This window comes from Mesorhizobium sp. WSM4816, assembly GCF_055811535.1.
In genome coordinates, this window is record NZ_JBVVQR010000023.1 from 1 (window position 1) to 99,315 (window position 99,315).

Consider the following 99,315-nt stretch of genomic DNA (forward strand, 5'->3'; position numbering starts at 1 on the left):
GGTCTCTTCTTTTTTTTTTTTTTTTTTTTGTTTTTTTTTTTTTTTTTTTTTTTTTTTTTTCCCCCCCCCCCCCCCCCCCCCCCCCCCCCCCCCCCCCCCCACCTCTCCCCCGATCGACGGGGGAGAGGAAAGCGCGCGAACTCCAGGCTCCCTTCCTCTCCCTCCGGAGGGGGGAGAGGTGGCGCTGCGAAGCAGCGACGGAGTGGGGGATGGCCTGGGAGAGCAACTGCCAATTGAAGCAAGAAACCTTCGACGCTTCCTAAGTAAAATGGCCGGCAGGCCAGAGGGGGGTGCCGCGTGATGCCCAAACGTTTCGCTGTCACCCAGATCTCCCGCCTCGCCCACCGCGCCGGCGGCAGTGCGGCCGCCAACCGGATGGTGCCGGAAGAGACGCCGGTGGCGTTCTCCTTCGCCGGCACCACCCACGCGGTGATGATGGCAAGTCCGGCCGATTTCGAGGATTTCGCGCTCGGCTTCTCGCTGACCGAAGGCATCATCGCAGACGGCCGGGAAATCGAGGCGATCGAAGTCGAGGATCACGGCGCCGGCATCGACATCCAGATCAGGCTGAAGGACCAGGCCAATACGCGCTTCGAGGCGCGGCGCCGACGGCTGGCCGGCCCGGTCGGCTGCGGGCTGTGCGGCATCGAGTCGATCGAGGAGGCGATGCGCTCGGTCGAGGCGGTCGGTTCGTCACGACTTACACTTGACAGCGACGACATCGTCCGTTCGGTCAGGCTTTTGTCGAAAGCGCAGCCGCTGCATGCCGAGACCGGTGCGGTCCATGCCGCCGGTTTTTATATCCCAGGCAAGGGCATCGTCATGGCGCGCGAGGATGTCGGCCGTCACAATGCGCTCGACAAGCTGGCCGGGGCGCTCGCCAAAGCCGGCATCGATGGCTCCTTGGGTGCCGTCGTGGTGACATCGCGCGTTTCGGTCGAGATGGTGCAGAAGACGGCGGCGATCGGCGCTGCGTTCATCATTGCCGTTTCGGCGCCGACGGCACTTGCCATCCGTACCGCCGAGGACGCCGGCATGACGCTGGTGGCTTTGGTGCGCGGCGATGATTTCGATATTTTCACCCACCCCGAGCGGGTGGCTTCCGGAGTTGCCAAGCATGTCGCATGACGAAGGCCACATCATGAGCACCAGCGAAAAGCTGGTCCGCATGGCCAACCAGATTGCCGCCTTTTTTCACTCCAAGCCGCGCGAGGAAGGCATTGCCGGCGTCGCCGAGCACATCAACAAGTTCTGGGAGCCGAGGATGCGGCGGCAATTGTTCGAAATGCTGGACAATGGTGGCGAAGGCTTCAACGAGCTCGTCGTGGCCGCCTCGGCAAGGATCAAGCGGCCGGCCGCACCTGAAGCAGCGGGCTTAGTTTGAGCGGAACATCCATCGCATCGTCGAGTAGTGGCAGGCGCTCAATCTTCCTTCTCCCCTTGTGGGAGAAGGTGGATCGGCGCGCAGCGGCGAGACGGATGAGGGGTGTTCCAGCTTGGCGCTTGCCTACCCCTCACCCGGATTGCCAACCGATTTGTGAACGACAAATCGGGGCAATCCGACCTCTCCCACAAGGGGAGAGGTTAGAAGCGCTACCCGTGCGCAATCATCACGTGGCGGACAGCGGTATAATCCTCCAGGGCATAGAGCGACATGTCCTTGCCGTATCCGGACTGCTTCAGCCCGCCATGCGGCATCTCGTTGGTCAGCATGAAGTGGGTGTTGATCCAGGTGCAGCCATATTGCAGCCGGGCGGCCGTCGCCATGGCGCGCGAGACATCCTTGGTCCACACCGAGGACGCAAGGCCATAGTCGCTGTCATTGGCCCAGCTCACCGCCTCGTCGACCTCGGCAAAGCGGGTGACGGAGACAACCGGCCCGAACACTTCGCGGCGCACGATCTCGTCCTCCTGCAGCGCGCCGGCGACGACGGTCGGCTGATAGAAGAAGCCGGTGCCCTCGCCCGGCTTGCCGCCGGTGGTGATCTCGATGTGCTTAAGCTCCGAGGCGCGCTCGACGAAGCTCGAGACGCGGTCGCGCTGGCGGCGTGAGATCAACGGCCCGATCTCGTTTTCGGTGTCGTCGGGGCGGTTGTATTTGATGGTCGAGACGGCGGAGGAAAGATCGGCGACGAGCTTGTCGTAGATCTTCTTGCCGGCATAGATGCGGCAGGCGGCGGTGCAGTCCTGGCCGGCATTGTAATAGCCGAAGGCGCGCAGGCCATTGACCACCGCGCCGAGATCGGCGTCGTCGAAGACGATGACCGGAGCCTTGCCGCCTAGTTCGAGATGCGTGCGCTTGACCGATTTGGCGGCGGCCTGCAGCACCTTCTTGCCGGTGGCGACATCGCCGGTGATCGAGATCATATTGATTTTCGGGTGGTTGATCAGCGTGTTGCCGACGCTGTCGCCTCTGCCGAGCACGACGTTGACGACGCCCTCGGGCAGTATCTCGGCAAGGATTTTTGCCAGCTTCAGCGCCGTCAGCGGCGTCTGCTCGGACGGCTTGAAGACGACCGTGTTGCCGCCGGCAATCGCCGGCGCCAGCTTCCAGGCCATCATCATCAGTGGGTAGTTCCACGGCGCGATCGAGGCGACGACGCCGATGGCGTCGCGGCGGACCATCGAAGTGTGGCCGGGAATGTATTCACCGGCGACCTGGCCGGGCATCGAGCGGACAGCGCCGGCAAAGAAACGGTAGCAGTCGACGATCGCCGGGATTTCGTCGTTGAGCACGGCATTGATCGGCTTGCCGCAATTGAGCGCCTCGAGGGCGGCGAAATCTTGTGCCGCGGCCTCGATGCGATCGGCGATCTTCAGGAGATAACCGGAGCGCTGCGCGGGCGTGGTGCGCGACCAGGTGACGAAGGCTTTTTCGGCCGCCAGCACCGCCGCCTCGATCTGCGCCTGGCTGGCTTCAGGCAGGTTGAGGATAGTCGCCCCGGTCTTCGGATTGAGGATCGGCTCCTCGGTCTCGGTGCCCTTCTCGAATTTCGAGCCGATCAGCATCTTTGTGTCCATGGCAGTCTCTCCCTTATGGATTCTTGACGTCATTTGCCCGAACCGGCGATCTGGTCGCCGTCGCGGGTCAGGTAATAGGCGACGAGGATGGGCAGCAGCGTCACCAGCACGACGACCATGGCCACGACATTGGTGACCGGGCGCTGGCGCGGACGGATCAATTCCTCCAGCATCCAGATCGGCAGCGTCTGCTGCTGGCCGGCGGTGAAGGTGGTGACGATGACCTCGTCAAACGACAGCGCAAAGGCAAGCATGCCGCCGGCCAGCAGCGCGGTGGCGATGTTGGGCAGCACGACATGCCGAAACGTCTGGAAGCCGTCGGCGCCGAGGTCCATCGACGCCTCGATGATCGAGCCGGAGGTGCGGCGAAAGCGGGCGACGGCGTTGTTGTAGACGACGACGACACAGAAGGTGGCGTGGCCGAGCACGATCGTCCAGAACGAGAACGGAACCTCGGCCAGCGAAAACGCCGAACGCAGCGCGATGCCGGTGATGATGCCGGGCAGCGCGATCGGCAGGATGACCAGCAGCGAGATGGTTTCGCGGCCAAAGAACCGTGTTCGCGAAACGGCGGCCGCGCAGAGCGTGCCGAGCACCAGGGCGAGGAGTGTCGAGATAGCGGCGACACGGACCGATAGCGACAGCGCTTCCCACACGTCCGGCCGGTTCCAGGTGACGGCGAACCATTGCATGGTCAGCCCCGGCGGCGGCCAGGCGAAGCTCTTTTCCTCGGTCGTGAAGGCATAGACGAAGATCAGGAAGATCGGCAGATGCAGGAACAGCAGGCCGCAGGCGGCGGCGACCTTCAGGCCGAGAGGGGCGGTTGGTGAGCCATCAGAGCGCATCGAAGGCCCCCATGCGCTTGGCGCCCCAGAGGTAGAAACCCATGATGACGATCGGTACCACGGTGAAGGCGGCTGCGAGCGGAATGTTGCCGGCGGTGCCCTGCTGTGAATAGACGGCCTGGCCGATGAACAGCCGCGAGGTGCCGATGATCTGCGGGATGATGTAGTCGCCGAGCGTCAGCGAGAAGGTGAAGATCGAGCCGGCGACGATGCCCGGCAGCGCCAGCGGGAACAGCACGTTGCGGAAGGTCTGGCCGGGCGAGGCGCCGAGATCGGACGAGGCTTCGACCAGATTGCCCGGCACGCGCTCGAGCGCCGCCTGCACCGGCAGGATCATGAACGGCAGCCAGACATAGACGAAGACGATGAAGGTGCCGGTGGACGACACCGACAGCGAGTTGCCACCGACGACCGGCAGCGACAGCCAGCCATCGAGCAGCCATAGCAGATGCAGCTTGGCGAGCAGCCAGGTGAGGATGCCTTCCTTGGCGAGAATGAGCTTCCAGGCGTAGATCTTGACCAGATAGCTCGACCACAGCGGCAGCATGATGCCGAGATAGAACAGCGCCTTCCAGCGGCCGCGCGCATAGCGCGCCGCGTAAAAGGCGATGGGAAAGGCGATGATCGCCGAGGCGAACGTGACCAGGGCCGCCATCGTCACCGTGCGCAGGATGATGTCGAGATTGGCGGCCTGCAACAGGTCGCCATAGGTCTTCAGCGTGAACTGCCGGTTGATGAGGCCGGAGAATTCGTCGATCGAGAAAAAACTCTGCAAGAGCAGCGCGAACAGCGAGCCGACATAGACGATGCCAAGCCACAGCACCGGCGGCAGCAGCATCAACAGCAGCAGCAGCTTCGGCTTGCGCCAGAACAGGTCGGACAGGGTGCCGCGCACGCCGCCGCTTCCCGGCAGGATGGCGGGAGCGGGTTTTGCGTGGGTCGCGGTCAGAGTCATGGTGTCTTCGACAGGCCGCGATCCTTCGCGCCCCCCTCTGTCCTGCCGTGAAGCGCCTTGCCGCGGCTATTAGCGACAGTTGCCGACAGCGCCATCATCCCGGCTCGTCCATCAGGTGCAAATGCTCGCGGTTGAAGGTGAGCACGACCGCCGCGCCTTCCCTGGGCAATTTCGCACCGGCCGGCACAATGGCATGCAATCTCAACCCGTCGGCGTCGAGCGCCAGTCTGGTCGTGGCGCCGAGATAATTGGTCGAGACGAGATGGGCGGCAACGCCGTCGCCCTTCGCCGCCCGGCCTATGCGAATGGATTCAGGGCGCAGGCTGCCCCAGCGATGCTGGCCGGAATAGCGCTGGACGAAATCCGGCGGCAGCACATTGGACGAGCCGACGAAATCGGCGACGAAGCGCGTCCTCGGCCGCTGGTAGATGTCCTCCGGCGTGCCGATCTGCATGATCTTGCCGTCGTTGAAGACGGCGACGCGGTCGGCCATCGATAGCGCCTCGCCCTGGTCGTGGGTGACGAAGATGAAGGTGATGCCGAGCGCCTTCTGCAGCGACTTCAGCTCCTCCTGCATGTTTTCGCGGAGCTTGAGGTCGAGCGCGCCAAGCGGCTCGTCGAGCAGAAGCACCTTCGGCTGGTTGACCAGCGCGCGGGCGAGCGCGACGCGCTGGCGCTGTCCGCCGGAAAGCTGGCTCGGGCGGCGGGCGGCGTAGCCGGGAAGCCGGACCAGCGACAATGCTTCCTCGGCCGCCTTCTGCCGTTCGGGCTTGCCGACACCCTTGACCATCAGCCCGTAGGCGACGTTTTCGAGCACGTTCAGATGCGGGAACAGCGCGTAGTCCTGAAACACGGTGTTGACGTTGCGGCGATAGGGCGGAACGCCTTCGGCGCGTTCGCCGAAGATGGAGATCGAGCCCGATGTCGGCTGCTCAAAGCCGGCGATCAAGCGCAGGCAGGTCGTCTTGCCGGAACCCGAAGGTCCAAGCATGGCGAAGAACTCGCCCGGCACGATGTCGAGATCGACCATGTCGACGGCGCGCACGCTGCCGAAATGGCGCGAGACTTTTTGGAAGGAAACGGCTGATGTCATGGAGCTGTCCTGATCTGCCAGGCTCGTCAATTCAGGCGACAGCGCTGCCCCTCATTCGCCTGCCGGCCTTCTCCCCGTATAGAGACGGGAGAAGGGGCTAGCCGCAACGCTCGCGATCCCCTCTTCCCGTTGTTCACGGGGAGAGGGTAAGGGGCAGCGCCAACTTGCGAGCAATGCGAAACGAACTCACCGTCCGCCGATGACGCCGATATAGTCCGACACCCAGCGATAGTAAGGCACGCACTGGTCCTGGGTGGCGCATTTCGACACCGGCGTCTTCCAGAACTTGATCTTTTCGAAATTGTCGTAGCCGTTGGTCTTGCAGCCTTCCTCGCCGAGCAATTCGTTGCCCTTGCAGGCAGCCGGCACCACCGGCAGCGAACCGAACCAGGCGGAGACATCGCCCTGCACTTTCGGCGACAGCGAGTGCTCCATCCACATATAAGCGCAGTTCGGGTGGGCTGCGTCGGTTGCCAGCATGGTCGTGTCGGCCCAGCCGGTGACGCCTTCCTGGGGGATGGTCGAAGCGACCGGCTTCTTGGCAGCAACCAGCGTGTTGACCTGATAAGGCCATGAACCGGAGGCAACGACGCCTTCGTTCTGGAAGTCGTCGACCTGGATGGCGGCGTCATGCCAGTAGCGTCCGACCAGCGTGCGCTGGACGCGCAGCAGATCGAGGGCGGCCTTGTACTGGTCCTCGGTCAGTTCGTAGGGATCCTTGATGCCGAGCTCCGGCTTGTGGGACATCAGATAGTTGGCGGCATCGGCGATGTGGATCGGCCCGTCATAGGCCTGGACGCGGCCCTTGTTCGGCTTGCCGTCGGGCAAGGTCATCTCCTCGAAGACAACGTTCCAGCTCTTCGGCGCTTCCTTGAACACCTCGGTGTTGTACATCAGCACGTTCGGCCCCCACTGGTAAGGGGCGCCGTAGTGGATGCCGTCGACCGTGAACCACGGCGCATCCTTCAGCCGGTCGTCGACCGTGCTCCAGCTCGGGATCAGATCGGTGTTGATCGGCTGGACCCGCTTGCCGGCGACAAGGCGCAGCGAAGCGTCGCCCGAGGCGGTAACGAGGTCAAAACCGCCCTCGTTCATCAGCGCGACCATCTCGTCGGAGGTGTTGGCGGTCTTGATGTTGACCTTGCAGCCTGTGTTCTTCTCGAAAGACGTGACCCAATCATAGTTCTTGTCGGTTTCGCCGCGTTCGATGTAGCCGGGCCAGGCAACAATGTTGACCTGGCCTTCGCCCTTGCCAAGTTCCTTAACCTGAGCGATCGCCTGGCCGGAGAAGGCCAGCGCGACCGTCAATGCAGTGCATGACTTCAGGAATGAATTCATCGTCGATCTCCCATTTGAGGGGCCGCACTCTCGCGGCGGCTTGGCCCCTGATTGGCAAAGTGCTGTGAAATTTCCGGTTTCGCAAATTCATTTGTCAGAAAGGCGATATCGGTTTTTCCGATAGATCAGCGGCCGTTCTTGTCCGGCCGCTGACGAACCATGCGCTGCGACTGGGCAAGCCCGATGAAGTCGCGCGCGGCCTGCGGCAGGCCGGAGCCGCGCCGCCAGACCGTGCCGACCTGGACAACCGGCAACGAGCCCGAAATATCGCGCGATTCGATGCGGTCGCCTTCAAGCGACCATGGCCGGTAGACGAGGTCGGGCAGCAGCGCCACGCCGGCGCCGGTGGCGACGAGGCTGCGCACCGCTTCGACCGAGCGGGTGCGGAAGGCGACATGCGGCTTGGCGGCGATCGCCGCCAGCAATTTTCCGGTATTCTCTTCGATCTCGTCGACGGTCAGCATGATCAGCGGCTCCGACGCGATATCGCTGATGCCGATGATGTCGGCGCTGGACAGCGGATGGCCAAGCGGCAGCCATAGCCGGTAGGGCGAGACTTCGAGAATTTCCGATTGCAGGGCGGTGCGGTCGCGCAGGTTCGAGGTGACCATGACGGCGATGTCGAGCTTGCCGCCGACCAGCAGATGTTCGAGGTAGTCGCCATTGTCCTCGATGGCCGAGATCTCGACGCCCGGATAGGCGCGGCGATAGCGGGCGAGAAGGTCGGACAGCACATAGCCGGCGACCAGCGAGGTGACGCCGAGTTGCAGCCGGCCGCCAGCCGCCGCTTGCTCGCCGGAGAAGGCGCGGCGCGCATCGGAAACATCGGCAAGGATCTTTGTCGCGTGGCGCAGGAACTGGTGGCCCTTGTGGGTGATGTTGAGGCCGCGCGGATGGCGCTCGAACAGTTCGACGCCGAGATCGCCTTCGAGCTCCTTGATCGCCTCGGTGACCGACGATTGCGAGATGGACAGGTTTTGGGCGGCGCCAGACACTGTGCCTTGCTCGGCGACGGCGATGAAGAACTGCAATTGGCGGATGGTGAAGGCCATGGCCGGACTAAACACCGGGACGGCAAGGAAGAAAAGCTGCCGATCCCAGGCTCACCGCATTACTGCTCTGGCCAGGTCAGATCCCGCTTTCGCTGCCGGCAATGCTGAGCCGTGCGCCAGCCTGGGCAAGCGCTGCGGCGATGGCGTGCGGCGGCGGCCGATCGGTGACGAGTTCGGAAAAACCGTCGAGGCCGCAGACCTGGACCAGACCCTGGCGGCCGAACTTGGTGTGGTCGGTGATGACGAGCGAGCGCTGGCCGCGCGACAGCACCATGCGGGCGAATTCCGCCTCATCCAGATCATAGTCCATCACGCCGGTGACGGCATCGACCGCGCCGGTGGAGATCACAGCGTGGCTGACGGAAAAGCGGCTGACGAATGCAATGGCCGAGACGCCGAAGGCAGCGCCCGAATCGCTACGCAGTTCGCCGCCGGCCATGTAGACCTTGTTGCCGTTGACCGTGGCCAGCGTGCGGGCGATGTCGGAGGAGTTGGTGACCACCGTCAACCGCCGGTGACCGAGCAGTTCGCGGGCCAGGAAAGAGGTCGTGGTGCCGGTGTCGAGCATGATCGCTTCGCCGTCGCGGATGGTGGCGGCAACCATGCGGGCGATGGCGCGCTTGGCATCGGCATTCTCGCGCATACGCCGCTCGAACGGCGCCTCGCCGGCCATCGACGGCAGGCCGACGGCGCCATGCATCTTCAGGATCGAACCGTCACTGGTCAGCGGCTTGACGTCGCGGCGCACGGTCTCCAGCGAGACGCCCAGCCGGTCGGCCAGGCTGGCGATGGTGACGGTGCCTTCCTCATGGAGGAGACGCAGGATCTCGCCATGCCGCTTCGAGGGCATCGGTCTCACCCAATCGATTTGTTGCGCTACTGACCGCTTCTAAGGCAAATCGGCCACAGTTTACAAGAAATCCTTGTGATTTCGGGCAAAAAGCCACAAGTTGTCGTTGACAAGCCGGATCACATGGCGCGACACTGGCTTGTGACAGGCTTCGGAACTGCCACGGGAGAACGATGGCAGAGCCGCACCAAAATTCGCCTGCCCGAACGTCCGGGAAATCGTCTGACGTAAGGGAAAAGGACTTTTTTGAATCCGCGGGGGCGGATGCCGGAGTCAAAGAACCCGGCACTGGGGCTCGTCGGTGCGGTGCGGGATACCGATCCCGGGATCCCGCACCGACGAGGACTTCGCATTGCTCCCTCCTGCCGGCCGCCATCTTTGCGTCGCCCGCGACGCCTTGAACCCCGCGCAACGAGGGATTCACCCGTGACCGCCGAGGACCGCATCCGCGCCCTGCCCTGCTGGACCGGCAGCATCGAGATCGCGCCGCTGCCAGGCGGCCTGAGCAACGCCAACTATCTGGTCAAGGACGCCGCCGGGCGGCATGTCGTGCGCTTTGGCCAGGACTTTCCATTCCATCATGTCTTTCGCGAGCGCGAGGTGATGACCGCGCGCGCGGCGCACGCCGCCGGCTTCGCGCCTGCGGTCCGCCATTCCGAGCCCGGCATCCTGGTAACGGAATTTCTCGGCGCCAAGACTTTTGTCGCCGAGGACGTCCGCGCCAATATCGACCGCGTCGCTGCCCTGATGCGCGGCTTCCATCGCGAGATGCCCAATCATGTCTCCGGCGCCGGCTTCATGTTCTGGGTATTCCATGTCATCCGCGACTATGCGCGCACGCTGGAGGAAGCCGACAGCCGCATGCGAAGCGAGTTGCCGCGGCTGCTGACGCTTGCAGACGAGCTCGAACGGGCGCAGAAATTGCTGCCGATCGTCTTCGGTCATAATGACCTTCTGCCGGCTAATATTCTCGATGACGGCCACAGGCTGTGGCTGATCGATTTCGAATATGCCGGCTTCAACACGGCGATGTTCGACCTCGCCGGCGTCGCCTCGAACGCCACCATGAACGACGAGGAGTCCTTCGCCTTCCTGACCGCCTATTTCATGAAGGAGCCGGACGAGGCGATCCGCCGCTCGCATGCGGCCATGCAATGCGCATCGCTGCTGCGCGAGGCGATGTGGAGCATGGTTTCCGAACTTTATCTCGACGCGCCCGGCATCGACTACGTTGCCTATACCGACGAAAACCTGACGCGGCTCGATGCCGCGCTGGAAAACTACAGAACAAAGTACGGACAGATATCATGACCTTGCCCGCCCACGCCGAGATCGTCGTCATCGGCGGCGGCATAATCGGCTGTTCGACGGCTTATCATCTGGCGCGTGACCACAAGGCCGATGTCGTGCTCCTGGAACAGGGCAAACTGACTTCGGGCTCGACATGGCACGCGGCGGGGCTGGTCGGTCAATTGCGGTCTTCGGCCTCGATCACCCGCGTGCTCAAATATTCGGTCGATCTCTACAAGGGACTGGAAGCCGAAACCGGGCTGGCCACCGGCTGGAAGATGACCGGATGCCTCAGGCTCGCCACCAATGCCGACCGCTGGATCGAGTACAAGAGGCTGGCGACGACGGCGAAGAGCTTCGGCATGGACATGCAGTTGCTGTCACCGGCCGAGGTCAAGGCGATGTGGCCGCTGCTGGCAACCGGCGATCTCGTCGGCGCCAGCTGGCTGCCGACCGACGGCCAGGCAAACCCTTCCGACATCACGCAGTCGCTGGCCAAAGGCGCGCGCATGCATGGCGCCAGGCTGTTCGAGGATGTCCGCGTCACCGGCTTCGACATGCAGGAGGGCCGCATCACAACGGTAAAGACCAACAGGGGCGATATCGCCTGCGACAAGGTGGTGAACTGTGCCGGGCAATGGGCGCGGCAGGTGGGGGCGCTAGCCGGCATCAACGTGCCGCTGCAGCCGGTCAAGCACCAGTACATCGTCACCGAAAGAATAGACGGGTTGGCGAGCGATGCGCCGACGATCCGCGACCCCGACCGCCGCATTTATTTCAAGGAGGAGGTCGGCGGGCTGGTGATGGGCGGCTATGAGCCGAACCCGCAAGCCTGGACGACCGATCTTCCCGGCGGCGATGTCCCTGACGACTGGCAGTTCCGGCTGTTCGACGACGATTACGATCATTTCGAGCAGCATATGAACCAGGCGATCACGCGGGTTCCGGCGCTCGAAAGCGTCGGCGTCAAGCAGATGATCAACGGGCCGGAGAGCTTCACGCCGGACGGCAATTTCATTCTCGGCGTGGCACCCGAATGCGCCAACATGTTCGTCGGCGCCGGCTTCAACGCCTTCGGCATCGCGGCAGGCGGCGGCGCCGGCTGGGTGCTGGCGCAGTGGGTCGTCGACGGCGAGGCGCCACTCGACCTGTGGGTGGTCGATATCAGGCGCTTTTCCGACCTGCACCGCGACCGGCAATGGGTCCGCGACCGCACGCTGGAAGCCTATGACAAGCACTATACGATCGGCTTCCCGTATGAAGAGTATGCCACGGGCCGGCCACGGATCGTGTCGCCACTCTATGAACGGCTGCAAAAGCACCGCGCCGTGTTCGGCTCCAAGCTCGGTTGGGAGCGGCCGAACTGGTTTGCGCCCGAAGGCGTCGAGCCGAAGGACATCTATTCGATGGGCCGGCAGAACTGGTTTTCGCCGGTCGGCGACGAGCACCGGCACGTGCGCGAGAACGTCGGCATCTTCGACCAGTCGTCCTTCGCCAAATACGAAATGACCGGTGCGGATGCGCTGAAGGCGCTCGACTGGATCTGCGCCAACGACGTCGCCAAGCCGGTCGGCCGGCTGACCTACACGCAGCTTCTCAACACGCGCGGCGGCATCGAGGCCGACCTGACCGTGGCGCGGCTCGGCGAAGACCGATTCTACGTCGTCACCGGCACCGGCTTTAGGACGCATGACTTCTCGTGGATCGGCGACCATGTCGGCAACGAGCTCGACGTGACGCTCACCGATGTCACCGAGGATTTCGGCACGCTGTCGCTGATGGGACCGCGGGCCCGCGACGTGCTGGCTGCGGTGACCGATGCGGACGTGTCGAACACCGCTTTCCCGTTCGGACACGTGCGGGAAATCTCCATCGCCGGCACCACTGTTAGGGCGCTGCGCGTCACCTATGTCGGCGAGCTCGGCTGGGAGCTGCATGTGCCGATCGCGGCGACGGGCGAAATCTTCGACGCTCTGATGGCGGCGGGCGACGAGCACAGCATCCGCCCGGTCGGCTACAGGGCGCTGGAATCGCTGCGGCTGGAAAAAGGCTACCGCGCCTGGGGCTCCGACATCACGCCCAACGACACGCCGCAGGAGGCCGGCCTTGGCTGGGCGGTGAAGCTTCGCAAGAACACAGATTTTCTCGGGCGGCGGGCGCTGGAAGAGATCGGCGGCGCGGTTCTGAAAAAACGCTTTGCCGGCTTCACCGTCGACGATTGCGAGATCGTGCTGCTCGGGCGCGAAACGATCCTGCGCAACAGCGAGCCGGTCGGCTACCTGACCAGCGGCGGCTATGGCTACACGGTCGGAAAGAACATCGGCTACGGCTATGTGCGCAACGCCGACGGCGTCAGCGACGATTTCCTCACCTGCGGCGACTACGAGCTGGTGGTGGCTATGGAGCGGACGCCGGCAAAAATCCATCTCGAGCCGCTTTACGACCCGGCCGGAGAAAGGATCAGAGCCTAAAGCGCGTCGCGTCTGAACGGATTCATGCGAGGCGCTTTAAGTTCTTGTTTCTATGCATGTCGTTATCGCAAAACCGCTGCGCACTTTTGCGCGACATGCATAAGAGCGGGGATGGTCAGTTCACGCGCAGAACGAGACCGCGGCTGGGCACGGTGTCGGCCTCGCCCGGCATGGAGACATAGGGCGATGTCTCCTCGGCGCGCATGACGACGCCCTTCGCCTCGAGGTCGGCTATCCCTGCGGAAAAACCGGCGTCCCACAGGGTGTTCTTGACCGTCAGCACGATTATCCCGCCCGGCCGGCAGATGCGGATCAGTTCGTCCAGCCCCTCAGCCCCGACATGGCCCGAGGTGAAGACGCCGGCCGATATGATGCCGGCATAGGCATCATCCGCGAAGGGCAGCGGGCCGCCGAGAGCCAGGCAGTGAAGCGCCGAATAGACGCCCTTGCGCGCTGCCTGGGCCAGCATGCCTTCGGAAATGTCGAGCGCCTCGACCTGCGGATAGCCCGTGATCTTCAGCCATTCGCCGATGAGCCCGGTGCCGGCACCGGCATCGAGGAGCGGTGCCGCGCCGCGCGGCAGCTGGCGGGCAAGCAGGGCAAGGCAGATGGTCGGATGGCGATAACCGGCCGCCGACATGTCGGCGTCGTAGGTGTCGGACCAGCGGTCGTAGAGCGCCGCCACCTCCTCTGGCCGCTTCGCTGCATAGGCCGCGGCGAGCGCGCCTTTGTTTTTCCTGTCCGCCATTACAGTCTCGTCCGCAAATCACAGCGCCGCAGCGTTCTTAGCGCGTCCTACGGGAACGCACGGCGCTGGAGTGAACCGCATGCAAGCGATGATAGCCAAACGGCGAAATTTGTGGAACCGTCGTCACCACAAACAGACGCGAAAAGAGGGCAGAAGCGATGGTGGACGAGGAAGCACGCGCGGCGCTTGCAGCCATTCCGGCGCTGGCCGGCTACGAGGGACCGCTGGAGCGGCTGGGTGGCCTCACCAACCTCGTCTTCAGGGCTGGAGATGCCTGCCTGCGGATTCCCGGCAAGGGCACGCAGGAGTATATCAACCGCGCCAACGAGGCGGTGGCGGCGCGGGAGGCAGCGATGGCCGGCGTCAGCCCCGAGCTGCTGCATGTCGACGGCGAGACAGGCGTGATGGTGACGCGCTTCATCGCGGGCGCCGAGACGATGTCGCCGGATAAATTCAAGACCCGGCCGGGCAGTCCGGCGCGTGCCGGCAAAGCCTTCCGCAGATTGCATACATCCGGCGCGGTGTTTCCCTTCCGCTTCGAGCTGTTTGCGATGATCGACGACTACCTGAAGGTGCTGTCGACCAAGGACGTCGCCCTGCCTGCCGGTTACCACGACGTCGTTTTCGAGGCGGAAACCGTGCGCTCGGCGCTTGCCGCGCATCCCCTGCCTCTCGTCGCCTGCCACTGCGATCCGCTGTGCGAAAATTTTCTCGATACGGGCGACAGGATGTGGATCGTCGACTGGGAATATTCCGGCATGAACGACCCGCTTTGGGATCTCGGCGACCTCAGCGTCGAAGGCCAGTTTGATACGGCGCAGGAGGACGAGATGATGGGCGCCTATTTCGGTGGCGAGCCGACGCCGGCGGAGCGCGGCCGCATCGTCATCTACAAGGCGATGTGCGATCTGTTGTGGACGCTGTGGGGACTGATCCAGCTTGCCAACAGCAATCCGGCCGACGATTTCCGCGCCTATGCCGACGGTCGCTTTTCACGCTGCAGGGCGCTGATGGAGACGGCCGACTTCTCAACGCATCTGGCGGCGGTGCGCGCCGGTTAAGTGCCAAAACTCTGAACCTTAAGGCACCAGAAATCTGGACCCTAGTTGACACCTTTCGGCACGTTTTCGGGCGGCACCGTGTCGACCACTTTCTGGCGATGGAAGATGAACAGGCCGGCCAGCACGATGATGCCCGAGCCGATCAGGATGCGCGGGCCGGGCATGTCGCCGAAGAAGGCCAGCCCGAAGATGACGGCCCACAGCAGCAGGCTGTAATGCAGCGGCGCCAGCGTCGACGCCGGCGCCAGCTTCAGCGCCCTGGTGATCATCAGATGCGCGCCGCAGGAGACGATGCCAAGAAGCAGCATGGCGCCGAAATCGAGCGAGGACGGCGTCTGCCAGTTGCCGATGGTGAGAAACCCGCCGACCAGCAGCGTGCCGATGGTTTGCCAGGTAACGAGCGAGGTGTCGCTGGTGCCACGCAACCGCCGGTTGAGAATGATCGCGAAGGCGAATGAAATGCTTCCGGCCAGCGCGAAGGTCGACGACAGCGAAAACGCGGCCGAGGACGGTTCGAGCATGATCAGCACACCGCAGAACCCGACCAGAATCGCCATCCAGCGGCGCCAGCCGACCTTTTCACCAAGCAACAGGTGGGACAGCGCCGCCACGTAGATCGGCCCTGCCATGTAGAAGCTCATGACGTCGGCGAGCGGCAGATAGACGACGGCGGCGTAGAACAGCGCCGTGTCAAGCGTCGTCATGACGACGCGCACGACCTGCAGTTCCAGGCGCTCCATGCGGAACAGCCTGGCCGCGCCTTGACGCGCGATCATCGGACCGAGCACGAAAAAGGCGCCGATGGAACGGATCAGCACGACCTGACCGACGGAAAAGCTGGCGACCAGCCATTTACCCATCGCATCATTCAACGCAAACAGGAAATCGCCGGCCAGCATCAGCAGAATGCCAGCCAAAAGCACGTTCCTGATCGTCGAATTCTGGGCTGTTGGCTCTGCCATGCCGATGTCGCTTCCTCCTGCATGAAAGCCCGGTGAGCAGCGTCGTAGACGCAAGCAGCCGCTTTGACGAGCGGAAATCGGGAAGCCGGCCAGACCAGGGACCGGAAAACGGCTGGGCCTGTACGGATGATCGCAACGGCCTACTTTGGCCGTGGCCGAATGATAACCGGACGATAGATCACCGGCCGATCCCAGGGATCGAAGACCGACGCACTTCTGAGTTCGGCGCGGCGCGCCAGATCGATGCGCTGCAGACATTCGGCGAAGGCATCATTCTTCCTGACGAAACCGTAGGAACGGCATTTCGCCTCGTCAGCGGCACGACGGTCTTCGGCCGTCATGCAGCCTGCACAGGTCGCCGCCAACACGACCACCATCGCCGCCTTGTGCCACATGACATCCTCCTCGGCATAAAACTGGAGGTTGATTGTAGACTTGCGGTCAGGACCTATCAATCTGATCGATGGAGTTTTGAGACCGGCGATGCCTGCGGTTCACTGTTGCCGGCCGTCCGGCGATCGAGAGCCGTGTTTCCTGCCTGGCCCGCTCGGCCACCACCTTGCCCCTGGCGATGACACAGAGTCGCTCGGGACGCAGGCGCAAGGCCTCGACCGGATCGCCGGCATCGAGGACGACGAGGCTGGCGCGCTTGCCGACCGACAGGCCGAAATGGTCGAGGCCCATGATGGCGGCGTTGACGTTGGTGACCATGTCGAAGCAGCGCGCCATGTCGGCCGGGCTCGACATCTGGGCGACGTGAAGGCCCATGAAGGCGACGTCGAGCATGTCGGCGGTGCCCAGCGAATACCAGGGGTCGAGCACGCAATCCTGACCCCAGCCGACGCGGATACCGTGGGCAAGCATTTCCTTGACCCGCGTCAGGCCGCGGCGTTTGGGGAATGTGTCGTGGCGGCCCTGCAGCATGATGTTGATCAGCGGATTGGGGATCGCCGAGACGCCTGCCTCTGATATCAGCGGCAACAGCTTCGAGACATAGTAATTGTCCATCGAGTGCATCGACGTAAGATGCGAGCCGGCGACCCTGCCCTGCAGGCCGAGGCGTTGCGTCTCATAGGCCAGTTGTTCGATATGGCGCGACAGCGGATCATCGGTCTCGTCGCAATGCAGGTCGACCATGAGGCCGCGTTCTGCCGCGATTTCGCACAGTTCCGTCACCGAACGCGTGCCGTCGGCCACGGTGCGCTCGAAATGCGGAATACCGCCGACGATGTCGACACCCATGTCGAGCGCGCGGATGGTGTTATCGCGCGCCGTCGGCGAGCGATAAAACCCATCCTGCGGGAAGGCGACCAGTTGCAGGTCGACATAGGGCGCGACGGTCTTCTTCACATCGAGCAGGGCTTCGACCGCCAGCAGCCTGGTATCGCAGACATCGACATGGCTGCGGATGGCGAGCAGGCCCATGGACACCGCCCAGTCGCAATAGGCGAGCGCGCGGTCGCGCACCGCTTCGTGCGTCAACAGCGGCTTCAGTTCGCCCCACAGCGAGATGCCTTCGAGCAGCGTGCCCGACACGTTGATGCGCGGGATGCCTAGCGAGAGCGTGGCGTCCATGTGAAAATGCGGATCGACGAAGGGCGGCGAGATCAGATTGCCATGGGCATCAATCGCCGTGCCCGCGCCAGCGTTCAGCTCCGGCTCGATGGCCGCGATCGTCTCGCCGATGATGCCGATATCGGCGATCCTGCCGTCGGGCAGCGTGCCGCCGCGGACGATAAGGTCGAAATCCATCTACCGTCATCCCTTTGAAGAAGCGAACCTATTCCGGCACATACCTTACCGCACCCTTTGCAGCACTGGTCGCCATCGAGGCGTAGGCGCGCAAGGCCATCGTCACCTTGCGCTTGCGCTTTTCCTCGGGCTTCCAGGCGGCGGCTCCCTTGGCCTCCATCGCGGCGCGGCGGGCGGCCAGTTCGGCATCGTCGACGGCAAGCCGGATGGTGCGGTTCGGGATATCGATCTCGATCGTATCGCCCTCATGCACCAGCCCGATCAGCCCGCCTTCCGCCGCCTCGGGAGAAGCATGGCCTATCGACAGGCCGGAGGTGCCGCCGGAGAAGCGGCCATCGGTGACCAGCGCGCAGGCCTTGCCGAGGCCCTTCGACTTCAAATAGCTGGTCGGATAGAGCATTTCCTGCATGCCGGGGCCGCCGCGCGGCCCTTCGTAGCGGATGACGACGACATCGCCGGCCTTGATCTCGTTGGACAGGATCGCCTTGACGCTGGCGTCCTGGCTTTCGAACACCCTGGCCGGGCCGGTGAATTTCAGGATCGATTCATCGACGCCTGCGGTCTTCACGATACAGCCGTCGAGCGCCAGGTTGCCTTTCAGCACGGCAAGGCCACCATCCTTGGAAAAAGGATATTGGGCTGAGCGGATGACACCCTTCTCCCGATCGAGATCGAGTTCGTCCCAGCGGCGATCCTGGCTGAAGGCGACCTGCGTCGGCACGCCGCCAGGGGCCGCCAGAAAGAAGTCGCGGACGTTTTGGCTTGACGTGCGCGAGATATCCCAATGGTCGAGCGCTTCGCCGAGGCTTGCGGTGTGCACGGTCGGCAGGTCGCGGTTGATCAGTCCGGCGCTATCGAGCTGGCCGAGGATCGCCATGATGCCGCCGGCGCGGTGGACGTCTTCCATGTGCACATCCGCCTTGGCGGGGGCAACCTTGCATAGCACCGGCACCTTGCGTGACAGCGCGTCAATGTCGTCCTGACCGAAATCGATCTCGCCCTCATGCGCGGCAGCCAGGATGTGCAGCACGGTGTTGGTCGAGCCGCCCATGGCGATGTCGAGCGTCATGGCGTTCTCGAAGGCACCCTTCGAAGCGATGCTGCGCGGCAGCGCGGTGTCGTCGTCCTGCTCGTAGTAGCGCTGGGCGAGATCGACGATCAGGTGGCCGGCCTCGACGAACAGCCGCCTGCGGTCGACGTGCGTCGCCAGCGTCGAACCGTTGCCGGGCAGCGAAAGGCCGAGCGCCTCGGTCAGGCAATTCATCGAATTGGCGGTGAACATGCCCGAGCAGGAGCCGCAGGTCGGGCAGGCAGAGCGCTCGATGGTCTTGACGTCCTCGTCGGAGATCTTGTCGTCGGCAGCCGCGACCATGGCGTCCACCAGATCGAGCGCCTGCGTCTTGCCGGCAAGCACCACCTTGCCGGCTTCCATCGGGCCGCCGGAGACGAAGACGGTCGGGATATTGAGACGCAGCGACGCCATCAGCATGCCCGGCGTGATCTTGTCGCAATTCGAGATGCAGACCATGGCGTCGGCGCAGTGGGCGTTGACCATGTATTCGACCGAGTCGGCGATCAGCTCGCGCGAAGGCAGCGAATAGAGCATGCCGTCATGACCCATGGCGATGCCGTCGTCGACAGCGATGGTGTTGAACTCTTTCGCAACGCCGCCGGCCTTCTCGATCTCGCGGGCGACCAGCTGGCCGAGATCCTTGAGATGGACGTGGCCCGGAACGAACTGGGTGAAGGAATTGACGACAGCGATGATGGGCTTGCCGAAATCGGAATCCTTCATGCCGGTGGCGCGCCACAGGCCGCGGGCGCCGGCCATGTTACGGCCATGGGTGGTGGTGCGGGAACGGTAGGCGGGCATTAAACTGTCCTTGCTGTCTGCGTGGCGTCCGAACAGGCGCGGAAAACCGGAATTGAGCGGCGTTATATACGCCACCGTCTGGTCTGGCCACGGTTTTGCGATGCGCCGGGATCTTGAGCCAAAGACGGCAAGCCGGTCCAGGCAGTAAAAAAGTCAGAGGTGCTGTCGGATCGTGTTTTGTTTGAGCGTCCTTGGGCAGACGGCGGCGACCGGCATCAATCGCCAGCCGGCCGTTGGACGCGTGAAAACAAGCCAAAACAGCCCGAGGAGCAAGAAAATGCAAAAGATCACCCCCTGCCTGTGGTTCGACGACCAGGCCGAGGAGGCCATGAACCATTACATCTCCATCTTCAAGAACTCGAAGGTGCTGAGTGTGATGCGCTGGCCCAAGGGCAGCGGCGATAATGAGGGCAAGGTGCTGGTGACCTATTTCGAGCTCGACGGCGTGCAGTTCCAGGCGCTCAACGGCGGGCCGCAATTCAAGTTCACCGAGGCAGTCTCGCTGTCCATCGACTGCAAGACGCAGGAGGAGGTCGACTATTTCTGGGACAGGCTCATCGAGGGCGGTGGCGAGCCCAGCCAGTGCAGCTGGCTGAAGGACAAATTCGGCGTCTCCTGGCAGGTCGTGCCGGAGCAATTGCCGAGGCTGCTGCAGGACCCCGACACCGAAAAGGCCGGCCGCGTCATGCAGGCGATGATGCAAATGACCAAGATCGACATCGCCAAGATCGAAGAGGCAGCCAGGGGGTGAGTGAGACGCTCCTGACGGGGATCTTTGCCCGATTTTGGGAATATCAACTGCCGAAGTCGGCGCCGCCCCTCACCTGCCTGCCGGCATCCTCTCCCCGTATAGTGACGGGGAGAGGGGCGCTCTCATACATGATTTCGCCAATTACCACGTTGCAGGAAGGGCGTTGGCGTTGCGGCCAGCCCCCCTTCTCCCCGTCACTATACGGGGAGAAGGTGCCGGCAGGCGGATGAGGGGCGGCGCGACGCGCGAGTGTTCTTGGCGGCCATACGGCAACGGTCAGGCCGCCTTGTCGCGGACCTGGTAATCCTTGACCGCGGCGAAACGGATCGCCTTCCAGCGCTCGGCCTCGTAGTTGAGCGAAAAGGCGTGCTGGGCAAGGAACACCGGATCGTGGTCGAGGTCGCGGGCAATGTCGCCGCGATGCGCCTCGATGAAGCGATGAACCTCGGCCTTGTCGTCGGCCGATATCCAGCGGCAGACGGAAAAGCGCGACATCTCGAAATCGACCGGCAGCGTGTATTCGATATTCAGCCGCTCCTTCAGCACGTCGAGCTGCAGCGCACCGACGACGCCGACGATTGCCGGCGAGCCGTCTTCTGGCGAGAACAGTTGCACGACGCCTTCCTCGGCCATCTGGTGCAGCGCCTCCTTCAGCTTCTTGGCCTTCATCGCGTCGCCGAGCCGGACGCGGCGCAGGATTTCCGGCGCGAAATTCGGCACGCCGCGGAACAGGATCTCCTCGCCCTCGGTCAGCGTATCGCCGATGCGCAGCGTGCCGTGGTTGGGGATGCCGACGACGTCGCCGGCAAAGGCCTCGTCGGCGGTGACGCGGGTGCGGGCGAAGAAAAATTGCGGCGCCGACAGGCTCATCGGTTTTCCCGTGCGCACCAGCTTGGCTTTCATGCCGCGCTCGAGCTTGCCCGAGCAGACGCGGACGAAGGCGATGCGGTCGCGGTGGTTGGGATCCATGTTGGCCTGGATCTTGAAGACGAAGGAGGTCATCCTATCCTCGGTCGCCTCGACTTTGCGGGTATCGGCTTCCTGCGCGCGTGGCGGCGGCCCGTAGGCACCAAGCGCCTCGATCAGGTCGCGGACGCCGTAATTGCGCAGCGCCGAACCGAAATAAACCGGCGTCAGATGGCCCTCGCGAAACGCACCGATGTCGAGCGGGCGGCAGGCTTCGCGCGCCAGCTCCAGCTCCTCGATGAAAGCCTCGCGCTCGTTCTCCGGCAACAGGCCGGCGACGCGGTTGGAGTCGGGACCATTGACCGGCGTGCGTTCTTTCTCGGCGTCGCCCTTGCGCACCGCGTTCAGCGCCAGATGATAGGTGCCGGAAAAGGTTTTGCCGCGGCCGATCGGCCAGGTGATCGGTGCGGTGTCCAGCGCCAGCTTCTGCTCGATCTCATCGAGTATCTCGAACGGGTCGCGGCTTTCGCGGTCCATCTTGTTGACGAAGGTGATGATCGGGATGTCGCGAAGCCGGCAGACCTCGAACAGTTTTAGCGTGCGCGGCTCGATACCCTTGGCGGCGTCGATGACCATGACCGCCGCATCGACCGCCGACAGCGTGCGATAGGTATCGTCGGCGAAATCCTCGTGACCGGGCGTATCGAGCAGGTTGAAGACATTGTCCTCATACTCGAAGGTCATCACCGAGGTGACGACCGAAATGCCGCGCTCGCGCTCGATCTTCATCCAGTCCGACCGGGTCTGGATGCGATCCTTCTTGGCCTTGACCTCGCCGGCAAGCTGGATGGCACCGCCGAACAAAAGCAGCTTTTCGGTCAGCGTCGTCTTGCCGGCGTCCGGATGCGCGATGATCGCGAAAGTGCGGCGGCGCGCCACCGCGTTCGTGATGTCTTCAGCCAATTTGTGGAATCCCATGTGGTGCGCGGGCTTCTAGCAGCGCTTTTGCAGCCTGTCGAACAATTTTGGGCGGTTGCCCGGCCTTGAGATAGGTCCGCCGCAATGGCATCAACAGAGGCGGTTCGATAAAGGTCCATCCATGAGCGCAGCCAAGCACGTCATTGTCGTCGGCGCCGGCATCATCGGTGCGTCCATCGCCTGGCATCTGGCGAAGGCTGGCGCGAACGTGACGATCGTTGCCGACAGCGGTGCGGGCGGCGTCGCCACGCCGAATTCCTTTGCCTGGATCAATGCCAGTTGGGGCAATCCAGAGCCGTATTTCCGGCTGCGTACCCGTTCGATGGCCGAATGGACGCGGCTTGCCCATGACGTGCCCGGCATTCCACTCGCCTGGTGCGGCGGCCTGTGCTGGGACCTGCCGCCGGCCGAGCTTGAGGCCTATGCCGCCGAGCATTCCGCCTGGGGCTACGGGATCGAGCGCGTCGACCGCGTGGGAGCCGCACGTATAGAGCCCAATTTGACCGAGCTTTCCGACTTCGCCCTTCACGTCGCTGAGGAGGGCGTGGCCGAACCGGTCGCGGCCACGCAGACGCTGCTGGCCGACGCCGAGCGACTTGGCGCGCGGGTGATTACCGGCACGACAGTCACCGCGCTGATACAGACCAAAGGCAGGATTAGCGGCGTCGATACGTCAGGCGGACGGATTGTCGCCGACGAGTTGGTGATCGCGGCCGGCGCCGGCTCTGCGGCAATTGCGGCAACGGCCGGGCTAAAACTGCCGATTGAGACGCCGCCCGGCCTGATCGTCCATTCACGCCCGTACGAAAAGCTGCTCAACGGCCTGGTGATCGGCGACCGGCTGCACATGCGCCAGACTGCCGAGGGCCGCATCATCGCCGGCTCGGATTTCGGCGGCGCCGATCCGGGCATGGATGCCGAAGCCACAGCCCGCGACCTGTTTGCGGCGATGAAGAGCATGCTGCGCGGCGCCGACCGGCTGGAACTGGATTTTCACACCGTCGGCTATCGGCCGACGCCGATCGACGGCTTTCCGATCATCGGACGGGCTCAAAGCGTGAGCAGCCTCTATGTCGCGGTCATGCATTCCGGCATCACGCTGGCGCCTGCCGTCGGCCTGTTCGCCGGCCGGGAAATACTGGACGACGCGCGCGATCCGCTACTTGAGCCCTATAGGCTAACGCGGTTTGCTCAATAGCCGGGCGGACGGCGAAAACCGCCGCTCAGCGGCGCTATTGCCCGGGCGATGCCAAGCAGCCGCGATTCTGACCAGCGACGGCCGACCAGCTGCAGGCCGATGGGCAGGCCGTCGCGGTCCTGCTCGCAGGGCATCGACAGTGCCGGGTGGCCGCTGTAGTTGAACACCGCGCCATAGGCTGGCAGCAGCCAGTAGCTCTGCTCCCTGTCATCGACCTTGATTGGTGTTCCCGGCTCGCAATGCGGAAAGGCCGTGGTCATGGCGACGGGACAAAGCAAGACATCGCAACCTTCGAAAAACCGGTCCCAGGCAAGGATTGACTGGTCGCGGTGGGCGAGCGCTTCGAACCAGCGCGAGACCGGTGTCGGTTCTTCTGGCGGCTTCGGCTGCGCAGCCTCCAGCATCATGCTGATCAGCGCGCCGCCTTGCGTCAGATCGTCATGCAGGCCGAGCGTCGGCAGTCTTGCTTCCTCGACGACTGCCCCCGCAGACTTGAGTTGCTCGGCCAGACTTTCGACCGCGGCCCTGATCTCGCCGGCTACCGGAAAACCCGGAAAGGCCGGCGCGAAAGCGATGCGCAGGGTCTTGAGATTGACCTCAGGCATGTCCTCGACCAGCACCGGGGCAAGGTCGGTGTCGCTGCCATCCGGTCCTGCAATGATCCTCAGGATCAGCGCCAGATCTTCGACGTTGCGGGCCAGCGGACCGATGCAGGACATCAGCCGTACGCCGCGCGGCACGCCACCGGGATCGGGAAAGGCGCCGGCCAAGGAGACGCGATGCTCGGTCGGCTTGAGGCCGTAGACGCCGCAGAAGGCTGCCGGCAGGCGGATCGAATCCTGCATGTCGGTGCCGAGTTCGAATGGCGTCATGCCCGCGCAAAGTGCTGCCGCCGCTCCCCCGCTGGAACCGCCGACGGTGCGCGATAGATCCCACGGATTACTGGTGCGGCCGAACAGCGGGTTGTTCGACTGCCAGTCGCCCAGCATCGTTGCGACATTTGTCTTGCCGACGAGCACGCCGCCGGCCGCCTTCAACCTGAGAACGACCGGGCTGTCTTTTCTCGCCACATAGTCGGCAAAAGGCGGGAAGCCGACCGTCGTCTTCATCCCCAGTGTTTCGTGAGTGTCCTTCAGCGTGAACGGCACGCCGTGCAGCGGCCCGAGAGCGTCGCCGCGCGCCTGCGCTTCGTCGGCCTTCTTCGCGCGAGCGCGAGCCCCTTCCCTGTCGAGCGTGACGACCGCGTTGACCGCCTCATTATGCCTGTCGATCTCAGCCAAATGCGCGTCCAGCGCTTCCACGGCGGAAATCCTGCGGTCGAGGATCCCGGCAGCCAAGTCTCTGGTGGAGGAAAAGACGAGGTCCATGACCAATGCTCCGGCTTGCTAGCGGCGCCAGCCTCACCAAATGGCGGACTACGGCGCGTCTTCAAGCCGAGTTCAGCATTCGAGGACAGGTGGTGCTTGATCGGAATTGCGCTGCGAGGGTCTGTTGAGGGGGCGCTGTCCCGCGATGTTGCCGCGATAGCGAGGGAGCTACACGGCCAGCGCCAGTCTTGCCGGTTCCGGCGCAAATGGACGAGTGGTCATGCCGTCTCTGGTAATGGTGACGAAGCTAGAGGGCGGGATCGGCTGCCAGTCGCCGCCATCACGGTCGAAAGGCTCCGACATCAGGCATCGCCCGCCGTTGCGGAAGACGGAGGTGTAGAGCGTCGGCGCGTGGGCATCGGTCGCATAGCGCACCGCATGGAGCGATTCGCCGTCCGACAAGGCGGCGGTAAGTCTCAGCGCCGGTTCGAAGCCGGCGCGGCGCGAGGCGTCGATCACCCGCGCCGTAGCGCGCGACACCGCGCCTTGCGGATCGCCCGCCAGACCCTCGTCGATCATCAGGAGAAAGAAAAGTTCGGAATCGGTGGTGCCCTCGCGGCGATCGAAGACATCGTTGGAGAGCGCGTTTTCCAGTGCGCGGCGGATTCTTTCGAAGCCGCCGATCTGGCCGTTGTGCATGAACGACCAGCGGCCGGCAGTGAAGGGATGACAGTTCATGCGGCTGGTGGCGCCGCCGGTCGAGGCGCGCACATGGGCCAGGAACAGGCTGGACCTGATCTGCCGGCACAGGCTCTTCAGATTGGGATCGGACCAGGCCGGCAGGATGTCGCGATACAGGCCCGGTTCGGGCCGGTCGCCGTACCAGGCGAGACCAAAGCCATCGCCATTGGTCGGCGACTTGGCTTCCTGGGCGCAATGACTCTGGGCGATCAGCGAATGGCAGGGCGCCGTGACGATGTCTTCCAGGAAAACCGCTTCGCCAAGGTAGGCCGCCCACCGGCACATCGCTCAATCTTCCCTCAGGCGCGATCCATGCGAGCCGCAGGCTCCTTGATCGCGTGTGTGCCTCTGTTGTGCGTGCGCTCATAGAGCTCGCGGACGATTCGGCTGGCCGTAGTCTCACACAGAAATGGCAAGAAAGCGTGAATGAGTGCGGCGAACGCTGCCATGAACAGACGCGAGCAGAACCACGCCGCGAAGGCCATATGGCTGAAATAGGTCTCGCCCACCTTGGCCGGGTGAGAGGTAAAGAGCCTTGCAAGCCGTGTCGTCATGGTGATCCCTCCTGGCTGGGTAAGCCCCCGATGCTGAGTATTCTGGCACGAGCTTCTGGTTCATCGGTCCCAAATCATCCTTGTGTTTGGCCAAATAATGGGACAAGCATCCCACATGGCTCTGGAAATCGATGAGATCGACCGAAGATTGCTGGCCGAACTGCAACGCGACGGCACGCTGTCGGTCGACCAATTGTCGCAAAGGGTGTCGCTGTCGCGCAACGCCTGCTGGCGCCGGGTCAAGCGGCTCGAGGAAGACGGCGTCATCACCGGCCGGGTGGCGCTGGTCGATGCCGACAAGCTTGGCCTTGGCCTTTCGGTGTTCATCCTGGTCCGGACCTCCAATCATGATCCCGACTGGCTGCAAAAATTTCGGGCGGCAGTGGGCGGCTTTCCCGAGATCACCGGCGTCTACCGCATGTCCGGCGACCTCGACTATGTCTTGCGCGCCCGCGTCGCCGACGTGAAGGCGTATGACCGGCTCTATCAGCGGCTTATCGCCAAGGTGGCGCTGTCGGATGTTTCGGCCTCCTTCGTCATGGAGGAGATCAAGGAGACGACCATCGTCCCCGTAGAACTGCGCTGAAACGGAACTGCGCTGAAAGAAAGCCGTTGATAGTCTGGCCGCCGAGTTGACTGAATCGGCGTTGATAGCGATAGGATCAGCCTCATGCGCGCAGCCCTCTACACTTCCTCCGTCATCGGTCCGGCCGTCGGCTTCATCAGGCTGCCGCACGGTGAAGGCCTGCCGCTTCCCGCCTATGAAAGCCCGGGCGCCGCCGGCATGGATCTGCGCGCCGCGGTGCCGGACGACCGGCCGCTGCTGATCCTGCCGGGAAAACGCGCGCTGGTGCCGACCGGACTGATCCTGGAGATCCCTGAGGGGGTGGAAGGCCAGGTCCGGCCACGCTCGGGCCTCGCCTTCAAGCACGGGCTTACCTGCCTCAACACGCCGGGCACCATCGACAGCGACTATCGCGGCGAGGTCAAGGTGCTGCTGATCAATCTTGGCGACGAGGATTTCGCGGTGACGCGCGGCATGCGGATCGCGCAGATCGTCTTCGCCCCGGTGACGCAGGCGATGGTCGATGAGCGCAGCTTGGCCGGCGGAACGACGCGCGGCTCCGGCGGCTTCGGATCGACCGGCACGGCCTGATGTTGCTACCCAAACTCGTCATCTTCGATTGCGACGGGGTTCTGGTCGACACCGAAAACCTAGCCAATCGGCGCCTTGCCGAATGGCTCAGCGCCGCCGGATACCCGGCAAGCTTCGAATATTGCCGCAAGAACTTCTCCGGTCGCGCCATGGTCTCGGTGCAGAAGGAAGTCGAGGCGACCGGCGCCAGCCTCGGCGCCGATTTCGTCGACCGTTGGAATGCCGGACTGCCGGACCTGTTCGCGCATGGCGTCGAAGCCGTCCCCTATGTCAGGCAGTTCATCGAAGCCGTGCACGCTGCCGGGATCGCAACTTGCGTCGCTTCGTCGGCGCGGGTGATTAAAATGCACATCACGCTCGGCCAGACCGGGCTGCTGCCGCTGTTCGAGCATGCACTGTTCAGCTCGACCATGGTTTCGCGCGGCAAGCCGTTTCCCGACCTGTTCCTGCATGCCGCAAGCACGATGGGCTTCGCGCCCGCCGACTGCATCGTCATCGAGGACAGCGTCGCCGGGACATTAGCCGGCATTGCCGCCGGCATGCGCGTATTTTCCTACTACGGCGACCCGCATTCCGACCGCGACGGCCTGACCGAGGCCGGCGGCATCCTGTTTGACGACATGCGCGAGCTGGCCGGGCTGGTGCCGATCCCCTGATCTGGTCTTCAGGTTTTTATCCGGCTGGACGCGCCAGGCGCCCATGCTAGCTTGCCAATGTTCGACAGTGGGAGGCGCCCAGCCTATGAACTCGATCCTGTTTCGCTTCACCCTCGCCTGCTTGCTGCTGCCGTGTCTGTGGGCCGCGGCCGGCGCGCAGGGCGTCAGCTTCCCGGACCTTGGCAGCGCCGTTCCCGGCCACGAGGACACGACCTATCTCGACCTCGCCAGGATGGTCATTCCCGATCTGGCGGCGGACAAGGACGGCTTCTACCGTGGTTCCATGCCGATCGAGATGCGCCATATCGAAGGTGGGGATAGCGGTGGCGTGCCACCCGAAACGTCGGGCTTTTCCGATGCTGGCGTGCTCCAGATCAGGGCCGGCGGCAAGGAGCGGCTGGCCATGCTGTTCGACCTCGGCAGTTCCTCCGACAGCGCTGAGGGCTTTGCGGTGCTGGCGCTTTACGATCTTGCCGGCAAGCCGAGACTGCTCGACGCTGTCAATGTCGCCGTCGACCGGAGCACCTATCTCCGCGATCCGGGCAAGCTGCCGATCGGGCCCGGCGATGACGCCATCATCACCCTGAGCACGCATTTCAATTCGAGCCAGGGCTATGTGAGCACGCCGCTGATCCTGGTCCGCGACGACAGGTTCGAGCTGATCGACATGATCTATACGTTCGACGAGTCCCTGTGTGCCTACAGGCGCACGCAGGAGTTGGGGTTTCAGACCGTTGCGGAAGGCCAGCCCTATGCGGCTATCAAGGCGACGGTGACCGATGCCACCGTGCCGAATGGCGAAAGTTGCGACGATCCGGCGCCCGAGGCTTCCTCGCGCGACATCTCCGTCACCTACCATTGGGACGGGACCGCATACGTCAAGGGGTCCGACGCACTGGACAAATTGGCAGGAGAGAACGCCAATCGCTTCTGACCCATTCGCATTCGTTTGCCCGGCGGGCAGTGGCGGGATAAAATGCGCTTCGCACTCTGGGGAGCATCCATGGACAAGGGCAAAATCTTTCGCGACCTGCACAGTTCGATCTTCGTCATGCCCAACCCCTGGGACGTCGGCACGACGAAACTGCTGGCCTCCTTCGGTTTCAAGGCGTTGGCGACGACCAGCGCCGGCTTTGCCTTTTCGCGCGGCCTGCCCGATGGCGCGGTGACCTTCGAGGCGATGATCCACCACTGCCGCGACGTGACCGCGGCGACCGGCCTGCCGGTCTCGGCCGACCTCGAGAAGGGCAAGGGCGACAGCGCGACAAGTGCCGCGGAAACTATCTTCGCAGCCGAAGCGGCAGGCCTCGCCGGCTGCTCGATCGAGGACCACACCGGCGAGCCCGACAAGCCGATTTATGAATTTTCGCATGCCGTCGAGCGCGTCGCCGCTGCAGCGGAGGCGGCACGGGCGCTGAAGCACGACTTCGTCTTCACCGCGCGGGCCGAGAATTTTCTGTGGGGCAGGCCAGACATCGACGACACGATCAAGCGGCTGCAGGCCTTCGAGAAGGCCGGCGCCGACGTGCTCTACGCGCCAGGCCTCGGCGATGTCGAGACGGTGCAAACCGTCTGCTCGGCGCTGACCAAGCCGGTCAACGTCATGGTGAGGCCCGGCTTCACCGTCGCCGATCTTGCCCTGGCAGGGGTCAAGCGCATTTCGCTCGGGCCCTGGCTGACCAATTACGCCTTCGGCATGCTGGAAACGGCGGCACGTGAGATCCAGCAGGACGGCACCTTCGGCTTCACCCGCACCGCCATGCCGTTCGGCAAGCTGCAGGCGTTGTTTGCCAAATCTTCAGCTTAGATTGGCCCAACGCATGAAGCTCAGCGTCGTCGACATGCACACCGGCGGCGAGCCGCTGCGGATCGTCACCGGTGGTTATCCCAGGATTCCTGCAGGCACGATCCTGGAAAAACGCGCCTATGTGCGCGATCACCTCGATCATCTCAGGAAGATCCTGATGTTCGAGCCGCGCGGCCATCACGACATGTATGGCGCGCTACTGGTGGAACCCGATCTGCCCGGCGCCGACCTGGCCGTGCTGTTTATGCACAATGAGGGCTATTCGACGATGTGCGGCCACGCCATCGTCGCGCTCGGCCGCTACGCCGTCGACGAGGGACTGGTGGCGCGGCAGGAGCCGCTGACGACAGTCAAAATCGAGGCGCCGTGCGGACTGGTCGTCGCCTCGGTCGAGGTGCAAGATGGCAAGGCCGGTGCTGTATCGTTCGAAAGCGTGCCGGCCTTTCTGTTCGCCCGCAACCAGCAGATCGAATTGCCGGGCTTCGGGGCAATCAGCTTCGACATCGCCTATGGCGGCGCCTTCTATGCGCTCGCCGATTGCCGCCAGTTCGGGCTGGAGTTCGGCAAGAACCGCGTGCGCGATTTCGTCGATGCGGCGACGGCGCTGACGGAGAGGCTGAAGAAAGTATTCCCGCTGTCGCATCCGGACCATGCCGACCTTGCCTTTCTCTACGGCACCATCCTGACCGACGGACAGGACGCATATGCCGATAGCCCGACCAAAAACATCTGCGTCTTCGCCGACGCCGAGGTCGACCGTTCGCCAACCGGATCGGGCGTCGCCGCGCGGCTGACGGCAATGCATGCCAAGGGCGAAATCGCCGGTCAGACGCGGCTGTTCGAGAGTGTTGCAGGCTCGCGCTTTTCCGGCAGCGTGGCGAGGACCGCGAAAGCCGGGCCGCATGACGCCATCATCGCCCGCGTCGGCGGCCGCGCCTTCTACTGCGGGCGGGCCGAATTCATCGTCGAACCCGAGGACGAGTTGGGACGTGGTTTTCTTTTACGTTAGCGCCGGCCCCGAGAAACGGAACCGAGCGTACCGTTGGGTACGCCCCGGAAGCGCAGGCCATCGGCATTCGCAGGCCGGCCTCACCTGAGCATCAGCACTCCTACGCTGCTTCCCGCGCCGAGATCGCCTTGTGCAGGTGCACCATCATGGCGGCGGCGAACAGCGGCGTCAAAAGGTTGAGCAGCGGCCGCGAGGAAGGCAGCGACCACCAGCCCGGCGAGAAACACCGTGACGGCATGTTTTTTGCGCAATGCCCGGGCCTCGGCCTCCGGGCGAAAGCGCATGGCGGCGAATTCGAAGAATTCGCGTCCCAGCAGATAGCCGTTGACGATGAAGAAGGCAGCGATGTTGATGCCCGGCACCAGCAGCAGCAGCAAGGCCACGATGTTGCCGAGGATGACGACGCCGAAGAATCTTATCGCCAGCACCAGCGAGGCAGCGCCGGCATGGCGCGGCCGGGCGGGTCATTGGGATAGTCGGTGCGCTCGACCAGTTCGGCGGCGTCGTCGAGGAACAGGCCGGCGATGATCGCCGTCACCGGCGCGATCAGCAGCGCCAGACCCAGCGCCAGACCGATCCCGGCGACGATGACGCCCAGCCATCCGGCCCAGGACGGCAGGGCGGGCAGCCATGCGTCGATCCATGGCCAGGCCAGCCATTCGAACAGGCCCTCGATGGCGAACCAAAGCGCGGCGAGCGCCAGCAAGGTCAGGCCCAGCGTTTTTACGAACACCGAGCGGAATTCGGGCGAGAACAGCTGGCTGGCGGCGGCGCGGGCGGCGCTGGAGATCACGGCGTTTCCAATTCCATGTTGAACATCTGCGAAATAAGCGGAGACACGAGAAGTCACAAGCGCAACCAAGGGCGCAACCACGTGCGGCGTCACGCCAATTAAAATCACGACCTAGGCAAAGCCGCATCAAATCGCTAGACCCGCCCGCGGCCGGCATGCCAGAAAGCCGGTGGTTTTTCGCGGAGACATGATTGATGCCGAACTATGACGTGCTTTGTATCGGTAATGCCATTGTCGACATCATCGCCCAGTGCGACGAGGCATTCCTTGAGACAAACGGCATCATCAAGGGCGCGATGAACCTGATCGACACGAGGCGCGCCGAGCTGCTCTACAGCCGCATGGGCCCGGCCATCGAAGCCTCCGGCGGCAGCGCCGGCAACACGGCGGCGGGCGTCGCCAGCTTCGGCGGTCGCGCCGCCTTCTTCGGCAAGGTCTCGAACGACACGCTCGGCGAAATCTACGCCCATGACATGCACGCCCAGGGCGTCGCCTTCGACACCAGGCCGCTCAAAGGCGAACCGCCAACGGCGCGCTCGATGATCTTCGTCACGCCGGACGGCGAGCGCTCGATGAACACCTATCTCGGCGCTTGCGTCGAGCTCGGTCCTGAGGATGTCGAAGCGGACAAGGCGTCTGGCGCCGCCGTCACCTATTTCGAGGGCTATCTGTGGGACCCGCCGCGCGCCAAGGAAGCGTTCCGGCAGACGGCGAAGCTCGCCCATGCAGCCGGGCGCGAAGTGTCGATGACATTGTCGGATTCGTTCTGCGTCGACCGCTACCGCGACGAGTTTCTGGAGCTGATGCGCTCGGGCACCGTCGACATCGTCTTTGCCAACAGCCACGAGATCAAGTCGCTCTACCAGACCGCCTCCTTCGACGAGGCGCTGGCCCAGATCCGCAAGGATTGCAAGATCGCCGCCGTCACCCGCTCCGAAAAGGGCTCGGTCATCGTGCGCGGCGACGAGACCGTCACCATCAATGCGACGGAAATCCGCGAGCTGGTCGACACCACCGGCGCCGGCGACCTCTATGCCGCCGGCTTCCTCTACGGCTACACGCAAGGCCGCAGCCTGAAGCATTGCGGCGATCTCGGCTCGCTGGCGGCCGGGCTGGTGATCCAGCAGATCGGGCCAAGGCCGCGGCAGAATTTACGCCACGAGGCTGAGCAGGCAGGCCTGATTTAGGAAGAGGCGCTCGCTCCTCAGGCCCCCGCCGTATATGCGGCAATCGCCGCCATGTTGACGATGTCGCTGTCCTTGGCGTTGAGCGAGACGATCTGAACCGGCTTGTCCAGGCCGACCAGCAGCGGGCCGATAACGGTCGAGCCGCCGAGCTCCTGCAGCATCTTGGTCGAGATCGAGGCCGAGTGAAAGGCCGGCATGATCAGCACATTGGCCGGGCCGGTCAGCCGGATGAACGGGTATTGCGCCATGGCGCGTGCGCTGAGCGCCACGTCGGCGGCCATCTCGCCGTCATATTCGAAATCGACGCGCCGCTTGTCGAGGATGCGCACCGCTTCCTGGATGCGTTCGGAGCGCTCGCCCTGCGGATGGCCGAAGGTGGAATAGGCAAGCATGGCCAGCCGCGGCTCATAACCCATGCGGCGGGCAAAGCCGGCGGCCTCCTCGGCGATGTCGGCGATCTGTTCGGCATTCGGCATATCGTGCACGGCGGTGTCGGCGACAATCACGGTTCGGCCCCGCGCCAGCACGATCGAGGCGCCGATGACACGGTGGCCGGGCTTGGCGTCGATGATGCGGCGGATGTCGTCGAGCGCCGTCGAGTAGTGCGGGTGACGCCCGTGACGATGCCATCGGCATCGCCCAGCGCCACCATGCAGGCGGCGAAATGGTTGCGGTCATTGTTGATCAGGCGCTGGCAGTCGCGAAACAGAAAACCCTTGCGCTGCATGCGCTCGTACAGATAGTCGGTGTAGACGCCGTTGCGGCGCGACAGCCTGGCATTGATGATCTCGATGCCTTGCTTGTTCAGTTCGATGCCGGCGTTCCTGGCGTTCTCCTTGATGATGTCGTCGCGGCCGAGCAGGATGGCGGTGCCGAGCCGCTGGTTCACATAGGAGACGGCGGCGCGCATCACCTGCTCCTCCTCGCCCTCGGCGAAAACGATGCGCTTGGGCTGGCGGCGCACGCGGTCGTAGATTCGCTGCAGCGTCGAGGCGATCGGATCGCGGCGGGCGGAAAGCTCCTGCGCGTAGCGGTCGAGGTCGAGGATCGGCTTGCGCGCGACGCCGGATTCCATTGCGGCCTTGGCAACCGCGATCGGAATGGCCGAGATCAGGCGCGGGTCGAACGGCACCGGGATGATGTAGTTGGGGCCGAATTTCGGCCGCATGCCCTGGTAGGCGGCGGCGACGTCGTCGGGCACATCCTGGCGCGCCAGTTCGGCGAGCGCACGCGCCGCGGCGATCTTCATGTCGTCATTGATGGTGGTCGCCCGCACGTCCAGCGCGCCGCGGAAGATGTAAGGGAAGCCGAGCACGTTGTTGACCTGGTTCGGATAGTCCGAACGGCCGGTGGCCATGATGGCATCGGCGCGGATTTCGGCGACTTCCTCCGGCGTGATCTCCGGATCGGGGTTGGCCATGGCGAAGATGATCGGCTTCTCGGCCATGGACTGCACCATCTTGGTGGTCAGCGCGCCCTTGGCTGAGAGGCCGAGGAACACGTCGGCACCGTCGAGCGCCTCGGCCAGCGAGCGCGCGTCGGTCTTGACGGCGTGCGCCGACTTCCACTGGTTCATGCCTTCGGTACGGCCCTGGAAGACGACGCCTTTGGTGTCGCACAGGATGATGTTTTCGGGCGCAAAGCCCATTGCCTTCATCAGTTCGATGCAGGCGATGCCGGCGGCACCGGCGCCGTTGCAGACCATTTTGGTGGTCTTCATGTCGCGGCCGGTGATTTCCAGCGCGTTGATCAGGCCGGCCGCCGAAATGATGGCGGTGCCGTGCTGGTCGTCATGAAAGACCGGTATGTCCATAAGTTCGCGCAGCCGCTGCTCGATGATGAAGCATTCCGGCGCCTTGATGTCTTCCAGATTGATACCGCCGAACGACGGGCCAAGGAAGCGCACGCAATTGATGAACTCTTCGGCATCCTCGGTGTCGACCTCGAGATCGATCGAATCGACATCGGCGAAGCGCTTGAACAGCACCGCCTTGCCTTCCATCACCGGCTTGGCGGCCAGCGCGCCGAGATTGCCGAGGCCGAGGATGGCGGTGCCGTTTGAGATGACGGCGACCATGTTGCCGCGCGCCGTGTAGTCGAAGGCGCGGCTGGGATCCTCGGCAATGGCAAGCACCGGAACCGCGACGCCCGGCGAATAGGCGAGGCTGAGGTCGCGCTGGGTGGCCATCGGCTTGGTGGCGACGATCTCCAGCTTGCCCGGGCGGCCCATGGCGTGGAATTCCAGCGCCTCCTGCGCGCTGACGGAGGGGCCGTTGCTTTCGGTTTTCTTGGCCATGATGCTTTCGATTTCCTCACCCGTGCAGCACCTCGTTGAGACGGGCGCGATGCTTTCTTTTGTGGAACGTTCGGGATTAAGGCTACACTTCGCCGCTGTAAACCGCCAAGCAGATGGCTTGGCAAATTTTGGAAGCAACTTCTTGAACGACGAAACGCCCATTCGCAGCGACAGCGCTACGCCGGCCTTTGCGCCAGCAACGCCGATGATGGAGCAGTATATCGAGATCAAGGCGGCGAACCCGGATTCGCTGCTGTTCTACCGCATGGGCGATTTCTACGAGCTGTTCTTCGACGACGCCGAGAAGGCGAGCCGGGCGCTCGGCATCGTCCTGACCAAGCGTGGCAAGCACCAGGGCCTCGACATCCCGATGTGCGGCGTGCCGGTGCATGCCGCCGACGATTATCTGCAGAAGCTGATTGGACAAGGGTTCCGCGTCGCCGTCTGCGAGCAGATCGAGGATCCGGCAGAGGCGAAGAAACGCGGCGGCAAATCGGTGGTGCGCCGCGACGTGGTGCGGCTGGTGACGCCCGGCACCATCACCGAGGAGAAATTGCTGGCGCCGTCGGAATCGAGTTTCTTGATGGCACTTGGCCGGGTCAAGGGCGGGGCCGATCCAATAGGCGGGGAGCGCGGCAGCGCGACACGGAACCAAGGACGTTTTGCGCTGGCTTGGATCGAGATCTCGACCGGCGCATTCCGCGTTGCCGAGACGACCGCCGACCGGCTGCTCGCCGATGTCTTTCGCGTCGACCCACGCGAGCTGATCGTCGCCGAGCCGGTGTTTTACGATCCGGAGCTGAAACCGGTGTTCGATGTGCTCGGCCGCGTCGCCAATCCGCAGCCGCCGAGCCTGTTCGATTCGGCGTCGGCCGCCGGGCGCATCGCCCGTTTCTTCGAGGTGGCGACGCCGGACAGTTTCGGCACGTTTTCCCGCGCCGAACTGTCGGCGATCTCGGGCGCCATCGCCTATGTCGAGAAGACGCAGAAGGCCGAGCGACCGCCGCTGTCGCGGCCCGAGCGCGAGGAGCAGGGTTCGACGCTGTTCATCGATCCGGCGACACGCGCCAATCTGGAACTGCTGCGCACGCTGTCCGGCAGCCGCGAGGGCTCGCTGTTCAAGGCGATCGACCGCACGGTGACCGGCGGCGGCGCGCGGCTGCTCGCCGACCGGCTGATGGCACCGCTGACCGATCCGGCGGCAATTGGCGCAAGGCTGGATTCGGTGTCGTTCTTCCGGTCCGAGACACGGCTGTGCCAAGCGGTGCGGGCGAGCCTGAAGAGCGTCGCCGACATGCCACGCGCGCTGTCGCGGCTGGCGCTCAACCGCGGTGGCCCGCGCGATCTCGGCGCGCTGCGTGCCGGGTTCGAGGCCGCCGGCGCTATTGCCGAACTGTTTGGGGCGACCGCCCTGTCGCCAGAATTGGCGGCGGCGCTGGCGGCGATCGAGGCGCTGCCGCGCCCGCTGGCCGAGCATCTGACACGGGCGCTCGCCGACGAGCTGCCGCTGCTCAAGCGCGACGGCGGCTTCGTCCGTTCCAGCTACAACGCCGAGCTCGACGAGATGCGGGCGCTGCGCGATGAATCGCGCAAGGTGATCGCCGGGCTGGAGCGCTCGCTGATCGACGAAACCGGCATCCGCTCGCTGAAAATCCGGCACAACAATGTGCTTGGCTACTACATCGAAGTCACCGCCAACAACCATGCGATCATGACGAGCAGCGACGGGGCGAAGGCGCGCTTCATCCATCGCCAGACCATGGCCAACGCGATGCGCTTCACCACGACCGAACTGGCCGAGCTGGAATCGAAGATCGCCAATGCCGCCGACCGGGCGCTGGCGATCGAGCTTGCCGCCTTCGACAGGCTGACGGCGGAAGCCGTTGGCGAGGCGGACACGATCCGCGCCGGCGCCGAAGCACTCGCCGTGCTCGACGTGTCGGCGGCACTGGCGCTGCTTTCCGAAGGCGAGGCATGGTGCCGACCCATCGTGGACGCGAGCCTCGCCTTCGCCATTTCGGGCGGACGGCATCCGGTGGTGGAACAGTCGCTGCGGCGTTCGGGCGAAGGACCGTTCGTCGCCAATGATTGCGATCTGTCGCCGGAAGGCAATGCCAGAAACGGCGCGATCTGGCTGCTGACCGGCCCGAATATGGGCGGCAAATCGACCTTCCTCAGGCAGAACGCGCTGATCGCCATCCTCGCCCAGACCGGCTCGTTCGTGCCGGCGGCATCAGCCCATATCGGCGTCGTCGACCGGCTGTTTTCACGTGTCGGCGCCTCCGACGACCTGGCGCGCGGCCGTTCGACCTTCATGGTCGAGATGGTCGAAACGGCGGCGATCCTCAACCAGGCCGGCGAACGCGCGCTGGTGATCCTCGACGAGATCGGCCGCGGCACCGCCACCTTCGACGGCCTGTCGATCGCCTGGGCGGCGGTCGAGTATCTGCACGAAAAAAACCGCTGCCGGGCGATTTTCGCCACCCATTTTCACGAAATGACTGCGCTGGCCAGCAAGCTCGCTCGACTGCACAATGTCACCATGCGGGTCAAGGAATGGGAAGGCGACGTGGTCTTCCTGCACGAGGTCGGCAAGGGTGCCGCCGACCGCTCCTACGGCGTGCAGGTGGCGCGTCTGGCCGGCTTGCCGGAGGCGGTGGTCGGGCGGGCCAGGGAAGTGCTGCACCAACTGGAAGCTGGCGAGGTTTCGGGCAAGGCCAACCGGCTGGTCGACGATCTGCCGCTGTTTTCGGTGGCGGTGAAACGGGAAGCGCCGAAGCCGGTGAAGGACGATGCACTGGGCGCCGCGCTCGGCGCGATCAACCCCGACGAGATGACGCCGCGGGAGGCGCTGGAGGCGCTGTATCGGCTGAAGGGGATGGCGGGGAAATAGCTGGGCCTCGTCCGCTCCCATCCCTCAAATCATCTGCAGGCCCTGCTTGCGCCGCGGCGGCGGGAAGGCGCGGTCGATTTCGGCGAAATCCTCACGCGTAAGCTCGATGTCGAGCGCCGCGACATTCTGGCGGATATGCTCCTGCTTGCTGGCCTTTGGAATGGCGATGACGCCGTCCTGTGCCATCACCCAGGCCAGCGCCAGCTGAGCCGGCGTCGCATCGTGGCGGGCAGCGATGGCTTCGAGGCTGGCGTTGCGCGCCAATACGCCCTGGTCGACCGGCGAATAGGCCATCAGCGGAATGCCACGCTGCCGGCTCCAGGGCGCAAGGTCGAATTCGGGGCCGCGCTGGGACAGATTGTAGAGGATCTGGTTGGTCTGGACGCCGTCGCCGGCCGGCAGGCTGACCAGTTCCTCCATCTCATGAGTGTCAAAATTGCTAACGCCCCAATGGCGGATCTTGCCGGCTTTTTTCAACGCTTCGAAGGCCTCGACCGTTTCCGCCAGCGGCACGCTGCCGGGCCAGTGCAGCAGATAGAGATCGATGCGGTCGGTGCGCAGATGCCTGAGGCTTGCCTCGCAGGCAGCCGGCACGCCGGTGCGCGAGGCGTTGGACGGCAGCACCTTGGAGACCAGGAACACCTCGTCGCGGCGCCCGGCAATAGCATCCGCCACCACTTCCTCGGCGCCGCCGCTGGCATACATTTCGGCGGTGTCGATCAGCGTCATGCCGAGATCCAGCCCAAGCTTCAGGGCATTGACCTCATCGGCATGGCGGCGGGCGTCCTCGCCCATTTTCCAGGTGCCTTGACCCAGCACGGGAACGGCTTCGCCCGAGGGCAATGTTGTGGTTCTTATCGTTGACGGCATGGCGTGCTCCAGTCGAGGCCCGATGGCTGATGCTACTTCACCGGATGGGCGGCCAGCCAATCCTGCATCCGCTTGATCTCGGCTTCCTGCGCCGCGATCACCGTTTCGGCCAGCTTGCGCATTTCCGGATCCTTGCCATTGGCAAGCTCGACCTTGGCCATGTCGATAGCCGCCTGGTGATGCGGGATCATCCCGCGGGCGAAATCGACATCGGCATTGCCGGAATATTCGATCGCCATCATCGCGCTGTGCATCTTGTCCATCGCCGCCTTGTAGCTATCGGTCGAGGCGCCCTGCGCGCCCATCGCTCCCATGTCGTGCGCCCCCATGTCGTGTTTCGTCTCCTGGGCTTGCGACGGAATGCTTTCCAGGAAAACGGCTAGCAGCATTCCGGCCGCCATCAGCAGCAGCACGATCTTCTTGGCCAACGTCATTCATGATCTCCTTTTTGAACGAGTTCCTATCTGGGGACCTGGCTCAGAGTTTCAACGTCCTGAGCCGCAACGCGTTGGTGATCACCGAAACCGAGGACAGGCTCATCGCCGCTGCCGCCAGCATCGGCGACAACAGTGTGCCGGTGAGCGGATAGAGCACGCCGGCGGCGACCGGCACGCCAAGCAAATTGTAGAGGAAGGCGAAGAACAGGTTCTGGCGGATGTTGCGGATCGTCGCCTGGGCGAGCGTGCGGGCCCGGACGATGCCGTTGAGATCCCCCTTGACCAGCGTGATCCCGGCGCTTTCGACCGCGACATCGGCGCCGGTGCCCATGGCGATGCCGACATCGGCGGCAGCCAGCGCCGGCGCGTCGTTGACGCCGTCGCCGGCCATGGCGACGCCGGCGCCGCTGGCGCGCAACTCTTCGACCAGCGCGCTCTTCTGTTCCGGCAGCAGGCCGGCACGCACCTCGTCGATGCCGAGTTTGCTTGCGATGGCCTTCGCCGTGCGTTCGTTGTCGCCGGTCGCCATGATGATCTTCAGGCCGCGCTCGTGCAGCGCCTTGATCGCCTCTGACGTCGTCGCCTTGATCGGGTCGGCGACGGCGACGATGCCGGCCAGCTTGTTGCCGACGGCGACGAACATCGCGGTCTTGCCCTCTGCCTGCAGCGCCTCGGCGCTTGTCGAGATGGATGCGATATCGATGCCGAGATCAGCCATCATCGCGGCATTGCCGAGCGCCACCTTCTGTCCCGACACCGTGCCGGAAACGCCCTTGCCGGTGACCGCCTCGAAACTGCCGGCGTCGGGAATCTTTACCCCGCGTTCCCGGGCGCCTTCGACGATTGCCTCGGCCAGCGGATGCTCCGAGCCTTTTTCGAGGCCGGCGGCAAGGGCCAGCAGATCATCGTCCGCCCTACCCTCGGCAGCGACGATTTCGGTCAATCTCGGCCGGCCTTCTGTCAAAGTGCCGGTCTTGTCGACGATCAGCGTGTCGACCGAGGCAAAGCGCTCGAGCGCCTCGGCGTCCTTGATCAGCACGCCGGCATGCGCGCCGCGTCCTGTGGCGGTCATGATCGACATCGGCGTGGCAAGCCCCAGTGCGCAGGGACAGGCGATGATCAGCACCGAGACCGCCGAGACGATGGCAAAGATCAGGCTGGGTTGCGGCCCGAAGATCGCCCAAGCGATGAACGCAACGATTGCAATCACGACGACGGCCGGGACGAAATAGAAGGAGACGCGGTCGGCCAGGCCCTGGATCGGCGCGCGCGAACGCTGCGCCTTCGCGACGAGCGCGACGATGCGCGCCAGCGTGGTTTCGGCGCCGATCCTCTCGGCGCGCATGATCAGCGAACCGTTCTTGTTGAGCGTGCCGCCGGTGACGGAATCGCCTCCAGTCTTTTCGACCGGCAGCGGCTCGCCGGACAGCATCGATTCGTCGATCGAAGAGCGGCCTTCCAGCACGATCCCGTCGACCGGCACGGCATCGCCGGGGCGGATGCGCAGGCGGTCGCCGGCCTTGACCGTGTCGAGCGGCACGTCGTTTTCAGAACCGTCCTCGCCGATCAGCCGCGCCGTCTTCGGCGCGAGGTCGAGCAGCGCGCGGATAGCCGAACCGGTTTTTTCACGGGCGCGCAATTCCAGCACCTGGCCGAGGAAAACCAGCGCCACGATGACGGCGGCTGCCTCGAAATAGACCGGCACCGTGCCCTGATGACCGCGGAACTGGTGCGGAAATAGATCGGGGAACAGCGCGGCGGCGACGCTGTAGAGATAGGCGGCACCAACGCCGAGCGAAATCAGCGTCCACATGTTGGGGCTGCGGTTGAGAACCGATTCCCAGCCGCGATGGAAGAAAGGAAAAGCCGCCCACAGCACAACCGGGCTGGCCAGCGCCAATTCCACCCAGATCTTGGTCGAATCGTCGATGAAGGCGCTAAACGTCATGCCGAGCATCGGCGCCATGGCGAAGATCAGCAATGGCACCGACAACACGGCGCTCACCCAGAAGCGCCTGGTGAAATCGACCAGTTCCGGGTTCGGGCCCTCGTCGCCGGTCGGCACGCCCATCGGTTCCAGCGCCATGCCGCAGATCGGGCAGGCGCCTGGCTTGTCGCGGACGATTTCGGGATGCATCGGGCAGGTGTATTGCGTGCCTTTCGGCATCGCCTGCTGCTCCGGCCTGTCGCCAAGATACTTTGCCGGCTCCGCCTCGAACTTCACCTTGCAGCCGGCCGAGCAGAAATAGAAGCCCTGGCCTTCATGCCGGGAAAAGTGCTTCGCGGCGGCACGCTCGACACGCATGCCGCAGACCGGATCGGTGGCGGTAATGTAGTTTTCCGGCTCGGCCGTGAACTTCGAACGGCAGCGCTCGCTGCAGAAATGATAGCGATGGCCGCCATGATCGGCGGTCGGCTTGCCGGCGAGCGGATCGACGGTCATGCCGCAGACCGGGTCGCGAATGACTGCGTCGGCGACGGACGGAGCAGCTTTCGGCGAGCAGCAACCGCTATGGGCGTGATGGTCGTGGCCGGAATGGGTCATGCGGAAGGCCTCTCTGTCTCGAACTTGCAACGGAGGGTAGTGCTTCCAGTGACTGGAAGGTCAAGGCCGAATTTCGGCAATTGTGCCGTGGCGCATGCCGCACGGCCTGGGCGGAACATCCCGCACCCAAACCACTCTTGGGCTTGGAAAACTTGTCCAGCAAGACCATCTAGCAACTGCGGCAGGAGATGATCTTCCGGTTTCGACTCCCGTGCAGATCGTGTCCGCCCGCCCCATACACAGCGCCGCGAAAACGCGCTATAGACGCCGCCAAACGGCGAGGCCGAACGGCACTTATGGCAAAAATCTCTCTCAAGCTCGACGAACTGATCGACGGCGCAGCCTTGCGCCGCGAGATGACCGCGCTGACTGCGGCCACGGCAGGCGACGGCTCCGGCAAGGCTGCGCGCACCGGTGTTCTCCAGCTTCTCAAGGGCAGGCTGGCCGCCGGCCGCAGCATCGCAGAACGCATGCTGATGGACGACGGCGGCGGCACCGCCTGCGCCGCCCGGCTGTCGCATCTCATGGACGAGATCATCCGCGCGCTCTACGAGTTCGCCGCCACCCATGTCTATCGCGTCAAAAACCCGTCATCGGCCGAACGCATGGCCGTCGTCGCGGTCGGCGGCTATGGCCGCGGCACGCTGGCGCCAGGGTCCGATATCGATCTCCTCTTCCTGCTGCCCTACAAGCAGACGCCATGGGGCGAGCAGATCGTCGAATACATGCTCTACGTGCTATGGGACCTCGGGCTGAAGGTCGGCCACGCCACCCGCAACATCGACGAATGCCTGCGGCAGTCGCGCACCGACATCACCATCCGCACCTCGATCCTGGAGGCGCGTTTCCTGTGGGGCGAGCAGAAGCTCTACGACGAGCTCTTGCAGCGCTTCGACCGCGAGGTGGTGCGCACGACCGGACCCGAATATGTGCAGGCCAAGCTTGCCGAACGCGACGAGCGTCATGCCAAGGCCGGCGAAAGCCGCTATCTGGTCGAACCCAACGTCAAGGACGGCAAGGGCGGCCTGCGCGACCTGCAGACGCTGTTCTGGATCGGCAAGTATTTCTACCGGGTCCGCACCGGCGAGGAATTGGTCGACAAGGGCGTCTTCACCAGTACCGAATACCGGGAATTCCAGAAGGCCGAGGACTTTCTGTGGGCGGTGCGCTGCCACATGCATTTCCTCACCGGCAAGGCCGAGGAACGGCTGCATTTCGACATCCAGCGCGAGATCGCCGAGCGCCTGGGCTACACCACACATCCGGGCCTGTCGGCGGTCGAGCGCTTCATGAAGCATTACTTCCTCGTCGCCAAGGACGTCGGCGATCTGACCCGCATCTTCTGCGCGGCGCTCGAGGAAGAGCAGGCCAAGCATGTGCCGGGCTTCAACCGCATCTTCCTTACCTTCTCGCGCCGCAAGCGCAAGCTTGCCGGCACGTCAGATTTCATTGTCGACAACCATCGCATCAACATCGCCGACGACCTGGTGTTCGAGCGCGATCCGGTCAATCTCTTGCGGCTGTTCTGGCTCGCCGACAAGCACGGGCTGGAATTTCACCCCGATGCGCTGAAGCTGCTGACCCGTTCGCTCGGCCTCGTCGGCAAGGCGCTCAGGCGCGACGATGAAGCCAACCGGCTGTTCCTCGACATATTGACGTCGGACCGCAATGCCGAACTCAATCTCAGGCGCATGAACGAGGCGGGACTGCTGGCAAAACTGATCCAGGATTTCGGCAAGATCGTCGCCATGATGCAGTTCTCGATGTACCACCACTATACGGTGGACGAGCACCTGATCCGCTGTATCGGCGTGCTGGCCGAGATCGAGCGTGGCGACGGTGAAAAGATCCACCCGCTTGCCCACTCGCTGATGCCGGGGCTGAAGAAAAGCCGCGAGGCGCTTTATGTCGCGGTGCTGCTGCACGATATCGCCAAGGGCCGGCCGGAGGACCATTCCGAAGCGGGCGCCCGGATCGCTCGGCGCATCTGCCCGCATATGGGGCTGTCGGCGGCCGATACCGAAACGGTCGCCTGGCTGGTCGAGAACCATCTCGCCATGTCGATGACGGCGCAGACCCGCGACCTCAACGACCGCAAGACGATCGAGGACTTTTCCGCGATCGTGCAGTCGGTCGAACGGCTGAAGCTGCTGCTCGTCCTGACCGTCTGCGATATCAGAGGCGTCGGGCCTGGCGTCTGGAACGGCTGGAAGGGGCAGTTGCTGCGCACGCTCTACTACGAGACCGAATTGCTGTTGACTGGCGGGTTTTCGGAAGTGTCGCGTGCGATGCGCACCGCGGCTGCCCGCGAAAAGCTGGCCGAGGCGCTCGCCGATTGGCCGGAAAAGGCGCGCAAGCGCTATGTCGCCAAGCACTATGAGAATTATCTGCTGGCGGTCGATCTCGCCGACCAGCTTCGCCACGCGGAATTCATCCGCGAGGCGGATGCGGCGGGCAAGAAGCTCGCCACGATGATCAAGACCCATCAGTTCGAGGCGGTGACCGAGATCACCGTGCTGGCGCAGGACCATCCCCGCCTGCTGTCGGTCATTGCCGGCGCCTGTGTGGCGGCCGGCGGCAACATTGTCGACGCGCAGATCTTCACCACCTCCGACGGCCGCGCGCTGGACACCATCCTGATCTCGAGGGAATTCGACCGCGACGAGGACGAGCGCCGCCGCGCCGAGCGCGTCGGCCGTCTGATCGAGGACGTGCTGTCGGGCAAGAGCTGGCTGCCGGAGATGATCGAGAAGCGCACCAAGCCGCGGCGCGGCGCCAAGGTTTTCCGCATCCAGCCGCGCGCCGAAATCCGCAACACGCTGTCGAACCGGTTCTCGGTGATCGAGGTCGAGGGGCTGGATCGGCCGGGCCTGCTGTCCGAGATCACCGGGGCGCTGTCCGACCTGTCGCTCGACATCGCCTCGGCACACATCACCACGTTCGGCGAAAAGGTCATCGACACCTTCTATGTCACCGATCTCACCGGCCAGAAGATCGACAGCCCGACCCGCATGGCCGCCATCCAAAACAGGCTGATCGCGATCCTCGAAGGCACCGAGCGCGGCGGCAAGGCCAAGGCCGCCGCCGAGTGACAGCCACCACTCATTTGTCCCAATCCTGCAGGCAGTTTCCAGACGCATGAGCCTTGTCAAAAAGTTCGCGACGGTCGCTTCCGGCACGCTGATGAGCCGCGCTCTCGGCTTCGGCCGCGAGATGCTGATGGCGGCGTCGCTCGGTACCGGGCCGATCGCCGACGCCTTCAACGCCGCCTTCCAGTTTCCCAACACCTTCCGCCGGCTGTTTGCCGAAGGCGCCTTCAACGCCGCCTTCGTGCCGCTCTTCGCCAAGGAGATCGAAACCCACGGAACCGACGGCGCCAAGCGCTTTTCCGAAGAGGTCTTCGGCGTGCTGTTCACGGCGCTGCTGGCGCTGACCATCGCCATGGAACTGGCGATGCCGCTGATCGTGCGCTACCTGGTTGCACCGGGCTTTGCCGACTCGCCGGGAAAGTTCGAGATGACGGTCCGGCTCGCGACCATCATGTTTCCCTATCTGATCTGCATGTCGCTCGGCGCCATGATGGCCGGCATGCTGAATTCGCTGCGCCGCTATTTCGCCGCCGCGGTGGCGCCGGTGTTCCTAAACGTTATCCTGATCGGCGTGCTCGCCTATGCCTGGCAGAAGGGATCGGACGCGCGCACCGTTGGCTTCGCACTGGCCTGGGGCGTGCTGGCGGCGGGGCTGGTGCAACTGGCGATCGTCTGGGTGGCGGTGCGCCATGCCGGCATCTCGATCGGCTTTCGCCGGCCAAGGATGACGCCCAATGTCAAGCGGCTGCTGATCCTGGCGCTGCCGGCGGCGATCACCGGCGGCATCACCCAGATCAACCAGCTGGTCGGCACCGCAATCGCCTCGTCGCAGGAAAGCGCGGTGTCGTCGCTCGCCTATGCCGACCGCATCTACCAGCTGCCGCTCGGCGTCGTCGGCATCGCCGTCGCCATAGTGCTTCTGCCCGAACTGTCGCGGGCGCTGAAGTCGGGCAATCTGGTCGAGGCGGCCAATCTGCAGAACCGGTCGGTGGAGTTCACGCTGTTCCTGACCTTGCCGGCGGCGGCGGCACTGCTGGTCATGGCGGAGCCGATCGTCGGGCTGGTCTACGAACGCGGGGCATTTGCCGCCAACAACTCGACGCCGATCGTGGCGGCGATCCTGGCGATCTTCGGCTTGGGGCTGCCGGGCTTCGTGCTGATCAAGGCGTTCACCCCCGGCTATTTCGCCCGCGAGGACACGCGCACGCCGATGATCTTCGCCGCCATCTCGGTTGCTGTGAACATCACCACCGCGCTGACGCTGTTTCCGCAGATGGGCGCGCCGGGCATTGCCGTCGCCTCGGCCGTCGCCGGCTGGGCCAATGCGCTGATGCTGCTCGGCGTGCTGATCCGGCGCGGCCATTGGGGCCGCGACGTGCCGCTCATCAGACGCATCCCACGGCTGGTGCTGTCGGCGGCGGTAATGGCGGCGGCGCTGTATTTTGCCGAGCACTGGTTCGCCGCCCAACTGGCTTCGGGCTCGCCGCTGGTGGTCAAGGCGGCAACGCTGCTTGGGCTCGTCGCCGGCGGGGCGCTGCTTTACTTCGTCACCGCCTTCGTCACCGGGGGGGCGGATTTCGGCATGATCCGGCGCAGTATCAGGCGGAAGGGCTCCCCTTCGACCAGGGAATAGTCTCCAGATCCGTAAACCTAACCGTAGGACCCCGTCGACAAGCATCAGTCTTCGCCGGACAATTCGTCATAGACCGGGCGCGGCAGCGGCTTACGTGCCTGCTTGCTAAGTTCGATCCCGAATTCGGCCCGAAGCCGCGCCGCTGTCTGCAGCGGTGTCTCGCGGCCATGTCGGTGCTCCAAAGCTTTCTCGTTTGAGATGGTCATCCATTTTCTCGTCAGATCGTTTGCAGAATATGCAAGCCGAGACAGGCGCAATAGGCGCAGCGCCAACAACATCGAACAAGCAATCCGACCTGAAGCAATCGCTCTGCTGCGATCGCCTATAGCCCCTTGATCGTCACCTCGCTCTCGTCCATAAGCGCGCCGTCGCAAGACTTTCGCCGCGCGCGAAACGGCCCTCCACAAGCCAGGGAAGCACCATGACCGACGCCAATCAGCCTGCCTTCAAGCCCCTCGTTTTTTCCGGCGTCCAGCCGACCGGCAATCTGCACCTCGGCAACTATCTCGGCGCCATCAAGAAATTCGTTGCCCTGCAGGACACCTCCGATTGCATCTATTGCGTCGTCGACCTGCATTCGCTGACCGCGCAGCTTGTCCATGAGGATCTCAAGGACCAGACGCGCGCGATCACCGCGGCGTTTCTCGCCTCCGGCATCGACCCGACGAAGCACATCGTCTTCAACCAGTCGCGGGTCATGCAGCACGCCGAGCTTGCCTGGATCTTCAACTGCGTGGCCCGCATCGGCTGGATGAACCGGATGACGCAGTTCAAGGACAAGGCCGGCAAGGATCGCGAGAACGCCTCGCTCGGGCTGCTCGCTTATCCGAGCCTGATGGCGGCCGACATCCTTGTCTACCGCGCCACCCATGTGCCGGTCGGCGATGACCAGAAGCAGCATCTGGAGCTAACCCGAGACATCGCGCAAAAATTCAACAACGACTTTTCCGACCGCATCGCCGGCCTTGGCGTCGGCGTCGAGATGAAGGTCGGCGAGGAGACCGTGAACGGTTATTTCCCGCTGACCGAACCGATCATCGGCGGACCGGCGGCGCGTATCATGTCGCTGCGCGACGGCTCGAAGAAGATGTCGAAGTCGGATCCGTCGGACCTGTCGCGCATCAATCTGACCGACGATGCCGACAGCATCTCGAAGAAGATCCGCAAGGCCAAGACCGACCCGGAGGCGTTGCCTGGCGAATTGGACGGCCTGGCCGGCCGGCCGGAAGCCGAAAACCTGGTCGGCATCTATGCGGGTCTCGCCGAGATATCGAAGGAGGCAGTGCTGAAAGAGTTCGGCGGCCAGCAGTTTTCGGTGTTCAAGCCGGCGCTGGCCGACCTTGCCGTAGAAAAGCTGGCGCCGGTCGCCGGCGAAATGCGCCGCATTTCCGACGACCGCGCCTATGTCGATGCGGTGCTGAGCGACGGCGGCGAGCGGGCCGGCCTGCTGGCCGAGGCGACGATGAAGACCGTGCGCGACATCATCGGCCTGCTGCAGGGTTAATCTGCAGCCAATATCGCTACATCCGCCGGTCGCTTGCGGCCGGGCCGTGGCGGTGGCAGATTGCGATCGAAACCATTTGAGGTAGAATATGGTCTCCAAACGCCTCAGCCGCGAAGCCGGCCATCGCCGCAAGTTTTTGGCGATCATCGACGACACGCCCGAATGCGAACGGGCCGTCGTCTACGCCTCGAAGCGCGCGCAGAGCACCAGCGGCGTGCTGGTGCTGCTCTATGTGATCGAGCCGGACGATTTCCAGCATTGGCTGGGTGTCGAGAAGATCATGCGCGAGGAGGCTACCGCCACCGCGCGCGCCGCACTGGACAGCTATGCCAACAAGGTGCGCCAAAAACTCGGCATCGAGCCGGAACTGGTGGTGCGCGAAGGCAAGCCGACGGAAGAGATCCACAAATTGATCGAGGAGGACCAGGATATCGCCATCCTCGTGCTGGCCGCCGGCGCCGGCAAGGAGGGGCCGGGCCCGCTGGTCGGCGCGGTCGCCGGCAAGGGCGCCGCCTTCCCGATCCCGGTGACAGTGGTACCGCAGAACCTGTCGGACGAGGAAATCGACAGCCTGGCCTAAGGTGTGCTGATATTCAGGTGAGGCCGGCCTGCGAACGGCGGTTTCCTGCGCTTCCGGTGCTCACGTACCAAAAGTACGCTCCGCTCCGGTTCTCGGAATCCACCATTCTCGGCGCGGCCTAACCTGAATCTCAACACACCTTAGCGCGAATTACTTGGCCCGGAGCAAAATCGAAGTGCTACAGCCGTTGCATGTCAAATAGGATGCCCGGCGCGGTAGAAGAAAAAACATTCTCTCGGGCGGCGGTTCCGGCGTTGCGTTTCGCTTGAATGTCCTGCCGATAAGGCCTATTTAGAATTATTCCAAACTATATGCCCGAACGGGCTCGGAGACGTCCATGTTCATCCAGACCGAATCGACGCCAAATCCGGCGACATTGAAGTTCCTGCCCGGCAAGGAAGTGCTTGTCGAAGGCACCGCCGATTTCCGCGATGCCGACAGCGCTGCCGCGGCTTCACCGCTGGCCGGCCGGCTGTTCGAGATCCCCGGCGTGACCGGCGTCTTCTTTGGCTATGATTTCGTCACCGTGACCAAGGACGGCCCCGACTGGCAGCATCTGAAGCCGGCGATCCTCGGCGCCATCATGGAGCACTTCATGTCCGGCGCGCCGGTCATGGCCAGGGCCGGCCCCGCCGCCGAGACCAGCCAGACCGGCGAATTCTACGACAAGGCCGACGAGGAACTGGTCATCACCATCAAGGAACTGCTCGACACGCGGGTGCGTCCGGCCGTCGCCCAGGACGGTGGCGACATCACCTTCCGTGGCTTCGAGAACGGCACCGTGTTCCTGCACATGAAGGGCGCCTGCGCCGGCTGCCCGTCGTCGACGGCGACGCTGAAGCACGGCATCCAGAACCTGCTCCGGCATTTTGTGCCCGAAGTGCAGCAGGTCGAACAGGTCTCTTAAGATCAAAGGACGTCAATTCGCGCTTCGCGCGACACAAAAAACCGGGCCAAATTGCCCGGTTTTTTGTTTTGGGACGTCAGTTGTTGCCTAGACGGTCCGCGTATGAGCTCTAGAGAACGATGACCTTGGCGCCGACGGAGGTACGGTCATAAAGGTCGATGATGTCCTGGTTCATCAGCCGAATGCAACCCGACGACATCGCCTTGCCGATCGAGTTCCACTCCGGGCTGCCATGCAGGCGGTAGCCTGAATCGCCGCCCTTGTTGAACAGATACAGGGCGCGCGCGCCGAGTGGGTTGGTCAATCCGGGATCCATGCCGCCGGCAAATTTGGCGAGTTCCGGCTGACGCTTGATCATCGCCGAAGGCGGCGTCCAGGTCGGCCATTCGCGCTTCGCCGCGATGCGGGCGGTGCCGCGCCATTCAAAACCCTCGCGGCCGACGCCGATGCCGTAACGCATCGCCTCGCCGCCGCCCATGACGTAGTAGAGAAACTTGTTCTGGGTATCGACGACGATGGTGCCCGGCTTTTCACCGGTGTCGTAGCTCACGATCTGCCGGCGGTACTTGAACGGCACCTTTTCGATCGGAATGCGCGGCAGATGATAGCCTGCATCGGTCATCGGGCCATAGTTGTTGGTGAAGATCTGCGAGCCGATGGTGCTGCAACCGGCAATTGCCGTCGACAGCGCAAGTGCCGCGACGATTGCGAATGACTTCATGCGCATGAAAAGGTCCGATGCCCCGCCCGAAAGGTAGCGGCACGAGACGGCCGCCTTGTCGCCATCATTCATGCTGGCATTTGCTTTGCTTGCCAAGCGGGCGATGCCTATATGCAGGGGCTTACATGCCGGTAAGTCCACAGCTGTGGCTTTTCGGCAACGGCTCTCATAAGATTATGTAGGAAATTCAATGGGGCGGTCCGCCAGGCCGCCCGAAGTTAGGGAACCAATCATGAATGTCGGAGATGCCGCCCAGCGTTCCGGCCTGCCGGCCAAGACCATTCGCTACTATGAGGAGATCGGCCTGATCCGTCCGGCGCGGGCCGGCAACGGCTACCGCGATTATTCGGGCGACGACATCCACCGGCTGACGTTTCTGCGCCGCGCGCGCAATCTCGGCTTTTCCATCGACGACTGCCGCCAGCTGATGGCGCTCTACCAGGACCGCAGCCGCGCCAGCCATGACGTGCGCGAGATCGCCGCCGCGCATGTGACGGCAATCGAGGAGAAGGTGCGCGAACTGCAGTCGATGCGCTCGACCCTGCAGAAGCTGATCCATGCCTGCCACGGAGATGACCGGCCGGACTGCCCGATCCTGGACGATATCGCGGGGGCGGTTTTGCCATCTGACAAAGTCGTTCCCGCACAGGTGTGAAGGTTGCGTGGCGATGCCAGCCGTTTTGCAGGTTGGGATTTCCAGGGATCAAGAGCTACCATCGACACGCTCGGCTATGGCGAATGCCTGCAGGTTCCTTGCCTTGCCGTGGTCTTCTTCGGCGTTGGCGATAATCGAGAAGAACGCCGCGCGAGCGATGTCCTTCTTTGACGCGTTCGGGTGTTCCTTCCTGGCCGCTTTGATCAATTGCTTGGGTGCCATGTCAGGCGTCACGACCCGCATCAGGGTGTCGGCTACCGCCTGCATCTCGTCCGCGTTCATCATCCACACTCCTTAGAGCCACCCGCATTCGCACAGTATCTCATATTGCTAACGTGTGGAACTTGCGGTGTCCGTTCGAGTGCCAAGATTTCATGCAAAACCATATTTCAAGCGCGCTTGGGTGCCTCCCAAAAAACGGGTTCAAACCGTGAACAAAGTCTGGCATGATGCCGCCATGCCAATTATCTCGCCGATTCCTCTCAATCCCCTGATCGATGGCCGCCAGTCGGAACGCGCGATGCTGGTTCGGCGCGGCGTGCAGCGGCTGCTCAGGGAGATGGGCGCGCATGTGCTGCCGGAACTGTCGCTGGCGACCGGGCGCCGCGCCGACCTCGTCGCGCTGACCCGCCAGGGCGACATCTGGATCATCGAGATCAAATCCTCGATCGAGGATTTCAGGGGCGACCGCAAATGGCCGGACTACCGGCTGCACTCCGACCGATTTTTTTTCGCCACGCATCCCGGTGTGCCGTCGGAGATCTTTCCGCAGGAATGCGGCTTTATCCTTTCCGACGGCTACGGCGCCGAAATCCTGCGCGATGCGCCCGAGCACCGCATGGCGGCGGCGACGCGCAAGGCGCTGATGCTGAGGATCGCGCGGGCCGGAGCAGCGCGGCTGCTGGCGGCGGAACTTGCCGGCGTGGCGGTGCCGGCGCTGGAGGGCGAGAGCGAGTAAAAGGTTTTCGGATTCCCCTGTAACCTTCGACGTTTGCGCTGCCCCTCATCTGCCTGCCGGCATCTTCTCCCCGTGAACGGGGAGAAGGGGCGCTGGCCGCAACCTCTGCACCCTTTCTGCAACGCTGGAGATTGGCGAAATCTTTGCGAAGGCGTCTTTCTCCCCGTCTCTAAACGGGGAGAAATGCCCGGCATTGCAATGAGGGGCGGCGCGACGTTCGTCGGCTACTCTTCCTCTTGGTCCATCCCATTCGCTGCCGGCGCCATCAGCAGCACGGCGGCGCCGAGGATGGCGGCGATGAAGGAGCCGGCGAGGATGCCGACTTTCACCGCGTCCTGGAGCTCGACATTGCTGGCGAAGGCGAGCAGGCCGATGAACAGGCTCATGGTGAAGCCGATGCCGCAGAGCAGCGAAATGCCGACCATGTGCAGCCAGCCGGCATTGACCGGTAGATCGGCGAGGCCGAGCCGGATCGCAAGCGCAGAAGAACCGAACACGCCGACCAGCTTGCCGGCGACGAGGCCGGCGGCGACGCCCAGCGTCAGCGGCTCGACCAGGGTGGCAGCACTGAGGCCGGCGAGCGAGACGCCGGCATTGGCGAAGCCGAAGATCGGGACGACGACGAAGGGCACTATTCTGTGCAGGCCGTGTTCGAGCCGGTGCAGCGGGGAATGGTCTGAATCCTGGCTGATGCCGGGGGTGATTTTCAAAGGTATGGTCAGGGCCAGCGCCACGCCGGCGAGCGTGGCATGGACGCCCGATTTCAGCACCAGCACCCACAGCACGACACCAAGCAGGAGATAGGGCAGCAGCGTCAGCACCTTCATGCGGTTGAGCATGACGAGCAGAGCGATGACCGCAAAGGCGGCGCCGAGATAGGCGAGCGACAGGCCGCTCGTGTAGAACATCGCGATGATGATGACGGCGCCAAGGTCGTCGATGATGGCGAGCGCGGTGAGGAATACCTTCAGCGACCCTGGCACGCGGCTGCCGAGCAGCGACAGCACGCCGAGCGCAAAGGCGATGTCGGTGGCGGTCGGGATCGCCCAGCCGGCCAGGGCGGCTGGATTGTCGCGGTTGATGGCGACATAGACAAGTGCCGGCACCAGCATGCCGCCGGCAGCGGCGATGCCGGGCAGAGCGCGGCGTGGCCAGGTCGAGAGCTGGCCGTCCAGCATCTCGCGCTTGATCTCCAGGCCGACCAGCAGGAAAAACACCGCCATCAGACCGTCATTGATCCAATGCGATACGCTGAGCGGTCCCAGATAGGCGTGAAGGGCGTCGAAATAGGTTTTGGCCAGCGGCGAATTGGCGACGACCAGCGCCAATGCCGCGGCTGCCATCAGGACGATGCCGCCTGTCGCCTCGCTGGCCAAGAATTCGCGAAAGATGGAAGTGGGCCGCGGCTTCTGGTCCTGCATGTCGTCTCCGTCGTGTCGCCTACCAGCCGGCAGGGACAACATCACCCTGTGCGATGATGCGCAACCGCCGATGGCAGGGCAGTTCTTACAGTGCCACGCGACCTTGGCGCGCGCAAAGGACGGTCAGGCGTTAGCGCGGCGCGCGTTTGGCGAGTATCCGCTGCAGCGTGCGGCGATGCATGTTGAGACGGCGGGCCGTCTCGGAGACGTTTCGGTCGCACATTTCGTAGACGCGCTGGATGTGCTCCCAGCGCACGCGGTCGGCCGACATAGGGTTTTCAGGCGGTGCGGCGCGTTCGCCCGCAGTGCGGGTAAGAGCCGCGAAAACCTCGTCGGCATCTGCCGGTTTCGACAGATAGTCGATGGCCCCGAGCTTCACCGCCGTAACCGCGGTGGCGATGTTACCATAGCCGGTGAGAATGACGGCGCGGGCGTCGTCGCGTTTCTCGCGGATGGCGGCAACGACGTCGAGGCCGTTGCCGTCGGCGAGCCGCATGTCGACCACCGCGTAGGCTGGCGGATTGGCGCGCGCCTTGGCCACGGCCTCCTCGACGCTCTCGGCCGTCTCGACCACGAAACCCCTGGTCTCCATGGCGCGGGCAAGGCGCGTGAGGAATGGCCTGTCGTCGTCGACGATCAGCAGCGAGGTGTCCTCGCCCTCAACCATTGCGCCAATCGTCTCGTCGCCATTCATCGTCTTGACATTCCTGCTGCCCGAATTTTACGCAGATATAGTTTTGGAGCGCTATTGTCCAATTCAAGCCGTGTCAAACATGGTGGCCGAAGCCGATTCAGGATTGAGGAAGACGCTGCGCGGCCACGATATCCGCACGACGGCGCCCTCGCCCGGCTCGTTTGAATTGCGGAAATCGAGCGTGGCGCCCGAGCGTTCAAGCAGGGTCTTGGCGATGAACAGCCCCAGTCCGAGCCCGCCGCCGGCCTCGGTGCCCTGGCGTGTCGACATATAGGGCTCGCCGATGCGATCGATGATTTCGGGAGGAAAGCCCGGCCCGTCGTCGGTGATCGAGAAGGTGACCGTTGCCTCGTTCCAGCTCCAGCGCACGGTGACGCTCTTGCGGGCAAAATCGACGGCGTTCTCGACCAGATTGCCGAGGCCGTAGATGACCCCGGGATTGCGCCGTCCCACCGGTTCGGGGCCGATGCGCTCGCCGGGGAGAAGCTTGATCGAGATGCCGAAATCGCGGTGCGGGGCGGTCATCTCCTCGACCAGCGAGGTCAGCGGCAGGCGGGAGAGATGCGCCTCGCCCTCGGAGGACAGGCTGGTCAGGCGTTTGAGGATCTCGCGGCAACGCTCGCTCTGCGAGCGCAGCAGCGTCACGTCCTCGCCGTATTTCGGGTCATTGCGGAGCGCCTTCTCCATCTCCTTGGCAACAAGCGTGATGGTGGCGAGCGGCGTGCCGAGCTCATGCGCGGCGGCGGCGGCAAGGCCGTCCAGCGCCGACAAATGCTGTTCGCGCTGCAGCACCAGCTCGGTGGCGGCAAGCGCGTTGGCGAGCAGCCGGGCTTCCTCGGCCACGCGGAAGGCGTAGATCGCGGTGAAGGCGATCGAGGAAAACACCGCCATCCACATGCCAGCGACGTAAATGAACGGCATCTCCAGCGGCGCGCCCTCGTACCAGGGCAGCGGCAGATGGAAGAACACCAGCAGGCTCGCCGTCACCATCACCAGCGCGCCGAGGATGGCGGTCAGGCGCAGCGGCAGCGACGTCGCCGAGATGACCACGGGCACGGTGACCAGCACTGAAAACGGGTTGGTGAGCCCGCCAGTCAGGTAGAGCAGACCGGCAAGCTGCAGGCTGTCGATGGTCAGGATGGCGAAAGCCTGCAGCGGGGTCAGCCGATGCGCCGCCGGATAACGGAAGGTCAGCAACAGGTTCATCCAGGCCGAACAGGCGATCAGCGCGAAGCAGAGACTGACCGGCAGCGGGAATTTCAGCCCATAGGCAACGACAAGGACCGTCAGACTCTGGCCAACAATGGCAAGCCAGCGCAGCCTTATCAGCGTGTTGAGGCGCAGCCGCTGGCTTTGCTGGAAGTCGGGCGCCCGCAGGATGTTTATCATGGCCAAGGATTATAGCCGGAAAAGAAGAAAGGCTAGGTCCCCCGCGGTTTGGCGCGGCTGGTGGCGGTGGCGAGAAGCGGGTTCTCCGGCCAGACATGCCGGGGATAGCGGCCACGCATCTCGGCTCGCACATCGGCCCAGGAGCCGCGCCAGAAACCGGGCAGGTCACGCGTCGTCTGGATCGGCCGGTGCGCCGGTGACAATAGCTCGAGCGTCAGCGGCACCGCGCCGTTGGCGATCGCGGGATGCCGGTCGAGACCGAACAGCTCCTGGACGCGGATCGCCAGCACCGGCCATTCACCGTCATAGCGGATCGGCACGCGGCTGCCGGATGGAGGGTCGAAATGGGTCGGCGCCAGCGCCTCGATCCGGCGCTGCAGATCGTGCGGCACCAATGCCATGAGGCCGGCCGAAAGCACGCCCGGATCGATCGCGGCAAAGGACGCCGCGCCGGAAAGGAAGGGCAGCAGCCAGTCGTCGAGGCGGTCGATGAGCGCCGCATCGGAAACATCTGGCCAGGGCGCGCCAAGACCGCGATGCAGCCAGCCGAGCCGTTGGCGCAGCGTTTCGGCCTCCTTGCCCCACGGCAAAAGCGACAGCCCGTGTTGGCGCAGGGCGTCAAGGATGGCGCGATCGGCGGCGATGCCGGCCGGCGCCGGCAGCATCCGTTCGGACAGGGTGATGGCGCCGAGGCGAACGGTTTCACGCACACGCACCGCACGCCTGTCGCAGTCGAAACTGGTTTCGCGGTTTGTCTCGATCTTATCGGCGAGCGAAGCGCGAATGTCGGCTTCGTCTATCGCCGCCGCTGCCGTAATGCGGGCGTTCTGCGCCTTGCCCTGCAGATCGGCGACGACAAGCCAGGTTTCGCCCGCCAGCGGGTCGGCGGCGTCAAGCATGGCGCCTGAACCGTTGGCCAGCACGAAACGGCCGCGCTCTCCGCGCGCCCTGGCGACGCGGTCCGGCCAGGCATGAATGAGGAGAGCGCCGGCGCTGCCCTCCCCCCCGAGGGGAGGGTCGGCGAGTGAGCCTTGCCCAGCGAGGCGAGGGAGACGGGGTGGGGTCGGCGATGGCGTGCCCGACCCAATCCCACCCCGATCCGCTTCGCGGATCGACATACCGGGGCGGACCACGGGTCTCGCCCGTCCTTCGGTCCCCCTCGAAGGGGAGGGTGAAGCCTGTTTCGCCAGCCGCTCGGCGAGTTGCCGGGCGGCGGTGGCGCGCGGCGATCTTTCGGATCGGAACCGAAGCAGCCGCCGTTCGAGGTCGGCGCCGTCGCCGCCCAGGCCACGTTCGGTGAGCAGCACGGCGAGCATGGCCGCTTCGAACGCCCGGCCGGTGTTTGCCACCTCGGCGACCATGTGAGCCAGCCGCACAGGCAGTGCCAACCTGCGCATCGCAGCACCCGATTGCGTCAGTCGCCCTGCCTCGTCAATGGCGTCGAGCGCACGAAGCAGCGCCCTTGCCTCGCTGAGCGCCGGGGCTGGCGGCGGATCGAGGAAGCAGAGGCTCGACGGGTCGGCGACACCGAAGGCGGCGCAATCGAGCAGAAGTCCGGAAAGGTCCGCCTCGAGGATTTCCGGCGGCGTGAAGGCGGGAAGTGCCGCGGTCTGCTCGGTCCGCCACAACCGGACGGCGACGCCGGGCTGCGTGCGGCCGGCGCGGCCGGCGCGCTGGTCGGCGGAGGCGTTGCTGACCCTCACCGTCTCCAGCCGCGTCAGGCCGCTGGCCGGCTCGTAGCGCGGCAGGCGCGACAAGCCGGAATCGATGACGACGCGCACGCCCTCGATGGTAATCGAGGTCTCGGCGATCGAGGTCGCCAGCACCACCTTGCGGCGGCCGGACGGCGCCGGCTTGATCGCGGCGTCCTGCGCCTTGTTGTCGAGCATGCCATAGAGTGGCACGATGTCGGTGTCGGCACTGACGCGGCCTTGCAGCCGCTCGGCGGTGCGCTCGATCTCGCGCTGGCCGGGCAGAAAGGCGAGCACGCTGCCGCTCTCCTCGGCAAGGGCCGCGCGGATCGCCTTGGCCATCGCGTCCTCGATGGCGATGCCGGCCAGCCGCTCGTCGTAGCGGATGTCGACGGGAAAGGCGCGGCCTTCGCTCTCGATCACCGGGGCGCCGGAAAGCAGCCGAGCGACGCGCGCGTCGTCGAGCGTCGCCGACATGACCAGCAATCGCAAATCGGTCCGCAGCGCACCTTGCACATCGAGCGCCAGCGCCAGACCAAAATCGCCGTCGAGCGAGCGCTCGTGGAACTCGTCGAAGAATACCGCCGAGACACCGGGCAACTCCGGATCGTCGAGGATCATCCGCGACAGCACGCCTTCGGTGACGACAAGGATCCTGGTCCTCGCAGAAGTGCGGTTCTCCATCCGCATGGCATAGCCGACCGTTTCGCCGGGCTCCTCGCCGAGCAGTTCGGCCATGCGGCGGGCGGCAGTGCGGGCAGCGAGCCGGCGCGGCTCGAGCAGAATGATCTTCCCCGTGCCGAGCCATGCTGCATCGAGCAGCGCCAGCGGCACCAGCGTCGTCTTGCCGGCGCCGGGCGGCGCCACCAGCACGGCACTGTTGCCATGGCCAAGCGCTTCACCGAGCGCCGGCAGGACGGCGGAGACCGGAAGCTCTGGCAAGGGTTTTCTGGTCATTGTTTCAGGGATGCATCCATCCAATCTCGCGGCAGGTCAGTCGCGCCCCGCATATCAGCGGTGGCGGTCGCCGCGCAACCGGGCAACGGACCAACTCAAAGCGGGTCCACCTCCTCGCCATAGTCAAAGGCGGAAGCCACCGACGATGACGCGGCCGAGAAGCGACAGGAAGTCGGGATATTTCCTGATAGAACGGCGCGGCCAGGATCACCGCCCAGATACAAGCGAATTATGCTGCAGCGCAGCGACGAATTCGCTTGCGTTGTTTAGTAAAAATTGCATCACTAAACAAATTACTAAACATCCGCCGCTTAACCGCGTCGTCATGTTTAGACCCCTGAGGAGGGGGTTTGAGGTTATTTGAAACCGTCATCCGGGCGCGTTTCGCAAATGGGAGGAAGGCATGAAATCGACCTTGAAACTGACGTTGGGACTGACATCGGCGATGTTTGCGTCGACCGCCGTTTCGAATGTCGCGCAGGCTGAAGATCTGACGCTTTGCTGGGCAGCCTGGGACCCGGCCAACGCGCTTGTCGAATTGTCCAAGGATTTCACCAAGGAAACCGGCATCGGCATGAAATTCGAATTCGTGCCGTGGACCAACTATGCCGATCGCTTCCTCAACGAACTGAATTCCAAGGGCAAGCTGTGCGACCTGATCATCGGCGACAGCCAGTGGATCGGCGGCTCGGCCGAGAACGGCCACTACGTCAAGCTGAACGACTTCTTCGACAAGGAGAAGATCAGCATGGACGACTTCGTGCCAGCGACCGTCGTCGGCTACTCCGAATGGCCGAAGAACTCGCCGAATTACTGGGCGCTGCCGGCCATGGGCGACGTCGTCGGCTGGACCTATCGCAAGGACTGGTTCTCCAAGCCGGAACTGCAGAAGGAATTTAAGGAAAAGTACGGCTGGGATCTCGCAGCGCCGACGACCTTCGACCAGTTGAAGCAGATCGCCGAGTTTTTCCAGAAGCGCGAGATCGACGGCAAGACGGTCTATGGCGCATCGATCTATACCGAGCGCGGCTCCGAAGGCATCACCATGGGCGCCATGGACGGGCTCTACAGCTTCGGTTTCAAATATGAGAATCCCGACAAGCCATACGAGATGGACGGCTTCGTCAACTCCGAGAAATCGGTGAAGGGTCTTGAGTTCTACAAGGCGCTCTATGACTGCTGCACGCCTCCCGGGGCTTCCAACAGCTACATGGGCGAAGGCGTCGACGCCTTCAAATCCGGCCAGGTGGCGATGCACATGAACTTCGCCTTTACCTGGCCAGGCCTGCAGAAGGACGAAAATGTCGGCGGCGACAAGATTGGTTATTTCGCCAATCCCAAGGGGCCCGACGGCGATCAATTCGCCCAGCTTGGCGGCCAGGGCATCTCGGTGGTCTCTTACTCCGACAAGCAGGAAGCTGCGCTCAAATACATCAAGTGGTTCGCCAACCAGGACGTGCAGGCCAAATGGTGGTCGCTCGGCGGCTTTTCCTGCCTCAACGCGGTCGTCAAGGATCCAGGCTTCCCGGCCAGCCAGCCTTATGCGCAGACCTTCCTCGACTCCATGGCCATCGTGAAGGATTTTTGGGCAGAGCCCAGCTATGCGCCACTGCTGCAGGCGTCGCAGAAGCGCTTCCATGATTACGTCGTCGCCGGCCAGGGTTCGGCCAAGGATGCACTTGATGGCCTGGTCAAGGACTGGACCGAGGTCTTCCAGGACGACGGCAAGATGTAGTTGGGGCAGTATCCAATCGGCTCCTCCCGAGCCACGACCGCGTGTCCCGTGCCACCCTTGGCACGGGACACAGCTCAGATAAATTCCATTGACGAGAAGACGAAGTGACCGAAGCGGGACTGACCATGCTCAATCGGACTGCGGACAGCGTCGCCCGGGCTACGCCTGAGCCGTTGGCCCGCAAGGTCCGAGGCATCAGCGACAAGGGCCTCGCCTGGCTGTTCATCTCGCCGACGATCCTGTTGCTGCTCGCCGTCAACATCTTCCCGCTGTTCTGGGCGATCTATCTGTCCTTCACCAATTACCGCGCCAACCGTCCCAACGAGGTGGTGAGGAACGTCGGCCTTGCCAACTACAAGCGCATCCTCGGCGACCAGGACATCTGGATCGCCATGCAGACGACGGCGCATTTCGTGTTCTGGACCATCCTGCTGCAAACGCTGATCGGCTTTACCCTGGCCTGGCTGATCGATCGGAAGTTTCGCGGCCACGCCTTCTGGACGACCATCATTCTGGTGCCGATGATGCTGTCGCCGGCAGTGGTCGGCAATTTCTGGCGCTTCCTCTACGAGCCGCAGATCGGGCTGTTCGCCTATGCCATCTCGTTCGCCACCGGCATTCCGGCAACGCAGATCGGCATGCTCTCCAACGTGTCGCTGGCGCCGTGGTCGATCGTCATCGTCGACACCTGGATGTGGACGCCTTACGTGATGCTGATCTGTCTCGCCGGCCTGCGCTCGATCCCCGAATACATCTATGAGGCTGCCGAGGTCGACCGCGCCTCCAACTGGCGGCAGTTCTGGTCGATCACGCTGCCGATGGCGCTGCCCTTCATCATGCTGGCGGTACTGTTCCGCGGCATCGAGAACTTCAAGATGTTCGACATGGTCAACCTCCTGACCGGCGGCGGACCGGGATCGACCACCGAGGTCGCCTCGATCACGCTGAAGCGGCAGGCCTTCGAAAGCTGGCGGACCGGCTATTCCTCGGCCTTCGCCATAATCCTGTTCGTTGCGGTGTTCGGGCTAGCCAACATCTATGTGAAGGCGCTCAACAAGGTGAAGCAGAGATGAGCCTGACGTCAGCCCATTCTGTTGTCGCACCCTCCGCGATTTCGAAGCGCGTCGCCGGCACAATTATCGTGCTTTACGCGCTGATCTCGATCGTGCCGCTGTTGTGGATCTTCGCCACCAGCTTCAAGACGCCGCCGGACTCGATCGCCTATCCGCCAAAAATCCTGTTCCAGCCGAGCCTCGAGGGCTACTGCAATCTGTTCTCGACCCGCACCCGGCAGACACCGGAATACATCAACGCGCTGGGACCGGCGACGGGCATCTGCGATGAGACGGTGCGCAAGCGCAACATGGTGATCGCCGGCCCGTCCAATTTCATGCCGCGCTTCGTCAATTCGCTGATCATCGCCTTCGGCTCGACCTTTTGCGCGGTGTTCCTCGGCACATTGTCGGCCTATGGCTTCTCGCGCTTCAAGGTGCCGCTGGCCGACGACCTGCTGTTCTTCATCCTGTCGACGCGCATGATGCCGCCGATCGCGGTCGCTATTCCCATCTACCTGATGTATCGCGAGATTGGCCTGTCGGACACCGCGCTCGGCATGATCCTGCTCTATACGGCGGTCAATGTGTCGCTCGCCGTGTGGCTGCTGAAGGGCTTCATCGACGAGATCCCGCGCGAGTACGAAGAAGCGGCGATGATCGACGGATATACGCGGCTGCAGGCCTTCTGGCGCACCGTGCTGCCGCAGGCGACCACCGGCATTGCCGCGACCGCCATCTTCTGCCTGATCTTCGCCTGGAACGAATATGCCTTCGCCGCACTGCTGACCTCGGGCACGGCGCAGACCGCACCGCCCTTCATCCCGACCATCATCGGCGAAGGCGGCCAGGACTGGCCGGCGGTCGCCGCGGGCACGACGATCTTCCTGGTGCCGATCCTGGTGTTCACCATCCTGCTCCGCAAGCAGTTGCTGCGCGGTATCACCTTCGGCGCGGTGCGCAAATGAGCAACACGGCGACTCAGCAGCAGAAATGGAAGCGGCGCCGCGGCAGCGCCCCTTCTCCCCGTTTACGGGGAGAAGATGCCGGCAGGCAGATGAGGGGCAGCGCAAGCTTTCCAGATTTTGGCGCCGCCCCTCATCCGGCCCTTCGGGCCACCTTCTCCCCGTATAGTGACGGGGAGAAGGGGTCGCGGAGCTTGTCATCATGACCCGTCGTACCCATTCCAAACGCTCGCGCTGGCCGCGTGCGTTCCGGCGCGGCCTGATGGAGAACGTCGCCACAGCGATCATTGCCATTGGCTTCCTGATGCTGTTCCAGCCGTTCGCGCTGCCGCTCTACACCTATTCCTTCATCACCATGCTGGCCGGCACGGCGATGTTCATCATCGTCTCGAAGTTTCCGGAGTAGACGATGGCGGAGATCAGGGTCGAGCATATGAGCAAGGCATTCGGCGATTTCGTCGCCGTGCAGGATTCCAACTTCGTCGTTAGAGATGGAGAGTTCTTCGTCATGCTGGGGCCGTCGGGTTGCGGCAAGACGACGACGCTGCGCATGATCGCCGGCCTGGAGTTGCCGACCGGCGGCAAGATCCTGCTCGGTGGCGAGGACGTTACCATGCGGCGTGCCCGCGAGCGCGACATCGCCTTTGTCTTCCAGCTGTTCGCGCTCTATCCGCATATGAATGTGCGCAAGAACATCGGCTTCCCGCTGCTGGCGCAAGGCACGCCAGGCATCGAAATCCGCCGGCGCGTCGAAGAGACGGCGAAGCTGTTGCGCATCGACCATCTGCTCAACAAGTCGGTCTCCGGTCTTGCCGGCGGCGATCGCCAGCGCGTGGCGCTCGGCCGCGCCATCGTGCGGCGGCCAAAATGCTTCCTGATGGACGAGCCGCTCGGCACGCTCGACACCGAATTTCGCGATCTCATGGTGCATGAGCTGCGCGAACTGCACAACCGCATCCACGCCACCACGGTCTATGTCACGCATGACCAGATGGAAGCGATGTCGATGGCCGACAAGATCGCGGTTATGAACCACGGCGTCATCGAGCAGTTCGGAAGTCCACGCGAAATCTACGACCGGCCGGCGACGATGTTTGTCGCCGATTTCATCGGCTCGCCGCCGATGAATTTTCTCGGCTTTGGCGGCGGGCTTTCAAAGGGCGCCAGGGAGATTGTGGTGCAAGGCGCCAAGGTGGCAGTGCCGGAGGTGCGCGAGGACATCGCGCCGGCCGACATGGCGCTCGGCATCCGACCGGAACACATCCGCTTCGACGACGCTTCGAAGCTGCGCGGCGCCATCTATGGCACCGAGTATCTCGGCACCACGCAGATCGTTGCGGTGGAGACATCCGGCGGCATCATCAAGGCGCGGGTGCCGGCCGAAATCCGGCTCAATGCGGGCGACCATGTCGGCCTGGCGCTGAGCAGCGCACGGCTGTCGCTGTTCGAGAAGGGCTCCGGCCGCGCGGTGCGAACCGCAATCCATGATGGGGCTTCCCAGGGAAGAGCGCATCATGGCTGACGTGCAGATCAATGGCGTGACCAAGAGCTTCGGCGAACATGTCGCCGTGGACACTCTCGATCTGCACGTCGCCGACGGCGAATTCGTCGTGCTGCTCGGGCCGACCGGCGCCGGCAAGACGACGACGCTCAGACTTATCGCCGGATTGGAACGGCCGGATACGGGCTCGATCCGTATCGGCGGCCGCGATGCGACAATGCTGTCGCCGGCCGAGCGCGACACCGCCTTCGTCTTCCAGCAATATTCGCTCTATCCGCATCTGTCGGTCTACGACAATCTGGCCTTTCCGCTGCGCTCGCCGGCGCGGCGGCTGAGCGAGGACGCGGTGCGCCGCCGCGTCGAGGATGTGGCCAGGATGGTGCGTATCCACCACAAGCTGAACAACCGCTCCACCAAACTTTCCGGCGGCGAGATGCAGCGCGTCGCCATCGGGCGCGCTTTGGTGCGCAAGCCCTCGATCTATCTGATGGACGAGCCGCTGTCGTCGCTCGATGCCAAGCTGCGCGCAGACCTCCGGCTCGAACTGAAGCGCATCCAGGCCGAGGTCGGCGCCACAATGCTTTATGTCACGCACGACCAGATCGAAGCGATGACGATGGCCGATCGCATCGGCATTCTTGCCGACGGCGTGCTGGCGCAGATCGGCACGCCGCGCACCATCTACTCGGAGCCGGCAAACCTTCATGTCGCCGCAAGGCTCGGCCAGCCGGCGATCAATCTGTTGCCGACCGGCCTGCTGCCGGATGGCGACATGCCGGCGGGAACCAAAACGATCGGCGCGCGTACAGAACATCTGTCGATCGGCAAGGCATCGAATGGCCCCGCCGACGGCGTTGTTAACTGGGTCGAGCATCTGGGCGACCAGAACCACCTGCATGTGACGGTGGGAAGCAGAAAGCTGGTGACGCTGACCGATCCCGACATCCAATTGGAAAAGGGCGACCGGGTGACTATCCGCTACCGGGCGCCGCTGTTCTTCGACCAGGCCGGAAACAGGATTGCAAACCGATGAGCCCCGAGACATTGGAAAAGAACGGGACACTGGAAAAGAGCGGGACGCTGGACAAGACTGCGACACTGGACAAGACCGGGACGATGGACAAGCTTGACCTGAAGACGCTGATATCCGTCACCGCCGACACGATTGCCGCTCACGCCGAAGAGCTGACCAGGCTCGACCAGGCGATTGGCGACGGCGACCATGGGCTGAACATGAAGCGCGGCTTCGAGGCGGTGCGCGCCGAGGCGGACATTTTCGCGACAAAGCCGCTGCCGGACGCTCTGAAGGCGATCGGCACCAAGCTGGTAATGACCGTCGGCGGGGCTTCGGGCCCCTTGTTCGGGACGCTGTTCATGGCGCTCGGCAAGGAAATTTCCGTAGAGCCGGATCGCGCCAATCTGATGTCGGCGTTCGGCAAGGCGATCGAGGCGGTGGCAGCCAGGGGCAAGTCGCAGGTCGGGCAGAAGACCATGCTCGACGTGCTGCAACCGGTGCATGACGCCCTGCTGCAGGGAAAGACCGGATCGGAAATCGCCGATGTCGCGGACAGTGCTGCCGATGCCACCGTGCCGATGAAGGCCTTGCGCGGGCGCGCCTCGTTTCTCGGCGACCGCTCCATCGGCCATATGGATGCCGGGGCACGCTCGACCGCGCTTCTGGTGCGGGCTGTCACCGAGACCATCGAGGGGCAAGCATGAGCAATGTCGGCATCGTCATCGTATCGCATTCACCGCTGGTCGCCGAGGGCACGGCCGACATGGTGCGCCAGATGGTCGGCGACGAAGTGCCGCTTGCATGGTGCGGCGGAAACGGCCATGGCGGGCTGGGAACCAATGTCGAGGCGATCATGGGCGCGATCGACAAGGCCTGGTCGGAGGCAGGTGTCGCTATACTTGTCGATCTTGGCGGCGCCGAAACCAACAGCGAGATGGCGGTCGAGATGATCGGCGAGCCGCGCGCGCACAAGATCATCGTCTGCAACGCGCCGATCGTCGAGGGCGCGGTGATGGCGGCGACGGAGGCGTCCGGCGGCGCCTCGCTCAGGGAAGTGGTGGCGACGGCACACGAATTGTCGCCATCGTGAATGAACAGGAATCTTGACTCAATGTCCGCATCCGCAGAAGCCACCGTTCTGATCACCCATGAGGTCGGCCTGCATGCACGCCCTTCGGTGAAATTCACCAAGCTCGCCAAGACGTTTTCGGCCGAAGTCGAAGTGGCGCTCGCCGCCAACGGTCCTTGGTTCGACGCCAAGAGCATCGTCAAGGTGATGGCGGCCAAGGCGCCGAAAGGCACGGTGCTGCATATCAGAGCCCAGGGCGACGGTGCCGGCGAGGCGGTCGGCGCGCTTGTCGAACTGGTGCGGCGCGACTTCGACGAGGGCGTGGACCATGCCCGAACCGCTTAAGCTGAAGGGGATCCCGGCTTCGGCCGGCTATGCCGAAGGGCCGCTGTTCAACCTCGACCCGGTCGTCGCGCGCTATAGAAGTAAAGCGACCGCAGCTGACGAGAGGCTCGCGCTCGAAACGGCAATCGGCACAGCGACAGGCCGGCTTGCCAAGCTGATCCAGGCAACCGAGGGCGATGCCGCCGACATTCTCGAATTCCAGCTCGCCATGCTGGAGGACGATGCGCTGACCGGCCCGGCCTTTGCCGCGATTGCCGCCGGCCAGCCGGCCGATGCGGCATGGCGGCAGGCGCTTGACGCCGAAATTGTCGGCTACGAAAGGTCGGATCAGGAATATTTCCGGGCACGCGCCGCCGACATGCGCGACATCAGAGACCAGGTGCTTCGCGCGCTGACCGCGGACAGCGCGGCTGCCGCGCCGACAGGCGCCATCTTCTACGGCGAGGACATCGCGCCGACGCGCTTTCTCGAAACCGACTGGAGCGCCGGCGGCGGCATTGCGCTGAAGGCGGGCAGTACCGCCAGCCACGTCGCCATGCTGGCGCGCTCGCGCGGCGTGCCTATGATCGTGGGGCTCGGTGCTTCGCCGGCTGATCTTGCCGGCGTCGCCCTGCTCGATGCCGAGCACGGCGGCATCGTGTTGAGGCCAACAAGGGCAGAGGTCGAGGCGTTCCGGCAATCGTCGTCGTCTTTCGCGGCACGTCGCGACAGGGCGGAAACTTTTTTGACTCGGCCGGCGGTGACGAAAGCCGGCACTGCGGTGCGGGTGCAGGTCAACATCGCCGATCCGTCCGATGTCGACGGTATCGATGTCTCGACCTGCGATGGCGTCGGGCTGATGCGGACCGAGTTCCTGTTCGGCAAGACGCCGCCGGACGAGGAAACGCAGTATCGCGCCTACCGCAAGGTGCTCGAATGGGCCGGCGACAGACCGGTGACCATCCGCACCATCGACGCCGGCGGCGACAAGCCGGTGCCGGGCTTCACCGTCGAGGAGGGCAATCCGTTTCTCGGCCTGCGCGGCATCAGGCTATCGCTGGCGAGACCGGAGGTTTTTCGGGTGCAGATCAGGGCGCTGCTGCGTGCCGCCTTGCATGGCAATCTCAAGGTGATGTTCCCGATGATCGCAGTGTGGGACGAGTATCAGCGAGCAGCTGCGCTCTTCGCCGAAGAGCAGGCCGCGCTTGCGGCGCGCGGCGTCGCGCAAAAAATGCCGCCGCTCGGCATCATGGTCGAGGTGCCGTCGGTGGCGATCGCTCCTGAGGCGTTTGCCGAGGTCGCCTTCTTCTCGATCGGCTCGAACGACCTGACCCAGTATGTGATGGCGGCGGCGCGCGACAACGCGTCGGTCGCGCATCTCAATTCGGTCAGGAACCCGGCCGTGCTTCGGCTGATCGCCTCGGTTGCGGCGTTCGGCCGCGCGCAGAAGATTCCGGTCAGCCTGTGCGGCGACGCCGGCGGCGATCCGGCGGCGATCCCGGCGCTGATCGAGGCCGGCCTGCGCGACCTTTCCGTGGTTCCCGCCCAGCTCGCAATGGCCAAGGCGGCCATTGCGGACGTCTCGATCTAGGCACCGGCATGGCCGAAACCAAGAAGACGCCTGAAGCCGGTTCCGAAGAGGCGATCCGCGCCTACAAGACGATCCTGTCGCAGGTCCTCGACCAGCGCCCGTCCGGCATGCGCCAGCGCCTCGCCGACGCGTTGGGCAAGCATCGCAGCTTCGTCACCCAGATTTCCAGTCCGGCCTACTCGATCCCGATCCCGTCAAAACATTTGCCGGCTATTTTCGCCGTCTGCCATTTCAGCCCGGCCGAACGCGACCATTTTCTGGCCGCCTACCATCAGGCGCATCCGGGAAAAATGTCGCTGGCATCCGGCATGCGCAAGACGCGGCATGTTTCGCTCATCGTTCCCGATTTCGGCGACGACAAACAGAACGCGGCGCTCGACAGGGCGGTCAACGATTTCATCCAGAAGATCACCAGCATCGCCGGCAAGGGCGGGACATAGTCGCGCCGCGTTCAGCTATTTCGGGAGAGACGGCCATGAAGAAGTTTCTGAATTCTGTGGACACGGTGCTGACCGAAAGCCTCGATGGCTTCGTTGCCGCCCATGCCGACATCCTTGTGCTTGGCGACGAGCATAAATTCGTGCGCCGCAGGACACTCAAGCCCGGCAAGGTGGCGCTGATTTCCGGGGGCGGCTCTGGCCACGAGCCGCTGCATGGCGGGCTGGTCGGGCATGGCATGCTGGATGCCGCCTGCCCCGGCCAGGTATTCACCTCGCCGACGCCGGACCAGATGATGGCGGCCGCGGAGGCGGTCGACACCGGTGCCGGCTGCCTGTTCATCGTCAAGAACTACGAGGGCGACGTGATGAATTTCGACATGGCTGCTGAAATGTCGGAGGGTGTGATGCAAGTGGTGACCAATGACGACGTCGCGGTCGAGAACTCCTCCTACACCACTGGCCGACGCGGCGTCGCCGGCACGCTGGTGGTCGAGAAGATCCTCGGCGCGGCGGCCGAGCAAGGCATGGCGCTGAAGCCGTTGAAGGCGCTTGGCGAACGCATCAATGGCGCGACGCGCTCGATGGGCGTTGCGCTGACCAGTTGCACCGTACCGGCCGTCGGCAGGCCGACCTTCGATATCGGCGACGGCGAGATGGAATTCGGCGTCGGCATCCATGGCGAACCCGGGCGCCGCCGCGACGCGTTGAAGAGCGCCGACGCCATCGCCGAGGAGATCTGCGCGGCTATATCTGGCGATCTGGGTGACAGGGCAAAAGGCCCGGCGCTGCTTTTCGTCAACGGCTTCGGCGGCACGCCGCTGATGGAGCTCTACCTGATGTACAACAGCGCCCGGAAAATCTTCGAGAAAAACGGCGTGACGGTCGCCCGTTCGCTGGTCGGGTCCTATGTGACATCGCTCGACATGGCCGGCTGCTCGATCACGCTGACCATGCTCGACGACGAGACGACCGCAATGTGGGACGCACCGGTGCATACGGCTGCGCTGCGCCGGGGGATGTAGCACGGCCAACACCGCGCCACGGCTATAGGAACAGTATTAAGCAAGCAGGCGCTTTCTACGACCTGGCCGGTTGCGGCGAAAAAGCGGCGGTCACGTCCATTTCGACCAAAGGAAGGTCGCCAAGACGAATTTGCACGTGCTTGCAAAAACAGCATACGCTATTTCCAAGGACAGAAACATTCCTGGGAGAAAGCTGGATGGCGTCACGCTACCACGAGGTCTATGACGGCTGGAAACGCGATCCGGAAAAATTCTGGGCGGATGCGGCCAAGGCCATCGACTGGTTCTCGCCTTTCGAAACGGTCTTCGATGCGAATGCCGACGTCTATGGGCGCTGGTTTGGCGGCGCCTCCTGCAACACCTGCTTCAACGCCGTCGACCGCCACGTGGCGGGTGGCCGCGCCGATCAGATCGCGCTGATCCATGACAGCGCGATTTCCGGCACGGTCAGGAAATTCACCTATGCCGAATTGAAACGCGAGGTGGTCGCGCTGACGTCGGTGCTGAAGAACCGCGGCGTCCAAAAAGGCGATCGGGTCATCATCTACATGCCGATGGTGGCGGAAGCTGCGTTTGCCATGCTTGCCTGCGCCCGTATCGGCGCCGTGCATTCGGTCGTCTTCGGCGGCTTTGCTTCGCACGAGCTCGCCACGCGCATCGACGACGCCCGGCCGAAGCTGATCATTTCCGCCTCTTGCGGCCTGGAGCCCGGGCGCGTCGTCGCCTACAAGCCGCTGCTCGACAAGGCGATCGAGATGTCGCGGCACAAGCCCGAAGCCTGCCTCATCCTGCAGCGCGATCAGCTGCGCTGCGAGCTAAAGGAGAACCACGACATCGACTATGCCGACGCCGTCGCCCGCGAGCGGGCCGCGGGCGCCAATGTCGACTGCGTTCCGGTGCTCGCCACCGATCCGCTCTACATCATTTACACGTCCGGAACGACCGGCCAGCCCAAGGGCATCGTGCGCGACAATGGCGGCCACATGGTTGCGCTGAAATGGTCGATGGAGAACGAGTTCGGCGTCAAGCCGGGCGAGGTGTTCTGGGCGGCTTCCGACGTCGGCTGGGTGGTCGGCCATTCCTACATCGTCTACGGCCCGCTGCTGCATGGCTGCACGACCGTCCTGTTCGAGGGCAAGCCGGTCGGCACGCCCGACGCCGGAACCTACTGGCGGGTGATATCAGAGCATGGCGTGGTCGCGCTGTTCACCGCGCCGACCGCATTCCGCGCCATCAAGGGACAGGACCCCAAGGGCGAATTCGTCCCGAAATACGACCTGTCGAAATTCCGCACGCTGTTCCTCGCCGGCGAGCGCGCCGATCCGGAAACCATCAAATGGGCGGAGCAGAAATTGAACGTGCCGGTAATCGACCATTGGTGGCAGACCGAGACGGGCTCGCCGATGACGATCAACCCAGCCGGATTAGGGCTACTGCCGGTGAAATACGGCTCGCCCGGGGTGCCGATGCCCGGCTACGACATCCGTGTGCTCGACGATGCCGGCCACGAAGTGCCGCGCGGTACGTTGGGCAATGTCGTGGTCAAGCTGCCGCTGCCGGCCGGCTGCCTGCCGACGCTATGGAATGCCGATGACCGGTTTCGCCAAGCCTATCTCGAGGAATTCCCCGGCTTCTACAAGACGGCGGATGCCGGCATGATGGACGAGGATGGTTATTTGTTCGTGATGGCCCGCACCGACGACATCATCAATGTCGCCGGCCACCGGCTGTCGACCGGCGCCATGGAGGAGGTGCTGGCCGCGCATCCGGACGTTGCCGAGTGCGCTGTCGTCGGCGTCGCAGATGCGATGAAGGGCCAGGTTCCGCTCGGCTTCGTCGTGCTGAATGCCGGTGTCACGCGTGACAGCGCCACTATTGAGACCGAGGTGGTCACGCTGGTGCGCGAGCGGATCGGCCCGGTCGCCGCCTTCAAGACGGTGGTCACGATCAAGCGCCTGCCCAAGACGCGCTCCGGCAAAATCCTGCGCGGTACCATGCAGAAGATTGCCGACAAGGAAGTCTGGACAATGCCGGCGACCATCGACGATCCGGTCATTCTCGACGAAATCACCGCGGCGCTGAAGGGACGCGGAATCGGGCTTTAGCTGCTTTCGGAGCGCGGCAGGCGGATCGCGGCTTCGGACGAATTCACGAATTCATCCTGCACTGCAATCGTCTGTTGTGCAATGCAGCAATAGCCCGTAAACCTTTGCGTGGGGGGCCATTCCGAAGGCACGGCATGGCTCAGCAAAAAACAACATTCGGCGGCGTCGACATCCTGCGTTTTGTCGCCGCTGTACTCGTGATGGTCTACCACTACGGCTTCTGGGTGTGGGCGTTCCCCGAGGGCGTTTCGGCGCGTGCGACGGGCGGCATCCCGCCGCATCCGGAAATAGGCGGACTGGTCCAATTCGGATGGGTCGGCGTCCAGATATTCTTCGTCATCAGCGGCTTCGTCATCGCCTTCAGCGCCGAGCATTCGACACCGCTGCGGTTTTTCGAGGCAAGGGTGAAACGATTGGCGCCGGCCGTCTGGATCTGCGCACCAGTCACCGCGATGGTGCTGCTTCTGGTCGATCTCAGTTGGCCGACGGACGCTGTCACCACGCTCATACGCACCGCCCTGTTCGTTCCGTTCAACCCCTGGGTCGACAGCGTCTACTGGACGCTCGGCATCGAGATCGCCTTTTATGCCATCGTCTGGATCCTGCTGCGGCTCGGCCGCTTCGACCTGATGGAAGCGGTGGCAGTTGCGCTCGGCGCGATCAGCACGCTTTTCTGGTGCCTGTACTATCCATTCGACTGGACGGACCTTGCCGAGGCGCGCTGGCTCGACCTGCTCCTGGTGCATCACGGATGTTTTTTCGCGACAGGTGTGCTGTTCTGGCTGATGCGTTTCAAGGCAGTGACGCCCGCCCGCCTTGTCTTCTGCGCCTTGTTCCTGGCCGGCGGCGTGCTGCAGATCATAAGTGCTGTCGACGTCCGCAGCATCAAGGTCGAAGCCGCGATGCCCTACGGGCCGCCGATCGTCCTGTTCCTCGCTGCCATGGCGCTGATGGCGTGGTCGTTACGGCTCGACCTGTCCTGGCGCGGCTGGCGCCGGATCGGCCTGATGACCTACCCTCTCTATCTGATCCATAATGTCGTCGGCGCAGCCATTCTCGGCGCCTTGATGCGTGCGGGAGTGCCATACCTGCTTTCGGTGATCATCGTCGGGGCGACCATGATCGCCGCGAGCTGGCTGATTGCGATCGAGGCCGAACCGCGCATCCGGCTTCTGCTCGACCACACCATCTTCCGCTACCGTCTCAAGGCGGCGTAACGCGCCAGCGTTGTCACGCCGGTTCCTGGCTGCAAACGTCCTACGGTGAAATGTCCGGCACAAAGCACGGCGCACGCTTTTGCACGACCCGTCGCGGCTCGGCGACCTCTACTGATCAAGCGAGGAAATCGACCGGCACCCTCGGGAACGTCATTCCCGACCCTACCGGCTCGTGCACAGGCTGCCGGTCATGGTCTGTTCGAGGGGCATACGTCTTCGCTCACGACGGCCCCGGCCCGGTATCGGCCTGACGGCGCAAGACGACGATCTGCCGGTCCTACAGACCGGCCTCAGCTGTTCACCTTCGTCCGCGCTTCAGACTTCTCCAGATAGTATGACGAATATCTGTCGAAGAATTTTTCCGAGCCGCCGATCGATCCATACTTCGCCAGCTTCTTCAAATCGACCTTGTTGAGGACGACGCCGACGATCTTGTTGGCGATATAGGATTCCGAACTCAATATGGATTGCACCATCGCACGCGGCGTGCGCCCCCACTCGGTCACGAGCACGAAGCCGTCGGCAAGCGGCGCAAAGGCCTTGGCATCGACCACGGGGCCGAGCGGCGGCAGATCGACGACGATGTACTGGAAGGTCTCCTTGGCATTGTCGATGAAACGCCGCATCCCGGCCGACGACAGAAGCTCGCTTGTGTGCGAGAAATGACCGCGCGGCACGGCGGGGACGATCGCCAGCTTGGTCTGCCGGTCGATCTTGCCGACGGACTGCCAGGTCTGCCCGCTCACCACCGCTTCCATCAGGCCTTGCTCGGCCTCCATGCCAAGACTGCGGCTGAGGCCGGGGTTACGCAGGTCGCCGTCCACCAGCAGCGTTTTCGACCCGTTGGCGGCAAGCAATCCGGCCAGATTCGCCGCCACGGTCGACTTGCCCTCGCCGGGAAGGACCGAGATCACGCCAATGACCCGGCTGCCTTGCCCTTCCATCACCACGTCGAAGGCTATCTTGGCGCTGCGCAGCGTCTCGGAAAACATCGATGCCGGGGCGTCGATGCTCACCCGCATGCGCGCTCGTCTTTCAGCCGCCGATGGTGATGAGGCGGTTTTGATATCCGCCTGACCGTCATCGCGCTTATCGTCCTTGGCGACCTTGCTGCCAATGATCGGCAGGTAGCCGAGGAATTTGAGGCCGACGCGATCGCGAACGTCTTCGCCGGTCCTGAAGAACCGCTCCCTGAACTCATTCAGGCCACCAACCCCGGCTCCCAACATCACGCCAAGCACGAGCGAAAGTCCCAGCACTATGGACGTGCGCGGGGTTGCCGCGGACTTCGGCAGCGTCGCGTCCGAGATGACGCGGATCTTGCCGACCGGGAAGGATTGCTGCTGGGAGGCTTCCTCGTAGCGGCCAAGGAACGTTTGATAGAGCGTCGAGAGCGCCGTTGCCTTCTGCTCCAGTTCGCGCAGCTTGACCTGCGACTGGTTGTCGATGGAACTCTTGCCAGCAGCTAACGCGACATTTGCACGGAGCGCCGTCTCGCGCGCGAGGGCGACTTCGTATTCGTTGCGGTAGCTTTCGGTCAATTGCTTCAGCTCGCCGAATATCTGCGCCGATATGTCGGCCCTTTCCTTGGCAAGTGCGACCGCCTGGGGATGCTCAGCCCCGAAATTGGCTTCGATATCCTGCTGCCGCTTGGCGACAGTGAGATAGCGGGTCTTGAGCGTTGAAATGATCGAGTTGCTCGGCTGGTCGGCGGATATCGCGGCGTCCCTGAATGCGTTATCCGAACCGCTTTCGACGATCGACTTGTATTGCTGGTAGCGGGCGCTGGCGCGGGCGGTGTCGGCCTGCGCCTCAATGAGCTGGCCATTGAGGTCCGACAGTTGCTTGTCACTGATCAACTGGCCGTCATCGACGGCCAGCCCATGTTCGGCCCTGAACTTCTCGACGGCGAGCGCCGCTGCCTGGGAGCTTTCGCGAAGCTCCGTCAGCCGACCTTGGAGCCAGACCGCCGCCCGCTCGGTCGCATCGAAGCTCGCATCGAGCTGATCGGCGAGATAGGCGTCGGCATAGGCTTTGGTAACCGCGGTCGCAAGTGCGGGGTCCGTGGCCTGGTAGGCGATGGAGATCACATAGCTGCGACCGATGCGCTCGGCTTGCACCTCGTCCTGCAGTTTGAGGATTGCGTAATCGCGCCGCGACGAGGCAATCATCGCGTCACGCGTCGCCGGGTCAAGCTGAGTAACGTCGGCCGTACCCACGGCGGGATTGGGACGGAAATACCGGACCACGCCGCGCACAAGACCGGCAGCCTTCGACACGGCCGACGTCGGAGGGTTCATGAAAGCGTCGTTCTGATCGAGCTTCTGCTTGTCGACGACCACCGCCGCCAGTCTCGCCGAGTGGAGTATTTCGATCTGGCTCAGAATGGCGGAGTCGGTCTGCATGCTGACCGACGCCGCCGAGACCTCGTCAACGACCTTGTTCAATCCTTCGTCGATCAGCACACGGCTCGTCGCCATGTAGGTGGGAGGCGTGGTCTGCAAATAGAGCACGCCCAGAAAAAGTCCGATGGCAGCGCATGCCGCAACCACCTTTGCCTGCCTTGCTGCCATGCCGAGCAGGCGCTCGACATCGATGAAATCGTCGGCGCTGACTGGGTCCGAACTCGGCAATGGTTTCCTCTTGTCGAGAGGAAAATTGGCATAATTCATCTTCGGTCCAATTCAAGTTTGCATCTAGAGCGGCGGTCTCTCAAGTCGAACGCGCCGCCGCTCTATTTTTGTTTGAGCCGCGGATTTTCCCAAACCCTGTCTCCACTCGGGTCCGCTGCTCTCGTTTGCACGCGCTAGACCGGGAGCATCAGCATATGCCCAGCGCAAGCTTCATTCCACCACCGCGAGACCTGGGCAGTCAAACATATCGGCATGTCTTGCGTCACCATTCATATGCTTGCTCCCAAAAAATGGGCTTTATGCGGCTTCCACCCGGCGCTCATGCAACCGGACGAACTCCTGAAGCATCTCGAAGATCGGTCCCTTCATGTCGTCGCGCGCCAGCGCGAAGGCGACATTGGCCTGGATGAACCCTTCCTTCGAGCCACAATCGAACATCCGGCCGTTGAAGGGCTGCGCGAAGAAAGCCTGGCTTTGCGCAAGGCGGACCATGGCGTCGGTCAGTTGGATCTCATTGCCGGCGCCGCGCTGCTGATTGCCGAGCAGCCCGAATATTTCAGGCTGCAGGATATAGCGGCCGTTGATGTAGTAGTTCGACGGCGCATTCGCCGGAGCCGGCTTTTCGACCATGGCGGTGACCTCGAAGCCCGAGCCGACATCGGCGCCGCAGCCGACGATGCCGTATTTGCTGGTCTCGGTCGGGTCGCAGCGCTCGACGGCGATGACGTTTCCGCCGGTCTGCGCATAGAGGTCCGCAATTTCAGCGAGACATCCGCGACCGCCGAAGGACACCATGTCCGGTAACAGCAATGCGAAGGGCTCATCGCCGATGACTTCCCGGGCGCACCATACCGCATGGCCGAGACCTTGCGGTGACTGCTGCCGGATGAAGCTCGTCGCACCAGCCACGGGAAGCAGGCTTTCCAGCGCCTGAAGCTGCGCCGTCTTGCCGGTCTGCTCCAAAGTTCCGATCAATTCTGGATGCAGGTCGAAATAATCCTCGATGATCGCCTTGTTTCGGCCCGTCACGAAGACAATGTGCTCGATGCCGGCTTCGAACGCCTCGTCCACCGCATATTGCACGACAGGCCTGTCGACGACCGGCAGCATTTCCTTCGGCATCGACTTGGTCGCCGGCAGGAATCGCGTTCCAAGCCCCGCTACCGGTATGACTGCCTTCCTGACTTTCTTCATTGCATATTCCTTCTGAGGAGATCGACTTCAACCTGTCGCAGGCCGCGAAAACCATTTTTCAGCTGCCTGCACCCTTCACCTCCCCCGCACCCACGGCAAATTGCGCCGCCAACCTTCGCAGCCGAACGGCGATCGGCATGCCCATATGCCAAACCGCCGCCGGATCGCTGAGCGCCGTCCACACCGCCTTGAGTGGGGATCGCGCCTTGATGTGCTGGACCAGAGAAAGGAACGACGCCGCCTTGCGCAGGCTGCGCGTGCGCCTTGCGAAAGCGGCTGCGGCCTTTGCGTCCATCGAATGGGCTCTGGCGAAAACGAGGTCGGCCTTACGCATCGCCTCGACGTGATGAGGTTCGAGCACGCGGGAAATGGAGCCGGTCCGGATATGGTAGACATAGCCGGTCGTCGGCTCGACCACGCACTTGCCGCCCTTGGCCAGAGCACTGGCCAGCAAGATGTAGTCCTCGCCGATGATCAGGCTTTCGTCATAGCGAAGCCCGTTTTCGTTCAGAAACCGGCGCTGGAAGATCGGTTTGAGATAGCCGAGATTGAACCTGGATTCGAAGACCACATTGCCAGCAATATAGTCCGCCAGCGAGATTTCACTCAAACCCTCGAGATAGTCGGCCGGGAACATCGTCTCTTCGGCAACACCGTCCTCGCGAACCACCTGGAGATTGTCGACTGCGATCGCGGCGCCCGCTTTCTCGGCGCGGTCAATCATGGTGCAGATCCGCCCGGGATAGACCGCGTCGTCGGAATCGAGGACCGCCACCCACCTGCCGCGGGCAAGCTCAAGGCCGACATTCCTGGCGCCGCCTGGACCGCGGTTTTGCTCAAGTGCGACGACGCGGACGATGCCTTCGGGGTAGGATCGCGCCAGATCGAGCGTCCGGTCGCGCGACTGGTCGTCGACAACGATCACCTCCACGCTCACATCGCGCTGGGCGATGGCGCTGGCGATCGCCCGCTCGATGGTCAGCTCCGAATTGTAGGCGGCAATGACAAAGGTGACGTCAGGCTGCACGCTTGCCCCCTTCCTGCGGCGAGGGCAGGCCGTATTGGCGGATTTCACGCACGCCGACAAGACCGCTCACGACGCCGACATGCATGATGCCGCGAAGCACGCTGCGGTTCCTGCGCACGGGACTGATGGCGACCGGGATTGCCGATGCGAAACAAAAAACCGCCTTTGCCGAGGCGAGGCCGACTTGCCTGACCAACGCGAGGCCATGCGCGTCGCGCCCCAGCAGGTGCCCATGCGTCTGCCCGACGCGGAACCGGCGGCGACGGAGCCAGTCGAAAGCCGCCCTGGCGCGCGGCACCACTTCATCGACCCAGGCCTGCGGCGAAAAGGCGATGCGACCGCCGGCCTTGACCATATGGTCGAAGAATTCGGTGTCCTCGCCACCGGTCTGACCACGCGCCAGGCTGAATCGCCGGCCGCGGAGGCTGTCGGCGCCCATCCTGAGCAGGACGTTGCAGGTGTAGCCAGTGCGGATCTCGCCACCCACCCAGACGGGCAAGGTGGAGTGAAAATCGCCGCGGCGCATCCAGTAGGGCGCATCCGGCCGATAGCGCGCCCGCACTGGCCCGAGCACGGCGGCAGCGCCACTCAAGTCCGCCGTCGCAACCAGTTCGACGAGCCATCTGGACGATGCCGTTTCGTCATCGTCGAGGAAGGCGACGAAATCCGCCGTGCTGGCGTCGAGGCAGGCATTGCGGGCGATCGAGATGTTGCGTGCCGGGCAATGACGATAGCTGATCGGCAGCTTCAGCGTCTCCGCCAGCGTCGCCACCAGCAGTTCGGCCGTCGGCCCGTCATCATTGTCGGCGACGATGACGCGGATGTCGAATCCCAAAGGCACGTCCAGGGCGGCAACTGAGCGAAGCGTGTCGGCAAGCTCCGGCCGCCGAAACGTGCAGACGCAGACGTCGACGCTGCGGTTTTTTTCGGCCACACCCACTATGCCACCCTCCTACGCTGCGATCGCGGTCCAAGCAGTTGCAGCCAGAAACCGACGGACCAGCCGAAATGCATGACCATTGCCGAAATCCCGGCAAGGGCGCTGTCCGGATTGCGCTGGCTGATCGCAATCCGCACGCCATAGCCGAGACAAACCGACGCCCACACCAGAATCGGCATGACTGCCAGCCAATGCACGAAGAAAAAGGCAGAGAGAAGGACGACAGGGAACACCAGGAGCGGCACCATCTGCCGGACCTTCGGTATCATGCGGTGCTTGAGAACGTTCTTTGCTCGGCCGCGGCCATAGCCGAGATACTGGAAATAGAGGCCGGCGAGCGACGAGCGCGGGTAATAGATCATTTGCGTCTTGCCACTCATCCAGATCCGGTAGCCGGCCTTGCGCAGCCGGTAGTCGAGCTCCGCATCCTCGTTGTGGCTGAACGTCTCGTCATAGCCGCCCACCGCCTTGAACGCCGAAATCCGCATCAGAGCATGGTGACCGTGGTCGACCCACTCTCCCGCCGAGAGATGCCGGTGCTTGGAGCCGCCCGTGCCGAGCTTGGAATTCTGTGCAGCCGCAACCGCGTTCTGCACTGTGCCGCTGCCGCTGGTCAGCATCGAGACGACGACCGAATCGGCGCCGGTGGTCAGCGCCTCTTCGATCAGCCGGTCGCAATAATCCGGTGGGTAGCCGCCATGCGCGTCGACGCGAATGAAATATTCAGCCCCATCGCCGTACCTGGCGATGGCGAGATTGATCGCCGCGCTCTGGAGGCGCTTTTCATTGTCAAGAAGGATGACCCTCGGATCCTTCCTGGCGATCTCCTCGACGATCGCCCTGGTGCCGTCCGTGCTACCGCCATCGGCAACGATGATCCGGGCGCCGAGCCTTTCGGCGGCCGGTCGAAGTTCATGAACAAGCGCACCGATGTGAGCCGCTTCGTTCAGGCACGGAATCACGATCAGGTTGGACGGCATTTCGGTCTGCATCATCGGCCCATGTCCTTCCCTAGCCATCCTAAGCCAGTGCCTCGGCAGCATATGAACCGGGCGCGACCGTCAACCCGCGAAGCTTCTCGACGAGCGCCCGGCAATCGCTGCGATCGTGGCTCCAGGTTCGCGGATTGCGGGCAAGAACACGCGCCCGCAATTTCCCGAAACGATGCTCCTCCAACTCGCCCAAGGCAGCCTCGAGTGCCTCGGGAGTGGCTTGAGGCAAGAGAACACCGATTCCCTGCTGGTCGAGGAACCGGCCGGTTTCGGTGTGGCCCATCGAGATCGGCACGGCGCCGAAGCGGCAGCCCTCGTAGAGGCGGTTGGGCAGCAGCCATTCAGAATTCAGCCCCTGCTCGAAAAAATCGATGGCCCAGGAAAAATGAACCTCACGGTAGATCGTCGCCATATCTTCGGGATTCCGATAGGGTCCGCCAAACGAGAGCCAGGGCTCAGATTCGACGAAACCGTGGAAATCCGGAAATTCGGAAAGCGCCGGACGGCCCCTGAGGATGATTTCGAAGCGGCCCTCGAGTCGTCGGGAAAATTCGGCCAGCAGTTCCAGGGAGCGGCGGCATCGGAGCGCGCCGAACCAGCCGATCCGCCAAGGCGGAGCGACGGGCTCCGCCGCCGTGCGCTCATTCAGCGAAACCGCGGCAGGCTCGAAATATTTGTTTTCGAGCAGTTCGACCGGCGCGGCAATCTGCCCGAACGGCTTGAAATAGTTTGCGATGAAGGCCGGCGAACTGGTGACCAGCAGCTTTACATCCCTGGCCAGATAGCGCTCCGCGCCGCGCATCGCCTTGCCCAGAAAATCGTCGCGAAGCATCAAGCGATGGATGTCGAGACACTCATAGACGATCGGCACGGTTGCCTGGAATGCCGATTTGGCACGCCGGGCAAGCGCGAGCATTTCCAGATTGCGCGCGATGATGAGGTCGGGTCTGGGCATCGAACCGAGTTTCGACCCGATCGAAACCGCCGCCTTGGTGACCGCTGCCAGCCGCTGGGCGAATCGCCCATCGCGCGTTGCGCCAAGATCGATCGGATGCAAGCCCTCGACCTCGGCGATCGGGCTTGCTGACCGGCGAAAGCCTGCCAGTGTGACCTGGGCGCCGCCTGCCTTGAGCATTATGATCCGCCGGCGCACTGCCGGATCGGAGACGTCGTGCACCAAGTACAAGACATGCAGCATGAAAAACTCGACCGCTGTTGGCCCACCCGAAAGAATCCTAGTACAGCTCGTGCTGCATCGCAACATTTTTGGTGCAGCGTAGCAAAAATCAATGTTTTTTGTTGCGCTGCAATATTATTGCCGTAGTTTGATGGTGGCATCGGGCATGGGTCGGGACTCCGGGACCGGCACGAAAATCAGGGACCCTGAATTTGCAAGCCAATGCATTCGACCCGCCAGAGGGCTCTCTCCGCAGATCGGTCGGACGCGGCGCTATCATTACGGCTTTGGCGCAATCGGTGCGGGTTGCGACGCAGATCGTCTCCGTCATCGTGCTGTCGCGCCTGCTCTCGCCGCAGGACTTCGGCGTCGTGGCGATGTGCGCGCCTGTGCTGGCGTTCATCGCGCTGTTCCAGGATTTCGGCCTGACCCAGGCGACGGTTCAGAAAAGCGGAATCAAGCATGAAGAGGTCAATTACCTCTTCTGGGTCAATGTCGCGGTTAGCGCATTGCTCGCCTGCGTGCTTGCCGGCGCGGCGCCTCTGGTCGCCGCCTTCTATGGCGAACCGCGGGTGTCTGGTCTGGTGGCAGCACTCGGGTTGCAGATCATAGCCTATGGGCTGGGCGCCCAGCATCTGGCGCTGTTGACACGCCGAATGCAGTTCGCCCGCTTGGCCATCATCGACGTCGCAAGTGCCATTGCCGGCCTTGCCGTATCGATCGCCTGGACTTTCATCGACCGTTCCTACTGGGCGCTTTTTGCCGGCACCCTGACAGCAGCCGTACTGCCCACGCTTTGCTACTGGGCAAACTCGCGATGGCGCCCCAGCCTGCCGCGCAAGGTCAACGGCATTAGCGAGCTGATCAATTTCGGCGCCGGCATCACCGGGTTCAACTTCGCCAACTTCTTTGCCCGAAATCTCGACAATGTGCTGATCGGAAAATACTGGGGCGAAGCGCAGCTTGGACTCTATGACCGCGCCTACAAGCTGCTTCTGTTTCCGTTGAGCCAGATCACCAATCCGCTGTCGAAGGTCATGGTGCCGGCTCTTTCCAGGCTGAAGGACGAGCCGGATCGCTACCGCAGCGCTTATCTTCGCGTCATGCCGCTGATATTGCTGGTCGCACTTCCGGGTGTCGCCTTCGCCATCGCCATGGCCGACGTGCTGATACCGTTCGTGCTCGGCGAGCAGTGGCGGCAGAGTTCCAGCATCTTCCTGGCGCTCGGTTTTGCCGGTCTGCTGCAGCCGCTCAACAACCCGGCGGGATGGCTTTTCATCAGCCAGGGCCGCTCGGGCGATTTCATGCGCTGGGGCATCATAACAGCTTTGACGTCGGTGCTGGCCTTCCTGATCGGCCTGCCCTATGGCGCGCTAGGCGTGGCGATCGCCTATGCGGTCAGCGAGTATCTCAGAACGCCTTTTCTGTGGCTGTATATCGGAAAGACCGGGCCGCTGCGGGCAAGCCATATGCTTCGCGCGGCAACGCCCTTCGTGCTTGGCGCGCATCTGGCGCTTGCCGCGATCTGGTTCGCCAAGCCGTTGCTGCCGCAACAGCACATCTTCGCGATGGCGAGCGCCGTGGCGCTGTCCTACATGATCACGGTCATGACCGCGCTGGCGTTTGCTTCCGGCCGCGAGGCGTTGCGGGAGGCCCTAAAACTGCTGCCGGCGCGGGCGCCTAAGGCCGCACCAAGCGAGGCGAAGTAACTTTGCACGGACATCCATACGAGGACCAGGTCTGATCCCATGCACTACCGATCGATCTCCGACATGAATGATGCGATTGTCAGAAACCTTCACCGGTTGCCGCGCGACATCGACCTGGTGGTCGGGGTCCCGCGAAGCGGCATTCTCGCCGCCACCCTGCTCAGCCTGACGGCGAACATTCCGATGACCGACCTGGACAGTTTCCTGGCCGGAAAGATCTATACTTCGGGCGTCACCAAACGGCGCGCCGCGCTCGACCGCCAGGCGACCGATATGCGCAAGGTCCTGGTGATCGACGACAGCGTCAGCGGCGGCGCTGCCATGAGAGAGGCGCGCAGCCGGGTAGGGGCTGCCGGCATCAAGGCGGACTTCACCTTTGCCGCGGTGTTCGGCCTGCTGCCCCAACACGAGGAAACCGACATCGTCCTCGAGGTCGTGCCGCATCCAAGGATGTTCCAATGGAACTTCATGCACCACAAATTCCTCGCGCAAAGCTGCGTCGACATTGACGGCGTGCTTTGCCTGGACCCGACCGAAGCAGAGAATGACGACGGCCCCGCCTATGAGAAATTCCTGGGCGAAGCGCTGCCTCTGTTTGGCCCGACCCGCAAGATCGGCTGGCTCGTCACCAGCCGGCTCGAGAAATACCGCACGCTTACCGAAGCATGGCTGGCAAAGCACGGCATAGAATACGACAAGCTGATCATGCTTGACCTGCCGAGCAAGGCTGAACGGCAACGGCTTGGCGTGCATGGCAGTTTCAAAGCCGATTTCTACCGCAAATCCGATGCCATCCTGTTCATCGAAAGCGAGCACCAGCAGGCCCTCAAGATCGCCGAGCTTTCCGGCAAGCCGGTGCTGTGCGTTGAAACGCATCTGGCAATTTATCCTGACACGCTGTCACTTCCGGCACTTGGACAGGCGGCGCGTAACCTTCCGGGCAGGTTAAGGCAGATCAGTTCGCCTGACGGGCGCAAGACGGCAATCAAGACCGTCGCGCGCACGCTGCTTGGCGAACGCGGTTACGAGACGCTCAAAAGCCGGGTCAAACGACCGGCTTGAACCCGGGTTTCGGGACTTAAAGCGCGTCACGCGACAAACCGCTACGCACCCTCGGGTCAGGCCGCCCAGGGTCAGGCCCGAGCGCATGCTTTTGCGCGACATGGGTTAGGCGGCTTGCCGCGAAGGCTGTTGTGTCGCCCTCTCCAGCATCGAGAAGAAGGTCGCGAATTGACCCGCCGGATCGAGTTCCGGGCGCTCGGAGAATGCACGCGCCGCCGCTGAAAGCCGCCCATATTCCAGGCTGTCGGTCCACAGACGCCTGACCACTGCCACCCAGTCGGCGAGTGGGGCATCGTAATCCAGCACCACGCCACCGGAGCCGATCGCTTCGGGCAGGCCGCCACGACGCGAGCCGACGACTGGAATGCCGCTGCAATGGGCTTCCGACGCCACCCGACCCCAGGCCTCTTCCCATTTGCTGGGAGCCAGCAGGATTTTCGTGCGGCCGTAGACCGTCTTCATGTCGTTGGTCCGGCTCTCCAGGGTGACGTTGCCGAGCGGCGCGATCGTCTGCTCGATCCGGGCCCGATGATCATCGTCAAGCTTCCAGCTTTCGACGAACAGGAACGGGATTTCAGAGCAGGCGGCGGCGATGCGCACCGCAAGCTCGAAACCTTTTTCCTCATAGGGGTTGATCAGCGTGACAAACTCGCCTGTCGTCGGCGTGCGGTAGAGCGCGGGATTGATGGTCGGCGGTATAACCGTCGAATCGATATCGAATTTTGCCTTGTAGGTGCGCGCCGTGAACTCGGAATTGGCTATGTAGAGCGCCGAATGCAACTCGCGCAGATCGCCGCCCAATTCGTGGAACTCGACATTCCTGAGATAGACGACCAGCGGCACGCCTTCGGCCTGCAGCGCCTTGCCGATCGGAACCGACTTGTGGCACTGGACCACGGCGACATCCGGCCTCAGCTTTTCGACGGCGAAACCCGCCGCCTCCCAGGGAAACCAGGCGCGCACGACCGGATAGCCCGGAAAGCTGTCGATGACAGCGCGCTGCCTCAAAAGTTTCATCTTGGCGCGCGCCTTGTAGCCGAAGACGCCCTGGCCGAACAGGGCGGCGAGCACCGAAGCCTCATGCCCGTGCTCGCGCAACTGTTCGGCAAGGTGATGGGTGCTGGACTGGACACCGCCGCTGAACTGGGGCGTGTAACCGTTACCGCCTGCAAAAAGCACTTTCATGGTTTCGGCTCCTTGTCGCATTCTCAAGTTTACGGGCAATGACGCACGGCTTATTTACGGATGCTGGCTTGCGACCCGCTTCAAGCATCCTGCTGCGTCTCCAAATTGGCGAACGGATTGGTACACGGCTGCCATCCGGTGAACCGGACCGGGTCGGCTGGCGAACTGCGCCGGGCGTAGTCGGTCAGCATATGGAACTCGGCAATGACCCAGCGGTCGAAATGCCTGAGGTCCTCTTTTTTCTGTTCGGGCAGAAACCGGCGTGCGGCGCTCAATTTCAGCGCCTCAAGCACAGTGACAGCATCGCCCAGCTTTGTGTTTGGAAATATCCAGGGGTTCCGCTTCTGGAATTCCAGGACGAACTGCTGCAAATGTTCGATGCGCATGTTCAGCCTGCCGAAATATCTTTCGAGCGTGACGCGCACCAGGTCTTCGTCCGAAAGCGAGGAAACGGTGGCGTAGGCGATGCCGGTCGAAGCAACTCCGCCAGCCATGATGGCCAGTGCCGCGCGTCGCGAAACCTTGGTCATCCGGCCATTTCCTTTCCTGCTATCCGGCTCGCCGCCCGCAGGGAGAGGGCTGCCGCCGTCAGGCTCGGGTTGGCGCAGGAACAGCTTGGATATGTGCTCGAGCCGACGACAACCAGGTTCCTGAGCTGATGGTGGATCATGTCCCGATCGACCACCGAATCCGCCGGGCTCGAGCCCATCCGCAACGTGCCCTGGACATGCGACTCGGTGCGCCGGATGCCGCGATCGAAGATCTCTTCGACCGGCAGCGGCGCCAGAAGCGCCGCCAATTTCTCCTTTGCCCGCGCCATGCCGTTGACCGCATAGTCGGATGCTCCCGCGAAACTGACGAAGGCGTTTTCATCCTCGTCGAGAATCACGAGATTTTCCGGGTCGAGCAGGTCTTCGGTAACAATGATGATGGGAAGCGTCTGACGGACACGTCCCTTTTCAGGGCGCATCCCGTGCTGCCAGCGGTTTTCGAAATAGACCAGCGCCGCCGCATGGTCCGATCTGTGAGCGCCGTCATAAAGGCCGAAATTCAAGCCGGTGGTGATGGTGCTTCCGTCGAAATTGTCGACACCGTCGAGATAGGCTTCGAAATTCCATCCGTAGGATTCGTGCAGGCCGCGCCCGACGAATTCGCCCGACAGGCCGGACCGCAACATGATCGCCGGGCTCTGGATGGCATTGGCGCCCAGTATGAAAAGATCGCCGCTGACCGAATATTCCTTGCCCTCATGCACGAATGCGACCGAACGGACCGAACCGCCGATATGGTCGAGCCGGCGCACTTCAGCGCCAAGGCAGACCGAAACGTCGGGATGCTCGAAGAGGTGCATCAGGCCATTGTTGGCGGTGAATTTGGCATCGACCGGGCATAATCCGCATCGCAAGTTGGCGCAGCAAGAAGACCGTTGCGCGGTCGGCACGCGCGCGCGGGCTGTCGGCATGACAAAATGCTGGTCCGGCTGCGCCGCTTTCATCATCCGGTCCGGCGTCGACATGTGATGCGGTGGCTGGGGAAATGGCCTGGAACGCGGCATCATCGCCGCCATGTCGGGGTCGCCTGAAATCGACATGACGTCCTCTGCATCGCAGTAAAACGGCTCGAGCTCGTCATAGCTGATCGGCCAGTCGTTACCGACGCCATAGAGGCTTTTCAGCCTGAAGTCGTTCGGGTGAAAGCGCGGCGTCTGGGCGAACCAGCAATTCGTTCCGCCACCCAATCCGATGGTGTAATTCCACGGCTTGTCAGAGTTGGTCTTGTAGGTGGTCTTGTCCTCGATGTCGGTGTTGACGTTTTGCTCGAGCTGCCATTCATGCGTGTTGTGCCCGCCCCATTCCAGAACCAGAATGCGTGCCTTTCGCTGCTTGGCGAACGCATGCAGGAAGAAGGCCGAACCGAAACCGGAACCGACTGCGACAAGATCGAAATGCTCGTTGGCGATCTGTTCCGGCCTGATGCCCAGCACCATCAGAGAAGACCCCTTGTTGACACGAGCGCGTTCATCGAAGCCTTCGCGATCGTCCTTGATGTCCTAGCCCCCGGCCTGTCCCGCCTGATCTCACGCCGCCATCCTGCCGATCGAGTGATATTCGATGCCGTAGCGAGCGATGACCTTGGGGTCGTAGAGGTTTCGACCGTCGAAGATGATCGGCGTGGACAGCGCATCCTTGATCGCGTCGAACGACGGTGCCTTAAAATTCTTCCACTCGGTGGCGATCATGAGCGCATCGGCGCCACGCAGCGCTGCCTCCTTGGTCCCGCACAAGAGCAGATCCTCGCGCAGTCCGTAGACGGCCTGGCATTCCTGCATCGCCTCGGGATCGTAAGCCTGCACTTTGGCGCCGGCCTTCCAGAGCGCTTCCATCAAGACCCGAGCCGGCGCCTCACGCATGTCGTCGGTATTGGGCTTGAACGCCAGGCCCCACAGCGCAAAAGTCTTGCCCTTCAGATTGCCGTTGAAACAGCGGTTCACCTTATCGAACAGGACCGATTTCTGTTCGTTGTTGCGTTCCTCGACGGCGCGCAGCAGCTTTGCATCGAATTTGACGCCTTCGGCGGTCTTGATCAGGGCGCGCACATCCTTGGGGAAGCACGAGCCGCCATAACCGAGGCCCGGATAGATGAAGTGGTAGCCAATGCGGGGATCGCTGCCGATGCCCTTGCGGACCTCCTCGATGTCGGCGCCGAGTTCCTCGGCCAGATTGGCCATTTCGTTCATGAAGCTGATCTTGGTCGCCAGCATGCAATTGGCCGCGTATTTGGTGAACTCGGCGCTGCGCACATCCATCACGATCATCTTCTCGTGGTTGCGGTTGAATGGGGCGTAAAGCTCACGCATCACCGCCTCGGTGTCCTCGCTGCCGGTGCCGACGATAATGCGGTCGGGCTTCATGCAGTCGGCCACCGCGGAGCCTTCCTTGAGGAATTCCGGATTGGAGGCGACGTCGAAAGCAAGATCCTCGCGGCCCCGTGCCTTCAGCGTCACGGCGATCCTGGCCTTAATCTTTTCGCAGGTGCCGACCGGCACGGTCGACTTGCCGACGACGATCTTGGGCGCATCCATCTCCCGGCCGATGGCCTCGGCAACGGCCAGCACGTATTTGAGGTCGGCCGAACCATCCTCGCCCGGAGGCGTGCCGACAGCGATCATCTGGATCTGGCCATGCTTGACGGCGGCCGCGGCGTCGGTGGTGAACTTGATGCGGCCGGCCGCATGGTTCTCCTTGACGAGGTTTTCGAGCCCGGGCTCGAAAATCGGAATGAGGCCCTGATTGAGCCGCTCCACCTTTTTCACGTCGATGTCGACGCATAGTACCTGATGGCCGACTTCGGCAAGCACCGCCGCCTGCACCAGACCGACATAGCCGATTCCAAAGACCGTCAAATTCATTTGATTTCATTCCTGTTCAAGACTTCGGAGCGCTTTCGGCCCGGCCGGTTCAGATTGGTCTTTACTTAATGCTGCATGCCAGCGATTCAGGAAACTGGCATGGCTGGCCGAGCGCCGTGAATGCGATGCGATCCACTTGCAAGGTAAGCTTGCGACCCGGATCCGAAAACGGCCCCAGCCATTCCTTCATCGTGTCGCTGCCCCAGAGGCTAAAAAATATCTTTTGCGCATGGCTGGGCAGCTTTGCCGGATCGGTGATCGTGTTCACCAGCTCGCCATTGACGTACCAGCGCAGCCGGTCCTTCTCCCAGACGAAGGCGTAATCGTTAAAAGCCTTGTCGGTGCCGCCAGCTACATCCACCACTTTCTCGTTATTGCCCTTGCCGGCGATGTAGGCGTTGACCTGCACTTTGGAGGTGTCCTTGGTCAGCACCTCGAAGTCGATTTCATCCCACGGCTGCTTGTCGGTTGGGCCGATGTAGGTGAAGAAGGAGGCGTTGATGCCAGAGCCCGAATCGGTTTTCATCCGCGCCTCATAGGTGCCATAGCCGAAGCGCTGCTTGGATTGGACCTCGCCGCAGGCAAAGTCGCGATCCTTCACCTTCTGCTTTTCGAAACCGAGCGTCAGCATGCCATTGTAAAGCTTGACCTGTCTTTTGGACCAGATGCAGTTCTGATACTTGCCGTTCGCCCAGCCGTCGGCAATGTACCAACGCGCCCGGTCGAAGCTGGTGAAATCATCGACGAACGATGGCGCAGTCGGGATGTCCTGCGAACGGGAAGGGGTCGGGCCCGCAACCAGGCTGCCGAGTGCGACCAGCAGAAACGCTCCGCCCGAACATAGCTGCCTCAGTTTCCCTTGCCTCATCATGTGCGTGAACGGCCGGTCGCCGGTTGCTGGGGTGGACGTGCTTTTTGAATCCGCGTTCATACCAAACTCACCTTGTGCTGTGCGCCCCCCCAACCCAAGTCGATGTTCAAAACCATGACGAAACGAGTTGATCTTGACCTTCTGCCGGTAGCGTTCCCGGTTGACTCCTTCTTGCCCAGTGGCGGCAGCCAGGCTCTTTGAAATTTCACCCCGCGCCGGCGGCAGGGTTGGCGAAATCGGCCTTGGTGGCCGAGTCAGGTTGGGCGCTTTCATGGAAGATAGCATCCAGCGAATGCCGGAGACCCTTCATCAATTCGTTCTGGCGGGCGAGCGCCGCGATGCGCCGCTCGTAATTCAAAATCGACTTCGTCAGTTCGCTGACCTCGGAGGATCTGCTGGAGGAGGCCGCGCCATTTTCCATCGCCTCGACCAGGAAGGCGGCGTTGGTGGCCTTTGTCCGGTAGCGATTCTCAAGCCCGTTTTTCTCCGCCTCGATCTCGGCTGCGATCTGGTCAAGCAGCTTTGCCAGGCGGTCAAGGCGCGAGATATCGGTCTGCCTGTCTCGAGCCGGATCCCTTGATCTGAAGCCAAATATCGAGGCCATGCGCTCAGTTTCCTGTCATAGCCGGCCCAAGCTGTCCCTTGTGCCCGGCCGGGCCAAAAAAGTTCTTGTCGCATCGTCCAGCTCCTCTGACAGGCGGACATTTTCGGCCGATTCAAACAGCCAATCAGAATTGCTGCACCGCAACATACATGCCATTCCCAAAGCGAGTAGGCAACCACCTAGTGCGGCGAATCGGAAATTCGCATCGCTTTGAGGCAGGGTAAGGACCTGTTGACATGATCGGTGTGGCGCGCCGGCGGACCAGCTCAAGCCTCGCCGACCGGGCTGGTTGCGGCCATGAGAAAGCGTCGCGACGGCACAGGCTGTTTCGAGCCAAAGCCGGCGCGGCGAAACAGCGCATCCAGCTTGTCGGCGGCCACGCCGCGAACGATGGGGATGAGATTGGATTGGCTGGCCAGGGCGTAGGCCGCAGCCGCTGTCAGCCCTTTCTCGTTCTTCACGTCGAGGAAGTTTCGCAACCGATATTTGTCGCGTACCTGCCGTTCGTGCTTTCTGAGCACGGCCTTGGAGCCTTCCGGCAAACTGTCGATCGCCAGCAGCGCCAGATCCGCGTCGGCCAGACGCTTGAGATCCTGCGTCTTGTGCTGGCCGCTCAGCGAATCCGCGCGAACGATCGCTCCGTAGCCGCAGGACCTGATGACCTTGAAGCGCGCCCCGCAAGCAACTGCGCGCGCGTAGAGTTCATAGTCTTCGCCCAGCCGCAGGTTTTCGTCATAGCGCAGCCCATGCCGGTCCAGAAAAGCGCGGCTGATCACTGGCTTGAGGAAACCCAACTCACCTCTCTGCACAAGACGACTGGAGATGTTGCCTTCGATGAAGCGCTCGAAATCGAGAAATTCCGGATCGGCCGCAAACCGCGGAGCGGTGATTTTCGAAACGTCGGTCGCCGCATCGTCCCTGATCATCATGATGTTGTCGGCAGCGAAATCCCAATCGGCGCTGGCGAACAACTCGCGAAATCTGCCCTCGAGAAAAAAATCGTCGGCGTCCAGAATGCTGATGAATGGCGATTTGGAGCTGGCGATCGCGGCGTTGCGGGCCACGGAAGGACCGCCGTTGACGTCGAGCCGGATGACGGAAAGCCTGCCGCTGCCATCGTCGGCCGCCCGAACGACTTTCGCGGTATCGTCAGTGGAGGCGTCATCGACGACGACGACTTCGGCCACCTCCGGCTCGCGCAAGGCCGATGCGATGGCAACCGCGATTGTCCGCGCCGCGTTGCGAGCGGCAATGATCACGCAGACTTCCGGTTCTGTCATCAATTCGCCTCTCGACTGCACAGGTAGCTCCGAATTTCTCCCCCAATGCAGCTCTCGTTCTCACTGACTGCCCGGCTGTACGAAACATCAGCCGGCACTTATGCTGCGAGTGCGAAGCATCGTTAAAATCACTCGCTCCGTCCAGTCTTTCCTTTCGGGGTCGTCATGGCGCAAATCGACGGGCGGTGAAATGCCAGCGGATAGGCGGGCCGCTTCGCACACCATCCCTGCCCATTCTGGATGGGGCGTCGGCGCACTCGAGTGGCTGATCACCAGGTCGATCGACAGAGTTTAGGCAGTGGTGGCTGAGTCAGAGGAGGCTGATGGGGAAATCCGCAAGTCGGTTGCCCAGGATGCTGTCGGGCGAGCAGTCCGCCAGGGACCCGGCCGACGCTACCTGCCGTCAGGTCAGTGGAGGCTTCTCCTGGCACTGAACTTCTCGCCATCGGCCGCTTCGGTCGAACTCAGCTTTCGTTCGACGTCGCGAATCTTGTCGGCCGACGTCGGGGTATTTCTGGCAACCATGGCGAAAACAAGCAGAAAGTAGCCCAGTTGAATGACAATGGCGCAGGCTATAGCGCGAAAAAGCGTTGTGCCTAGCGAAGCGCCGTCGAGATAAGACCAGGCGACCACGATCGCCAGCGCGAAAATCATGCCAATAATGAATTTTGGTAGCGACATACCCGACAGCCCGTCAACCTGCTCGGGCAAAAATCGATGATTGACCACCCCGAGCCTCCCTTCGCCATGCGAGCTTGTTGAGGCCACCCGCTTTTTTGGCCGGTTGCTTCCGGCCTTCCCACGCTGTCCATACTCTGACAGAAACAATTTGCAACTCTATTAAGGTGTGCAATAGCGGGCAAGGCCAGCCGCAAATTATTTTGCATAAGTTCGGGGGATCGACTCTGCCATGTTGCGACGCACACCCCGGCATCACAACCAATCGCCCGGTATGGACTCACGTCAGTAAGAGCCGCAATATTAATCAGTATTTTACTTTAGGAGCGCTTTATATTTTAAAAAGCTACAGCACGATAATTCTCAACTACGCGGCACGAAGAGCGATACGCCCAAAATCAGCCTCAAAAAGGCACTAACTTTTTCAAGGTTGCCCATAATTTGTCACGAACGCGCCATAAAAGGCCAAAATTTGCGCAGGATCGGTTTATTATTTAATCAATGCATGACGCGATTATTTCAGGCGCTCAAGGAATTGTGTGTTGCGATGCAGCATTTTTTTGATATCGTGCGGCAAACCATCCGTTCAACGTATGGAGTTTATGCATGAGGGACGTAGCCAAGCCGGCCGACGCGGATTTTCCACAGGCCGGTATCGACTTTCCACCAATCGGCGGCCTGCTCAAACGCAGCTTCGATATCGCCGGTTCACTGATTGGGCTGGTTGCTCTCAGTCCGCTGTTTGTGATGGTCGCGCTGCTTGTCAAGTTTTCCGACGGCGGGCCGATTTTCTACGGTCACAGGCGGATCGGGCGGGGCGGACGGATTTTCCCGTGCCTCAAGTTTCGCACTATGGTGCAGAATGGCGAACAGGTGCTGGCGGCATACCTTGCCGCGAACCCGGACGCCAAGGCCGAATGGATAGCTACCCGCAAGCTAAAGAACGATCCGCGCGTCACGCGTGTCGGGGCCGTGCTGAGGAAGCTCAGCCTCGATGAACTGCCGCAGATCATCAACATCCTTCAGGGTGACATGAGCCTTGTCGGTCCTCGCCCGGTGGTGCGCGACGAGCTCGAAATCTACGGCAGTTCGGCCGTCTATTACCTGAAATCGCGCCCTGGCCTGACCGGGCTCTGGCAGGTCAGCGGCCGCAATGACGTTTCCTATGACAGCCGTGTCGCGTTCGATCGCCACTATGTCGAAAACTGGTCGCTGTTCGAGGACATTCGCATCATCATCAAGACCGTGCCTGCCGTCTGGATGTCGCGGGGCTGCTATTGACCGGCCGGCAGCCGGTTGTGCGCGGAGTGACTGTCCAGACGCCAGGCATTCTGCAGCAAGCTTCATCGGACCGGCCCAAAGCGAATCGGAAAACATACAGTTGAAAACAGACATCTTCGAAATCTCCTGGGCCGGCACGGTTAGCAATCGCATGCGTCCGATGCGGCTTATGACCACCTGCCTCGCGCTGGCGCTCGCCGTTCCGCAACTCGCCGCGGCCGACGAGTACCGGCTTGGATCCCAGGACAAGCTGACCATCCGCGTGGCCGAATGGCAGACCGTTGAAGGCACGTTCCGCGACTGGACAGCCGTCAACGGAGAATACACGGTCGGCCCGTCTGGAACATTGTCGGTGCCGTTCGTCGGCGAAATGCCGGCATCCGGCAAGACCACATCCGAGATCGCGGCGGCGATCAGCCAGGCGCTCCAGCGCAAGCTCGCTCTGGCGGACCGGCCGGAAGCCTCCGTCGAAATGGCGCAGTACAGGCCGTTCTACATTTCCGGGGAGGTGCAGACGCCGGGCCAGTATCCCTACGTGCCCGACCTGACCGTCCTGAGGGCGATGAGCATCGCCGGCGGTGTCCGGCGGGCCCCCGAAGGACAGCGGTACGACCGCGACATGATCAACGCCAAGGGCGAGTTTGACGTTCTCCAGGACCAACGGGTCCGACTGATCGTTCGGCGCGCGCGCATCGAAGCACAGATCGCCGACAAGCCGACATTCGACGTGCCGAAAGAGCTGGCCGAGGATCCGAAGCTGGCAAGCATCGTTGCCGACGAGATGGCGATCCTGACGGCCGATCAAAAGAATCTCAAACTGCGCCTTCAGGCGCTCGACGATTTGAAGAAGCTGCTGCAGAGCGAGATCGATTCGCTGCAGAAAAAGATCGTCAACCAGCAGCGGCAGGTCGACCTGGCAAAGGAACAGCTCAGCGGCATCGGTTCGCTGGCGCAAAAGGGCCTTGTGGTCAACACTCGGGTTCTGGGTTCGCAGCAAACGATCGCCGACCTGGAAGGACAGATCCTGGATTACGAAACGGCTATCCTCACCGCCAGGCAGTCGATCAGCAAGGCCAACCAGGACGCCATCGACCTGGAGAACACCCAGAATGCCGACCTCGCCACTGGCCGGCAACAGGCAGAAGCCGATCTCGCCGAAACAATGCTCAAGATGAACATGCACACCGGCCTGATGGCCGAAGCCATGTCGGGGAACCCGGCGCTACAAGGCTATCGCGACGGCGAAGAGCCAACGATGTCGTTTGGCCTGGTCCGGATGGTCGACGGCAAGACCAGCGAAATCGCCGCCAGCGAAGATACACCCGTGCTGCCTGGGGACGTGATCAAGGTGAAGCTGGTGCCAATGGCAAGCCAGTAAGCCTTCGAGCGATCGGCCGATCCGATCAAGCCGAACAAGATTCGATCGGCAAAGAGTTCGACCCGGACGAGTTCGACCATGAACTCGTCGACACTATGCTCGCTGCCCGACAAGCCAGCCTGCCGCCAACTCGGGACGTGAGTAATTACAGCGCAAGGAGATGTTGTGCTTTAGTTGCAACTCAAATCCGAGGAGGACTTCGTCATGCACAGTGCAAGGGACGAAATCGTCAGTCGAGAAAGAGAATTTCACAATCTCAGGTTTAGTCAGGAGGAGGATCCAAGAGGAAGCCTGGACAAGTGGTATCGAACGATTCGACATGGCGCTGAACGTCAAGACGAGCAGATAAAACGGCTTTCGAAAAACGCAGACGTGCTCGAGTACGGTTGCTCCAATGGCGGGTGGTCCCTGCATTCCCTGCACCTGCCCGATCTTTGCCGATCTCTGACGGGGATCGATATTTCGGATGTAGCAGTAAACAAGGCGAACGAACGGGCGAGCGCGCTTGGAAGCACGAACGCTACATTCCTGGCGATGAATGCGGAAGCCATGTCGTTCGAGGACAACAAGTTCGACCTGGTGTATGGACGCGGGATCATCCATCACCTGGACCTGGACCGGTGTTTTTCCGATGTGGTCCGTGTCCTGAAGCCGAACGGCGTGGCGTCCTTCTACGAGCCGATGGGACACAATCCGCTCCTGAATGCCTACAGAAAGCGGACACCCCTCATCCGCACCGCTGATGAACATCCCTTGCTGATTTCGGACTTCGCTTTGGCCCGCCGCTATTTCAGCGATGTCCAGGTGGACTATTTCGGCCTGTGCTCCGTAGGAAGCGCGCTCATGCCGCGAACCATTTCGGAGACCGTCTACACGGTTGGCAAAGCTGTCGATTCAGTGGTTTTGACGCTTCCCTTTGTGAAGCGGTTCGCATGGTACGCGCTCCTGACCCTCAGGGCCTGATCAACAGGCAGCAAACCCAACTCGGGCGAGGCTCGCCTGCTGCCTGTGAGATGAGATGATTGCTTGGCCTTGGCGCTGTCAGGCGGCGTTTTTGTGCGCGCCACCAAAATCAAGGTAATATTTTAGCCCTTGCTTAGCGCCCTGCGGTTTCTGGTTCCGCGAGGTCCGCTGCGGTCCATCGGGGACGGGCGACATGCACCCTGACCAGCTTGAAGTAGCTGTAATACAGGAGGAAGGAGCCCGTGATGTAGGGGTTGAAGGTGTCGATCTCAACGAAGGACCGAATGAACAAAAGCACCATCACGCCGGCAAGAATCACCGACTCGGCTTGCCATGCCCTGAATATCAGGGCCGATATATGGCCCCATAGCGTGCGCAGGATGATCAGCGAAATCAGCGTCGCCCCGACATAACCGAGCTCGACGAGGGCTTCGATATAGGTGTTGTGGAAGTGGAAGCCGCTTCGGGTTGTGATGTAGAATTCGTTCCAGAGCCGCTCGGCCTCGGCGAACCCCTGCACCCAATAGGCCGCGTAGCCGACGCCGAGGACTGGCGCCTGCTGCGCCGCTTCCCAGCCCTGCTCCCAGAGATAGGTCCGTCCGGTGAGCGTGGAATCCTTTCCGAAGGCGCCAAGGACGAAATCCAGAAGTCCTGCAAAGGCAACCGCGGTGACCACGACCAGCCCGCATGCGCCGACCACGAAAATCACCCGTCGGTAGCGGAGTGGAAGCTTTTTGGCCATGGCAAGCAGAGCCACCAGAGCGAGAACTGCCGGTATCGAAGCCGTCGAGGTGGCGGAATGCGCCATGATCAGAAGATAGGCCGATAGGACGAGGATGGGCGCCGTCAGGATGAAGCTTATCCGGCCGCGCCTGAGAAAAACCAGGAAGACAATGCAAAAATAGATGCCAAGGGAGGCGACAAAGCCGATCTGGTTCTTGGAGCTGAATGCGCCGACGAAATTGTACGTCCCGTCGAGCATATCATAGGAATAACCCCCGACCTTGAGCGAATAGAGCAGGACGACAAAAATCCCGATCAGCGAGCCTATCGTCAACGTCCGGACGCTGACGGTGCGCGCGGCGATGTAGGCGCAGGCGATATGGGAGCAATACTGGATTGACGTCCTCAACGTGATGCCGGGGGCATCCGACCAGAACACCGAGAGGCAGACATAGAATGCAAACGCCAGCGGCAGCCACGCGCTGGAGGCATGCCGCAACAGCCGCCGGTAGTCTACCAGGATCAGGGGAAGCCAGACCGCATAATAGGCCAGGATCAAGATCGGGCCGAAAACCGAGGAGTAGGAGAACGCCCAAATGGAGATGGCAACAGCAAATGCGCCGTAGACGGTGCTCTTCTCCGGGTCGACCAACAGAGATTTTGGAATCTTCATCTCGGTAGCGAATTCCCGTCCATGCAGTTCAATGCCGATTCGTCGCCGCGCCATGCGCGAACGCTCTCATTGTGCAGTGCAATATAACCCATCCCCCACAGCCTGTCACCCAAATGAGGCAAAAACAGCCATAAGGCGCCCCGAGACGGCGGGAAAAGGCCACGACAGGCCGTGCGGCAAGAACCCGAGCATCCCGGCGCAGGGCTGGGGCATCGCTCTCGGCGCCCTCAAAAGCCATCGCCGCCGCATCTAACGAGAGGGTCGGCATGACCGCCGCGCGGAACTGTTTTTGCAGTTGCTTTCAGCACCGGACCGAAAAATAGCAGCCGGCATTCGTTGCATCCGTTGCAATGAATGAGGCCCTCCGCGTACGCTATCTCGGGGACAACCAGACGATGGCCACACCAACAATTGGCAGACGCTGGTCGTCCCCGATCTGTTGGGTTGGAGCAAACGGATGGACAAACCTCGAATCTTCCTGGGCTCGTCGGGGAAGCAGAAAAAGCTGCTGCAGGCGCTGACACGCGGTCTTGAAGACATCGCGCATGTGGAACCCTGGACGACGTCCTTCAATCCGGGGACAACCACACTGGGGCGCCTGCTCGAGCTTACGCGGGAAGTCGACTTCGCCGCTTTCGTCTTCGCCCAGGACGATTGGACCAGTGTAAGCCTGCCAGCATCATCTGCTCCTGTATCCGCTCAGGCTTCTCCGCGAGACAATGTCGTCTTCGAAGCCGGCCTTTTCGGCGGAGTCCTTGGAATGCGCCGAACGTTTATCCTTCATGCCAACGGTTCCAAGCTTCCAAGCGATCTCCTGGGCCTGACGTCCGTGAGGTATGGCGAAGCGACGACCGCCGCGGAGATGAGAGCGGTCAACCAAAAGCTGCGAAAAGCTGTTGAAAATGAAGGCCGCGTCGCCCGAATAGAGGGCCTTTGGTGGCAGTTTTCCCTGTCGGAGCGGACCGTAAAGGAACCGTCCGCCGTGAGCCTCCTGCGTATCGCGCGAGACCGCGATGGTGCGTTGGAGTTGGCCGGCCGCTCATGGCAAGAGAATGGCAGTCTGTCAGCCAGATACTGGAGCGAGGCGGTAAAGGAGAGAAAGGAGCCTGCCGGCATCTTCTACTTTTGGAATGGAGAACGGCCCTTGGATGCGAACGCGTCGCAGTTGTACGGGACGGGGGAGATCCGGCTCGAGTCCGCCGATCGCGCGTCCGGGTACTTTACCACACGCGCCGACACGCAGCCAAAACTGAACGCGCGCACCTCAGGCGTCTACTTGCGCGCCGAACCGGAGGACTTGAGCATCCTGGACGGGCGCGACAACCAGCGACGAGTGGAGTTGATCGCGGAGCGGCTGAGCCATTGGAAGTCGATCAAGAACGTTTGAACTGTGCGCGTGGAAGTCGCCTTGCAGAGACGGCAGCCCCAGCATCGAATGGTCAGGTCGTAGCCAAGAGCGGCTCTCAACCGCCTGCTCCTGGCCCGCCATGAACCTGTTCGAGGCTCCAGTCCCCGGCTTGAACTTCTCCGCTGTTGACTTCACATTCGCCGCCGGCGGTGTCGCCAGGCGCCCGTCGGGGCGGGCAAATGAGGGAGACCATATGCCAATGAGTTTTGCGGGACGGTTTGCCGGACGATCGGCCGTGGTCACCGGTGGCGCCTCAGGCATCGGCCTGGCCGTCGCGCAACGAATCGTTGAAGAGGGCGGGCGCGTTTGCGTCTGGGATCGCAACTCCACCCAGATCGAGCAGGCCAAGGCTGTCATCGCCGACTTGCACGGCGTGACCGTCGACGTCGCCGATCCCGTAGCGGTCGCACAGGCCGCCCGGCAGACGATCGAAGCCCTTGGCGCGGTCGATATCCTGGTCACCAGCGCGGCCATCACCGGACCGAACATGACGACCTGGGACTATTCGGTGGAGGATTGGCACCGGGTCATCGACATCAACATCAACGGCGTCTTCTACTGCAACAAGGCGCTGGTTCCGCACATGCTCGAGCGCAATTACGGCAGGATCGTCAACATCGCTTCGATCGCCGGCAAGGAGGGAAACCCGAATGCCTCTGCCTACAGCACCTCGAAGGCGGCGGTGATCGGCCTGACCAAGTCGCTGGGCAAGGAACTGGCGAAGACCAAGGTGACGGTGAACTGCGTCACGCCGGCAGCGGTGCGCACCGCGATCTTCCAGCAGATGAGCCAGCAGCACATCGATTTCATGCTGTCGAAAATACCAATGGCGCGGTTTGGCGAGGTCGAGGAGGTGGCGGCGCTGATCTCGTGGATCGCTTCCGAGGAATGTTCCTTTACGACGGCTGCCGTTTTCGACGTTTCCGGCGGCCGGGCGACCTATTGAAGCAACTGGAACGATTTGCAACCACGGACGCCAGACTGGAGTTCCCGTCGTTTGCTTAGGATCGAACCTCCACAGTCCGACGAAGAACTGCTCGACCGCTTCCAGCGCGCCGCCTTCGGCTATTTTCTGGAAACCGTGAATGCGGAAAACGGACTGGTTGCCGACACGTCGCGGCCAAATTGGCCGGCAAGCATCGCGGTCGTCGGCTTCGCCCTGTCCTGCTATCCGGTCGGGGTCGAGCGCGGCTGGATAGCACGAGACGCAGCCGTGAAGCTGACGCTTGCCGCACTGCGTTTCTTCTGGAACAGCCGGCAAGGCGATGGCGACGACGTCACCGGCCACAAAGGCTTTTACTACCATTTCCTTGACATGCGGACCGGCCTGCGCGCCTGGCGATGCGAGTTGTCGGTGGTTGACACGGCGCTGCTGATGGCCGGCGTGCTCACGGCTGGCGCCTTTTTCACAGGCGACACTGACGACGAAACCGAAATCCGCGAGCTGGCGGAAATGCTCTACCGACGCGTCGACTGGCGATGGATTCAAGGCAGCAGACCGACCTTGCGACAGGGCTGGAAGCCGAAGAGCGGCTTTCTGCGTTATGGCTGGGAAGGCTACAACGAAGCGACGATCCTTTACGTCCTGGCAATGGCCGCCCCCGACAAGCCAGCCTCGGACGACAGCTATGCCGGCTGGACCGCGACATATCAGTGGGAAAACATCTACGGCTACGACGTTCTCTATGGCGGCCCGCTGTTCATGCACCAGTTCTCACATGCCTGGATCGACTTCGATGGCATCCGGGATGCGTTCATGCGGGACAAGAACTCGGACTATTTCGAAAACAGCCGCCGCGCGACCTACCTTCACCGGGACTATGCGCGGCACAACCCCTCTGGCTATGACGGCTACGGCGAAGCACTTTGGGGCCTTTCGGCGGGTGACGGACCCGGCAAATTCCGCGCGCGGATCGAGCGGCGGCCGCGCAAATTTTCCGGCTATGCAGCGCGTGGCGCACCGTTCGGCCCCGATGACGGAACGATTGCGCCGTGGTCGTATCTCGCATCGCTGCCCTTCGCACCGGAAATCTGCCTGCCTGCGCTGCGCCACCTCAGAGAACGCCACCCTGAGGTGGTCGACGGTTTCAGGATGCCGAGCGGCTTCAACCCGACGCTGGCGAACCGGCGGAAGTTCGGGCCGAGCGGCTGGATATCGGATGCGCATTATGGACTGGACCAAGGCATCGTCGTGCTGATGATTGAAAACCACCGCTCGCGGCTGATCTGGGAGCTGATGCGGTCGAGCCCGCATATCCGTCGCGGCCTGTGCAAGGCCGGGTTCTCCGGCGGCTGGCTGTCGCAGCCGGCGAGCCCTCCTCGCAAGGACCCCTGCTGAATGACGGCTAAAACGCGCCGCGTTTTACCGGCCTCCTGCGACGCCCTTTAGGTTGCTGTTCCATGCATGTGCGCGACATGCATTAGAGCGGGATGAAGAGAGGCTGAATCGAAGGGGGATTCCCAAATCAGCGGGGATTTGATTCAACATGCTGGCTGGG

The 99,315-nt window shown here is 63.0% G+C and carries 87 protein-coding genes and 1 pseudogene; 44 read left to right on the plus strand and 44 right to left on the minus strand.

The features are described 5' to 3' along the window. Nucleotides 1–300: 300 nt before the first annotated feature. Both fdhD and AC0L3H_RS21805 read left to right on the plus strand, forming a co-directional pair. On the plus strand, nt 301–1,128 hold the full coding sequence (fdhD, locus tag AC0L3H_RS21800; protein WP_473586853.1) for a formate dehydrogenase accessory sulfurtransferase FdhD: 828 nt from the start codon (nt 301–303) through the stop codon (nt 1,126–1,128). Continuing rightward, complete coding sequence (locus AC0L3H_RS21805) at nt 1,118–1,384, plus strand: formate dehydrogenase subunit delta (protein ID WP_473586854.1); 267 nt, start codon at nt 1,118–1,120, stop codon at nt 1,382–1,384. The genes fdhD and AC0L3H_RS21805 overlap by 11 nt, the downstream gene beginning before the upstream one ends. 209 nt (nt 1,385–1,593) lie before the next feature. On the opposite strand, the gene AC0L3H_RS21810 is transcribed toward AC0L3H_RS21805, so the two are convergent. The 7 genes from AC0L3H_RS21810 to AC0L3H_RS21840 all read right to left on the minus strand — a co-directional run bounded on the left by AC0L3H_RS21810 (nt 1,594) and on the right by AC0L3H_RS21840 (nt 9,154). Further along, the gene (locus tag AC0L3H_RS21810; protein WP_473586855.1) at nt 1,594–3,021 is read right to left on the minus strand and encodes a gamma-aminobutyraldehyde dehydrogenase; all 1,428 of its coding nucleotides are present in this window, start codon (nt 3,019–3,021) and stop codon (nt 1,594–1,596) included. Nucleotides 3,022–3,050: 29 nt separating this feature from the next. Then, nucleotides 3,051–3,866, minus strand: a complete 816-nt coding sequence (locus AC0L3H_RS21815) for an ABC transporter permease (RefSeq protein ID WP_473586856.1) — start codon at nt 3,864–3,866, stop codon at nt 3,051–3,053. Further along, nucleotides 3,856–4,821, minus strand: a complete 966-nt coding sequence (locus tag AC0L3H_RS21820; protein ID WP_473586857.1) for an ABC transporter permease — start codon at nt 4,819–4,821, stop codon at nt 3,856–3,858. Before AC0L3H_RS21820 ends, AC0L3H_RS21815 begins: the two co-directional genes overlap by 11 nt. A gap of 94 nt (nt 4,822–4,915) precedes the next feature. Beyond that, nucleotides 4,916–5,914: an ABC transporter ATP-binding protein gene (locus tag AC0L3H_RS21825; protein ID WP_473586858.1), complete on the minus strand. Its 999-nt coding sequence runs from the start codon at nt 5,912–5,914 to the stop codon at nt 4,916–4,918. A 186-nt stretch (nt 5,915–6,100) separates the two neighbouring features. Beyond that, the gene (locus AC0L3H_RS21830; RefSeq protein ID WP_473586859.1) at nt 6,101–7,252 is read right to left on the minus strand and encodes an ABC transporter substrate-binding protein; all 1,152 of its coding nucleotides are present in this window, start codon (nt 7,250–7,252) and stop codon (nt 6,101–6,103) included. 125 nt (nt 7,253–7,377) lie between these two features. Continuing rightward, nucleotides 7,378–8,304 carry a LysR family transcriptional regulator gene (locus tag AC0L3H_RS21835; RefSeq protein ID WP_023802869.1) on the minus strand — a complete coding sequence of 309 codons (927 nt, stop codon included), beginning with the start codon at nt 8,302–8,304 and terminating at the stop codon, nt 7,378–7,380. Nucleotides 8,305–8,380: 76 nt separating this feature from the next. Next, nucleotides 8,381–9,154, minus strand: a complete 774-nt coding sequence (locus AC0L3H_RS21840; protein ID WP_128183265.1) for a DeoR/GlpR family DNA-binding transcription regulator — start codon at nt 9,152–9,154, stop codon at nt 8,381–8,383. A 426-nt stretch (nt 9,155–9,580) separates the two neighbouring features. On the opposite strand from AC0L3H_RS21840, the gene AC0L3H_RS21845 reads away from it, so the two are divergent. Then, nucleotides 9,581–10,465 (plus strand): phosphotransferase family protein, encoded by an 885-nt coding sequence (locus tag AC0L3H_RS21845; protein ID WP_023802867.1) that lies wholly within the window; start codon nt 9,581–9,583, stop codon nt 10,463–10,465. Beyond that, the gene (locus tag AC0L3H_RS21850) at nt 10,462–12,915 is read left to right on the plus strand and encodes a GcvT family protein (RefSeq protein WP_473586860.1); all 2,454 of its coding nucleotides are present in this window, start codon (nt 10,462–10,464) and stop codon (nt 12,913–12,915) included. Before AC0L3H_RS21845 ends, AC0L3H_RS21850 begins: the two co-directional genes overlap by 4 nt. A 115-nt stretch (nt 12,916–13,030) precedes the next feature. Here the strand turns inward: AC0L3H_RS21850 and AC0L3H_RS21855 are convergent, their stop codons facing one another. Continuing rightward, nucleotides 13,031–13,663 (minus strand): class I SAM-dependent DNA methyltransferase, encoded by a 633-nt coding sequence (locus AC0L3H_RS21855; protein ID WP_473586861.1) that lies wholly within the window; start codon nt 13,661–13,663, stop codon nt 13,031–13,033. Nucleotides 13,664–13,821: 158 nt separating this feature from the next. On the opposite strand from AC0L3H_RS21855, the gene AC0L3H_RS21860 reads away from it, so the two are divergent. Next, a complete protein-coding gene (locus AC0L3H_RS21860) occupies nt 13,822–14,724 on the plus strand; it encodes a phosphotransferase (RefSeq protein ID WP_473586862.1) in 903 nt (300 codons plus the stop codon). A 41-nt stretch (nt 14,725–14,765) separates the two neighbouring features. Here AC0L3H_RS21860 and AC0L3H_RS21865 read toward each other — a convergent pair whose 3' ends face one another. The 4 genes from AC0L3H_RS21865 to ilvD form a co-directional block, all read right to left on the minus strand. Beyond that, entirely contained in the window at nt 14,766–15,686 is a 921-nt protein-coding gene (locus AC0L3H_RS21865; protein WP_473586863.1) for a DMT family transporter, read from the minus strand. A gap of 140 nt (nt 15,687–15,826) precedes the next feature. After that, entirely contained in the window at nt 15,827–16,081 is a 255-nt protein-coding gene (locus AC0L3H_RS21870; RefSeq protein WP_023802862.1) for a hypothetical protein, read from the minus strand. A gap of 46 nt (nt 16,082–16,127) precedes the next feature. Beyond that, entirely contained in the window at nt 16,128–17,438 is a 1,311-nt protein-coding gene (locus AC0L3H_RS21875; protein WP_473586864.1) for an amidohydrolase family protein, read from the minus strand. 28 nt (nt 17,439–17,466) lie between these two features. Then, nucleotides 17,467–19,311: a dihydroxy-acid dehydratase gene (gene ilvD / locus AC0L3H_RS21880; protein ID WP_473510338.1), complete on the minus strand. Its 1,845-nt coding sequence runs from the start codon at nt 19,309–19,311 to the stop codon at nt 17,467–17,469. 277 nt (nt 19,312–19,588) lie between these two features. On the opposite strand from ilvD, the gene AC0L3H_RS21885 reads away from it, so the two are divergent. Next, the gene (locus tag AC0L3H_RS21885) at nt 19,589–20,062 is read left to right on the plus strand and encodes a VOC family protein (RefSeq protein ID WP_077376998.1); all 474 of its coding nucleotides are present in this window, start codon (nt 19,589–19,591) and stop codon (nt 20,060–20,062) included. 276 nt (nt 20,063–20,338) lie between these two features. Here AC0L3H_RS21885 and AC0L3H_RS21890 read toward each other — a convergent pair whose 3' ends face one another. Further along, nucleotides 20,339–21,931 (minus strand): peptide chain release factor 3, encoded by a 1,593-nt coding sequence (locus AC0L3H_RS21890; RefSeq protein ID WP_031257006.1) that lies wholly within the window; start codon nt 21,929–21,931, stop codon nt 20,339–20,341. A gap of 136 nt (nt 21,932–22,067) precedes the next feature. Here AC0L3H_RS21890 and AC0L3H_RS21895 point away from each other — a divergent pair, with 136 nt between their 5' ends. Next, nucleotides 22,068–23,144 carry an NAD(P)/FAD-dependent oxidoreductase gene (locus AC0L3H_RS21895; RefSeq protein ID WP_473510342.1) on the plus strand — a complete coding sequence of 359 codons (1,077 nt, stop codon included), beginning with the start codon at nt 22,068–22,070 and terminating at the stop codon, nt 23,142–23,144. Here AC0L3H_RS21895 and AC0L3H_RS21900 read toward each other — a convergent pair. The 3 genes from AC0L3H_RS21900 to AC0L3H_RS21910 all read right to left on the minus strand — a co-directional run bounded on the left by AC0L3H_RS21900 (nt 23,138) and on the right by AC0L3H_RS21910 (nt 25,746). Further along, nucleotides 23,138–24,511, minus strand: a complete 1,374-nt coding sequence (locus AC0L3H_RS21900) for an amidase (RefSeq protein WP_473586865.1) — start codon at nt 24,509–24,511, stop codon at nt 23,138–23,140. The genes AC0L3H_RS21895 and AC0L3H_RS21900 overlap by 7 nt on opposite strands. Before the next feature lie 168 nt (nt 24,512–24,679). Beyond that, nucleotides 24,680–25,477: a class II glutamine amidotransferase gene (locus AC0L3H_RS21905; protein WP_473586866.1), complete on the minus strand. Its 798-nt coding sequence runs from the start codon at nt 25,475–25,477 to the stop codon at nt 24,680–24,682. A 14-nt stretch (nt 25,478–25,491) separates the two neighbouring features. Beyond that, nucleotides 25,492–25,746, minus strand: coding sequence for a DUF6356 family protein (locus AC0L3H_RS21910; protein ID WP_473510346.1), 255 nt, complete (start codon nt 25,744–25,746; stop codon nt 25,492–25,494). Between the two features lie 115 nt (nt 25,747–25,861). Between AC0L3H_RS21910 and AC0L3H_RS21915 the strand changes: the two genes are divergently transcribed. From AC0L3H_RS21915 to AC0L3H_RS21940, 6 genes are all read left to right on the plus strand, one after another. Beyond that, entirely contained in the window at nt 25,862–26,332 is a 471-nt protein-coding gene (locus AC0L3H_RS21915; RefSeq protein ID WP_473510348.1) for an Lrp/AsnC family transcriptional regulator, read from the plus strand. Nucleotides 26,333–26,416: 84 nt separating this feature from the next. Continuing rightward, the gene (dut, locus tag AC0L3H_RS21920) at nt 26,417–26,902 is read left to right on the plus strand and encodes a dUTP diphosphatase (protein WP_473510350.1); all 486 of its coding nucleotides are present in this window, start codon (nt 26,417–26,419) and stop codon (nt 26,900–26,902) included. After that, nucleotides 26,902–27,558 (plus strand): HAD family hydrolase, encoded by a 657-nt coding sequence (locus AC0L3H_RS21925; RefSeq protein WP_473586867.1) that lies wholly within the window; start codon nt 26,902–26,904, stop codon nt 27,556–27,558. Before dut ends, AC0L3H_RS21925 begins: the two co-directional genes overlap by 1 nt. 85 nt (nt 27,559–27,643) lie before the next feature. Then, complete coding sequence (locus tag AC0L3H_RS21930; RefSeq protein WP_473586868.1) at nt 27,644–28,492, plus strand: hypothetical protein; 849 nt, start codon at nt 27,644–27,646, stop codon at nt 28,490–28,492. Nucleotides 28,493–28,561: 69 nt separating this feature from the next. Further along, nucleotides 28,562–29,365: an isocitrate lyase/PEP mutase family protein gene (locus AC0L3H_RS21935; RefSeq protein ID WP_473510354.1), complete on the plus strand. Its 804-nt coding sequence runs from the start codon at nt 28,562–28,564 to the stop codon at nt 29,363–29,365. A 13-nt stretch (nt 29,366–29,378) separates the two neighbouring features. Continuing rightward, on the plus strand, nt 29,379–30,374 hold the full coding sequence (locus AC0L3H_RS21940; RefSeq protein ID WP_473586869.1) for a proline racemase family protein: 996 nt from the start codon (nt 29,379–29,381) through the stop codon (nt 30,372–30,374). Between the two features lie 100 nt (nt 30,375–30,474). On the opposite strand, the pseudogene AC0L3H_RS21945 reads toward AC0L3H_RS21940, so the two are convergent. Beyond that, nucleotides 30,475–31,167, minus strand: a pseudogene (locus AC0L3H_RS21945) (sulfate transporter family protein). A 194-nt stretch (nt 31,168–31,361) separates the two neighbouring features. Between AC0L3H_RS21945 and AC0L3H_RS21950 the strand changes: the two are divergent. Further along, entirely contained in the window at nt 31,362–32,354 is a 993-nt protein-coding gene (locus tag AC0L3H_RS21950) for an adenosine kinase (protein ID WP_473490612.1), read from the plus strand. Between the two features lie 17 nt (nt 32,355–32,371). Here the strand turns inward: AC0L3H_RS21950 and AC0L3H_RS21955 are convergent, their stop codons facing one another. Together AC0L3H_RS21955 and AC0L3H_RS21960 are read right to left on the minus strand one after the other, a co-directional pair. Further along, the gene (locus AC0L3H_RS21955) at nt 32,372–32,860 is read right to left on the minus strand and encodes a phosphate acyltransferase (RefSeq protein ID WP_473586870.1); all 489 of its coding nucleotides are present in this window, start codon (nt 32,858–32,860) and stop codon (nt 32,372–32,374) included. Continuing rightward, entirely contained in the window at nt 32,857–34,650 is a 1,794-nt protein-coding gene (locus AC0L3H_RS21960; protein WP_473586871.1) for an NADP-dependent malic enzyme, read from the minus strand. The genes AC0L3H_RS21955 and AC0L3H_RS21960 overlap by 4 nt, the downstream gene beginning before the upstream one ends. A gap of 142 nt (nt 34,651–34,792) precedes the next feature. Between AC0L3H_RS21960 and mutS the strand changes: the two genes are divergently transcribed. After that, entirely contained in the window at nt 34,793–37,543 is a 2,751-nt protein-coding gene (gene mutS / locus AC0L3H_RS21965) for a DNA mismatch repair protein MutS (RefSeq protein WP_473586872.1), read from the plus strand. Between the two features lie 24 nt (nt 37,544–37,567). On the opposite strand, the gene AC0L3H_RS21970 is transcribed toward mutS, so the two are convergent. Genes AC0L3H_RS21970 through AC0L3H_RS21980 form a run of 3 tightly spaced genes read right to left on the minus strand, consistent with a single transcriptional unit; the run spans nt 37,568 to nt 41,395 of the window. After that, the gene (locus AC0L3H_RS21970) at nt 37,568–38,413 is read right to left on the minus strand and encodes an aldo/keto reductase (RefSeq protein WP_473490614.1); all 846 of its coding nucleotides are present in this window, start codon (nt 38,411–38,413) and stop codon (nt 37,568–37,570) included. Between the two features lie 32 nt (nt 38,414–38,445). Continuing rightward, entirely contained in the window at nt 38,446–38,847 is a 402-nt protein-coding gene (gene copM, locus AC0L3H_RS21975) for a CopM family metallochaperone (RefSeq protein WP_473586873.1), read from the minus strand. Between the two features lie 43 nt (nt 38,848–38,890). Beyond that, the gene (locus tag AC0L3H_RS21980; RefSeq protein WP_473586874.1) at nt 38,891–41,395 is read right to left on the minus strand and encodes a heavy metal translocating P-type ATPase; all 2,505 of its coding nucleotides are present in this window, start codon (nt 41,393–41,395) and stop codon (nt 38,891–38,893) included. A gap of 296 nt (nt 41,396–41,691) precedes the next feature. On the opposite strand from AC0L3H_RS21980, the gene AC0L3H_RS21985 reads away from it, so the two are divergent. Both AC0L3H_RS21985 and murJ read left to right on the plus strand, forming a co-directional pair. Further along, nucleotides 41,692–44,487: a [protein-PII] uridylyltransferase gene (locus AC0L3H_RS21985; RefSeq protein WP_473586875.1), complete on the plus strand. Its 2,796-nt coding sequence runs from the start codon at nt 41,692–41,694 to the stop codon at nt 44,485–44,487. Nucleotides 44,488–44,533: 46 nt separating this feature from the next. Next, the gene (murJ, locus tag AC0L3H_RS21990; RefSeq protein WP_473586876.1) at nt 44,534–46,117 is read left to right on the plus strand and encodes a murein biosynthesis integral membrane protein MurJ; all 1,584 of its coding nucleotides are present in this window, start codon (nt 44,534–44,536) and stop codon (nt 46,115–46,117) included. 44 nt (nt 46,118–46,161) lie between these two features. On the opposite strand, the gene AC0L3H_RS21995 is transcribed toward murJ, so the two are convergent. After that, the gene (locus tag AC0L3H_RS21995) at nt 46,162–46,323 is read right to left on the minus strand and encodes a hypothetical protein (RefSeq protein WP_473586877.1); all 162 of its coding nucleotides are present in this window, start codon (nt 46,321–46,323) and stop codon (nt 46,162–46,164) included. Nucleotides 46,324–46,538: 215 nt separating this feature from the next. On the opposite strand from AC0L3H_RS21995, the gene trpS reads away from it, so the two are divergent. The 3 genes from trpS (at nt 46,539) to AC0L3H_RS22010 (ending at nt 49,108) form a co-directional block, all read left to right on the plus strand. Next, nucleotides 46,539–47,621, plus strand: coding sequence for a tryptophan--tRNA ligase (trpS, locus tag AC0L3H_RS22000; protein ID WP_473586878.1), 1,083 nt, complete (start codon nt 46,539–46,541; stop codon nt 47,619–47,621). Nucleotides 47,622–47,709: 88 nt separating this feature from the next. Next, entirely contained in the window at nt 47,710–48,201 is a 492-nt protein-coding gene (locus AC0L3H_RS22005; RefSeq protein WP_023796709.1) for a universal stress protein, read from the plus strand. A gap of 337 nt (nt 48,202–48,538) precedes the next feature. After that, entirely contained in the window at nt 48,539–49,108 is a 570-nt protein-coding gene (locus tag AC0L3H_RS22010; protein WP_023796710.1) for a NifU family protein, read from the plus strand. 109 nt (nt 49,109–49,217) lie between these two features. Here the strand turns inward: AC0L3H_RS22010 and AC0L3H_RS22015 are convergent, their stop codons facing one another. Beyond that, nucleotides 49,218–49,835 (minus strand): L,D-transpeptidase, encoded by a 618-nt coding sequence (locus AC0L3H_RS22015; protein ID WP_473586902.1) that lies wholly within the window; start codon nt 49,833–49,835, stop codon nt 49,218–49,220. A gap of 226 nt (nt 49,836–50,061) precedes the next feature. On the opposite strand from AC0L3H_RS22015, the gene cueR reads away from it, so the two are divergent. Further along, complete coding sequence (gene cueR, locus AC0L3H_RS22020) at nt 50,062–50,484, plus strand: Cu(I)-responsive transcriptional regulator (RefSeq protein WP_287361657.1); 423 nt, start codon at nt 50,062–50,064, stop codon at nt 50,482–50,484. Between the two features lie 48 nt (nt 50,485–50,532). Here the strand turns inward: cueR and AC0L3H_RS22025 are convergent, their stop codons facing one another. After that, nucleotides 50,533–50,766, minus strand: a complete 234-nt coding sequence (locus AC0L3H_RS22025; protein ID WP_473586903.1) for a hypothetical protein — start codon at nt 50,764–50,766, stop codon at nt 50,533–50,535. 175 nt (nt 50,767–50,941) lie between these two features. Here AC0L3H_RS22025 and AC0L3H_RS22030 point away from each other — a divergent pair, with 175 nt between their 5' ends. Beyond that, a complete protein-coding gene (locus AC0L3H_RS22030; RefSeq protein WP_473586879.1) occupies nt 50,942–51,442 on the plus strand; it encodes an MmcB family DNA repair protein in 501 nt (166 codons plus the stop codon). 224 nt (nt 51,443–51,666) lie between these two features. On the opposite strand, the gene nhaA is transcribed toward AC0L3H_RS22030, so the two are convergent. The 4 genes from nhaA to hrpB all read right to left on the minus strand — a co-directional run bounded on the left by nhaA (nt 51,667) and on the right by hrpB (nt 57,594). Continuing rightward, nucleotides 51,667–52,863 (minus strand): Na+/H+ antiporter NhaA, encoded by a 1,197-nt coding sequence (gene nhaA, locus AC0L3H_RS22035; protein WP_473586880.1) that lies wholly within the window; start codon nt 52,861–52,863, stop codon nt 51,667–51,669. A gap of 130 nt (nt 52,864–52,993) precedes the next feature. Then, nucleotides 52,994–53,557 carry an ActR/PrrA/RegA family redox response regulator transcription factor gene (locus AC0L3H_RS22040; RefSeq protein ID WP_023796717.1) on the minus strand — a complete coding sequence of 188 codons (564 nt, stop codon included), beginning with the start codon at nt 53,555–53,557 and terminating at the stop codon, nt 52,994–52,996. Nucleotides 53,558–53,620: 63 nt separating this feature from the next. Then, nucleotides 53,621–54,946 (minus strand): ActS/PrrB/RegB family redox-sensitive histidine kinase, encoded by a 1,326-nt coding sequence (locus tag AC0L3H_RS22045; RefSeq protein ID WP_023796718.1) that lies wholly within the window; start codon nt 54,944–54,946, stop codon nt 53,621–53,623. Nucleotides 54,947–54,978: 32 nt separating this feature from the next. Continuing rightward, nucleotides 54,979–57,594, minus strand: a complete 2,616-nt coding sequence (gene hrpB, locus AC0L3H_RS22050) for an ATP-dependent helicase HrpB (RefSeq protein WP_473586881.1) — start codon at nt 57,592–57,594, stop codon at nt 54,979–54,981. Between the two features lie 403 nt (nt 57,595–57,997). On the opposite strand from hrpB, the gene AC0L3H_RS22055 reads away from it, so the two are divergent. The 14 genes from AC0L3H_RS22055 (at nt 57,998) to AC0L3H_RS22120 (ending at nt 71,630) form a co-directional block, all read left to right on the plus strand. Then, nucleotides 57,998–59,329: an ABC transporter substrate-binding protein gene (locus AC0L3H_RS22055; protein ID WP_473586882.1), complete on the plus strand. Its 1,332-nt coding sequence runs from the start codon at nt 57,998–58,000 to the stop codon at nt 59,327–59,329. Nucleotides 59,330–59,454: 125 nt separating this feature from the next. Beyond that, the gene (locus AC0L3H_RS22060) at nt 59,455–60,402 is read left to right on the plus strand and encodes a carbohydrate ABC transporter permease (protein WP_128244752.1); all 948 of its coding nucleotides are present in this window, start codon (nt 59,455–59,457) and stop codon (nt 60,400–60,402) included. Further along, complete coding sequence (locus AC0L3H_RS22065; RefSeq protein ID WP_128183364.1) at nt 60,399–61,349, plus strand: carbohydrate ABC transporter permease; 951 nt, start codon at nt 60,399–60,401, stop codon at nt 61,347–61,349. The genes AC0L3H_RS22060 and AC0L3H_RS22065 overlap by 4 nt, the downstream gene beginning before the upstream one ends. A gap of 199 nt (nt 61,350–61,548) precedes the next feature. Then, nucleotides 61,549–61,752, plus strand: coding sequence for a hypothetical protein (locus tag AC0L3H_RS22070; protein ID WP_473586883.1), 204 nt, complete (start codon nt 61,549–61,551; stop codon nt 61,750–61,752). Nucleotides 61,753–61,755: 3 nt separating this feature from the next. Next, entirely contained in the window at nt 61,756–62,868 is a 1,113-nt protein-coding gene (locus tag AC0L3H_RS22075) for an ABC transporter ATP-binding protein (RefSeq protein ID WP_473586884.1), read from the plus strand. After that, entirely contained in the window at nt 62,861–63,880 is a 1,020-nt protein-coding gene (locus AC0L3H_RS22080) for an ABC transporter ATP-binding protein (RefSeq protein ID WP_473586885.1), read from the plus strand. The genes AC0L3H_RS22075 and AC0L3H_RS22080 overlap by 8 nt, the downstream gene beginning before the upstream one ends. A gap of 83 nt (nt 63,881–63,963) precedes the next feature. Beyond that, nucleotides 63,964–64,566 carry a dihydroxyacetone kinase subunit DhaL gene (gene dhaL, locus AC0L3H_RS22085; protein WP_473586904.1) on the plus strand — a complete coding sequence of 201 codons (603 nt, stop codon included), beginning with the start codon at nt 63,964–63,966 and terminating at the stop codon, nt 64,564–64,566. Beyond that, on the plus strand, nt 64,563–64,952 hold the full coding sequence (dhaM, locus tag AC0L3H_RS22090) for a dihydroxyacetone kinase phosphoryl donor subunit DhaM (RefSeq protein WP_027151568.1): 390 nt from the start codon (nt 64,563–64,565) through the stop codon (nt 64,950–64,952). Before dhaL ends, dhaM begins: the two co-directional genes overlap by 4 nt. Nucleotides 64,953–64,973: 21 nt before the next feature. Beyond that, nucleotides 64,974–65,276, plus strand: a complete 303-nt coding sequence (locus AC0L3H_RS22095; protein WP_473490629.1) for an HPr family phosphocarrier protein — start codon at nt 64,974–64,976, stop codon at nt 65,274–65,276. Then, nucleotides 65,260–66,846: a phosphoenolpyruvate--protein phosphotransferase gene (ptsP, locus tag AC0L3H_RS22100; protein ID WP_473586886.1), complete on the plus strand. Its 1,587-nt coding sequence runs from the start codon at nt 65,260–65,262 to the stop codon at nt 66,844–66,846. Before AC0L3H_RS22095 ends, ptsP begins: the two co-directional genes overlap by 17 nt. Before the next feature lie 8 nt (nt 66,847–66,854). Further along, nucleotides 66,855–67,286, plus strand: a complete 432-nt coding sequence (locus AC0L3H_RS22105; protein WP_023796729.1) for a hypothetical protein — start codon at nt 66,855–66,857, stop codon at nt 67,284–67,286. A 35-nt stretch (nt 67,287–67,321) separates the two neighbouring features. After that, nucleotides 67,322–68,308, plus strand: coding sequence for a dihydroxyacetone kinase subunit DhaK (gene dhaK / locus AC0L3H_RS22110; protein ID WP_473586887.1), 987 nt, complete (start codon nt 67,322–67,324; stop codon nt 68,306–68,308). Between the two features lie 197 nt (nt 68,309–68,505). Continuing rightward, nucleotides 68,506–70,413: a propionyl-CoA synthetase gene (locus AC0L3H_RS22115; protein WP_473586888.1), complete on the plus strand. Its 1,908-nt coding sequence runs from the start codon at nt 68,506–68,508 to the stop codon at nt 70,411–70,413. A gap of 134 nt (nt 70,414–70,547) precedes the next feature. Continuing rightward, on the plus strand, nt 70,548–71,630 hold the full coding sequence (locus AC0L3H_RS22120) for an acyltransferase family protein (protein WP_473586889.1): 1,083 nt from the start codon (nt 70,548–70,550) through the stop codon (nt 71,628–71,630). A 290-nt stretch (nt 71,631–71,920) separates the two neighbouring features. Here AC0L3H_RS22120 and AC0L3H_RS22125 read toward each other — a convergent pair whose 3' ends face one another. The 6 genes from AC0L3H_RS22125 to AC0L3H_RS22150 all read right to left on the minus strand — a co-directional run bounded on the left by AC0L3H_RS22125 (nt 71,921) and on the right by AC0L3H_RS22150 (nt 79,614). Continuing rightward, a complete protein-coding gene (locus AC0L3H_RS22125; protein ID WP_473586890.1) occupies nt 71,921–74,302 on the minus strand; it encodes a polysaccharide biosynthesis tyrosine autokinase in 2,382 nt (793 codons plus the stop codon). 258 nt (nt 74,303–74,560) lie between these two features. Next, a complete protein-coding gene (locus AC0L3H_RS22130) occupies nt 74,561–75,457 on the minus strand; it encodes a UTP--glucose-1-phosphate uridylyltransferase (protein ID WP_473586891.1) in 897 nt (298 codons plus the stop codon). 58 nt (nt 75,458–75,515) lie between these two features. Further along, nucleotides 75,516–76,484: a glycosyltransferase family 2 protein gene (locus AC0L3H_RS22135; RefSeq protein ID WP_473507755.1), complete on the minus strand. Its 969-nt coding sequence runs from the start codon at nt 76,482–76,484 to the stop codon at nt 75,516–75,518. After that, nucleotides 76,474–77,424: a glycosyltransferase family 2 protein gene (locus AC0L3H_RS22140; RefSeq protein ID WP_473586892.1), complete on the minus strand. Its 951-nt coding sequence runs from the start codon at nt 77,422–77,424 to the stop codon at nt 76,474–76,476. Before AC0L3H_RS22140 ends, AC0L3H_RS22135 begins: the two co-directional genes overlap by 11 nt. After that, nucleotides 77,424–78,419: a glycosyltransferase family 2 protein gene (locus AC0L3H_RS22145; protein ID WP_473586893.1), complete on the minus strand. Its 996-nt coding sequence runs from the start codon at nt 78,417–78,419 to the stop codon at nt 77,424–77,426. The genes AC0L3H_RS22140 and AC0L3H_RS22145 overlap by 1 nt, the downstream gene beginning before the upstream one ends. 25 nt (nt 78,420–78,444) lie before the next feature. Then, nucleotides 78,445–79,614, minus strand: a complete 1,170-nt coding sequence (locus AC0L3H_RS22150) for a glycosyltransferase family protein (protein WP_473586894.1) — start codon at nt 79,612–79,614, stop codon at nt 78,445–78,447. Between the two features lie 191 nt (nt 79,615–79,805). On the opposite strand from AC0L3H_RS22150, the gene AC0L3H_RS22155 reads away from it, so the two are divergent. Together AC0L3H_RS22155 and AC0L3H_RS22160 are read left to right on the plus strand one after the other, a co-directional pair. Beyond that, the gene (locus AC0L3H_RS22155) at nt 79,806–81,302 is read left to right on the plus strand and encodes a lipopolysaccharide biosynthesis protein (protein WP_091592810.1); all 1,497 of its coding nucleotides are present in this window, start codon (nt 79,806–79,808) and stop codon (nt 81,300–81,302) included. Between the two features lie 39 nt (nt 81,303–81,341). Further along, nucleotides 81,342–82,364, plus strand: coding sequence for a phosphoribosyltransferase (locus AC0L3H_RS22160; protein WP_473586895.1), 1,023 nt, complete (start codon nt 81,342–81,344; stop codon nt 82,362–82,364). Nucleotides 82,365–82,469: 105 nt separating this feature from the next. On the opposite strand, the gene AC0L3H_RS22165 is transcribed toward AC0L3H_RS22160, so the two are convergent. The 8 genes from AC0L3H_RS22165 to AC0L3H_RS22200 form a co-directional block, all read right to left on the minus strand. Further along, complete coding sequence (locus AC0L3H_RS22165; RefSeq protein ID WP_023796741.1) at nt 82,470–83,549, minus strand: glycosyltransferase; 1,080 nt, start codon at nt 83,547–83,549, stop codon at nt 82,470–82,472. An 80-nt stretch (nt 83,550–83,629) separates the two neighbouring features. Then, nucleotides 83,630–84,079 carry a hypothetical protein gene (locus AC0L3H_RS22170; protein WP_473586896.1) on the minus strand — a complete coding sequence of 150 codons (450 nt, stop codon included), beginning with the start codon at nt 84,077–84,079 and terminating at the stop codon, nt 83,630–83,632. Beyond that, nucleotides 84,076–85,536 (minus strand): GMC oxidoreductase, encoded by a 1,461-nt coding sequence (locus AC0L3H_RS22175; RefSeq protein ID WP_473586897.1) that lies wholly within the window; start codon nt 85,534–85,536, stop codon nt 84,076–84,078. Before AC0L3H_RS22175 ends, AC0L3H_RS22170 begins: the two co-directional genes overlap by 4 nt. Nucleotides 85,537–85,626: 90 nt before the next feature. Further along, nucleotides 85,627–86,958: a UDP-glucose dehydrogenase family protein gene (locus AC0L3H_RS22180; RefSeq protein WP_473507760.1), complete on the minus strand. Its 1,332-nt coding sequence runs from the start codon at nt 86,956–86,958 to the stop codon at nt 85,627–85,629. A 61-nt stretch (nt 86,959–87,019) separates the two neighbouring features. Next, nucleotides 87,020–87,889 (minus strand): endo-1,3-1,4-beta-glycanase ExoK, encoded by an 870-nt coding sequence (exoK, locus tag AC0L3H_RS22185; RefSeq protein ID WP_473586905.1) that lies wholly within the window; start codon nt 87,887–87,889, stop codon nt 87,020–87,022. Nucleotides 87,890–88,034: 145 nt separating this feature from the next. Beyond that, the gene (locus AC0L3H_RS22190) at nt 88,035–88,433 is read right to left on the minus strand and encodes a hypothetical protein (protein WP_473586898.1); all 399 of its coding nucleotides are present in this window, start codon (nt 88,431–88,433) and stop codon (nt 88,035–88,037) included. A 266-nt stretch (nt 88,434–88,699) separates the two neighbouring features. Beyond that, nucleotides 88,700–89,713, minus strand: coding sequence for a glycosyltransferase family 2 protein (locus AC0L3H_RS22195; protein WP_473586899.1), 1,014 nt, complete (start codon nt 89,711–89,713; stop codon nt 88,700–88,702). Nucleotides 89,714–90,121: 408 nt separating this feature from the next. Next, nucleotides 90,122–90,442 (minus strand): exopolysaccharide production repressor exox, encoded by a 321-nt coding sequence (locus AC0L3H_RS22200; protein WP_473586900.1) that lies wholly within the window; start codon nt 90,440–90,442, stop codon nt 90,122–90,124. Nucleotides 90,443–90,997: 555 nt separating this feature from the next. On the opposite strand from AC0L3H_RS22200, the gene AC0L3H_RS22205 reads away from it, so the two are divergent. The 3 genes from AC0L3H_RS22205 to AC0L3H_RS22215 all read left to right on the plus strand — a co-directional run bounded on the left by AC0L3H_RS22205 (nt 90,998) and on the right by AC0L3H_RS22215 (nt 94,013). Beyond that, the gene (locus AC0L3H_RS22205; RefSeq protein ID WP_091592795.1) at nt 90,998–91,672 is read left to right on the plus strand and encodes a sugar transferase; all 675 of its coding nucleotides are present in this window, start codon (nt 90,998–91,000) and stop codon (nt 91,670–91,672) included. A gap of 169 nt (nt 91,673–91,841) precedes the next feature. Next, nucleotides 91,842–93,050: a polysaccharide biosynthesis/export family protein gene (locus AC0L3H_RS22210; RefSeq protein WP_091593002.1), complete on the plus strand. Its 1,209-nt coding sequence runs from the start codon at nt 91,842–91,844 to the stop codon at nt 93,048–93,050. A gap of 174 nt (nt 93,051–93,224) precedes the next feature. Then, nucleotides 93,225–94,013: a class I SAM-dependent methyltransferase gene (locus AC0L3H_RS22215; RefSeq protein WP_473586901.1), complete on the plus strand. Its 789-nt coding sequence runs from the start codon at nt 93,225–93,227 to the stop codon at nt 94,011–94,013. 133 nt (nt 94,014–94,146) lie between these two features. On the opposite strand, the gene AC0L3H_RS22220 is transcribed toward AC0L3H_RS22215, so the two are convergent. Further along, the gene (locus AC0L3H_RS22220; RefSeq protein ID WP_091593000.1) at nt 94,147–95,409 is read right to left on the minus strand and encodes an O-antigen ligase family protein; all 1,263 of its coding nucleotides are present in this window, start codon (nt 95,407–95,409) and stop codon (nt 94,147–94,149) included. 457 nt (nt 95,410–95,866) lie between these two features. Here AC0L3H_RS22220 and AC0L3H_RS22225 point away from each other — a divergent pair, with 457 nt between their 5' ends. The 3 genes from AC0L3H_RS22225 (at nt 95,867) to AC0L3H_RS22235 (ending at nt 99,155) form a co-directional block, all read left to right on the plus strand. Beyond that, nucleotides 95,867–96,796 (plus strand): TIR domain-containing protein, encoded by a 930-nt coding sequence (locus AC0L3H_RS22225; RefSeq protein ID WP_236379044.1) that lies wholly within the window; start codon nt 95,867–95,869, stop codon nt 96,794–96,796. Between the two features lie 214 nt (nt 96,797–97,010). Then, nucleotides 97,011–97,763 carry an SDR family NAD(P)-dependent oxidoreductase gene (locus tag AC0L3H_RS22230; protein WP_091592787.1) on the plus strand — a complete coding sequence of 251 codons (753 nt, stop codon included), beginning with the start codon at nt 97,011–97,013 and terminating at the stop codon, nt 97,761–97,763. A 51-nt stretch (nt 97,764–97,814) separates the two neighbouring features. Beyond that, entirely contained in the window at nt 97,815–99,155 is a 1,341-nt protein-coding gene (locus tag AC0L3H_RS22235; protein WP_473490649.1) for a glucoamylase family protein, read from the plus strand. Nucleotides 99,156–99,315: the final 160 nt, after the last annotated feature.

Excerpts from the sequence above, each read along its gene's own strand:
- fdhD (WP_473586853.1), top strand. The coding sequence starts at position 301 with ATGCCCAAACGTTTCGCTGTCACCCAGATCTCCCGCCTCGCCCACCGC.
- AC0L3H_RS21805 (WP_473586854.1), top strand. The coding sequence starts at position 1,118 with ATGTCGCATGACGAAGGCCACATCATGAGCACCAGCGAAAAGCTGGTC.
- AC0L3H_RS21810 (WP_473586855.1), bottom strand. The coding sequence starts at position 3,021 with ATGGACACAAAGATGCTGATCGGCTCGAAATTCGAGAAGGGCACCGAG.
- AC0L3H_RS21815 (WP_473586856.1), bottom strand. The coding sequence starts at position 3,866 with ATGCGCTCTGATGGCTCACCAACCGCCCCTCTCGGCCTGAAGGTCGCC.
- AC0L3H_RS21820 (WP_473586857.1), bottom strand. The coding sequence starts at position 4,821 with ATGACTCTGACCGCGACCCACGCAAAACCCGCTCCCGCCATCCTGCCG.
- AC0L3H_RS21825 (WP_473586858.1), bottom strand. The coding sequence starts at position 5,914 with ATGACATCAGCCGTTTCCTTCCAAAAAGTCTCGCGCCATTTCGGCAGC.
- AC0L3H_RS21830 (WP_473586859.1), bottom strand. The coding sequence starts at position 7,252 with ATGAATTCATTCCTGAAGTCATGCACTGCATTGACGGTCGCGCTGGCC.
- AC0L3H_RS21835 (WP_023802869.1), bottom strand. The coding sequence starts at position 8,304 with ATGGCCTTCACCATCCGCCAATTGCAGTTCTTCATCGCCGTCGCCGAG.
- AC0L3H_RS21840 (WP_128183265.1), bottom strand. The coding sequence starts at position 9,154 with ATGCCCTCGAAGCGGCATGGCGAGATCCTGCGTCTCCTCCATGAGGAA.
- AC0L3H_RS21850 (WP_473586860.1), top strand. The coding sequence starts at position 10,462 with ATGACCTTGCCCGCCCACGCCGAGATCGTCGTCATCGGCGGCGGCATA.
- AC0L3H_RS21855 (WP_473586861.1), bottom strand. The coding sequence starts at position 13,663 with ATGGCGGACAGGAAAAACAAAGGCGCGCTCGCCGCGGCCTATGCAGCG.
- AC0L3H_RS21860 (WP_473586862.1), top strand. The coding sequence starts at position 13,822 with ATGGTGGACGAGGAAGCACGCGCGGCGCTTGCAGCCATTCCGGCGCTG.
- AC0L3H_RS21865 (WP_473586863.1), bottom strand. The coding sequence starts at position 15,686 with ATGGCAGAGCCAACAGCCCAGAATTCGACGATCAGGAACGTGCTTTTG.
- AC0L3H_RS21870 (WP_023802862.1), bottom strand. The coding sequence starts at position 16,081 with ATGTGGCACAAGGCGGCGATGGTGGTCGTGTTGGCGGCGACCTGTGCA.
- AC0L3H_RS21875 (WP_473586864.1), bottom strand. The coding sequence starts at position 17,438 with ATGGATTTCGACCTTATCGTCCGCGGCGGCACGCTGCCCGACGGCAGG.
- ilvD (WP_473510338.1), bottom strand. The coding sequence starts at position 19,311 with ATGCCCGCCTACCGTTCCCGCACCACCACCCATGGCCGTAACATGGCC.
- AC0L3H_RS21885 (WP_077376998.1), top strand. The coding sequence starts at position 19,589 with ATGCAAAAGATCACCCCCTGCCTGTGGTTCGACGACCAGGCCGAGGAG.
- AC0L3H_RS21895 (WP_473510342.1), top strand. The coding sequence starts at position 22,068 with ATGAGCGCAGCCAAGCACGTCATTGTCGTCGGCGCCGGCATCATCGGT.
- AC0L3H_RS21900 (WP_473586865.1), bottom strand. The coding sequence starts at position 24,511 with ATGGACCTCGTCTTTTCCTCCACCAGAGACTTGGCTGCCGGGATCCTC.
- AC0L3H_RS21905 (WP_473586866.1), bottom strand. The coding sequence starts at position 25,477 with ATGTGCCGGTGGGCGGCCTACCTTGGCGAAGCGGTTTTCCTGGAAGAC.
- AC0L3H_RS21910 (WP_473510346.1), bottom strand. The coding sequence starts at position 25,746 with ATGACGACACGGCTTGCAAGGCTCTTTACCTCTCACCCGGCCAAGGTG.
- AC0L3H_RS21915 (WP_473510348.1), top strand. The coding sequence starts at position 25,862 with ATGGCTCTGGAAATCGATGAGATCGACCGAAGATTGCTGGCCGAACTG.
- dut (WP_473510350.1), top strand. The coding sequence starts at position 26,417 with ATGCGCGCAGCCCTCTACACTTCCTCCGTCATCGGTCCGGCCGTCGGC.
- AC0L3H_RS21925 (WP_473586867.1), top strand. The coding sequence starts at position 26,902 with ATGTTGCTACCCAAACTCGTCATCTTCGATTGCGACGGGGTTCTGGTC.
- AC0L3H_RS21930 (WP_473586868.1), top strand. The coding sequence starts at position 27,644 with ATGAACTCGATCCTGTTTCGCTTCACCCTCGCCTGCTTGCTGCTGCCG.
- AC0L3H_RS21935 (WP_473510354.1), top strand. The coding sequence starts at position 28,562 with ATGGACAAGGGCAAAATCTTTCGCGACCTGCACAGTTCGATCTTCGTC.
- AC0L3H_RS21940 (WP_473586869.1), top strand. The coding sequence starts at position 29,379 with ATGAAGCTCAGCGTCGTCGACATGCACACCGGCGGCGAGCCGCTGCGG.
- AC0L3H_RS21950 (WP_473490612.1), top strand. The coding sequence starts at position 31,362 with ATGCCGAACTATGACGTGCTTTGTATCGGTAATGCCATTGTCGACATC.
- AC0L3H_RS21960 (WP_473586871.1), bottom strand. The coding sequence starts at position 34,650 with ATGGCCAAGAAAACCGAAAGCAACGGCCCCTCCGTCAGCGCGCAGGAG.
- AC0L3H_RS21970 (WP_473490614.1), bottom strand. The coding sequence starts at position 38,413 with ATGCCGTCAACGATAAGAACCACAACATTGCCCTCGGGCGAAGCCGTT.
- copM (WP_473586873.1), bottom strand. The coding sequence starts at position 38,847 with ATGACGTTGGCCAAGAAGATCGTGCTGCTGCTGATGGCGGCCGGAATG.
- AC0L3H_RS21980 (WP_473586874.1), bottom strand. The coding sequence starts at position 41,395 with ATGACCCATTCCGGCCACGACCATCACGCCCATAGCGGTTGCTGCTCG.
- AC0L3H_RS21985 (WP_473586875.1), top strand. The coding sequence starts at position 41,692 with ATGGCAAAAATCTCTCTCAAGCTCGACGAACTGATCGACGGCGCAGCC.
- murJ (WP_473586876.1), top strand. The coding sequence starts at position 44,534 with ATGAGCCTTGTCAAAAAGTTCGCGACGGTCGCTTCCGGCACGCTGATG.
- AC0L3H_RS21995 (WP_473586877.1), bottom strand. The coding sequence starts at position 46,323 with ATGACCATCTCAAACGAGAAAGCTTTGGAGCACCGACATGGCCGCGAG.
- trpS (WP_473586878.1), top strand. The coding sequence starts at position 46,539 with ATGACCGACGCCAATCAGCCTGCCTTCAAGCCCCTCGTTTTTTCCGGC.
- AC0L3H_RS22005 (WP_023796709.1), top strand. The coding sequence starts at position 47,710 with ATGGTCTCCAAACGCCTCAGCCGCGAAGCCGGCCATCGCCGCAAGTTT.
- AC0L3H_RS22010 (WP_023796710.1), top strand. The coding sequence starts at position 48,539 with ATGTTCATCCAGACCGAATCGACGCCAAATCCGGCGACATTGAAGTTC.
- AC0L3H_RS22015 (WP_473586902.1), bottom strand. The coding sequence starts at position 49,835 with ATGCGCATGAAGTCATTCGCAATCGTCGCGGCACTTGCGCTGTCGACG.
- cueR (WP_287361657.1), top strand. The coding sequence starts at position 50,062 with ATGAATGTCGGAGATGCCGCCCAGCGTTCCGGCCTGCCGGCCAAGACC.
- AC0L3H_RS22025 (WP_473586903.1), bottom strand. The coding sequence starts at position 50,766 with ATGAACGCGGACGAGATGCAGGCGGTAGCCGACACCCTGATGCGGGTC.
- AC0L3H_RS22030 (WP_473586879.1), top strand. The coding sequence starts at position 50,942 with ATGCCAATTATCTCGCCGATTCCTCTCAATCCCCTGATCGATGGCCGC.
- nhaA (WP_473586880.1), bottom strand. The coding sequence starts at position 52,863 with ATGCAGGACCAGAAGCCGCGGCCCACTTCCATCTTTCGCGAATTCTTG.
- AC0L3H_RS22040 (WP_023796717.1), bottom strand. The coding sequence starts at position 53,557 with ATGAATGGCGACGAGACGATTGGCGCAATGGTTGAGGGCGAGGACACC.
- AC0L3H_RS22045 (WP_023796718.1), bottom strand. The coding sequence starts at position 54,946 with ATGATAAACATCCTGCGGGCGCCCGACTTCCAGCAAAGCCAGCGGCTG.
- hrpB (WP_473586881.1), bottom strand. The coding sequence starts at position 57,594 with ATGACCAGAAAACCCTTGCCAGAGCTTCCGGTCTCCGCCGTCCTGCCG.
- AC0L3H_RS22055 (WP_473586882.1), top strand. The coding sequence starts at position 57,998 with ATGAAATCGACCTTGAAACTGACGTTGGGACTGACATCGGCGATGTTT.
- AC0L3H_RS22060 (WP_128244752.1), top strand. The coding sequence starts at position 59,455 with ATGCTCAATCGGACTGCGGACAGCGTCGCCCGGGCTACGCCTGAGCCG.
- AC0L3H_RS22065 (WP_128183364.1), top strand. The coding sequence starts at position 60,399 with ATGAGCCTGACGTCAGCCCATTCTGTTGTCGCACCCTCCGCGATTTCG.
- AC0L3H_RS22070 (WP_473586883.1), top strand. The coding sequence starts at position 61,549 with ATGACCCGTCGTACCCATTCCAAACGCTCGCGCTGGCCGCGTGCGTTC.
- AC0L3H_RS22075 (WP_473586884.1), top strand. The coding sequence starts at position 61,756 with ATGGCGGAGATCAGGGTCGAGCATATGAGCAAGGCATTCGGCGATTTC.
- AC0L3H_RS22080 (WP_473586885.1), top strand. The coding sequence starts at position 62,861 with ATGGCTGACGTGCAGATCAATGGCGTGACCAAGAGCTTCGGCGAACAT.
- dhaL (WP_473586904.1), top strand. The coding sequence starts at position 63,964 with ATGGACAAGCTTGACCTGAAGACGCTGATATCCGTCACCGCCGACACG.
- dhaM (WP_027151568.1), top strand. The coding sequence starts at position 64,563 with ATGAGCAATGTCGGCATCGTCATCGTATCGCATTCACCGCTGGTCGCC.
- AC0L3H_RS22095 (WP_473490629.1), top strand. The coding sequence starts at position 64,974 with ATGTCCGCATCCGCAGAAGCCACCGTTCTGATCACCCATGAGGTCGGC.
- ptsP (WP_473586886.1), top strand. The coding sequence starts at position 65,260 with ATGCCCGAACCGCTTAAGCTGAAGGGGATCCCGGCTTCGGCCGGCTAT.
- AC0L3H_RS22105 (WP_023796729.1), top strand. The coding sequence starts at position 66,855 with ATGGCCGAAACCAAGAAGACGCCTGAAGCCGGTTCCGAAGAGGCGATC.
- dhaK (WP_473586887.1), top strand. The coding sequence starts at position 67,322 with ATGAAGAAGTTTCTGAATTCTGTGGACACGGTGCTGACCGAAAGCCTC.
- AC0L3H_RS22115 (WP_473586888.1), top strand. The coding sequence starts at position 68,506 with ATGGCGTCACGCTACCACGAGGTCTATGACGGCTGGAAACGCGATCCG.
- AC0L3H_RS22120 (WP_473586889.1), top strand. The coding sequence starts at position 70,548 with ATGGCTCAGCAAAAAACAACATTCGGCGGCGTCGACATCCTGCGTTTT.
- AC0L3H_RS22125 (WP_473586890.1), bottom strand. The coding sequence starts at position 74,302 with ATGAATTATGCCAATTTTCCTCTCGACAAGAGGAAACCATTGCCGAGT.
- AC0L3H_RS22130 (WP_473586891.1), bottom strand. The coding sequence starts at position 75,457 with ATGAAGAAAGTCAGGAAGGCAGTCATACCGGTAGCGGGGCTTGGAACG.
- AC0L3H_RS22145 (WP_473586893.1), bottom strand. The coding sequence starts at position 78,419 with ATGATGCAGACCGAAATGCCGTCCAACCTGATCGTGATTCCGTGCCTG.
- AC0L3H_RS22150 (WP_473586894.1), bottom strand. The coding sequence starts at position 79,614 with ATGCTGCATGTCTTGTACTTGGTGCACGACGTCTCCGATCCGGCAGTG.
- AC0L3H_RS22160 (WP_473586895.1), top strand. The coding sequence starts at position 81,342 with ATGCACTACCGATCGATCTCCGACATGAATGATGCGATTGTCAGAAAC.
- AC0L3H_RS22165 (WP_023796741.1), bottom strand. The coding sequence starts at position 83,549 with ATGAAAGTGCTTTTTGCAGGCGGTAACGGTTACACGCCCCAGTTCAGC.
- AC0L3H_RS22170 (WP_473586896.1), bottom strand. The coding sequence starts at position 84,079 with ATGACCAAGGTTTCGCGACGCGCGGCACTGGCCATCATGGCTGGCGGA.
- AC0L3H_RS22175 (WP_473586897.1), bottom strand. The coding sequence starts at position 85,536 with ATGGTGCTGGGCATCAGGCCGGAACAGATCGCCAACGAGCATTTCGAT.
- AC0L3H_RS22180 (WP_473507760.1), bottom strand. The coding sequence starts at position 86,958 with ATGAATTTGACGGTCTTTGGAATCGGCTATGTCGGTCTGGTGCAGGCG.
- exoK (WP_473586905.1), bottom strand. The coding sequence starts at position 87,889 with ATGAACGCGGATTCAAAAAGCACGTCCACCCCAGCAACCGGCGACCGG.
- AC0L3H_RS22190 (WP_473586898.1), bottom strand. The coding sequence starts at position 88,433 with ATGGCCTCGATATTTGGCTTCAGATCAAGGGATCCGGCTCGAGACAGG.
- AC0L3H_RS22195 (WP_473586899.1), bottom strand. The coding sequence starts at position 89,713 with ATGACAGAACCGGAAGTCTGCGTGATCATTGCCGCTCGCAACGCGGCG.
- AC0L3H_RS22205 (WP_091592795.1), top strand. The coding sequence starts at position 90,998 with ATGAGGGACGTAGCCAAGCCGGCCGACGCGGATTTTCCACAGGCCGGT.
- AC0L3H_RS22210 (WP_091593002.1), top strand. The coding sequence starts at position 91,842 with ATGACCACCTGCCTCGCGCTGGCGCTCGCCGTTCCGCAACTCGCCGCG.
- AC0L3H_RS22220 (WP_091593000.1), bottom strand. The coding sequence starts at position 95,409 with ATGAAGATTCCAAAATCTCTGTTGGTCGACCCGGAGAAGAGCACCGTC.
- AC0L3H_RS22225 (WP_236379044.1), top strand. The coding sequence starts at position 95,867 with ATGGACAAACCTCGAATCTTCCTGGGCTCGTCGGGGAAGCAGAAAAAG.
- AC0L3H_RS22230 (WP_091592787.1), top strand. The coding sequence starts at position 97,011 with ATGCCAATGAGTTTTGCGGGACGGTTTGCCGGACGATCGGCCGTGGTC.